This window comes from Streptomyces sp. NPDC002845 (assembly GCF_053591955.1).
In genome coordinates this window covers 55,333-159,513 of the sequence record NZ_JBSFUU010000013.1, presented here as the reverse complement: position 1 = coordinate 159,513, position 104,181 = coordinate 55,333, and the positions used below count along the sequence as shown (strand labels likewise).

Sequence of the window (104,181 nt, the reverse complement as noted above, 5' to 3'; positions counted from 1 at the left end):
CCTGATCGTGGCGCGGTTCACCAAGAGCCAGTGCCAGCCGTGTCCGGACCACCCCCGGTGCACCAGCTCCCGCGAGAGCGCCCGGAACGTGGGCTCCCCCCCCACAAGAACTCCGCGACCTGCAAGTCCGTGTCCGCAGCGAGCAGCAGACACCCCGAGTGGAAGGCCCGCTACGCGGTCCGCTCCGGAGTGGAGGGCACCATCAACGAGTTCGCCCACGGACACGGCATGCGCCGCTGCCGCTACCGAGGGCGGCCGAAAGCCCACCTGCAACACGTACTCACGGCCATCGCCGTGAACATCGAACGCCTCAGCGGCCGGCCAGTGACCGAGGAAAACTCTTCACCGAGACCGCCGACCGCCTTCAGACCTTCCTGGATCAGAACGAGATCCCCCGGCCGAAGTCCTGGCGAACCCTCGGTAGCTGAGCCCGACCATCCAAGATCCCCGACAGAGTCAACCTGTTGGCCAGGACGGTCACGCCGAGGGCTGTGTACAAGAACCTACGCGAGCTCGGTCTCACGGACTGAGCACGCATCACACCTGGGCGGTGAAGTGGGACTCCGCCCGCCCGTCCAGACAGCACCGCTGCACAAGCCACCAGATCGAAGAGGCACGCTCTGGTTGTCGTCCTAGCGGTCGAGGAGCCTCTCAAGGCCGTCGAGGATGAGGTCAAGACCGGACGCGAACTCGTCCGCGTAGGCGTAGCCGGGCTGGAGGGCGTGGTTCGTGATCATCTCGGTGAGGTGGGGATACCTGTCGGCCGGCAACTGCCTGACGATGTTCTCCGCCACGTCCTCAAGGTCCTGGGCGGTGCTGAACGGCAGGCTCGACTCCTGCAGGACGAATCCGTAGACGTAGCTGTCCAGGGTCGAGAACGCGTGGGCGGCCATGGCGATCGAGAACCCCGCGTTCCGCAGGCATCCGATCACCCAGTCGTGGTGCCGCAGCGTCGCCTGCCCGGGGCTGCGCCGGGAGTCCAGCATCCCCAGCGCCCAGGTGTGGCGGGCGAGCACCGCACGTGTGGAGGCCGCGCGGCGGCGCATGGCGGTCTTCCAGTCGGCCGCGTCATGCGGCAGCTCGATCTGGTCGAAGACCAGGTCGACGATCCCGTCCAGGATCTCGTCCTTGCCGGCCACGTGGTGGTACAGCGACATGGCCTCGACGCCGAGTTGCTCGGCCACCTTCCGCATGCTCACCGAGGCGACGCCGCGCTCGTCGGCCACGCGGACGGCGGCCTCCAGGACACGCTCCCGGTTCAGGGGCGGGCGGGGCGGTTGATGCTGTTTCGGGGTCGATGCCACCTGTGGTCTCCCGGGAACCTTGACGGCCTTACGCCTGTAAGGATAATAGCCTTCCATCGGAGCCTTACATCCGTAAGGGAGAGGGCTGCGGGCCGACCGGAAGGGGATCAGCATGGGCAGCGACCAGAGCCTGAAGATCTGCGTCGTGGGGGCCTCGGGCAAGCTGGGGCGGTATATGGTCCGGCACTGCCTGGACCGGGGCTACGAGGTGGTGGCCGTGTGCCGCGAGCAGAGCGTCGGAAAGCTGGCGGAATTCGAGGGGCGCATCACCGTCGTCCCGGGGCCGACGGACGGCCGGGAGGTCATCGGGCGCGCGGTCGACGGCTGCGACGGAGTGCTGACGGTCCTGGTCCCCTGGGGTGTCCACGGATACTCGACCGGGACGGCCCAAGCGGTGCTCGACCACGCCCCGGCGGGGGCGCGGCTGGTGTTCTCCTGCGGCTGGCACATCACCCGCGACGGCAAGGACGTGTACTCCCTGAAGCTGCGGGCGTTCGTCAAGGTCTTCGGCGTGGTGGCACGGCTGATCCGCGTCGTGGACATCCGCGACCAGGTGGAGGCGTGCCGCCGCGTGTTCGCCAGCGGCACCCGCTGGACGGTCGTACGCGGCAGCGACCTCGAAGAGGGCGGCAGTCAAGGCCTGCCGGTGTGGAGCCGGCACGTGGGCGACCCGATCCTCGCCGACAACATCACTCGGCGGGTCGACTACGCGCTGTTCATGGTGGAGGCGCTCACCGACGACGAGTTGATCGGCGAGGCCCCGGCGATCGTCGGCTGCCAGACGCCCTCGGCGCGCGCGCACGCCCGGCTGCCGTGACCTGAGCCTGCACACTCAGAGAAACCGCCCCTTGTGGAACAGCAGCGGCGGTTCGTCCCCGCCGGTTGCCCCCAAGGCGCCCACCCGCCCTACGACGATGAGATGGTCGCCGCCCGTGTGCACCGCGTGGATCGTGCAGTCGATCCACGCGAGCGTGCCCGCGAGGCGCGGGGAACCGGACTCGGGGGCGGCGTCGTAGGCGACACCCGCGAACTTGTCCGCGCCGCTTACCGCGAAGGCGCGGCACAGTTCGCCCTGGCGTGCGCTCAGGACGTTCACGCAGAAGACGCCCCCGCGGGCGATGCGCGGCCACGTCGTCGACGTACGGCCGACCATGAAGGCGACGAGGGGCGGGTCGAGGGAGAGGGAGGAGAAGGACTGGCAGGCGAAACCGGCGGGGGCCCGGGTTTCGTCGTCGGGGGCGGCCGGTGCGGTGACCACGGTCACGCCGGTCGCGAAGTTCCCCAGCACGCGCCGGAACTCGGCCTGCCCGACCGGCGCCCGTTCGTCCTCGCCGACACACCGCAACTCCGGTCGCGGCAGCACCTCGACGGGTTCCGGCGCGGGCGGTGCCCCGACTGACCTGAGGTAGCGGACGGCGGCTGCCGCCATCCCTGCGTGTCCCATCACGCCCACCATTGAAGCTGACGGTATGTCAGATTGGAAGGGTTGTGCGGGAGCGGGGACCTCCAGATCCTGCAGCGGAACTGAGCCCCGTACTCACCGCCCCCTGTACTCGGGACTCCTCCGCTCCACGAAACTCGCCACTCCCTCCCGCGCGTCCTCCGACGTCATGTTGATCTCCTGCGCGGCGGCCTCGGCGGCGAAGGCGGTGGCGCGGTCGGTGTCGAGGGAGGCGTTGACGAGCTGCTTGGTGAGGGCGAGGGCGCGGGTCGGGCCGGTGGCGAGGCGTTCCGCCCACTCGCGGGCCGTCTTGTCCAACTCCTCGGCTGATACGACGCGGTTGACGAGGCCGAGGCGTTCGGCGTCCACGGCGGTGAGGGCGTCGCCGAAGAACATCAGCTCCTTCGCGCGCTGCGGGCCGATCAGGCGGGGGAGGAGATAGGCGCCGCCGCCGTCGGGGACGAGTCCGCGTCGTACGAAGACCTCGATGAACTTGGCGGATTCGGCGGCCAGTACGAGGTCACAGGCGAACGCGAGATGGGCGCCGATGCCCGCCGCCGTGCCGTTCACGGCGGCGATCACCGGCTTCTCGCAGTCGAGGACGGCGGCGATCAGGCGCTGCGCGCCGAGGCGGAGGGTGCGGGCGACGTCGCCGGCGACCCGTTCCCCGGTCATGGCCGCGCCGCGCAGATCCGCGCCCGCGCAGAAGCCGCGGCCCGTGCCGGTGAGGACGACGGCCCGGACAGTGGGGTCGGCGGAGGCGTCCAAGAGGAGTTGGATGATGCGTTCTCGCTGGTCAGGGGTGAGGGCGTTGAGGGCTTCCGGGCGGTTGAGGGTGATGTGCGCGACCTGATTGTCAGTGGTGTGCAGTATCAATGAGTCACGGGATTTTTCGGGAGGTTCGAGGGGGGAGTCGGACATGTGGGAGCTCCGTTGTGTACGGGGAGTGATGGGCTTCGTTGTGCGGGCGGTCACCGCACTTCGCGCGGAGCGCCTAGCGGCACACCACCAACGCGTCCAGCGCCACCGCCCCCTGCCCCCGGGGCAGCACCATGAGCGGGTTGATGTCCAGCTCGGCGATGTCGTCGCCGAGTTCGAGGGCCATGCGCTGGACCCGGAGGATGACTTCGACGAGGGCGTCCACGTCCACGGGCGGGCCCCCTCGGACCCCGTCCAGCAGGGCCCGGCCGCGCAGTTCGGTGAGCATGGCGCGGGCCTGGTCCTCGCCGAAGGGCGGCACGCGTACGGCCGCGTCGCGGAGGACCTCGACAAGGACGCCGCCGAGGCCGACGGTCACGGTGGGGCCGAAGAGGGGGTCGTGGGAGGTGCCGACGACCATCTCGACGCCCCGTTCGACCATCTGGCAGACGAGGACGCCGTCGAGGGGGATGTCCTCGTAGCGGGCGATGTCGGTGAGCTCGCGGTAGGCGTCGCGGACCTGGCTGGCGGAGGTCAGGCCGATCTTCACCAGGCCGAGTTCGGTCTTGTGGGCGATACGGGCGCCGGAGGCCTTCATGACCACGGGGTAGCCCACGAGGCTCGCCGCCCGTACGGCCGCCGCGGCGCTGCCGACCAGCTGCTCGCGCGGCACCCGGATGCCGTACGCGCGCAGCAACTGCTTCGCCGCGTGCTCGCTCAGCTGCTGCCCCGGCCGCATCAGCGCCTGCGCCTTGCGGAAGGAGGGGGACGGGGTGCGCGGCGCCTCGTCGAACGGGGAGCGGTACGCCGAGACGAAGCGGGCGTGGTCGAGGTGGGCGCGGACGGCCGTGATGCAGTTGGCGAAGGTGCGGAAGGTCGCGACCCGGGAGGAGCCGAGCAGGGTCTCGCGGTACGCGGTCTCCGTGCCCACCGGCGATCCCCATACGACGCACACCAGCTTGTCCGTGTGTACCGCCGCGTCGACCAGGTCCTGTGCGAGCTTGTCGCTCATGGGCGGGAACGGGCCGGTGATCGGGCAGATCAGCACCCCTACCGCCGGGTCGGCGAGGATCGCGTCGATGATCTTCCGGCCGCGCCAGTCGCCCACCGGATGCCCGCCGTTGTCGACGGGGTTGGCCACGCTCAGGTACTCGGGTATCCACTGGTGCAGCTCGGCCTGCTTGGCCTCCGGCAGGACCGGCAGGTGCAGCCCGGCCTCCGTCGCCAGGTCCGCGAAGTGCGCGCCCGTGCCGCCCGAGATCGAATAGACGACGACGCCGTCGGCACGCGGGGTCCGGGCCCGGGCCAACAGGGTGGCCGTGTCCTGGAGTTCGTCGAGGCCGTCGACGCGGATCACGCCGTACTGCCGCATGGCCGCGTCCACCACCGCGTCCGCTCCGGTCAGCTTGCCGGTGTGGGAAGCGGCGGTGCGGGCGCCGGTCTCGGTGCGGCCCACCTTGACGGCGACCACGGGCACCCCGAGGCGGGCGGCCCGGTCGGCGGCGAGGAGGAAGGAGCGGCCGTCCTTCAGGCCCTCGACGTACGCGGCGATGGCGCCGACCTCGGGCCGCTCGGCGAAGTAGGAGATGAAGTCGGCGGTCTCCAGGTCGGCCTCGTTGCCGGTGGGAGCCCAGTGGGAGAGGCGGATGCCCAGCTCCTGCAGGGCGAAGACGGGGCGGCCCTGGTGGCCGGACTGGGTGATCAGGGCGATCGCCGGGCCGTCGAGGTCGTCGCGGAACCGTTCGAAGGCGTTGAGGTTGGTGTTCGGGCCCAGCAGTCGCAGCCCGGACCGTGCCACGGCGGCCGCCAGCCGTTCCTGGGCGGCCGCGCCCGCCGCCCCCGTCTCCGCGAACCCGGAGGCGAAGGCGACGGCGAACTTCACCTTGGCCTCGGAGAGTTCCTCGACCACGGGGAGCGGGTCGGCGACCAGCAGTACGGCCAGATCGACCTGCTCGGGCAGGTCCGCGACGGAAGGGGAGCAGGGGATGCCGAAGACGGACCGACGGGTGGGGTGCACCGGATGCAGCCGGGCGCCGACCCGCTCGGCCCAGGTGAGCAACTGCCGTGTGATACCGGTGTTCGGCCGCCCCTCGGCGTCCGACGCGCCGACGACCGCCACGGACTCGGGGCGGAAGAAGCGGCCCAGATCCGGGACGGCGGCGTACAGCGGGCGCCCGCTGACGTCCAGGTCGTCGACGTCGGCCGGCCTGCCGTGCACGACCGGCGAGGGCTGCTCGCCGCAGGCGATGACCCGGGCCCGGCGGGAGTCGGTGGTGAGGGTGCCGTGGGTTGATCCAAGCATCGGTCCGCCCGCTCCTGTGTGACAGCACGATTAACTGACGCAGTGTCAGATTACTGAACTGGCGTGACGTCAGGAATGGCTGTGCGGGCAAAGTTGGGCGGCGGTTGCCGGGGCGCCGGGAAGTCGCTGGCGGGTATGGAGAGGCTGTGCCCCTGTGCCGCTCATGGGATCCGTTGGAGCGCGGGCCACTGTGGCGCACGGGGAGACGTCGCTGTCGAGCCGGCGGTCGCCCGGTCTGTGCCGCGACGGTCACATTGCTCACGCTCCCGCCAAGATCCTTACCCGGCAACGCGAATATTGGCGTTGCTGTGTGGACGACCATGAGCAACCTCCATGCCGTCGTGTCAAAGCGCTCTAACAAGGGGCTAACGCAAGGGGCTAACGCAAGGGGGTTGGTAACTGTTCGCCGGGGAGTGCGTATAACGTTGGTTAGCTCGATCGTGTGATGGTTCGGTCATGGGCTTGCGATGCCCTGGGCCGTTCGGGCTACGGTGATCGTGCGATCTGGGACGCCGGGTACGGCGCCAGCGTGCGGGCCCCCACTCCACCTAGAGAGATGGTTCGGGGCCTCCCCGTCGCCTCTGGCCGTATCCACGTGGCCAGGTCGTGAGGGAACTGGCCTCCCGGGATCGGACCACGCACGGGATGCGTGTCGCCGCCCCGGGGTCGAGTACGCCGGGGACCTGGGGGCACCTCCCACGCCCTTAAGGCAGTGGGGGAGCGCCCAAGACCGTTCGGGGCGTGCGGCTGATCAGGCTCACTCCTGCCCAGTCCAAAGGAACGGTGTGCTTCCCCGCAGGACGACGTTCGTGGGGACCGCTACGATCCGCGAGGCATCCTCGTCGGAGAGCGCGAGTTCCATCGCGCATTGCCCGACCTGCCGCAGAGGCACGGTCACGGAGGTCAGCGCCGGGTCGACGTCCATCGCTGGGCCGATGTCGTCGAAGCCGGCGACGGCGACGTCCTGGCCGGGGACCAGCCCGGCGTCGCGGAAGGCGGTCATCGCACCGATCGCCATGACGTCGTTGACGGCGAAGACGAGTTCCGTGCTGTCCAGGCCCCGCCGGACGAGCTCGCGGGCGGCCGTACAACCGCCTCGGCGGCTGAACTCCGCTTCGACCACGAACCGCTCGTCGATGTCGATGCCGAACTCGCGCAGGCCCTCCATGAAACCATCGCACCGGTCACGGGACGTCCTGAGTCCGACGCCCCCGCGCACCACCGCGAACCGCCGGTAGCCGAGGCCCACCAGCGCGCGGGCAAGCTGTCGCGCTCCACCGTGGTTGTCGATGCTGACGGTGCGGAACGGCAGGTCGTGCTGGCTGATCAGGACCACGCTGCCGCCCGCTTCCCGGTAGGCGTCGAGCTCCTCGACGAGAGCGTCGCGAGTGGCGGTGCCGTCGATGCGGCTGCCGGTCAGGATGACGGCGCGCGGCCGCATGCCGCGCAGCGTCCTGACGATCTGCAGTTCCCGGTCGGGGGAGCGGTCCGCGACCGCCATCGTCACGATGAGTCCAGCCGTCTCCGCCGCCTGCGTCACTCCGCCCGCGATGGAGGAGAAGTACGGGTCGTCCACACCGCTGACAACCAGCGCGACGGTGTTCGTCGACCCCCGCGCGATCGCCTGGGCGGACAGGTGCGGCGCGTAGTTCAGGTCCGCGGCCGCGGCGAGCACACGGGCGACGTTCTCCTGACGGACGTTCCGGATGCTGCCGTTGAGCACGCGGGACGCCGTCGCCTGCGAGACGCCCGCAGTCCGCGCCACATCATGCAAGGTCGCCCGGCGCTCGCCGGGTACGGCATCCCCGCGCCGTCGCAGAGGCTCTGCCGACTCATCTTCCATGCCGCACATTGTGCACCGAGCCGCACAGCACCTTGGAAGTGGTGGAGTGATTACGGAACGTCCTTCCGTGGGCAGATCGCTCACTGGCGACGGAATGCTTTTCCGCCCCCTGCGGCCGATGCACCGGCCGCGACACGGCTTCGGCACCCACGACCGGGCGTGACAAGGGTCACCAGCAGTGGATCGAGTGGCCTGATTTTCCTGGGTGTTGCTGTGATTCTTTCGGTTCCCTCGGGCCGTTTTCGATTGCGGCGTGACCTTTGCGGGTGGGGTGCGTTGTGTATGTGAGTCCGATGATCGCACAGCAGATCGCAGCGGGGCGGGGAGGTGGACGGTGCGGCGGAAGATCCAGCTGGCTGAGGGGGAGACGGAGCGCATCTCGTGTGCCTCCGCGTCCGCGTTCCGGGGCCTGGACACGGTGACCGGCGAGGTGCTGGGCGCGCAGGCGCTGGCCGAGCGGGTGGGTTGGCTGACGTCCCTGGTCGAGGCGCTGTGCGCCGGGGTGACCTCGGCGCATTGGAACCGGTCCGACCTCGCGCGGCTCGCCTCCGGGAGGGACCGGTCGGGTGCCCGGTTGCCGTCGAATGCGTGGATGGCGGTGCGCACGCTGGGCTGGGGCGCGGCGGTGCCCGAAGGGCTGTATGTGCCGGACCGGGTGCGGCGGGTGGCCGAGGAGCAGGCCGGACGGGCGTTGCGGTCGGCCTGGTGGCGCAGCGAGATCACCGACGCGGTCCTGGCCACCTGGCCCACCGGCCCGGATGCCGATCCCATGCGGCGCACCGAAACCGAGTGGGCGGCGTTGCGGAAGGCGTGCCCGGACGGGCAGGCGCTGACGGCCTCGGTGCTGCGCGGACGGACCCGGCAGGTCGCCGCCTTCCAGGCGAGGCAGGGGTGTCTCCCGGTGGATGTATGCGCGCTGGAATCAGCGCCGGGTGGTGGGCGGCAGGTGGTGCTGGCCGCCGCCGACAAGCAACTGTCCACCCTGACCCGCTGCGAAGACGACCCCGCCCACTATGGGGTGTTGAGTGTGCGGCTGCCGGTGCGCCCCGATCCGCGCACCCGCCAAGACTGGCACCCGACCCTGATCCGCTTCCGGCTCCCCCCGACCATCCCCCACACTGCCGCTCTGCACGCCCCCACCCTGCGGGTGCGCGGCGGGCGGCTGCGGCTGGATGTCGCGTTCACCACCGCCGCCCCCAGGACCAGCCCCGGCGGGCATGTGCGGGCCGTCGCCTTCGACTATGGGCTGAACACCCTGCTCACCGGGGGCGCCCTGACCCTGACCGGCGGGCAGCAGCCCACCGTCATCACCGACACAGTGGTCACCGACGGGCGGCCGGTGTTCTTCCGCCCGAACGGGGTGCTGGCCAAGGCCGACCGGCTCCGCATCCTCGCCGAGCACCTGTGGACCAAGGCCGCCCGTCTGCAGGCCCTCGTCGACGGGCGGGCCATGGCCGGGCAGTGGCCCGAGCCGCTCACCGGGGTGAAGCTGGCGGTCCTCAAAACCGAGCATGCGGCGGTCAGCAGGCGGCGGACGAAGCTGAACGAGCAGCTGGCCAGGGCCGCCGCCCGCTTCATGGTCGAGACCGCCCGCGCCGCCGGGGCCACGGTGATCTACCTGGAGGATCTGCGGGACATGGAATCCCGCGGCAAGGGCCGCACCCTCAACACCCGCCTGTCCTCCTCGGTCCGCGGGCAGATCGTCACCCATACCCGGCATCAGGCCACGGCCCACGGAATCGCGGTGGTCATCGTCCCGGCCCGGGGCACCTCGAAATACTGCCCCCGCTGCCTGCACGCCTTCCGCCACCACGCCGCCCCCGACAGCCCGGAGCCGGGCTGGAAATGGGCGACGTGCCCCAACGCCGTGTGTGGTTACAGCGCGGACCGCGACGTGGCCGCCTGGCAACGCATCGGCGCACGCGGGCTGACCCACCAGCACACAACCGTCCTGGACCGGGCGAGCGGCACGTATGTGATCCGCCGCACGGTCCAGGAGCTGGACCGGCCGGTCCAGCACACCTCCCACCCCGGCACCGCCCCTTCGTCCGGTCCTGCGCAGCCTTGTGCTGCGGCGGACCGGACGAAGGCGGGACCGACGAGAAACAGCCCTGCGCCCAGGCAGCGACGCAGGGTCCCTGCCCCACCCACAGCCCCCGCAGCACGAACCGCTGCTGCGGGTCCGGGTGGAAAGCGTCCGGCGGGGCGGCAGCCCCGGTCACCAAGGCGTCACCCCCAGTGGCGCGGACGGCGACAGGCACCGCACACGATGAGCACCCCCACCCGGCACCAGCCCCGCGGGGCCAGACTCGGCGCAGGCTTCCACCTGCACACCCACGCCACCCCCGCCCCACGGGCAGGACGGCCACCGGGACACCCGAGATCTCTTTTCCCAGGACCGGAGCCGGGCCCAAAACCCAGCCCCACCCAGGAAAACCTAAGCTCATCCGCGACGCTTCGGGCCTCTACGACCGGGCGCGACACGGCGTCGGGCCCCTGACGCTGCGCATGCCCGGCGGAGCCCCGACCCGGGCCAACGCGACCGCGCTCGGCCGGGCGACCGCATCCTGCCGCGTACGGCCGCGGCCGCGATCCTGCTCGTCGGCCGTCGACACCCGCCTCACCATCGAGCGCGGCAGCGGCAGCGTCCCCCCACGCCGACACGTCGCCCGGGAGGGAGCCCGGGACAGGGCGCCTTCGCGTCCCCCGTCGACTGCGCGCCCCTGTGGAGTCGGTCACCGGCACCGTCAGCATCCCCGTCGGCGGCAGGCCATGGATATCCTCGGGTAGCGTCGACGGCGGTTCGTTGCCGTGGTGCGGGAGAGAAGGGCACGATGCCTCATCCATCCAGGCCGACCGTGACCCTGCGCGAAGTGGCGGTGGCCGCCGGCGTGTCGGTCGCGACCGCGTCACGAGTCCTGGGCGGCAGTTCCAGAACGGTCGCCACCGAATACGAGCAGCGGGTCCGCGCCGCCGCGGCCGCGCTGCGCTACACCGCGGACGCCTCGGCCCGGGCGATGCGGCGCGCGAACGACTCGATCGCGGTCGTCGCCGACGACCTCACGACCCCGTCGATGGGGATGGTCGCCGCGGCGATGGAACGGCAGGCGCGCGACGCCGGGGCGTTCGTGACCGTCTCGCCGACCCACGGCACCGCCGAGCGCCAGCTCGAGACCGTCCGGCTGCAGCGTGCGCTCCGGCCGCGGGCGCTCATCCTGACCTCGAGCCGCATCGACGCCGGCGCCCTGGGCGGGCGCCTGCTCGACGAATTGCTCGGCTACGAACGCGACGGCGGCCGGGTGGTGATCGTCGGCGACACCGACATGCCGTTCGACTCCATCAGCTTCGACAACCACGGCTCCGCCAAGGAACTCGCCACCCATGTCGCCGAGTCCGGGCACCGGCACGTGACGATCCTCGCCGGCGTCCGCGGGCGGGGGAACGTCTCCGCCCGCACCGCGGGCTTCGTGGCCGGGCTCCGCGACGGCGGCGTCGAAAAGCGGCACATCCGGATCTCGCATTGTGCGGTGAGCCGCCAAGGGGGATTCGACGCGGTGCGGCGGCTGGTCGCCATGGGACTGGAGCCGCCCCACGCGGTCCTCGCAGCCAACGACACCATCGCCGTCGGTGCGATGTCCGCCTTCCGGGCTGCCGGGGTGGCGGTGCCGGCGGACGTCTCGGTGACCGGTTTCGACGACATCGAGCTCGCCATCGACGTGACACCGCGGCTGACGACCGTGTCGTTGCCTCTGGCGCAGGCAGGTGCCGAGGCGGTCCGCCTCGCACTTGCGGTTCGTGCGGAAGCCGCGCACCTGATGATGCGCGGGCAGGTCGTGGTGCGCGACAGCACGGCGGTCCAGGCCGACTGACCTGCCCCTGCTGTCCGTTACGCCGCGCGCAGCGCCCAGGCGCACGGCTCGGTTACCGCGGTCAGGTGCGGCCGCCGAAGGGGGCGCCGACCTGCCGTTCGTCTTCCGGCAGGGCCCTTCACGTCGCTGACGGGTTCATCTGCTCGAAACCTTGACGCACTCGATCACCGCTGGGCACACTGCGCGGAATACGTTTTCCCAGTGCGGCCTGAGGGGCATGCGTGAGGACTTCTGGCGAACTCCAGCCGTTGCGCGTCAGTGCCGACGACGCACCGCGCGAACCCGACAACAAGGCCGCCTTCGACCTCCCGCCGGCCTGGTGCACGGGGGTGTGCCCCAGCATGCTCGGGCCGGTCGTGGCGCCGCTGGTACCGGGGTTCACCGACCGCCACCTGATCCGGCCGCCGGGTGCGCCGAGCTCCCGGAACCGCCGCTGGCCCCGGCCCTCGATGAGGCATGTCAGGCCGAATCGGTCCTCATCTCGTCGCGCACCCTTTGGTGTGTCCGCTGGTGTGTCCGCCCCATGGACCCCAACTGCCCGCGCCCTGAGCCGTTATGCGATGTCTCGGCCGCAGGCGTCACGACAGAAGCCCGTACCGCCCAACCACGGACGACAAGAAAGAGGACAATGACCGCCAACCGAAGACTTGTGTCAAGAGCGACCGCAGCCGCACTCTGCGCGCTGGCCGTCGTGCTCGCGTCGATCGTGCTCATCCCCGCGCAGCGGGCCTATGCTGCAGGCACCACGTACTACGTGAGCGCGAGTGGCAACGACAGCAACGCCGGAACCAGCAGCAGCGCGCCCTGGCGCTCGCTGAACAAGGTGAACTCGAAGACCTTCCAGCCCGGCGACACCATTCGCTTCGAGTCCGGTGACAGCTGGGTCGGGCAGCTGTGGCCGAAGGGGTCGGGCGCCGACGGCGCCCCGATCGTGATCGACCGCTACGGAGAGGGCGCCAAGCCGAAGATCGCCGGCCAGGGCACGGTCGCCGAGGCGGTGCGGCTGTTCAACCAGGAGTACTGGGAGATCCGCAACCTCGATGTGTCGAACGCGGTACCCACGGGGACGACAGACGGTTCGAAGCTCGGCGACTTCCGCGGCATCGGCGTGCTCGGCGACAACGGCCAGACCCTGCACCACTTCGTGATCGACTCGGTCGACGTCCACGACGTGACCGGCGAGGTCAGGTGGATCGGCGGCAACACCGCCAACAACAAGCCGGGCATCACCTTTAACAACGGCTGGGACCGCTCGAAGAACACCGGCGGCATCGCCTTCCTCACCACAGTCCAGGACATCACCGCGCCTGGCGCCCCCACCGTGCTCGACGACATCACGGTGCAGAACTCCACCATCAAGAACACCTCGTTCGCGGGAATCGTGACGAAGCAGTACGCCGGTGACGCGCCCGGTGCCGTCTTCACGGGCTGGGGCAAGCGCGCCACGGCCACGGACTCCCGCTTCACCCCGCACACCGACGTCACGATCCGCGGCAACTACATCACGCAGGCGAACACCGACTTCGGCGGCAACGGCATCTATGTCACCGGCACCCGAGGCGCACTCGTCGAAGGCAACGTGATCGACCGGGTCGGCGTCTCCGGCGTCGAGACCAACATGGCCGACAGTGTCACCGTCCAGCACAACGAGATCATGGGCACCCACCACATGGGGGGCAGTGCCGACGCGAACGGTCTGGACCCCGACATCGGCACCACCAACCAGCTGTTCCAGTACAACTACCTGCACGACAACGGCGACGGCATCCTGCTCTGCGCGTGCAACTCCTCGGTCAGGTTCGGCAGCGCGGTGGTCCGCTACAACGTCATCACCGGCAGCGAGCGGTGGAACCTCCACATGTCGCAGACAACGGGCTCGGTGGCGGACGTCTACAACAACACCTTCGCCAACGCCGATTCGCAGAAGATGGTGTCCGGCGGTGTCTCCGGCAAGGTGACGCTGACCAACAACCTGTTCATTTCCGGAAATTCCGCACCGGAGTTCAGGCAACAGTCGAGCATCATCTACAACAACAACGGGTACTCGTCCAACCTGACGACTCGGCCCTCGTCCGACGTGAACGCCGTGGTCGGCGCTCCGCAGTTCGTGAATGCCGCCGTCACGGGGCCCTACGGTGACGAGAACGGCCCGAGACTCGGCACGGCGGCGAACTTCGCGCTCCAGGCCGGATCGGTGTTCGCCGATGCCGGTGCCGCCGTCACGGGCAACGGCGGCCTCGACTTCGCCGGGACGCCGGTAGCGACCGGGAGCGGTCCGGAGATCGGCGCCCTCGAACGCGGGGCGTCCGACATCGCGTTCACGGATTCGTTCGACGGCCTGGCGACCGGTGTGCTCGCCGACGGGACGAACGGATGGCGGGTCGTCTCGACCAACAACCAGGTCGCCGTGGTGGAGACACCGTCCGCCATTGACAAGAGCGTCCGGCTGAGCCGCACCATCGAGGGCGGCGGTACCGACGGGACCAACCTCGCCCGGCTCTTCGGCACCCCGCTGCAGGGCGTGGTGACGATCGATGCGCAGGTGATGCGCAATGACACGCAGGCGGGCTGGTTCGGGCTGCCCTACGTGTACAACTCCAGCGGCGTCCAAGCCGTCAGCGTCGCGTTCGCTCGCGGCGAGATCCACGCGTACGAGGGAAGCACGGACCGTGTGATCGGTACGTACACCCCTGGCAAGTGGTATCGGATCACGCTGGCCGTGGACACGGTGAACCAGCGCTTCGACCTGGACATCGACGGTCGGCGCATGCTGACCGACGCCGCGTTCCGCACCTCGATGCCGGGTATCGCGAAGGTCGCGTGGTACGCGAACGGAGGCGAGCGCGGGTCGGTGCACGTCGACGACGTGCGGGTCCGGCGCGGTCCCGGGTTCACCAACGACGGCTACCGCCGGCTCGTGGCGCGGCATTCGGACAAGTGCGCCGACGTGTCCAGTGCTTCCACCGCCGACGGTGCCCAGATCGTTCAGTCCGACTGTGGCGCCGGGCAGAGCCAGCAGTGGCAACTGCGCGATGTCGGCAGCGGGTACGTCCGGCTCGTGGCGCGGCATTCGGACAAGTGCGCCGACGTGTCCAGTGCTTCCACCGCCAACGGTGCCCAGATCGTTCAGTCCGACTGTGGCGCCGGGCAGAGCCAGCAGTGGCAACTGCGCGATGTCGGCAGCGGGTACGTCCAGCTCGTGGCGCGGCATTCGGGCAAGTGCGCCGACGTGGCCAGTGTCTCCACCAGCAACGGTGCCCGGCTCATCCAGTACAGCTGCGGCACCGGCCAGAACCAGCAGTGGAGCATCAGTCCGCTGACATCCTGAGAAGAGATGCAGCTCTGCCGGGCCGTATCGGCCCGGCAGAGCTGCATCTTGCCGTACTCGTCAACGTGGTGACATCTGCGTCAGCCTTGCGCTGACCACCGGCACATAGAACGTGGTGATGCCCGCCATGTTGGGATGCGTTCCCGATCCGTCTGTGCCAGGGAAACCATTGACCAGATCGTCGAATGTGTATTTCTCCCGCTGGGCGTCATCGCGTGTGTCGAACGTGGTGTCCCCGAAGACATCGGCGATGGCGAAATCCCACTTGTGACAGGCCCGCAAAGTCACCTCGCGCAGCGCCATCTGAGTGGCCCAGTCCCTCGAACCGAGTTTGTGGGCGGCAACGTACACGATGCGGGCGGTCGGATATTTCCGCTTCATCGTGTGCAGTGTCTGCTCCAGTTCTCCCGCGTAGGTGCCCACGTCGTAGTGGCCTTTGATGACTGACTCGGCATCGTTGGTGCCGCCGTCAAAGATGACGAAGTCCGGTGCGACAGCTGCCGCTCCCTCGACCTGCGCACGTATCTGCCCCCCAGAAGCCTCTGGGTCGGCGCCAATGGTCGCGCCGTTCCGGGCGAACTTCGTGAGTGTCATCCCCTCGCGCTCGGCAACGAGGTCCACAAAACTGCGCGGGTACACGTGTCCCTGCACAATGCTGTCACCGAATGCGTAGACAGTCTTGCCCGCCGACCCGTTGTCCACACCCATATCCTTCCAACTCCGCGATTTCAGACCTTATTTTAGACAGGGAATTGACCCGTTGAGTGAGGAGTGCGTAAATTGCAGAGCATAGAAAGCGCTTGCTATCCGGAAATGGAGTGCTGATCACACACATGAGTACAACGAACACCGGGTTGCCCGGGGGCGTCGCCGTCTCGCATCTGTCGGTTTACGACTGGCCTTCCGTCGACGGGGCGTGCGGCGGTACCCCTCATATGCACCTGGCCTGTTCCGAGGCTTACGTCGTCACCGGCGGCCGCGGGGCCGTGCAGACGCTGACCGCCTCCGGGTACGAGGTGACTCCGCTTCAGGCCGGTACGGTCGCCTGGTTCACGCCCGGCACCATTCACCGGCTGGTCAACGAGAGCCATCTGCGGATCACCGTTCTGATGCAGAACAGCGGGCTGCCGGAGGCGGGCGACGCGGTCCTCACGCTGCCCCCGGAGTACCTGACCGATCCCGAGACGTACGCACGCGCCACCGTCATCCCGGCCGACGCGCCAGAGGAGGAGCAGGAGCGCGTCGCCCGGGCCCGGCGGGACCTCGCCCTGGAGGGCTACCGGGTACTGCGTGATGCCGACGGGCCGCAGGCCCTGGCCGCGTTTCACCGGGCCGCCGCCGCGCTCGTACGGCCGTGTATCGCCGAGTGGCGGGAGCGGTGGCGACAGGGTGCCGAGGCCGCCGCCTCGGCTACCGGCGCGCAGCTCGACTCGCTGGAGCGGGGGGAGTCTCCCCACCTCGCGGATGCCGTCGTACGCTCCGAACGGCCCGCCGCCCGTGGGAAGTTCGGGATGTGTGGACGGCTTGACGTCTACCGGAACTGATGTCGATGTGCGGGCTCAGGAGCCCCTTGACGCCGGGCCCGCCACCGCACGGCCGGCCGGCCCCACTTGGTGGCCGGCCGGCAGAGCGGCTGGAGGGGCATACGGTTTCCGGCCGGCGCCGACTCGGGCGGCCGTAGCCACGAGCGGTCACCGCTTACTGCCAGGGCGGCCCTCAGAGGGCGGCTCGGCCGTCGATTCCCGCCAGACGATTCGGAACAGCGTTTCCTCCTTCGCCTCGGGCGCCGTATCGAGTAAACCCGCTATCAGCTTGGCCATGGCCTTGCTGCCGAGTCGTTCGAGGTCCACGTCGACGGTGGTCAGGGACGGGGTCATGAACTGCCCGACCCCGACGTTGTCCCAACCGGTCACGCTGACGTCGCCCGGTACCTCCCAGCCGCGCTCCCGGGCGCCCCGGACGACGCCGGCGGCGACGAGGTCGTTGGCCGCGATCACCGCGGTCGGCCGGGAGCGGCTCGGGAGCGACCGGATCGCCTCTATGCCGGACTCGCCGGACCAGTCGCCGTCGAAGACTCCAACGGACTCGAGCCCGAGGCGTTCGACCGTGTCCAGATAGCTCTGCCTGCGCGCCCTCGCGGAAGCGAACTGCGCGTCGCCGGCCACATGCAGGAACCGGGAGTGGCCGAGCGCCGCCAAGCGCTCGATCATCCGTACCACGGGCGTGGCGTCGGCCAGTTCCCCGATGCCGCGCATCTCGTCATCGAAGTCGGCCGAGATCACCACGGTCGTCCCCTGGTGCAGTCGGCTCTGCACCGTGGGGAGCACGGGAGCGAGGGAGAGGATGCCCTCGTACTGTCCCGAGTCGGCGAGCTCCAGGAGGCGTTCACTCCTCGCCCGAACGCCGCCCCCGGCGCTCACGACATCCACGAAGTACCCCGCGGACTGTGCCGTCGCGCTGGCCCCCGCCAGCATGCGTGACGGGTTGAAGGCCATGGCGGGCATGAGGATCGCCAGCCGGCCGGTCTTCCGCGTGCGCATGGACCGTGCCACCAGGTTGGGACGGTAGTCCAGTTCGCGGATCGCCTTCTCCACGCGTTCCAGGGTGGCGGGCTTCAGCCCGCCGTTGAACCGCAGGTACCGCGACACCGTCTGGGGTGACACACCGGCGAGTCGCGCCACATCTGTGATCGTCGGCCGTCGTCGCGCCTGGTCAGCGCCAGCCATCCGCTTCACCCACCCTTCCGCCAACGTTTGTTGAAGTCAGAGAGTACACACTATTGACGTAAAAAGTGATCGTTCACTATCGTCCTCGCAACCCAGAGGGTGAACGATCACTTTTTGGTTACGCGCGGCCCGGGACGGGCCCGCACCACTGTGTACCGATGCCGCCGCTCAAGGGAGCAGTGACGTGAGCTCCATCAACGAACTACGCCGGCTGCGCGGGTCCCAACGGGACGCGCGGCAGCAGAACAAGGCGGCGTTCTTCTTCCTCCTGCCATGGTTCCTCGGGCTCTTCGGGGTCACTCTCGGCCCGATGCTGGCCTCGCTCTACCTCAGCTTCACCAAGTACAACCTGCTTCAGCCGCCGCAGTTCAGCGGAGTCGACAACTGGACGCGCATGCTCCACGACGAGCGGCTGCACAAGTCGCTCGGGGTGACGTTCAGCTACGTCCTGGTCTCCGTTCCGTTGCAGCTGGCGCTGGCCCTGGGGCTCGCCCTGCTGCTGGACAGGGGAGTGCGTGGCCTCGCCTTCTACCGCTCCGTCTTCTATCTGCCGTCGCTGATCGGCGCCAGTGTGGCGATTGCCGTGCTGTGGCGCGCGATGTTCGGGACCAACGGCCTTGTCAACGAGGCCCTGGCCCTCGTCGGTATCCAGGGGCAGGGCTGGATCTCGGAGCCGGGAACGGCGCTGTCGACCCTCATCGTCCTGAACGTCTGGACATTCGGCTCACCCATGGTGATCTTCCTCGCCGGGCTGCGACAGATTCCGGCCTCCCTCTACGAGGCGGCCTCCGTCGACGGCGCGAAGCGCTGGCGCCAGTTCCGCAGCATCACCATTCCGCTGCTGACACCCATCATCTTCTTCAACCTGGTGCTGCAGATCATCCACGCCTTCCAGACCTTCACCCAGGCCTTCGTGGTCTCCGGTGGCACCGGAGGCCCTGCCGACTCCACCCTCTTCTACTCGCTCTACCTGTACCAGCGCGGGTTCGGCCACTTCGACATGGGGTACGCGTCCGCGCTCGCGTGGGTCCTGCTCCTCATCGTCGCGGCCTTCACCGCCGTCAACTTCTGGGCCTCAAAGTACTGGGTGTTTTACGATGACTGACCGCGCCGTAGCAGTACCCCGCTCGCTGCCCGTCGACCGCCCTCACCCGGTGCGCAGGATCAGGCGCGCGGTGCGCGCCCCTCTCAAGCACTGCCTGCTGGCTCTCTGCGCCCTGACGATGCTGTACCCCATCCTGTGGATGGTGGTCAGCTCGCTGCGGCCCAACAGCCAGATCTTCCGCAGTGCGGGACTCGCCCTGACGCAGCCGCACTTCGAGAACTACACCAACGGCTGGAACGCCTTCGCCGAACCGTTCAGCCACTACATGATCAACTCGGTGATCGTCGTGATCGGCGCGATCCTCGGGAACCTCCTCGCCTGCTCCCTGGCCGCGTACGCGTTCGCCAGGCTCGAATTCCGGGCGAAGCGCGTGTGGTTCGCCGTCATGCTCGTCACCATCATGCTGCCGATCCACGTGATCATCGTGCCGCAGTACGTCCTGTTCTCGGAACTCGGCTGGGTCAACACGTTCCTGCCCCTGATCGTGCCGAAGTTCCTTGCGACCGACGCCTTCTTCATCTTCCTGATGGTGCAGTTCATCCGTGGGATCCCGCGCGAACTCGACGAGGCCGCACGGATCGACGGCGCCGGGCACGCGCGGATCTTCTTCCACGTCATCCTGCCGCTGATGATCCCGGCGCTGGCGACCACCGCGATCTTCACCTTCATCTGGACCTGGAACGACTTCTACACCCAGCTGATCTACCTCACCGACCCGGACATGTACACCACGCCCCTCGCGCTGCGTGCCTTCGTCGACCAGCAGACCGCGACGGACTGGGGCTCGGTGTTCGCCATGAGCGTGGTGTCGCTCGTTCCCGTTTTCCTCGTCTTCCTCGCCGGGCAGCGCTTCCTGCTGCGCGGCATCGCGACCACCGGCGGCAAGTAACTGCGGGGGCTACTGCCGGACATGCGGAGGCGAACGAGTCATGGCCGCTCGGGAGCACCGCAGCCATCAACCCGACCCACACATCAGAAACAGGAGAAGCGCATGAACGTCAGCCCCTTCAGACGCGTCGCGATCGGGGCGGTCGCCTCACTCTCGCTCGCGCTGACCGCCTGCTCCGGCGGCAGCACCGACTCCGCTCCCGAGCTCGGCGACGAGCCGGTCACCATCCGCGCCACCTGGTGGGGAGCGGACACCCGCGCCGAGCTCACCAACGAGGCCATCGCCGCGTTCGAGAAGAAGTACCCCAACATCAAGGTCAAGGGAGAGTACAAGGACTGGGGCGGCTACTGGGACGCGCTCGCCACGACGACCGCGGCCAAGGACTCGCCCGACGTCGTGCAGATGGACGAGCTCTATCTCGCGTCGTACGCGGACCGCGGAGCGCTGTACGACCTCGGCCAGGCCGAGAAGATCGTCAACACCTCGCAGTTCGACGACGCGGCCCTGGCCACCGGACAGATCGGTGGAACGCAGTACGCACTTCCCATCGGCGTCGGCGTCATGTCCGTCGTCGTGAACACCGACCTGTTCGAGAAGTACGGCGTGGACCTTCCCGACGACACGACATGGACGTGGGACGACTACGCCAGGATCGGGAAGGAGCTGACGGACAAGAGCGGCGGCAAGATCCATGGTGTGGCCGGCGCCCCCGGCTTCGACGCCGGCAGTCTCAAGTACTGGGCTCGTCAGGACGGCGGCGAGCTCTTCGGCGAGGACGGCAACGTCTCGCTGAAGTCCGAGTCGCTCGCCGACATGTGGAAGTACGGTCTGGACCTGATTTCCTCCGAGGCCAGTGTCAAGGCCTCGACCATGGTCGAGGACCAGACCGCCGGTATCACCGCCGGCAGCTTCGCCACCGGCAAGGCAGCCATGACAGGGGCCTACAACACCCAGATCACCGCGCTGCAGGAGGCCACTGGCGCCAACCTGAAGCTGCTGCAGCTGCCCCACGAAGGCGACACCAAGGCGAACTTCTTCAAGCCCTCGATGTACTGGGCGGTCTCCAGCCAGAGCAAGCACCCGGCCGAGGCCGCCGCGTTCGTCGACTTCATGCTCAACGACCAGGCGGCCGCCGACGTCCTCAAGACGGAGCGTGGAATCCCCGCGAACAAGGAGATGCTCCAGCACCTCCAGGCGGGTCTGACGGGGTCCGACAAGGCGGCGGCCGAGTACATGAACGCGGTGACACCGGGCAAGGCGCCGGTCGTGACCCCCAACGGCGGAAGCGGGATCGAGCCGATGCTGCAGCGCTACAGCCAGGAGGTCTACTTCGAGAAGACCTCGCCCGAAGACGCCGCGAAGGCCTTCGTCAAGGAGCTCCAGGGCGAGATCGACGCGGCCAGGTGACCTCCTTCCCCGGGGGCCGGCGCCGCTGTGCACGGTCCCCGGGGAGCTCCACGAGATGCGAGTCAGGAACCAAGAGAGAGAAACCCCACCCATGCCCAGCCCCCGGCCGCCGTACCGCGTGGCCATCATCGGCACCGGCGGTATAGCCCACGCCCATGCCGAAGCCCTCACCGAACTCTCCGAACGCGCCCGGCTGGTCGCCGTCGCCGACGTCGACCCCACCCGCGCCGCCGAGTTCGCCGACCGATTCTCCGTCCCGCACGTCTTCAGCGACCCGCAGGCCCTGCTGGAGAGCGGGAAGCTCGATCTCGTGCACATCTGCACACCACCGCGGACCCACGCCCCCCTGGCTTCCCTGGCGATGCGGGCAGGCGTCACCGCACTGGTGGAGAAGCCGACGGCGCTGAGCCTGCGCGAGATGGACCAACTGGCCGCGGTGCAGGAGCAGACCGGCTCCAGGGTCCTGACCGTCTTCCAGCACCGCTATGGCGCGGCGGCCGTACGCCTGCGCCGGCTGGCCACGGCCGGCGTACTGGGCCGGCCGCTGGTCGCCACCTGCGAGACCTTGTGGTACCGGTCCGACGAGTACTTCGACGTGCCGTGGCGGGGACTCTGGGACGTCGAGGGAGGCGGCCCCACCATGGGACACGGCATCCATCAGTTCGACCTGATGCTGTCGGTCCTCGGCCCCTGGTCCCTGATCACCGCGCTCGCCGACCGCCAGGCCCGGCCCACGGACACCGAGGACGTCTCGGTCGCCGCCGTGCGCTTCGGCAACGGAGCCCTCGCCACGGTGGTCAACTCCCTGCTGTCCCCCCGGGAGACATCCCGACTGCGCTTCGACTTCGAATGCGCCACGGTCGAAGTCGAGCACCTCTACGGCTACCGCGAGGAGCACTGGCGGTTCACGCCGGCCCCCGGCCACGAGGAGCTCGCGGCCCTGTGGGCCGACGGCGACGAGCCGGACATCACGAGCGGCCACAGGCTCCAGATCGAGGCCGTGTTCGACGCCTGGGACACCGGTCAGGAACCCGGTGTCTCCCTGCCGGACGCGCGCCGCACCTTGGAGTTCGCGGCGGCGACGTACGCCTCGGCGTTCCGCGGAGTCCGGGTCGCCGCAGGGGAACTGACCGGCGACGACCCGTTCACGCTCAGCATGGACGGCGGCGCGGTGCCGTGGGATCGGGTCAAGGAGGCCCTGGTATGAACGCTCTTGAGATACGCCACGACGTCGGTGCCACGGTCGCGGTCCGGGACGGCGACACCGAGCTGTTCCGTTACGTGTACCAACCGGACACCGTCCAACTGGAATCGCCCAAGCCCTACATCCACCCCCTGCGCACCCGGGCCGGCAAGGTGGTCAGCCTGTTCCGTCCCCACGATCACGTGTGGCACAAGGGCATCGCATGGTCCCTGCCCCACGTCGGCGAGGAGAACTTCTGGGGCGGCCCCACGTACATACACGGACGCTTCTACGTTCAGCTGGAGAACAACGGTACGCAGGCGCACCGCCGGGTCATCGCCCTGAACCGGTCCGACGGTACGGCGACGTTCGCCCACGACCTGGACTGGATCACCCAGTCCGGCGCACTGTTCTTCATGGAACGCAGGACGCTGCGAGCGAGCCTGGTCTCCCCGGACGCCTGGGCGTTGACGTTCGAGACGCAGATGACGAACGTCTCCGGAACCGACGTCGCCATGGGATCGCCGACCACCAAGGGACGGGAGAACGCCGGCTACGGCGGCCTGTTCTGGCGGGGCCCACGTTCGTTCACCGGGGGTCAGTTCGTGACCGAGGAAGGCATGGGCGGCGACGAGGTCCGCGGGCGGCGCCTGCCGTGGATGGCTTTCGCGGGCCGCCACGACGAGACGGACGCACAGTCGCTGGTGCTCATGGTCGACGACGTGGCCAACCCGAATCACCCGCCGCAGTGGTTCGCCCGGACAGAGGAGTTCGCCTGCCTCAATCCGGCACCGTTCTTCAGCGAGGAGCTGACCGTCGAGGACGGCGCCACCGTGCGGTTCCGCTACGGCGTGGGGATCGCCGACGCCGACGCGAGCGCGGCTCCCGCACTCGCGGACGCGGTGCGCGAGGTGCTCGCGCGCTCCGACGCGATCACCGCTGTCGGCGAACCCGCATGAGCGCCCAGGAGCCCGGACCGGCCTGGTGTTCCAGTCCCAGTTCGCTGTTCGCCCCTGTTCAGAGCCCGTTGCCGGGCGCTGTGGACGTGTTGCTGGTGCCCCGGTGCTCGTGTGCCCGTCACATGTCGAGCGTGGCCGGCGCCTGGTGAAGGCCGGGCGCCCCGAAGCCGGGGCGTCCCGCCTGACCATCCGCACCTACCGGGTCGGTCCGGACGGCGTACGTGTCGGCCATGCCCGGCAGCACACCGTCACGAGCACGCACGACAGCGAGCGCCTGCCGGAGTCGCTCCAGTGGCCGCCGTGCCGATGCTCTCGCTGTCGGGCCGGGCGCGGAGCGGCATCGGCTGAAAACCCGTAGTGACCTTGCGAGAAGCTGCCCGTTCCTGCTCCCGCCACGGAGGAGGGGCGGGCGGTCCGTCGCGGAGCGGACTTTCGACTCGCTTGCCGCAAAAGGAACTTGGCGAGGTGCGGATCATGGCCGTACAACACAGGGGGTGGGACGCGAAGCCGCGGTCAGCGCGCGGCGCGGACCTGTACCGCGTCGCGCGTCGCGGCCCCGCCCCTCCTCGTGATCGCCTTCGCGATCTTCTCGGCGTCGCGGGCGAGTTCGCGGAGCATGCCGCTGATGGGGTTGGTGTAGCCGGTGAAGAAGAGGCCGGGGGCGTTGTCCGGGGTGCGGGCGCCGTGTACCACTGGTCTGCCCCGCGCGTCGAGGACGTCGAGATGGCCGACGAGGCCCTCCAGGGCGCGGGCATAGCCGGTGGCGGCGATCACGGCCTCCGGCCCGATGCGCTCGCCGTCGGCGAGGAGCACCTTGCCGTCCTCGAACCCCTCGACCGCCGCCACGACCTCGACCTGCCCCTTCCGTACGGCGTCGATGAGGCCGACGTCCTGCACCGGAATGGCCCCCTGGTTCACGCGGGAGTAGAGCCCGGTCTCGGGGCGGGGCAGCCCATGGACCGACAGGTCCGGCACGCTGAGCTTGGCCAGCGGCTTGGCGAGGCGGTCGACGAGGCCGACGGGCAGGCGCCGTACGACGACGCCCGTGTACTGGGCCGCCCACCCGGCCGTCGACCGGCGCACGATGTGCGGGGCCGTCCGCACCGCCAGCCGCACGCGCGCCGCCCCGCCCTCCACCAGGTCGACGGCGATCTCGGCGCCCGTGTTGCCGACGCCGACGACGAGGACGTCACGGCCGGCGTAGGGCTCGGCGTTGCGGTAGGCGCCGGCGTGCAGCAGTTCGCCGGTGTACGTGTCACGACCGGGCCAGTCGGGCAGATGCGGCGTGTGGTTGTACCCGGTGGCGACCACGACCGCGCTCCCGGTCAGCTCACGGCCGCCGGTGGCGTGCAGCAGCCAGCCCGTGCCGTCGGCGGTTCGCTCCACGCGCGATACCTCGACGCCCGTCACGATCTCCAGTTCGTGGTACTCGGCGTACTTCTCCAGGTACCGCACCACGTTGTCCCGCGACACCCACCGCCCGAAGCTCCGCGGCATCGCCAGCCCCGGCAGCCCCGACAGTCGCCGGGTCGTGTGCAGATGCAGCCGGTCGTAGTGCCGCCGCCAGGACGCCCCCACCCGGTCCGACTTCTCCAGCACAACGGCCCGCACCCCCCGCGCCCGCAGTGCGTACGCCGCCGCCAGCCCGCCCGGACCACCCCCGATGACGTACACGGGACGGTCTGCGCGGTTCCGCACCGCGGGCTTCGCGGGTGCTGTGGAGTCGGACGAGTCGGACGAGTCGGTCACTGTGGAGTCGGCCATGCGACCGAGCGTATTCACGTCCTCACTTGATGGGTCTCGGTCAAGCCCGGAATTGGTTGCGGATTGATCACGGATGTAGGAGGGGTGGGTGGGGCTTGTGGCGTAGGTCACCTGGTTGTGGGGATTCGTTGGGGCGGCGGCGGCCGGGAGGGGGCGTGGTGCGGCGAGGCGTGGCGTACGCATCTTGCGGATGCGGCGCGTCTGCGCTGAACTGACGTACCGTCAGATACTCGGTGGGAGAGGCGAGGCTCATGGACACGATCTGGCTCACCGGTGCCGAGTGGCTTGCCGTGCTGCGGATCGGGCTCGGGCTGTGGTGGCTGGAGAGCTGGCGGCACAAGGACAAGAAGAGCTGGTTCGAGGGGACCGGGATCGCGTGGGCGGCGGACGTCGCCGCCAAACACCGGTGGAAGGCGGTACGGAGCGGGTTCGATGTCGTGGTCGCGGCCCGGCCCAAGGCGATGGCGTACGTCGTCGTGTACGCGGAACTCGCGCTCGGGCTCGGGCTGATCGTGGGGTTCCTGACGCCGATCGCGCTGGTCGGCGGGCTGGTGCTCAATCTGATCTACCTCGTGCTGATGATCCACGACTGGGCCGAGCAGGGCCAGAACCTGATGATGGCGCTGATCTCGGTGGTGGCGCTGTTCGGGATGTCGTGGCAGACGTGGTCGCTCGACGGGGCGTGGGGGCTGTTCTGATGGGGGGAGGTGCGCAGTCTGGTGGGGGTGCGCGGTTCGGTGGGGGTGCGCGGTCCGGTGGGGGTGCGCGGTCCGGTGGGGGTGCGCAGTCTAGTGGGGGTGCACAGTCTGGTGGAGGTGCGCAGTCTGGTGGAGGTGCACGGTCCGGTGGAGGTGCGCAGTCTGGTGGGGGTGCGCGGTTCGATCTTCCGGACGTCGACGCCCTCACACGGGCGTACTGGGATGCGGCCGCCGCCGGGGAACTGCTGGTGCGGCGGTGCGGGGCGTGCGGGCGGGCGCATCACTATCCGCGTGAGTTCTGCCCCCACTGCTGGAGCGAGGACGTGACCTGGGAACGGGCCAGCGGGCTCGCCACGCTCTACACCTGGTCCGTCGTCCACCGGAACGACCTCCCGCCCTTCGGCGAGCGCACACCGTACGTCGCCGCCGTGGTCGACCTCGCGGAAGGGCCGCGGATGATGACCGAGGTGGTGGAGTGGGAGGAAGGGCGGTTGCAAGTGGGGATGGGGCTTGAGGTGGCCTTTCGGGGGGTGCGGGAAGCCGGGGAGGTCGTGGTGCCGGTGTTCCGGCCTCGGGGCGGGTGAGGGGGGAGGCTCACCAGTTGGATTAGCGATCCGTAGCGATCCCGTGGCAGAATGTCACGCGCACGCCCGGCGCCCAGGCGACGTCGGGCACCCTCCTCGGTGAGGTCGCGAGAGCTCACCGACCAGCGTCCGGAGGGACGTGCCACGAGGGCTGACGGCTTCCGCCGTTCAGCACCAGGGCACGAAGGCGACTGGCTCACATCCCTGAGCAACGCGGGGGATTCCTAAGCCAGTCAGAGACGCTCACCCCGGACGTGGGCCGCGATGCCGGGCGGGTTCAATGGGGTGATGTCCGACGTCCATGAGCAGGTGCCGTCCCCGTCCATCGCCCGTTCCGCCCCCGAGTTGCAGGGTCACGGCCTGCGGCTGCGGGCCTGGAGCGAGGAGTGCGAGGCGGATGTCGAGGCGTGGTTCCGGGGGCTGTCCGATCCGGACTTCCAGCGGTGGAACACGCCGGTGAAGCTGGTGTCGGGGCTCGACGACGCGCGGGAGTCGATGCGGCTGCGGGCCGAGTGGGAGGCCGAGGGCAGGAGCGTGTCCTTCTGCGTCACGGACGCGGCGAGCGGAACCACCCTCGGGCACGTCGGCGTGAACGAGATCGACTCCTTCGTACGGGCCGCCCGCGTCGGCTACTGGGTGCTGCCCGAGGCCCGCGGCCACCGCGTCGCCACCCGCTCCCTCGCCCTCGTCGCGCGCTGGGCCCTCACCGACGCCGGACTCGGCCTGCACCGGCTGGAGTTGGGCCACGCCCTCGGCCATGACGCGTCGTGCCGTGTGGCCGAGCGGTGCGGGTTCCAGTACGAGGGGACGCTGCGCGGGGCGATGTTCGAGGCGGGGCGGTACGACGCGTTCCGTGACGTGCATCTACATGCGCGGATCGCCACGGATGCGGAGCCGGGGGTCCGGTAGGGCCGCGCCCGACGCCGGTCGTGCCTACGGGGTGCGGCCTCCGGACCGTCTACGGCCACAGCAGCTCCCTCGTCCAACTCCCGCTCTCCCGGCGGTAGTTGAGCCGTACGTGTCGCCGCTGCGCGTCCCCCTGGAAGAACTCCACCTCGTCCGGGTCCAGTACGTACACCGTCCAGGTCGGTACCGGCGCGTCGGACTCGCGGTGGGCGCGGTCCCAGGCTGCCTGCGACGCGCGCTCCAACTCCTCGCGGGAGGGCAGGACTTCGCTCTGGCGGCCCACGAGCGCGGCGGCCAGGGCGCCCGTCGAGCGGGCGTGCAGGTCGGCGTGGGCGGCCTCGGCGGGGGCGGTCGTCACCCGGCCGCGCACCCGGACCTGGCGGCCCTGCGCGGGCCAGTAGAAGCCGAGGGCGGCGTACGGCCGGGCCGCGAGCTGCCGGCCCTTGCGGCTGCCCGCGTGCGAGGCGAAGTGCCAGCCGTGGCCGTCGGCGCCGTGCAGCATGACCGTACGGACGTCGGGCCGCCCGTCCGCGTCCACCGTGGCGAGGGACATGGTGTGCGGCTCGACCTGCCCGGCCGCCACCGCTTCCGCGAACCAGCGCGCGAACAGCGGCAGCGGCTCCGAGGGCGCCGCGCCCGGGTCGAAGTCCGGCAGCTCGGTCACCTGGGGGTCCCACACCCGCAGGGACTTCAGCAGTGTGTGAAGATCCGTGTCCGTTCCCATGGGCCGATTGTCACGCGGGTCACGGCACTGCGGCGAATCGCGCCGCCTATACCGTCCCGAGGTCGGACGACACCCAGCGCTCGGGGCGCATGTGGATGATCAGCATCTCGCCGTGGTTCTTCCGGGCGAAGTCGACATAGCCGTCGACCTTCTCGGCCGGGAGGTAGCGGGCGGAGATCTCCCGGAGCTTCTCGATCGTCGCGGGGACCGTGCTGATCACCGGGCCCTCGACGGAGACGTACCGGATGGTGGGTTCGGTCCGGTCGACCATCAGGGTGAAGCGGCCGGCCGCGCTGATCAGCTCGTTCTTGCGGGAGTCGAGCCCGGTCATGATCCAGATGTCGCCCCCGGGTTCGTACTGGTACCAGATCGGCACGCTGAGCGGGGCCCTCCCCGCCCCGGCGTCCACCGCGAGCGCGGCGATGTGCGGCTCGGCGAGGAACTGCTCGCGTTCGTCGCGGGACAGTGCCATGTCGTTTCTCCTACGGGATTGGCGGGATTGGCGGGATTGGCGGGTCCGTCGGGTCCTTCCGGTCCTTTGGGTCCTTCCGGTCCGGCGGGTCCGTCGGGTCCGTGTGTCGGGGTGCTGTTCGACTGGTTCAGCGTGACCCGCGCCGTCCCGTATTCCGGGACCTTCCGAGGCGGCGTGTCTCACTCCCGCCCCAGTACCACCGTCCCCGAGGAACAGAACCACCCGCCCGTGCCCGAGGCGACCCCCAGCCACGGCAACTCCCCGTCCGCCCGCCGCACTTGCTGCTGCCCCGCCTCGCCCCGCAACTGCCGTACGGCCTCCACGAGCAGGAACAGCCCCCGCATTCCCGGGTGCTGGGCGGACAGCCCGCCTCCGTCCGTGTTCACCGGCAGATCACCCGTGAGCGTCAACCGCCCCTTCTCGGCGTCCACGAAGGCCCCGCCCTCCCCCTTCGCGCAGAAGCCGAGGTCCTCCAGGGTCACCAGCGTCATGTACGTGAAGGCGTCGTAGATCTCGGCGAAGTCGATCTCCTCCGCCCGGACTCCCGCCCGCTCGAAGGCGATCCGCCCGCTGACCGCCGCCGGGGAGACCGTGAAGTCGGCCCACTCCGACATGGTGGTGTGCGAGACGTGCTCTCCGGTGCCGAGGATCCAGACGGGGGCGGAGCGGCAGTCCCGTACGTACTCCTCGGCCGCCAGCAGCACCGCCGCCCCGCCGTCGGACCGTATGCAGCAGTGCAGCTTGGTGAAGGGGTCGGCGATCACCGGGCCGGACAGGACGTCGTCGACGGTGATCGGGTCCCGGAACATCGCCTCCGGGTTCGCCGCGGCGTTGGCCCGTGCCTGGACGGCGACGGAGGCGAGCTGGGCCGGTGTGGTGCCGTACTGGTTCATGTGGCGGCGGGCGGCCATGGCGTACTTGGCGATGAGGGTGTGGCCGTAGGGGACCTCGAACTGCAGCGGGCCGCGGGCGCCGAAGGAGAGGTTGGCGGTCCGCCGGCCCGCCTTGAGGTCCGCGCGGGCCGTGGAACCGTAGGCGAGGAGTACGGCGTTGGCGTGGCCGGCCGCGATCGCGTCCGCCGCGTGCGCGGCCATGACCTCCCAGGTGGAACCCCCGACGGAGGTGGAGTCGACCCAGGTCGGCCGCAGGCCCAGGTACTCGGCCACCTCGGCGGGGGCGAGCGTGCCGAGGCCCGCCGAGGCGAAGCCGTCGACCACCGAACGGTCCAGCCCCGAGTCGGCGAGGGCCCGGCGGGCGGCCTGGGCGTGGAGGGCGTAGGGGGTCGCCTCGTCCACGCGCCCGCAGTCGGAGAGGGCGGCGCCGACGACCGCGACTCTTCGGCCGGTGGGGGTGACCCTGCGACCGGTGGGGGTGCTTCGACCGGTTGTGGTGGTGGCCGTCATGAATCTGACGGTACATCAGATCGGGTGGGGTGTCGGGTCTGTGCATGCGTGCGACCCTGCCCTAATATGACGGACCGTCAGATGGAGAGGGGATGACCTGCCCATGGACGCCCGCTTCACCGTCGAGCAGGAAGAGATCCGGCGTACGGTACGGGAGGCGCTGCTCAAGCGGTGCGGTCCCGACGACGTCCGGGCGGCCGTACGGACCGACCCCGGATACGACCCCGTCCTGTGGACCACCCTCGCCGAACAGCTGGGCCTGCCGGGGCTCGCGTTCCCGGAGGTGTACGGCGGCGCTGGCTGCTCCACCACCGAACTCGCCCTTGCCAGCGAGGAGTTGGGCCGGACCCTGGCGCCCACGCCACTGCTGGCGACCTCCGTACTCGTGGCTCCCCTCCTGCTGGCCCTCGGGACCAAGGCCCAGCGCGCCGAGCTCCTGCCCCGTCTCGCGTCGGGTGAACTGACCGCCGCCCTGGCCGTACCCGGTACCGCCCTCACCACCGCGCTCGGGCTGACCGGGGGCAACGGCGGGTCGTGGGCGGGGGGAGGGCGTGCGGGGGGCGTGCAGGCGCGGAGGGTGGATGGCGGGTGGCGGCTGTACGGGCAGGTGGAGCAGGTGCTCGACGGGCACAGTGCGGGGTTGCTGCTGGTGGCCGCGCATGTCGGGGGGTTCGTGCGGTCGCGGACGGGGTTGTTCGTGGTGCGCGTGCCTGTGGAGGGGGTCGGGGGGCTCGTACGGGTGCGGCAGACGGCTCTCGACGAGACGCGGGCGCGGGGGCGGCTCGAACTCCGGGATGTGGCTGGTGAATTGCTGGGTGAGGAGGACGAGGAGTGCGGGGGTGTGGCCGGGGCGCTGGCCGCCGTCGGCGACACCGCCGCCGCCGTGCTCGCCGCCGAGGCCGTGGGGGCGGCGGACCGGGTGCTGGAGCGGACGGTGGCGTATGTGCGGCAGCGGGAGCAGTTCGGGCGGGCGATCGGGTCGTTCCAGGCGGTGAAGCATCGGCTGGCGGATGTGTACGTGCGGGTGCAGGCGGCGCGGTCGGCGGCGTATTACGCGGCTTGGGCGACGGCGGAGGCGGAGCGGGCGGCGCGGGGTGAGCTGGGGGCGCGGGGCGAGCTGGGGGCGCGGGGCGAGCTAGGGGTGCGGGTGGAGTGCGGGGATCTGGGGGAACGCGGGGATCCGCAGGTGGGTGGGCTTGCGCTCGCTCAGGCGCTGCAGGCGCTGAGGGGCGCCGCGGGGGAGGGCATCCAGCTGCACGGGGGGATCGGGTTCACCTGGGAGCACGAGGCGCACCTGTACTTCAAACGGGCGGCGGGGGACGAGCTGCTCTTCGGGCCGGTGCACCGGTTGCGGGGGTACGCGGCGGAGGCGGCGGGGCTGTTCGAACCGAGGGAGGCCGTCCGGTGACCGTGAGTGACAAGGGTGTCCGGCTGGTGCAGAAGGTGTCCTCCACGCGCGGCTTCGCGAAGGTCGCGCCGTATGCCATCCCGGCGCTGGACCGTGCCGTGCACCGGCTGACGCGGGGCAAGGTGCTGCTCAGCGCTCAGCTGCTGCCCGGCGTGATCCTCACGGCGCGGGGTGCGAAGAGCGGGCTTCCCCGGCGTACGCCGCTGGCCTGCATGCCGGAGGAGGGCGGCGGCAGCTGGATCCTCATCGGCTCCAACTTCGGCCGCTCCACCCACCCCGCCTGGACCGCCAACCTCCTCGCCCACCCGGACGCCGAGATCAGCTGGAAGGGGGAGGACGTTCCGGTCACCGCTGTGTTGCTGGAGGGGGAGGAGCGGGCGGCGGTGTGGAAGGCGGTACTGGCGTTCTGGCCGCCGTACTCGACGTATCAGGCGCGGATCGAGCGGGAGATCCGGCTGTTTCGGCTCGTACGGCGGTGACGTCCGAGTGCTGCGGTGGCGTTCGCGTACGGCGGTGACGTCCGAGTGTGGCGGTGATGTTCACGTACGGTGTCGGCTCCCGTACGAACGCAGCGGGCGGCACACCACGGAAGGTGTGCCGCCCGCAGGACAGGACTTGCAGGACTTGTCTCCGAAACAGGGGCCGTGTGCCCGGGTGTTACCTCGTCGGCTTCTTCCCGGTGATTCCGAGGTGTACCAACAGCGCGAGGTTCGGCTTGAGTTCGGCCTGCTTGACGCCCCAGGTCTGGAAGCCCTTCTGGTGGGAGGAGACCGAGGCGAGCATGGCGACGAGGGAGCCGGCGACGGCGGCCGGGTTCACGTCCTTGTCGACCCTGCCCTTGGACTGGAGCTCGGAGACCGCTTTGGAGAGGGAGTTGGTGACCGAGTTCAGGATCTTCATGCGGATCTTGTAGAACCGTTTGTCTCCCTCGGCGGCGCCCAGGTCCACGACGCGGAGGATGGCGTCGTTTTTTCGCCAGAACTCCAGGAAGCCGTCGACGAGATCCTGGGCGGTTTGCCAGCCGGCCTTGCCGACCCAGGAGCGGCCTTCCAGCAGCTCGGTCAATCCGGCGCCCTCGGTGGCCATTTGGTCGGCGATTTCCAGGACGGCGCCTTCGACGTCCGGGAAGTACTGGTAGAAGGTCGCGGGTGAAGTGCCCGCCTTCCGGGCGACATCGATGACTTTGACGTCCCGGTAGGGGGAGGAGCTGAGCATCTCGCTGAGGCAGTCGAGCAGCTTCTGCCGGGTCGCCTGCCCACGCCGGCCGGCCACGCGGCCGTCGACGGTACGCACTTGTCCTGTCATGCCGTCAGCTTACCGAGGGGTGATCTGAGCGCGATTCGGCCGACTGCAAATGGGGCGTGCGGGCTTTACCAAGGGGTTCGTGGGGGTGTGGCCGGGGCGCCTGGCGGGTTTCTTTCGCCCCCGCCGCCCCTACCCGTCCCATCCCCAGGGGCTCCGCCCCTTCGACCCCGCCTGAGGGCTGCGCCCCCGGGGTCCCGCTGGGGGCGGGGGTGGGTGGGCAGTTCTGTGGGTGGGAGTTGGGTGGGGCGGTTCCGGGTGGGTGAGAGCTGGGAGTGGGTGGGCAGTGTGTGGGTGGGTGGTGTGGGTTGTTGGGTGGCTGCGGGTTGTGTGTGGCTGGTCGCGCAGTTCCCCGCGCCCCTTACGGGGCGCACAGCCCCCTCGGCTCTGACGGGGCGTAGTCCCTCGGCCCTGACGGGGCGCGGCTCCAGCCGGGCCGCACCCATCAGCTGTGCCGCCCCGCACTCTCACCGGGGGCCCGGGTTGAAGGGGCGGAGCCCCTGGGGGATGGGACGGGTAGGGGCGGCGGGGGCGAAACCGTCCAGCCGCTCGGCCGACCGTCAGGTCCTCGCGGCGCGCGCCACCCGTGATTGGCCGTTAGCTTGGCCGTATGGGCGAAAAGGCGGAGGATGTCGGGTTCGGTGAGGGTGTGCCCTGTTGGGTGGATGCCCAGCTGCCCGATGTCGAGGCGGGGAAGCGGTTCTACGGTGAGCTCTTCGGGTGGAGTTTCCGGACGTCGCAGGCCCCGCAGAGCCCGCAGGACGCGCACGGTGCCTCCGTCTGGGCGTACCGCGACGGTGACGTCGTCGCTGGGCTCGTGCGTAAGTTGGACGGACGGATGCCCACCGTCTGGACGCTGTACTTCGCCGCCCCGGACGCCGTGGCCTTTGCCGAGCGGGTCCGGGCGGCCGGTGGGCAGGTGATCAGTGTGCCCACGCGGGTCGGGGCGCTCGGCACCATGGTGCTGGCGACCGACCCGGAGGGTGCCGTCTTCGGGCTGTGGGAAGCGGGGACGCACCCTGGTTTCGGGCGCAGGCACACACCCGGCGCCTTCTCCTGGGCGGAGCTCTACGCACGGGACGTCGAGACCGCCAACTCCTTCTACGGCAACCTCTTCCACGAGGCCCTCTTCGGCCCGGACGCCGACCCCGACTTCGGCCGGGCCGCGCTCACGGACGTGTTTCCGGCCGAAATGCCGCCGCACTTTCTCGTGCACTTCGGCGTGGAGGACTGTGAGGCCGCACTCGGTACCGTCAGCCGTCTGGGTGGACGTGTCCAGGTCCCGCCCTTCGATGCGTCGTACGGCCGTGTGGCGGTGGTCACGGACAGTCAGGGGGCGTCGTTCGCGCTGCTCCAGCGCGAGGCCAAGCGTCTCTGATCAGCTTAGGTGTCCCATGTCAGACGTAGTGTCTGGTACGGGGTGTGCCCATTGTGGCGGGGTGGCGTGGGCGTGCAGGTGGAAGCCTGCGCCCAGTGCTGCTCCTCGTGGCCGGTGTCGGCCGGATGGGGGTCCCCCGGGACGGAGTCCGGGGGTGGGTGTGCTGATCGTCGTCACGCCCTGGTGCCGGTGGGCTGCGCGGGGCAGCGATCTCCGGCCCGTGTGAGCGTGTCCCGCCGGACGCTTGCCCGCCGGACCCGAGGGGCCGGTGGGGGAGGGTGCCCTGCGTCCCCTGGGCGCGGGGCGTGTGGAACGTGGCCGGGTGGGGCCGGTCTTGGACCGGTCCCGGCGGGTCTCGGGGGTGGCCGGGGTGAGCACGGCTCGGGCTTCGAGCTTGTCGACCACCGAGCGGATGACCAGGGTGCCGGTGGCGCGGTCGGTGACGGTTTTGGTCTGGTGGGTCAGGCCGCGTGCGGCGATGCGCTGCCAGGCGCCGGTGTCGCGGTCGCCCTGCCAGCCGCAGTCCGGGTTGGGGCACAGCGCCCACTTCCAGCCGGGTGTGGTGGGCCGGTCGGGGGCTGTGCGGTGGCGCAGCGGGACCAGGCAGCGGGGGCAGTGCCGGGAGGTGTCCTGGGCGGGGACGGTGACGACGGCGATGCCCGCCTCGATGGCCAGGTGCCGCATCCGTTCCACGATCTGCCCGCGGACCTGCTGGGACAGTCGGCGGCAGTCCAGTGCGCGGCCGGCAACCCGGCGGCCATGGCGGACACCAGATCGGCCGCCCAGCCCACCCGCTCGGCCAGCACAGGGGCCGACAGCACCTCGCCCGTCTGCTCCACCACACCCGCACGCAGCAGACCACTGGCACAGGCGGTGCGGGCCGTCTCGTCCTCGCCGAGCGGCAGCTTCCGGCTCACCGGCACCCCCCTTTCCCGTCCGTGGTGCTGTCATCCGATCAACGACACACCCTGAGAAAGGTCACACATTCGATCTGCGCACTCGCATACGACGCCGACGCCGGTACCGGATACCCGGCATGAGGCCAACGGACGACACATCACTGCGGATCCCAAAGGAAACACATGAGCCTGAAGCCGGGGGGAGGGTGAGGCCGAGTTCAAGGTTGAAGCCAAGAGTGAAGCCAGGTCTGACGTCGGCCTGGAGCAGACCTGACGGTGCACCGACGGCGCACGGACGACGCGCCGACATCAACTGTCGTCAACCGTACTGACACCAAGCCGATACCGGAGGCACTCGCTCCGAAGATACCGGCGATATCGGACGGCCAACGTGCCGATACCGGCTGTTCCCGGGCGTTCCAGCATCCGGGCGGCCGCTTCCCGTCGTACGAACGGCGTGGTTTTGTCCTGAGACACCCCGTTCCACCCCCGGGTTCGCAACCGGTGCCCGGGGCAGGAAGAATCGGGGTGCGTGCCGCCATGGCGGTGCGGTGGTGAGACGCTGCACGGGGTCGCGTACTTATGTGGGTGACGCGGTCCGTACGGGGAGGTGGCAGGCAAGTGGTGGATCAGCTGACGCAGCACGATCCGCGGCGGATCGGGCCGTTCGAGGTGCTGGGACGGCTGGGTGCCGGCGGCATGGGGCTGGTCTATCTGGCGCGCTCGGCGTCCGGCCGGCGCGTGGCGATCAAGACGGTCCGGACGGAGCTGGCCGAGGACCAGCTGTTCCGGGTCCGTTTCACACGTGAGGTCGAGGCGGCACGGGCCGTCTCCGGCTTCTACACGGCGGCCGTGGTCGACGCCGACCCGCGCGCGGCCGTGCCGTGGCTCGCGACCGCGTACGTTCCCGCGCCCTCCCTCGAAGAGATAGTGACCGACTGCGGGCCCCTCCCGGCCCAGGCGGTGCGCTGGCTGGCGGCGGGCGTGGCGGAGGCCCTCCAGTCCATCCATGGCGCCGGGCTCGTCCACCGCGACCTGAAGCCCTCGAACGTACTCGTCGTCGAGGACGGACCGCGCGTCATCGACTTCGGTATCGCGTCCGGCGTGTCGAACACCCGTTTGACCATGACCAACGTCGCCGTCGGCACCCCCGCCTACATGTCCCCCGAGCAGGCCAAGGACTCGCGGAGCGTGACCGGGGCGAGTGACGTCTTCTCGCTCGGGTCCATGCTCGTCTTCGCCGCCACCGGGCACGCGCCCTTCCACGGCGCCAACCCCGTCGAGACCGTCTTCATGCTGCTGCGTGAAGGGCCGGACCTGACCGGGCTCCCGGAGGAGCTGCGGCCGCTCATCGAGTCCTGCATGCAGATGGAGGCGACGGCCCGCCCCAACCCGGCCGACCTCCAGGCCCAGCTGGCACCCCACCTCTTCGGCTCCGGCTCCGACGACAGCGGTACGGCCTCCGCCTGGCTCCCCGAGAAGGCGGTCACCCTCATCGAGGCGCGCCGCGGGGGACGCCCGGCGACGAAGCCGCAGAACCCCGGGGGACGCAGCGGCGGAGGCATGGGCGGAGGTGGAGGCGGCCGGGTGCCCGTACCCCCGCCTCCCCCGCCGTACGACCCGCCCCCCGTGCCCCACCCGTCCGCGCCGGTCGGCGCCCCCGACACCGGCCCCGTGCGGCTCGCCGGCGCCCAGGTGCCCATCGGGCCCGGTCCGCGTGTCGCCGACGCCCGCGCCGCCGCCGTGAAGGCGCCCCCGCCGGAGGCGGGCCTCGTGGCCTCCTGGGCGCGCCCGCGCGCCGGCGTGAACGGCGCCGACCCCGCGCCCGCCGCCCCACCGGTACCGCCGGAGGCGTCCGGCTGGCGGCCGTGGCGTTTCCGTATGTCGAACGACGTGTGGGGGACACCGTCGGTCGCCGACGACCTCGTCTACGTCACCTCCTTCGAGGTCCACGCCCTGGACGTGGCCACCGGCCGCCGCCGTTTCAAGACGCGGGACGTGGCCTGGTCGATGGCGGTCGCGGACGGCCGTATCCACGCCTCCGACGGGCCGACCCTCTTCGCCCTGGACGCCCGCGAGGGCGGCGACCTGTGGCGGCTGTCGGTGGACGCCTGGGTGTACGCGCTCAGGGCCGACCGCGGCACCGTCGTCACCGGCACGCGCGGCGGCGGCGTACAGGGCTGGGAGGCCTCCAACGGCCAGAAGCTGTGGGAGATCACCGGCGCGCAGACCGACTTCGAGTCCCCGGAGGCCGGCCCGGTCGTCCAGGACGGCACGGTGTACATCTGGAAGGACGCCCGGCTGCGCGCCCTGGAGGCCCGTACGGGTGAGGAGCGCTGGACGTACCCCATCGGCGACGCGGCCTCCTGCGGCGGAGTACCGGTCCGGCTGACGCATGCGCCCGACGGGTACGTGTACGTCTCCGCCGGCACCCGCGTGCTGGCCATCGACGTGGCGAGCGGCCACGTGCGCTGGCACTTCGAGGCGCCCGCGGTGTTCCTGTGCCCGCCCACCTTCGTACCGGGCCCCGCGGTGACCGGCGGCGGCATCTACCTCACCGACTACCTCGGCACGGTCTACGCCCTCGACGCCACCGACGGCCGCGACCGCTGGCGCATCGCCACCGAGTCCCGTGCCTCCCTCGAACCGGTGCTCGTCGCCGCGGGCCACGTCCACGTGGGCAGCGGCAAGGGGCTCTACACCCTGGACGCCGTCACCGGCACCCCCAAGTGGCGCTTCCAGGCGGGCGGCGACATTGTCGGCTCACCGGCGGTCGCCGACGGCCGTATCCACTTCGGTTCCACCGACCATCTGCTGTACACGCTGAAATCCGACGACGGACGCCTCCGCTGGAAACTCGCCACCGGCGGCGAGATCACCGGCTCCCCGGTCGTCAAGGACGGGGTCGTGTACGCCTGCAGCAAGGACCGGTGCGTGTACGCGCTCGACGCGGAGAAGGGGACGGGGACGGCACGGACCACCTGAGCAAGCCAAGTGGCCGAAGTGAGTAGGGTGTTGGCATGCACAAACAGGGGTCCGCGCGAGGGCCCGCACGGGGGTACGCACGCATGCACACGCTCAAGTTCACAGCGGTATCGGCACTGGTGGTGCTCGCCCTGACCGGGTTCTCGACGGGACGCGGTCACGGGAGCAGCAGTGGTGGCGGTGACGGCAGCAGCGGCGGAGGTGGGGGTGGTTGCAGTTCCTCCTCCCAGGATCACGACAGCTCGTCGTCGACGTCGGGTGGTGGTGTGTCCAAGGGCGACGACTCTGACGACGACTCCTACGACGACGACTCGTACGGCGGCAGCAGTGGCAGTTCCAGCAACGGCGGTAGCAGCGGCGGCAGTTCCGGCTCCGGCAAGGCGCTCAAGGACGGGACGGCGAAGCTGATCAGCTGCGCGACCGTGCGGGAGCCGTACGCGACCGTCGAGGTCACCAACCCCAACACCGTCGAGACCACCTTCGAGGTCCACCTCGTCTTCGAGGACGCGAACGACCTCACGGTCAGTGGCTCCGTCGAGGAGGTCACCGTGCCCGCGAAGGAGAAGGTGAGCATGCGGATCAAGGTGGCGAACGCCGTGGAGAGCACCGAGGAGAGCACAGAGAAGAGCACAGAGAAGAGCGCCGCCGAGGTCGACCACTGCCGGCTGGATCCGGTCGCCGAGCGGACGTACTGACCGGACCTACCGACCGGACCTACTGACCGAAGCCCGGCGCCTTACCGCACCCGGAACCCGTCCGACCCCGATCCCGCCCCTGACCGCCGTCGCCCGGCGAACAGCTCCCCCTGCCGCTCGGCCGGCAGATTGCCCAGCGCGATGAGATGCGGCGCCTGCGCGAAGGCCTGCGCGCGTGCCGCCTCCTTGGCCGCCCAGCAGGCGCGTACGGTGCCCTGGACGGCGTCCGGCGGGTACGAGGCGATGACCTCGGCGCAGCGCACGGCGGCCTTCAGCGCGTCGCCGGGGGCGGTGAGTTCGGACACCAGCCCGGTCTCGTACGCCCGCCGCGCCGAGATCCGCTCCGCCGTCCCCATCAACGCCATCCGCGCCACCTCCCCGAACGGCATCCGCTGCGCCATGAGCATCGACTCGTACGCGCTGACCATGCCGTACGTGGTGTGCGGATCGAAGAAGGTCGCCGTCTCGTCGGCGACGACGAAGTCCGCCTCGCCGAGGAGGTAGAAGGCCCCGCCGCACGCCATGCCGCGCACGGCCGCGACGACCGGCTTCCACAGGTCGTTCGCCTTCGGGCCGACAGTGAGGAGCGGATCGTCGGCCATGTAGGGGGAGTTGGGCTGCGGAACGTCCGCCTCCCGGTCGATCCCCGTGCAGAACGCCCGCTCGCCCGCGCCGGTCAGGACGAGGGCCCGTACGGAGTCGTCGTATCTGAACTGCCGCCAGGCCGAGGTGAGTTCGGCGGCCATGTCGAGGTCGATGGCGTTGAGTTTCCCGGGCCGGTCGAGGGTGACGACCGCGACGCCGGTGTCCTCGTGGGACGTGATGGTGAGGCTCATGGCCGCTCCCGTACCCACTGGGGCAGTGCCCATTGGGGCAGCCCCGACCGCCCGAACACCACCTGCACGCGGGCGCCGATACGGACGCGTTCCGGCGGCACGGAGTCGAGCGGCGCGTCGGCCTCGGTGACGAGGTTGCCGACGAGGCGGATGCGCGGGGCGTCGGCGAGTTCGACGAGGATCACGTTGTACGGCGCCTGGGCCGCGTAGGCGGGGAGGAGGGGCGGGTGCGGGACGACGTACGACCAGATACGCCCCTTGCCGCTCATCCTGCGCCACTCACTCCCGAACGACTGGCAGTGCGGGCAGCAGGGGCGGGGCGGGAAGCGGAGTTCGCCGCAGTCGGCGCAGGCCTGGATTCTCAGCTCACCCTGGGCGGCGTACTGGTGGAAGGGAGCGCCGTCGTCGTCGGGGGTGGGGGTGAGGAGGTCGGGGCGGTGGCTGGATATGGAGGTCATGGCGCTCAACTCCTCAGGAGCAGTGCGGAAGTGGGGACTCCCTCGCCGGCCGTGACCAGGCAGGTGGCGGCGTCGGGTACCTGGGCGGTGCTGGTGCCGCGGAGTTGCTTCACGCCCTCGTTGATGAGGTTGAAGCCATGGACGTACGCCTCGCTCAGCCCGCCGCCACCGGTGTTGATGGGCAACTGCCCGCCGATTTCGAGCGCGCCCCCCTCGGTGAACGCGCCGCCTTCGCCGCGCCCGCAGAACCCGTACCCCTCCAGCGAGAGCGGTATGAGGGGCGTGAACGCGTCGTAGATCTGGGCGACGTCTATGTCCTCGGCCGTGAAGTCCGCGTGTTTCCACAGGTGTCGGGCGGCGGTCCAGGCGGGGCCGGTGAGGGGGTCGTCGTTCCAGTAGTTGACCATGCCGTGGTGCTGGGCGGGCAGGCCCTGGGCGGCGGAGTGGACGTAGACGGGTCTGCGGCGGCAGTCCCGGGCCCGCTCGGCGGAGACGATCACGCAGGCCAACGCCCCATCCGTTTCAAGGCAGTTGTCGAAGAGGCAGAGGGGTTCGCTGACCCACCGGGAGGTCATATACATGTCCCGGGTGAGCGGCCGCTCGTACATGATGGCCGCCGGGTTCTGGTTCGCGCGGTTGCGGCAGGCGAGGGCGACGTTGAAGAGATGGTCGCGCGTGGCGCCGTACTCGTGCATATAGCGGCGGGCGAGCATGGCGATCTCGTCGGCGGGCCGGAGGAGGCCGTACGGGCGGGTCCACTGGGCCGGGGTGGGGAGTTGGACGGCGGTGTTCGTCCAGGGGCGGGGACCGGAGCCCCTCTTCCGTGACCGCCAGGCGACGCCGACGGTGGCCTGACCGGCGGCGATCGCGGCGGCGAGATGCGCGACGGTGGCGCAGGAGCCCCCGCCGCCGTACCCGACCTTGCTGAAGAAGGTGAGGTCGCCGAACCCGACGGCCTTCGCGAGCTCGACCTCGTCGGTCTCCTCCATCGTGTAGGAGGCGAGACCGTCCACCTCGCTCGGCGCGATCCCGGCGTCGTCGAGGGCGGCGAGGACGGCACGGCAGGCCAGAGCCCTTTCATCCTCGGGGAGTTGGCGGGCGAAGGCTGTCTGCCCGATCCCGACGACGGCGGTCGCGTCCTTGAACGTGGCCATGCGCAGGCACCTCCACGAGAGCTCCGGGGGTGTCCCGGGGGTGCCCCGGGGCGGCTGACAGGGCGTCAGGCTACAGCTAATCTGACGGGTAGTCAGCTAATCCGGCTCCTGGTGTTTGTGGTGCGTTCGGGCAGGGAGGCTCGCTGTGCGCGGTGACGTGGAATGGGTCGGCGAGGGGGGCAGTGAAGGGGGCGGCGACTGGGTCGGTGAATGGGGCAGCATTCCGGGCCTGGTCCGGTCGGCAGCCGAGCGGTTCGGTGCGGTCGAGGCGGTCGTGGACGGCCGTACGCGGATCTCGTACGCGGAGTTGGGCGCGCGCGTGGAACGTGCGGCGGCTGCGTGCGTCGCGAACGGGGTGCGCTGTGGCGACCGGGTGGGCGTCTGGGCGCCCAACTCCCTCGACTGGATCGTCTCCGCGCTCGGCGCGGTGTCGGCGGGCGCGGTCCTCGTCCCGCTCAACACCCGTTTCAAGGGCGCCGAGACGGCGGACGTCCTCGCGCGCAGCCGGGCGAAGCTGCTGTTCGTGACGGGGACGTTCCTGGGGACGTCGTACGTGGCCTCGCTGCGGCGGGCGGCGGGAGAGGGAGAGGGCGGCGCCGGACCGCTCGCGGGGCTGCCGCACCTGGAGCAGGTGGTGGTGCTCGCCGATGACGCTCCGGCCGACTTCCGTACCTGGAAGGACTTCCTCGCGAGCGGTGACGGGGTGGGGCCGGAGGCGGTCCGCGACCGGGAGGCCGCCCTGTCGGGGGACTCGCCGTCGGACATCATCTTCACCTCCGGTACGACGGGCCGCCCCAAGGGTGCGGTGATCACGCACGGGCAGACGCTGCGGGCATACGAGGTGTGGTGCGACCTGGCGGGGTTGAGGGAGGGCGACCGCTACCTGATCGTCAATCCCTTCTTCCACACCTTCGGCTACAAGGCGGGCGTCCTGGCCTGCCTGATGCGGGGCGCGACGATGATCCCGCAGCCGGTGTTCAACGTGGACACGGTGCTCGCGAACGTCGCCTCCGAGCGCATCTCCGTCCTGCCGGGTCCCCCCACGCTCCACCAGTCCCTCCTGGACCACCCGTCGCGTGACGACCACGATCTGTCGGCTCTGCGGCTGGTGGTGACCGGGGCGGCGGTGGTGCCGTTGCGGCTGGTCGAGCGACTGCGGGCCGAGCTGCGGATCGAGACGGTGCTCACGGCGTACGGGCTGTCGGAAGCGAGCGGGATCGTGACCATGTGCCGGCGGGGTGACGAGCCCTCGGTGATCGCGTCGACGTCCGGGCGGGCGATTCCGGGTGCGGAAGTGAAGGTGGTCGGGCCTTCGGGGGCCGCGCTGCCCGCCGGTTCGCCGGGTGAGGTGCTTGTTCGCGGCTTCAACGTCATGCGGGGGTACTTCGAGGACCCGGCCGGCACGGAGAGGGTGATGACAGGGAACGGGTGGCTGAAGACCGGTGATGTGGGCGTCCTGGACGAGGCGGGCAACCTCCGCATCACCGACCGGATCAAGGACATGTTCATCGTGGGCGGCTTCAACGCCTACCCCGCCGAGATAGAGCAACTGCTGGGCCTGCATCCCGATGTGGCCGACGTGGCGGTGATCGGCGTGCCGGATCCTCGGCTGGGGGAGGTCGGCAAGGCGTTCGTCGTACGGCGGGCGGGGGCGACTTTGACGGGGGACGACCTGATCGCCTGGGCACGGCGGGAGATGGCGAACTACAAGGTGCCTCGGGTGGTGGAGTTCGTGGGGGAGTTGCCGCGGAATGCGAGCGGGAAGGTGGTGAAGGGGGAGTTGCGGGGGCGGGCCCGGGGGCTGTGAGGTTCACGGTCACTGTCAGGGCACCCAGGGTGCTCAGGGCACTCTGGGCGGTCCTGGCGCTCCGGGTGGTCCTGGCACTCCGGGTACGGTCACCGCCCGAGGTCCAGAGTGACGGCCTGCTCCGACTGCTCGATCTTGATGTGCCTCATGGCCTCCGCACCGTAGGCCTCCCTGAGGACCGGCTCGGCCTTCGCGGGGTCGGAGACGCCCACGACCACGGAGTGAGTGTCCATGCCGACCCCCCAGATCATGAGCGTGCCCTTCCAGCGGTCCATGTCGCCGCCGATCCGGTCGACGAGGGCCTTGAGTTCCTTCTCGGTCACATCGGTGTCGTGCAGCCGTATCGTCACGCCCTTCTCGGCGGCGGCGCAGATGTCGGCGTCCAAGTCCTTGGCCTCCTTGGACTCCTCGGGAGAGATGCGGTACATGTCCATGGCGTGGTTCGCGTCGTCGATCGAGAAACCGGTGAAGGCGCCCGGGTAGTCCTTGGCGGTCTCGCTGATGTACTTCATTACCCGGTACAGCGGGGTGTCGTCGGGGTAGTTCCCCTTGGGACCCCAGTGGGGCAGGCTGCCCTCTGGCTGCGTCCCCACGCACACGGTGGGAGCAGTGGTGGCCGTGGTGGCCGTGGTGGCGGCCGACGCGGTCTCCCCGTCGACCCCCGCATCGGCCCTCGCACTGGCCCCCTGAAGCGCACCGAGTGCCAACACGGTGGCGGCAGCGCCCGTGGCGCCCTTGGTGATCCTGCGCTTGTCCATGCTTTCCCCTTCCCCTGATGTCCCATGTCCGCATCGATCGGTACTGGGACGTGGGAGAGGGCGGAGGGGTTCGTTCCGCCGGCTGAGGGGCTGAGGGGCTGAGGGGCTGAGGGGCTGAGGGGCTGAGGGGATTCTAGGGATTCGTACAGTTCGTACGTCCAAGGCCAGTCACTCACCCATGGCCGATGGGCCGACTCCCGGGCGGAGGCGGACGAGGGCGGCCCGGATCTTCTCGACCATGTGAGCGGGTCGGTGGAAGACGTCTTCGGCGGTGAACCGGAGGAGACCTCGAACCTCCGGGCACTGGAGGATCGCGTTGAAGCGGTCGACGTCACGGCGGTGGGCCTCACGGTTGCCGTGGTAGGCGTAGCCCTCGATCTCCACCCCCAGACCCTCAGCCCGGAAGAGGAAGTCCAGGTAGCGGCGGCGGCCGTCGGGGGTGTGCAACTCGGTCTGGGTCTTGGGGCGGAGGCCGGCGTCGCGCATGCGCAGGCGTGCGATCGTCTCGGCCGGCGACCCGGAGCGCGGGTCGGCGAGCTCCAGCCGGTGCCGGGCCCTGACCGCTCCCCGGAGAGGGCCGCTGTCGAGCGCGGTGGTGAGTGCGGCGAGCGTCGTGAACGGAGCACGCCGCACCCCACCGACCGTACGCCGGGTGAGCGCCGAGTCCACGGCGACGAGCGCGTCGTCCCTCGGCCCGGCGCGGAGGAGGTCGGCGAGGGTACGGACCGGGCCCGTGGTTCGCAGGCCCCGCCGTTCAGTCACGTCGCCCGGGGCAAGGGGGACGCGGTGCACGCGTACGCCCGCCCCTTCCCGGCGCAGGGTGCGCTCGGGGTCGACGAACTCAAGCGGCGTGCCGGAGGCAGGCGGGAGCATCTCGATCAGCCAGAGCGCGGCTGCCGAGCGGTGGCTCACGACCAGCCGAGGCTCAAGGAGTTGCATTGCCCGGAGCCGTATCACGAGGTCCGGTTCCCGCCCCGGCTCGCCCCAGGCTCCGCTCCGCAGCGGAGTCCAGCCCTTCGCCCGCAGGACCCGGGTGAGCGTCGGCCGTGACCAACCGGACTTCAGGGCACGGGAAGTCAGCAGCACACCGCCGTCGACCAGCTCCCTCAGCTCCCCGCGTTCCACGGCTCCAGGATGCCGGAGAGCAGGAAGGCGTGAAGGGGCCCTGTGGACAACCGCTGAGGGCCGGTGTCCGGCGCGGTGATTGGCAGGTTTGGCTCGCTTGCCGGGTGGCGGTGCCCAGTGATGACGGGGGCGTGGGCGTGAGGTGGTGAGCCAAATCTGCCAAATGGGGTCAGGTGTGTCAGAGCTTCAGCGTGGTGAGGAAGTGGGACCAGGCGGAAGGGCGGAAGGGGAGTACGGGGCCGTCCTGGGCCTGCTTCGAGTCGCGTACGGGGACGACGCCGGGGAGGCCCTGGGCTACCTCGACGCAGTCGCCGCCGCTTCCGTTGCTGTAGCTGCTCTTACGCCACCGGGCTGCGCTCAGGTCAGCCTGTGTGCTTGCCATTTCGGTAGTCCTCTGCGGCTTGTTCGATCGTGGCCAGGGATTCCTCCGGCGGAAGCGCCGTGGCCCTGAGTAGATCGTACGACCTGCGGTAGCTCTTAACGAGAGCCGGATAGTCGATGAGTTGGCCGCTGTGAAGCCCTTCGGTGTAGACCACGGGAGGTGCGTCCGGGAAGGTCATGACCTTGGTCATGCCCATCATGAACGGGTGGGCGTTCGCTGCTTCCGGGAGGAGTTGCACAACGCTCTGGGTGGAGCGGATCACGTGCGCGATGTGCTCCAACTGCTCGGCCATCTCCTCCGGCGGTAGCAGCGGCTTGCGGATCAGCGACTCGTGCAGGACGGCCCAGAACGCCGGGCGTTCCTCGCGGTCCCAGATGTCCGCGCGCTCCAGGCGGGCCTGTACCTGCTTGTCGACGGTCTCGGGAGGCAGCCAGGGCAGCGAGGTGTGCACAACTCCCTCGGCGTACGCCTTGGTCTGGAGCAGACCGGGCACCAGCATCGGCGCCCACTCCTCGATCGTCTCTGCATGCTGCTCCATCTCCGCCACGTCGGCGAAGTACTCCGCGTGCCCCGACTGCCGTGCCTTGCGGGCGTCTTCACAGCGCCGCTCGAAGAAGCCGTCCGTGCCGAGCTTCCGGTCGACATGCCGGGCCAGGTCGAGCGGCATGCGCCGTTCCCCACGCTCGATCTGGCTCAGGAAGGAGATGCCGCGGAAACTCCCCTCGGCCAACTGCTCCAGCGTCAGCTCCGCCCGCTCCCTCTGGTAGCGCAACTCGGCGCCGTAGAAGGAAGGGACGTTCGCCGACGCGTTGGGTTCCTTACGGGAGGGCACAACTCACCACCACCTCTTTGCCGGTTGCGCTGCGCAACCTGAATCCCTTTCACGGTACGCGGCATCACGCCACTGTGTGAGTGATTCGTCACAGAGCGCACAGAGCGCACGGACCGGAAAGGCCGGAAAGGCATACGCCCCATGCAGCCGAACCGTGAACCGAGCCAGGCGCCGAGCCGCGACCAGGAGGCGGCCCCCACCGTCTACGACGCGACCCTCTGCGCGGAGGAACTGCGCGCCGCCCTCGCCGAGCGCGGCATCACGTTGCCGTCCCTCTGTGTGGATCTGCCGGGTTTCGCGAGGCGGTACGGGACCTCGGGCGGGCTCATCGCGCTCGGCAGCTGCAACACCGCGACGGCGTACAAGCCGGCCGCTGTCCTCCGGAAGGCGGCGGCACAGTGACTGAGATGTGCGCGGAGGTACGTCCGGAGATGTGCCTGGAAGTGGATCTTCTGGCATTTCCTGAGGCGGTGCGCGGCCTGCGGCGGGCCGTACGGGAGCGTCTGGGTGACCAGGGCGCCGAGCTTCAGCTCTGCGTCACGGAGCTGGTGGGCAACGTGATCCGGCGCGTGGGTGCACGTGGGTGAGGGTACTCCGGGTCTCCGTATGCGTGGCCCGTACGGGCGCCCGCACCCGCGTCGAGGTCACCGACCCCGACCCGCGCGCCCTTCCGGTCCTGCTGCACGCCACGGGCGACGACGAGTCGGGGCGCGGGCTGGCGGAGGCGGAGTGAGCGGCGGGTTGATGGCGGCGGATGTTGGTATGGTGACTGGTATGGCGACCAAGAAGTACACCGTGACACTGCCGGAGGAACTCGCCGAGGAGATCCGGGGTGAGGTGGGGGCGGGCAATTTCAGCGCGTATGTCACGCAGGCCATAGAGCGTCAGCGGGAGCAGGACCGGTTGGGGGAGCTGGTCGAGTGGATGCAGGAGCAGGGTGGCCCGCTGACCGAGGCCGAGCTCGCGGAGGCCGAAGCGGAGCTGCGGGAGCATGAGCGCTATTTCGCCGAGCGCAATGCGGGCTTGGACGCGGGCGGCGATTCGCACCTCCCGTTGGCGGGCTGATGCACGTCAACACCTTTGTGCTGGACTGCGAGGCCCTGTCCCGGGCGGCTCGGCGCGAGCGAAAGATGACCACGCGGCTTACTCGGGCCCACCGCTCAGGCATCCGCGTCGTCACGAGTTCCATGACCCTGATCGAGGCCTACCGCGGGCAGGTGCAGCATGTTGCCTGGGCGTGGGCGATGTCCCGGATCGTTGTCGAGCCGGTCACGCGGGACGTGGCTGAGAAGGCGATCGCGCTGCTGAGGGACACCGGGCTGCACGGACACAAGTACGCGATCGACGCGGCCCTGGCCGTGATCGCCGGGCGGCTGGGCGGGAACGTGGTCCTCTACACGTCCGACGAGGACGATATGACGAAACTGTGCGGGGAGACGGTTCGAGTCGTTGCGCTGTGACGCGGTCCCGCTACGGATCGACGTGAACTCCCCCGGACACGCCTCGGCCGCGACGGCTCCCCCTCCGCGCCGCCGCGGCCGATCCCCGTTGGGATGAAGGTCCTTACTTGCCGCCGTCGAGGTCGAGGGCGGGCGGAGCGGGCGCGTGGCTGTCCATAGTGGTGAAGGCATCCTTCGGCGGAGCCGGCGCGTGGCTGTCGAGCGTGGTGATCGTGTCCGTGCCGGGCGCGGGCGCGTGGCTGTCGTCCGGGGTGGCTACGGCGTCCTTGGCCGGCGGGGCGGGCGCGTGGCTGTCCAGAGTGGTGATGTCCTCGTTCTTCTTGGCGTCACTCATGGTGGAACTCCCGTGGATCGAAGGTCTGCTGTGTCGAACGCCCGCTCGGCAACTCCCCCGAGGGTCGCCGAGCGGGCGTTCCAGGGCCGCTCACCTTGGCCGTGGGGCCCGTACCGATCCGCCTGCCCCCCGACGCGACGGGTCGATGTACTGAGAATGGCAGCCGGCCATAAACGTTCGATGAACGCCGCTCGGAGAGGGGTCAGGCTGCCGCGACCGGAGTGAGGAGACGGCGTAGCTCAGCGGCTTCGGACGCCCCCGACTGTTCGTGAATGCCGAGTGCTTCGCGCCAGCAGGCTCGTGCGCGGTCCACCTGCCCCAGAGCATCGAGGGACCTGCCCAGGAGGGTCAGCACGTTCGCCCGCATCCAGTCACCGCCGATGCATCCGGTGCTGAGGGCTTGCTCGGCGTGCTGCGCGGCCTGCGCGGGTCGGCGGGCGGAGAGGTGCACCTGAGCCAGACGGAAGTGGGTGGTTCCTTCCCAGAGGCGCTGCCGGTTCTCGACGAACATCTTGAGCGCTTCGGCGAACTCCTCCAGAGCCTCGGTCGTACGCCCCCCGTGGCTCAGCGCGATCCCCAGGGCGTACCTCGCGTTGGCGAGGCGGACGGTGAGGCCCAGCTCGTCGTAGATGGCGATGCCCTGCTGGACGAGTTCGATGGCCGCCGACGTGCGGCCCATGGAGACGAGCACGCGCGAGAGGTTGCACAGCGCGCTTGCCTCGCCGGGGCGGTTGTCGTCCTCGCGGAAGGCGTCGATCGCCTTGAGGAGGTGTGCCTCGCCTGCGGCGTGCTCGTGCTTGCAGACGGCGATGATGCCCAGCTCATTGGGGGCGTTTCCGCTGGTCCAAGGATCGTTCGCGGCCCGGCCGAGGGTGATGGCGCGCGTCGCTTCCTCAGCGGCCTCGTCGAACTGGCCTGCCTTGATCAGTACTTGGGTGAGCGTGACACGGGCACGACCTGCCGCGTGCGCGTCCTCCAGGGTGTCGGCGGCGTCTCGTGCCGCCCGTGTTGCCGCCTCATAGGTCAGCGAGCCGGCTCCCGACTCCGCCAAGTCCTTGGAAGCCAGAAGGAGGTCGACGCCCCGACGCAGCCTCCCCGGCCCGAGGGACTGCTGTACGCACGCCAGAATGCAGGCCGCCTCGGAGTGCAGCCAGTCCAGTGCCCTGGCGTCGTCGCTGAACTCCTGGCCCGCGTGTTCGGTGACTTCCAGGTGGTCCACGGTCCGATCACCGGGGCGCTCGATCGCGTACACCTGTGCCGCCGTGGCCAAGTAGAAGTCCAGCAACCGCGACATCGCCGCCTCCCGCTCCCCCGGCGGCCACTCGTCCCGTTCCGCGCAGGCACGCGCGTAGAGCCGGACCAGGTCGTGGTAGCGGTAGCGGCCGGGCGCGGCCGATTCCAGGAGGGAGGTGTCGACGAGGGACTCCAGGAGGTCCTCCGTCTCGTGCACCGGGAGGTCCAGTACGGCGGCGGCCGCGGCGAGGGAGATGTCCGGGCCGTCGGCCAGGCCCAGGAGGCGGAAGGCGCGGGCCTGGGTGGGTTCCAGGGCTCCGTAGCCGAGTTCGAAGGTGGCCTTGACGGCGAGGTCGCCGGCCTGGAGTTCGTCCAGCCGACGCCGCTCGTCCGCCAGCTTGGCGGCCAGGACCGACACCGTCCACGTACGGCGGGCGGCCAGGCGGGACGCGGCGATGCGGATGGCCAGGGGCAGAAAACCGCAGGCCGCCACGACGTCGAGCGCGGCCTCCCGCTCCGAGGCGACCCGCTCCTCGCCCACGATCCTCGTGAACAGCAGCAGCGCTTCCTCGGGTGACATCACGTCCAGGTCGACGAGGTGGGCCCCGGCGAGGTCCACCATCCGTACCCGGGAGGTCACGAGTGCCGCGCAGCCCGCCGTGCCCGGGAGCAGGGGGCGGATCTGGGCGGCGTCGCGGGCGTTGTCCAGGAGGATCAGGACGCGGCGGCCGTCGAGGACGGAGCGGTACAGCGCCGAGCGTTCCTCCAGGGTGTCCGGGATCGCCGAGTCGGCCGTGCCCAGGGCCCGGAGGAAGGCGCCGAGCACCGTCTCCGGTTCGGCCGCTCGTGCCCCCGCCCCCTGGAGGTCGACGTACAGCTGCCCGTCCAGGAAGGCACCCCGCGCCTGGTGGGCCACGTGCACCGCGAGGGTCGTCTTGCCGACGCCCCCGATCCCGGCGAGGGCCGACACGGCCATCACCCGGCCCTCGGTGGCGGAGGCGGAGGAGAGCACGTCGCTCAGCTCGGAGACGAAGGACGCGCGTCCGGTGAAGTCGGAGACCGTCGCCGGGAGCTGGGCGGGCCTGACCGGAGTGGTGGAGGGCTCCGGGGTCAGGGGGGCGGAGGGTTCCGCGAGGCCGGGGTCCGCCTGGAGGATCCGTTGCTGGAGCTCGCTCAGGCCCGGGCGCGGGTCGACCCCCAGCTCCTCGGCGAGCAGGCGCCGGGTGTCGGCGTAGACGGCGAGGGCCTCCGCCTGGCGGCCGCTGCGGTACAGCGCCAGCATCAGCAGTTCGCGGAGCCGTTCGCGCAGGGGGTGCGCCGCTGTCAGGGCCGTCAGTTCCGAGACCGCCTCCGCGTGGCAGCCCTGTTCGAGGTCCATGTCGAGGCGCGACTCGACCAGCCCCAGCCGCCATTCCTCCAGGCGGGTGCGCTGGGTGTCGGCGTACGGTCCGGGGACCCCGGCGAGGACCTCGCCGTCCCACAGGCTCAGCGCCTTGTTCAGGAGGTTCCGGGCCTGGCACAGGTCCCCGGAGCTCCTGGCCTTCTCGGCGTCCGCGGCCAGCTCCTGGGCCAGGGTCAGGTCCAGGGAGACCTCGCGCAGCCCGCGGATCGCGTAGCCGCCCGACTCGCTGACCAGCACCCCGGCGGAGAGGACCTTGCGGAGGCGGGACGCGTAGGTGCGTACGGCGGCCAGGGCCTGGGACGGCGGTTCGTCGCCCCACAGGGCGTCGATCAGCTCGCTCGCGGTGGCGGTACGGCCCTCGCGGAGCAACAGCGCGGCCAGCAGGGCGCGTTGCTGTGGTGAACCGGTGGGCAGGGTTTCCGCCCCTCTCCAGGCGCGCACCGGGCCGAGCACACTGAAGCGCAGCGCCGCCGGTACGGCCGGTGCCGTCGGCTCCCCGGGACCCCGCTGCTCCGGCACACGCGGAACATCGCTCATCGCCGCCCCCTAGCTTCCCTGACAACTACGCCAGTTTGCCTTGTTCGTGGCGGATGCGTCAGCCGTGGGAGACAGCGATCACAGGCCGCCGCACGGGATGCCACAAGGTCCTCACACCCTCTCCTCACACGTTCGCACACAATCGAACCCGGGCAGCAGGAGCTGACGGACCGTCAGATCGGCGCTACCGTGCCCCGTATGGAGACCATGGAGAACCAAACCGCCGCCGCGGTCGCCGACGGGAACTTCCCGAGGATCATCTCCGTCGACGACCACACCGTGGAGCCCCCGAACGTCTGGCAGGACCGGCTCCCCAAGAAGTACTTGGACACCGGCCCTCGTATCGTTCGTGCGCCACTGAAGGAAATGAGCTTCCTGGGCGGGCGGTTCAAGCCCGTCATGGGGCGACCGGGGGACGACGGCCCGGTCGGCGACTGGTGGATCTACGAAGACCTGCACCGGCCCCTCACCCGCCTCGACACCGCCGTCGGGTACAGCAGGGACGAGATCAAGCTCGAAGTCATCACGTACGAGCAGATGCGCCCGGGCTCGTACGACGTCCCGCAGCGCCTCGCCGACATGGACGTCAACCACGTCCAGTCCGCCGTCTGCTTCCCCACCTTCCCCCGCTTCTGCGGCCAGACCTTCACCGAGGCCAAGGACCGGGAGCTGGGGCTGCTCGGCGTCCAGGTCTACAACGACTGGATGGTGGAGGAGTGGTGCGGCCCGGCGGCGCAGGGGCGGCTCATCCCGCTGATCCTCATCCCCCTCTGGGACGCCGAACTGGCGGCCGCGGAAGTCCGGCGCAACGCCGCCCGCGGTGTCCGCGCCGTCGCCTTCTCCGAGATACCCCCGCACCTCGGCCTGCCCTCCGTCCACACCGACGACTGGGACCCCTTCCTCGCCGCCTGCGCCGAGACCGGCACGGTCATCGCCATGCACATCGGCTCCAGCAGCCGTATGCCCTCCACCTCGGCCGATGCGCCGCCCGCCGTCGGCTCCACCATCACCTTCGCCAACTGCTGCTTCTCGATGGTGGACTGGCTGATGAGCGGCAAGTTCGAGCGCTTCCCGGGGCTGAAGGTGATGTACGCGGAGGGGCAGATCGGCTGGATTCCGTACATCCTGGAGCGCGCCGATGTGGTGTGGGAGGAGAACCGCGGGTGGGGCGGGGTCGCGGACAAGGTCCACCGGCCGCCGTCCGAGCTCTTCGCCGAGCATGTGTACGGCTGCTTCTTCGACGACGCCTTCGGGCTCAGGAACCTGGACTCCATCGGCGTCGGCAATGTCCTGTACGAGACCGACTACCCCCACTCCGACTCCACCTGGCCCGAGTCCCGCCAGGTCGGCGAGGCCCAGATGGGGCACCTGGACCCGGACGTGGTCGACCGGATCGTACGGCGCAACGCGATCGAGCTGCTGGGGCTGACGGAGGACGGGCTGTGGGCCGGCCCGGGCGGTGCCTCTTGAGCGCGCCGCTCCGCTTCGGGATGCAGCTCCCTGTCCAGTCCCAGAGCACGATCTATGCCGAGGGGTGGGAGGCGGGGGCAGGGGCGGAGGACCTCGTCGACATCGCCCGCACCGCCGACCGCTCCGGCTTCGCCTACCTCGCCGGCTGCGACCACGTGGCCATCCCGCGCCGGCTCGCGTCCGCGATGAGCACGGTGTGGTACGACCCTGTCGCCACCCTCGCCTTCCTGGCCGGGGTCACCGAGCGGGTGCGGCTGCTCAGCCATGTCGCCGTCGTCGGGCTGCGGCATCCGCTCCTCACCGCCAAGCAGTACGCCACCCTCGACCACCTCTGTGGGGGGCGGCTGATCCTCGGGGTCGGGGCCGGGCATGTGCGGGAGGAGTTCGAGGCGCTGGGGGTGGACTTCGAGCGGCGAGGGCTCGTGCTGGACGAGTGCGTCGACGCCCTGCGCGCCGCCCTCGGGCCGGACGAGTTTCCCGAACACCACGGCAAGCTCTACGACTTCGAGGGGCTGGGCCAGCGTCCCCGGCCGACCCAGGAACACATCCCGCTGTGGGTCGGCGGGTCGTCCCCGGCCGCTGTGCGCCGGGCCGCGCTCAAGGGTGACGGCTGGCTTCCACAGGGTGATCCGCGGGACAGGCTGCCCGCGCAGATCGCCCGGATACGGCGCCTGCGCGAAGAGGCCGACATCCAGGGGCCGTTCGCCATCGGTGCCATCGCCGAGCCGCTGTACGTCGGCGCCCCCGGATGGGACGTCGGGCGGCGCACCCTCGCCGGCGGTGCGCAGAGACTCGCCGAGTCCCTCCGGGCGTACCGTGCGATGGGCGTGGACCAGATCCAGGTGCGGTTCCGCAGCCGGAGCCGTACCGAACTCACCGATCAGATAGCCGCTTTCGGCACAGAGGTCGCGCCGCTGCTGCGGTGATCCGGACAGGCTGTCTGGCAGCCTGATGCTTGGAGATCGAAGTTTGGAGCTTGAACCTTGAACAGATGCGGCGGTGGGTCCGTATGAACTGACGTCATGACTTGGCGGAGGGGACACGCGATATGCGATCTTCCAGGCACGTCAGCACGAACTCCTTGTTGACCGTCGCCGTGGCCTGTGCCGAGGCCGACTGGCCGCACCGTGGCTGGCCGGCCCCGGACGACTTGTACGTGGGCCGGATAGTGTATGTGCCCCCGCCCCACCACTCGCTGGGCGGCTCCCTCCGTGACGTCGTGGACGTTGTCCTCCTGCCCTGCCGGGACCCCTCGGACGCCCTGCCGAGGCTGCTGGACGTCTTGGGCGGCACGGACACCCCCGTGATCGTCATCAGTCCGCATCGGGACACCGAGACGGTCGTCAATGTCTTTCGCGGTGGGGCCACCAGCTATCTGGTCGAGGGCGACTACGGCACCTGCTCGCTCTCCGGGGTGGCCATGGGCGCTACGAAGGGGCACACCCATTTCTCCCCGGCCGCCTGCGCGGCCCTGAGGGACGGCGCCCGGCGTATGGCCCCGACCCTGCCCGAGGGGGACACCGAGGAACGGACGTGGACCCTGCTCTCGCCCCGCGAGCGGCAGATCATGGAGCTGCTGTCGACCGGCATGGGCGCCCAGGAGATCGCCTTGCGGCTGAGCCTGACCGAGAAGACCATCCGTAACAACCTCAGCAACATCTATGCCAAGCTCGACGTCCGGGGCGGCACGGAGGCGGTGCTGCGGTGGCTGGGGGCCGCACGCGGTGGTAGCCAGAGGGCCCTGGCCCGCTGACGCTCGGCTTCTGGTGAGTGGTCCCTGATCATCTTGATTCGCAGAAGGAAAGACCCCCGCGGAACCGCGGGGGCCAGTCGAGTATTCCGTGCGCCTCGTCTTTTCTGTCGCTGCTTCCTGCTTGCTTCTCTTCTACGAAGACGTCTCTGGCAGCGGGACTTCGACGTCGACGACGTTCTCCCCGCCTTCTTCGAATCCGGGCTCGATGCGGAGGCTGTTCCCGTCGTTGAGGATTGCGTCGGCCTGCGGCGTCCCGCACTTGACGTTGCGCAGCCAGAGGCGGCCGTCAGGGGTTCCGTTCTTGAGGAGCTGCGGGTAGAAGACGTGGACGTCCGTGGATCCCTCACTGGGGGAGAAGAACACCTTCTGGCCGTCTTGCTCTTCCTTGTAGGTGGCCTTGAGGTATCCACTCACGTCGACGCGCTTGTGTGACCACATGAAGAAGCCGATGTGGTCGGGCAGCAGCGCGCCCCTCAGGGTTTGGGTGAAGCCGGTCGTCGTGTCGTCGCGCTTGATGTTGATGTCCTGTTCGCTGAACTGGATGCCCACTTCGAACATCGAGCTCGCCAGCATGGCGCCGCCGGTGAAGACGGAACCCTCCTCCGTCTGCATGATCCTGGTCACCTGGCCGCTGACGCTGAAGGCCTTCGTCTGCGAAGTGTCGCTTCCGCAGTTGGTGTCCGGTTTGGACACCCGCTCATTGGGGCCGAAACTGTTCTTCTGGTTCTGGACGGGGATGAACTCACAGTTCTCCAGCCGGTCCGAGTCGCTCTTGCAGTCGGCGTCCACCTCGCTGGGAGTGGCCGCGCCCGCGTTGGCCATGAGGGGAACCGCCACTGCGAGGGCGGCCACCGGGGCCAGGATGAGGGTGAGGCGCTTCTTCTTGCTGCGGTGGCTGCCGCTGCGGCCTGCGCGTGTCATGGTGTGTCTCCTTTACGGATCGTGGGGGTCCGCGGGCCTAGCAGTCCTTGAGCTTGGTCTCGATCAGGCCGTCCGGGGTCCCGGGCGCGCCCGCGGCCCCCGGAAGGATGACGGGACCCTCGACGACCTCTTCCGCCTCGAAGATCTGCTCGGGGACGGCATTGAGGACGGTCGTCGCCGGCTTGGCGTCGATCTTCACGACCCATTTGCCCGTCATGCGCTGCATCTTGGGCGTGAACTCCACAAAGAGCACCTTGCCCTCAGGTATCGGCCTGTTTATCGTCTCGCTGGCGGTTACCGTCCTGATGGTCATGTCCAGCGTTGCCCTGTGACTCACCCAGGCGCCGGTCAAGGCTCCGAAAAGTCCGCCTGCGGCGCCTTGCTGCGTCGCCTTGTACTTGCCTTGGCCCTGAGCCACAGATGCGGTCCATGACCCATCGGCTACCGCCTCGGGGTTGACGTCCGGGGGGCAGTTCGGGAAGTCGATCGTGACCTTCTCCGTGGGCCCGTTGAATTCCTCGTGATCCGTCTCGACGAAGTCACAGCTGTCGGCCTCGAAACCGGGGCCGCCAACCCCCCCGCCGCCAAAATCCGAGGTGTTCTGCGGTTTGCCCTCGAGCACCCTGGCCCTTTCACACATCCTCATGATTTCCTCGGGCCCCGAGACCGTCCTTCGTGTCTCCGGCTCCGCGGCGTCCGCCGACGGCAGCAGCACGATGGCGGCGGCCGCTCCACTCGTGATCGCCGTGCCGATCGCCACGAACCGGACCTTCTTGTTCTTGAAGCGCCGCTTGGCCATGCTCGGCTCCCTCCTTGGGGGGTGGCTTTATTCTTCGGTTGAGGATTATTGGGGCCCTGTGAGCGTCGCCGACAGAGTCAAATATCCCTACTCCTCAGTCACTTCGGGTTGCGCTCGCAAGCAGTCTCCCCACACCTGATGCTCCGTCAGATTCAGCGGTACGCTGACCTTGGCCAACGCACCGCGAAGGGAGTCCCCATGGGCAAGCTCGACGGACGTGTCGTCCTCGTCACAGGCGCCGCGCGCGGTCAGGGTGAGCAGGAGGCCCGGCTGTTCAGGGCGGAAGGGGCCGAGGTCGTGGTCGCCGACGTCCTCGACGACCGGGCTGAGGCCCTCGCCAAGGAGATCGGTGCGCTGTACGTCCACCTCGACGTGAGCCAGGAGGCCGACTGGCACTCCGCCGTCGCCGCCGCCAAGGGCGCGTACGGCCGCATCGACGGCCTCGTCAACAACGCCGGCATCCTGCGCTTCAACACCCTCGTCGACACCCCCCTCGACGAGTTCATGCAGGTCGTACGGGTCAACCAGGTCGGCGTCTTCCTCGGCATCAAGACCGTGGCCCCCGAGATCGAGGCGGCCGGCGGCGGCACCGTCGTCAACACCGCCTCGTACGCGGGGCTCACCGGCATGGCGTACGTCGGCGCGTACAGCGCGACCAAGCACGCGATCGTCGGCCTCACGCGGGTCGCCGCGCTGGAGCTGGCGTCGAAGGGCGTCCGCGTCAACGCCGTGTGTCCGGGCGCCGTCGACACGCCCATGACCAATCCCGGCGCCGACGTCGAAGCGGGGGCCGTCGACGGGCTGTACCGCAAGCTCGTGCCGCTGGGCCGGATCGGCAGGCCGGAGGAGGTGGCCCGGCTGGTGCTGTTCCTCACCTCCGACGACTCCGCCTACATCACCGGGCAGCCGTTCGTGATCGACGGGGGCTGGCTGGCGGGCGTGAACGTGCTCTGACGGGCGGCGAGTGTCTTCTCCTTCTTCGTCTGACGGTACGTCAGCTATTGACGCTCCACGGGGCCGGTGGAACAGTCGGCCCTAGAAATCTGACGCACTGTCAGAAACAGACTCTGGGGACGGTGAACCTCCTTGGAATTCGGGCTCTTTGTACAGGGATACGTGGGCAAGCGGGCCGAGAGCGACCCGCTCGCGGAGCACAAGGCGCTGATGGAGGAGACCGAGTACGTCATCCAGGCGGACAAGTCCGGCTTCAAGTACGCCTGGGCGTCCGAGCACCACTTCCTGGAGGAGTACTCGCACCTCTCCGCCAACGATGTGTTCCTGGGGTACCTGGCGCACGCGACGGAGCGCATCCACCTCGGCTCGGGGATCTTCAACCCGCTCGCCCAGGTCAACCATCCGGTCAAGGTCGCCGAGAAGGTCGCCATGCTCGACCATCTCACCGGCAACCGCTTCGAGTTCGGCAGCGGGCGGGGCGCGGGCAGCCACGAGATCCTCGGCTTTCTCCCCGGCATCACCGACATGAACTACACCAAGGAGATCTGGGAAGAGACCATCGCCGAGTTCCCGAAGATGTGGCTCCAGGACGAGTACACCGGGTTCCAGGGCAAGCACTGGTCGCTCCCGCCGCGCAAGGTCCTGCCCAAGCCGTACGGCAAGTCGCACCCGGCGATGTGGTACGCCGCCGGATCGCCGCCCTCGTACGCCATGGCCGCGAAGAAGGGCCTCGGTGTGCTGGGCTTCAGCGTCCAGAAGGTCTCCGACATGGAGTGGGTGCTGGAGCAGTACAAGACGGCCGTTGTGGACGCCGAGCCGATCGGTGACTTCGTCAACGACAACGTGATGGTGACGACGACCGCCGTGTGCGCGCCGACGCACGAGGAGGCGGTACGGATCGCCGCCGGCGGAGGGCTGCACTATCTGCCGTCGCTCGTCTTCCGGTACCACGACACGTTCCCGCGGCCCGAGGGCTTCCCGGAGTGGCCCGAGACCCTGCCCGAGTACACCGAGGAGATCATCGAACTCCTCATCGCCGAGGAGCTGTTGATCTGCGGGGACCCGGACGAGGTGCTCACGCAGTGCAAGCGGTGGGAGCAGGCGGGGGCCGATCAGCTGAGCTTCGGGCTGCCGGTGGGGATCTCGCGGGAGGACACGTTGCAGACGATCCGGTTGATCGGGGAGCACGTGATTCCGAAGGTCGATACGGATCCTGTGCATCGGACTTCGCGGTTCCGGGGGGCGGTCTGAGGCTCGTTGGCGGCTGCGGGTTTGTCCGTGGTTGCTCGCGCCCACGCGGCGGAGCCGCATATCGACACAGCCCCGCGCCCCTTTAAGGGCACTCACCTCAACCCACGGTTAGAAAGGGGTGTTTCTCCGTGCTCGACCATCTGATCAAAGGCGCTACCGTCGTGGACGGCACCGGCGCGCCCTCGTACACCGCTGACGTCGGTATACGGGACGGACGTATCGCCGTGATCGGTGCAGTGGACGAACCGTCCCGTACGACGGAGGACGCGGCCGGGCTGGTCCTCGCGCCCGGGTTCGTCGATCCGCACACGCACTACGACGCCCAGTTGTTCTGGGACCCGTACGCGACCCCGTCCCTGAACCACGGGGTGACGACGGTCGCGGCGGGCAACTGCGGTTTCACGCTGGCGCCGCTGAACCCGGGGCGCCCGGAGGACGCGGACTACACGCGGCGGATGATGTCCAAGGTCGAGGGCATGTCGCTGGTGGCGCTGGAGGAGGGGGCGCCCTGGAGCTGGCACGGCTTCGGGGAGTATCTGGACGCCCTGGAGGGCCGTATCGCGGTCAACGCGGGCTTCATGGTCGGGCATTGCGCGCTGCGGCGGTATGTGATGGGGCCGGACGCGGTGGGCGGGCAGCCGAGTGAGGAGCAACTGGCTGCCATGCTGCGGCTGTTCCACGAGGCGATGAACGCCGGGGCCTGGGGCTTCTCGACCACGCAGTCGTCCACGCACTCGGACGGCGACGGCAAGCCGGTGGCCTCCCGGCATGCGAAACCGGCGGAGCTGCTGGCGCTTTCGCGTGCGGTCGGGGACCACGAGGGTACGCAGATCGAGGCGATCGTGGCCGGCTGCCTGGACCAGTTCAGCGACGACGAGATCGACCTCTTCGTGGAGATGAGCGCGGCCGCGGGCAGGCCCCTCAACTGGAACGTCCTGACCATCGACGCGGCGGTCCCCGAACGCGTACCGAGGCAGCTGCTGGCGAGTGAGCGGGCGAGGAAGGCCGGGGGGCGGATCGTGGCGCTGACCATGCCGATCCTCACGCCGATGAACATGTCGCTGGGCACCTTCTGCGCGCTCAACCTGATCCCGGGCTGGGGCCCGGTCCTCGGCCTGCCCGTACCGGAGAGGATCGCGCGACTCCGCGACCCGGAGGTCCGGGCCGAGATGCTGCGGCACGCCGGGTCCAAGGAGGCGGGCGTCTTCCGGCGGCTGACGAACTTCGGGCGGTACGTCATCGGGGACACGTACAGCGCGGCGAACGAGGGCCTGAGCGGGCGGGTGGTGCGGGACATCGCCGCCGAGCGCGGCCAGGAGCCCTTCGAGGCCCTCGTGGAGATCTGCGCGGCCGACGACCTCCGTACGGTCCTGTGGCCCATGCCCACCGACAACGACCCCGACTCCTGGGCCCTGCGCGCCGAGACCTGGCGTCACGAGGACGTGCTGCTGGGCGGCTCGGACGCGGGCGCCCATCTGGACCGGATGTGCGGAGCCCCGTACACCACCCGCTTCCTCGGGGACTGCCTGCGCGGCCGCAAGCTGGTGCCGCTGGAGCGGGCGGTGCAGATGCTGACGGACGACCCGGCCCGGCTGTTCGGGCTGCGGGAGAGGGGCCGTGTCCGGGAAGGGTGGCACGCGGACCTCGTCCTCTTCGACCCCGCACGCATCGACGCGGGTACGGCGAACCTGGTGCACGACCTGCCCGGCGACAGCCCACGGCTCGACTCCAAGGCCATCGGGGTACGGGCGGTGTGGGTCAACGGGGTCGAGGCGATCCGGGACGACACGGTGAGCGGGGCCGTACCGGGCCGGGTGCTGCGGTCGGGGCGGGACACGGCGACGGTGAGCACGCTGCAGTCTCCCGGGGGACAACCCCCGGACCCCCGGCCGGAAAAGCAGGTCGGCCACGGACTCCGGCGTGATGAGGTCAGGTGACTCCGTGATGCCCGACAGGCAGCGGCTGTTCATCGGCGGTTCGTGGGTCGAGCCCGACGGCGGGTACTACGAGGTGACCGACCCGGCGACCGAGGGAACCGTCGGGTGGGCGCCGGAGGCCTCGCGGGATCAGGTGCACGCGGCCGCCGCCGCGGCCCGCGAGGCCTTCGGGCCGTGGTCGCACACCCGGCCGGAGGAGCGGGCGGCGATTCTGGGCCGTACCGCCGAGATCATCCAGCGCCACTTCCAGCCGTACGCCGAACTCGCCCAGGCCGAGACGGGCGCCACGACCGGCACGGCGCGCGGGATGCAGGTGGGCGTCGGGGCCGCCCGTTTCGCGCGGTACGCCAAGGTGGAGCCCGCCGAGTGGGCCGTGCCGCCCCAGATCAACGAGGCGGGCCCCTTCGGCAGGGCGGCCGTCATGGGCGCCCTTGCCGTACGCCAGCCGGTGGGCGTGGTCACGTGCATCACCTCGTACAACAACCCCTGGGCCAACCCGGCGGGCAAGATCGCCCCGGCGCTGGCGATGGGCAACACGGTGGTGGTGAAACCGGCCCCGCAGGACCCCTTGTCGGTCTACCGCATGGCGGAGGCACTGGAGGCGGCGGGGGCGCCTCCGGGGGTGGTGAATGTGGTGAGCGGGGCGGGGCCGTCGGTGGGTGAGGCGGCGGTGGATTCGGCTGATGTGGACATGGTGAGCTTCACCGGTTCGACGGCCGTCGGGCAGCGCATCGCCGAGGTGTGCGGGCGGGGCATGAAACGGCAGTTGATGGAGCTGGGCGGGAAGGGAGCGGCGGTCGTCTTCGACGACGCGGATGTGGAGTCGGCCGTACGAGGCATAGGGACGACGTTCTCCTTCTACAGCGGCCAGATCTGTACGGCACCGACGCGGGTGATCGCGCAGACGGGTGTGTACGACCGAGTGGTCGAGCAACTGGCGCTGTACGCCCGCCACTTGAAGGTCGGCGATCCTCGGCGCCCGGACACCGTCGTCGGCCCCGTCATCTCCTCCGCCCACCGGGACCGCGTGGAGTCGTACGTCGAACTGGGCCGCAAGGAAGGCGCGCGGGTGGTGACGGGCGGCGAACGACCGCGACTCGACCGCGGTTTCTACGTCTCTCCGGCCGTACTCGCCGACTGCACCCCCGACATGAGGGTGGTCCGCGAGGAGATCTTCGGCCCGGTGGTCGTGGTCCTCCCCTTCGAGGACGAGGAGGAAGCGGTGGCGCTGGCGAACGACAGCGACTACGGCCTCATCGACTACGTCTGGTCGGGCGACGTGGCCCGCGCGTTCCGCGTCGCGCGGCGGTTGCGGGCCGGGGGAGTCGGGGTCAACACGGTCGGCCGCAACATGGAGGCGCCGTTCGGGGGCTTCAAGAAGAGCGGGGTGGGGCGCGACGTCGGCTCGTACGCGCTGCACGCGTACAGCGAGGTGCAGGCGATCGTGTGGCCGGGGTGACCGCGCTCCGGGGCATGGCGCTGTGGGATACGGGGTGAGCCGGGTGCGGGCCCGCGCGGTGGCGGTCGCCCGGCACCCGGCGCTCCTCTTGCCGTCTACGGGTCTTGCCGTTTACGGACGGATCCAGACCTTCCGGGCAGTGTTGCCGCGGACGTCCCTGATCGTGAACTTGACGCCGTTCATGGTGCAGCGCAGCGGCGCGGTCCCTCCGCAGGTCAGCTCGAAGCCGTTGCCGTAGGCCTTGACCTTTATGTTGTTCCGGCTGATCTGCGGGAAGGTGACGCGTTTGATCCAGAACCTGTGGGCCCTGAACCCTTCACCCTTGTTGATGCGGACGGAGCAGTCCAGGTCGGCGCACTTCTTCAGGCGCGGGGGATAACGGATGGCCTGCGTGTCCGCCGCCGCCGCGTTCGCCGTAACGCCTGTCACGGCCAGCGCGAGAGCGGCCGCGGCCACGGCTGTCCTGCGGGAGCGAGCGGCTGCGCGCCTGGTCGCTCCGGCCTTCGTTTTCGTGGTGTGTCCCATACGGCGGTTGTACCGGACCCTCTCCGGGAGGGGTCCCGAGCGCCCGCACACTCCTCGTCGGCCAGCATGGTGATCAGCCCAGGTGCTCCGGGGTCCGCCGCAGGAGGAGCGTGACGAAGCCGAGGGTGCGGCGGTAGCCGTGGAGCCAGGTGGCGCGGTGTTCGGCGGCGGCCTTGAGGGCCTGGGGGCTGTCCGGGTCGGCCTGGTTGTCCAGGGCCCAGCGGGAGAGGGTTCCGGTCCAGGACCACTCGTAGTCGTCCCACTCCTCCTCGGCGCTGACGTACCCGTACACCGGCGTCCACCCCGCCCCGGTGACCCGGTCGACGGTCGTGGCGAGGTCGACGAGCTCGTTGGCCTCGAAACCGGCGTCCAGCGTCCGCTGGTTGGGCTCCCGCTCCCAGAACCCCTCCCCGACGAGCACGCTGCCGCCGGGGGCGAGGTGCCTTTGGGCCGCGTCGAGCGTGGGGAGCAGCCCTCCGAAGGCGTGCGTGGCCCCGATGCTCAGCACCAGGTCGAAGGGCTCCTCGGCGGCGAACGTGCCGGCATCCTGGGCGTGCAGGGTGATCCGGTCACCGAGGCCGCGCGCCGCGATGCCCTGCCTCGCCCTGTCGACGGTCCCGACATCGAGCTCGACCCCGGCTGCCTGCAGTCCGGGCCGCCCCTCCAACGCCCGTATGAGCCAGGCGGCTTCGCCGCAGCCGAGGTCGAGTATCCGCCCACTGCCGCCGTCCCCCGGCACGGCCCGGTCGAGGAGGCGGGTGACGGAGGCGTCGCTGAGGGGCGCGGCGATGGGGTGGTCGGCGTGGGCGAGGGCGCTGAGGCGTCTGCGGTTCATAGGGGCAGGGTGTCAGGCGGGGGTGGGGGTGTCCTCCGGATTTCCGGCGCGGGGGGCGCCGCCCCGAAGCCGGACACCGGGGCACAGGTAGAAGAGTTCGGGATCACCTTCGTCCAGGCCGTGCACCATGCCGACCGGGGACCAGCCCGCGCGTTGCAGCAGGCGTTGCGTCGGGTGGTTGGAGAGGTTGGTGGAGGTGAAGAGCTTGGGAGTGGTGCACGTGGTCTCGACGGCCTTGAGGAGGTGGGCGCCCACGCCTCGTCGACGTGCCGCGGGCGCGACCATCAGCATGGTGACGAAGCCCTGCTCGAAGAAGGTGTACTCCAGCACGCTGTAGCCCAGGTGGCCTGAGGCATCCTCCGCGACGAGAACCGACCCGCGTTCCAGCCAGTGCCGGATACTCGCGCGCCGCGCCCGGTCGCCCGCCACCGCGACAGAGTCGATCCCGGCCAACGCGGCCAGGTCCGACCCGTCCGCGCGGCGCACCACCAGCCCACCGGAGTTCGTGTCAGTCATGGGCACGCATCGTGGCAGACGTATCGCCCCGGGCCATTGCCCACCCGGGTGAAGTGCGCCACGTCACCGCCGGGCCGAGTCCGTGACGACCCTGATGTTGAACGTGGGGGTTCCCAGGCCGCCGGCGATGCCGCTGAAGAGCAGGGCGAAGTGCTCCTGCCCGCGGGCGGTGGTGATACCGCCGATGTCCAGCTGCGAGGACGGTGGCCATCCGAGGTCGCCGAGCAGCCGGACAGGTTCTAAGGCGTGGCCTGGGCGAGCGGGCGGCCGATGAGGGAGTCGAGGATGTCACGGGCGGCGATCAGGTCGTCGATCGCTGTGTTGATGCGGCGACGCTCCTGCGCCAGGCCGTCGATGAGTTCGGTGCTGCCACCGAAAGGGCTCATCCCCCACACCTCGCCGCCGCCCAGGTCCCAGGCCCTGGTGAGAGCTTTCGCGGCATCCAGCGTTCTGGCTCCGACAAGCAAGTCGGCGCGGACCATGAGGACCGAGGGCCTCGGCGTGGATTCCTCAGCGCTGCACGCGTACAGCGAGGTGCAGCCGATCGTGTGGCCGGGGTGACGTGGGCCTCAATGCGGTCCGAGGATGCCCGGGGTGCCCACGTCCTACACGTCCTACACGTCTTACAGGTCGAAGACGGCCCGGAGTCCGATCTCGACCGCCTCCATCACGCGGTCGTCCACCGGTCCCAGGTCTTCGTCGAAGCGAGGGGCGGACAGCGTGCGGAACTCGCCCAGCACGATGGTGCCTGACGAGGGGGTACTGACCGGAATGTCGACGATGGTCGCCTCGCGCACCTGTTGCGGGTAGATCAGTACGCAGGTGGCGGTCTTGTTCTGTGCGTTGAGGGCGTCCGACGAGATCACCAGGACATGGGCGGGGCCTCCGGCGAAGGACAGCTGGTAGACGTGCCCGCGCTTCACCGGCCCGCCACCCGGCCCCAGCGCTCCAAGGTCGCGTCCTCGCTCTCGGTGGGCTCCGCCGCAGTGGCCACGATCCCGGCTTCGGCACGTACCCGCGCCGAGCGTTCCAGCTGCTCGGCGAGCATTTGTCGGCGCAGTATCCGGGCCGTGTACGCGGAAGCGTTGCCCTTGGCCTTCACGAAGGCGGCCACGTCATCGGGGAGGCTCATCGTCATGTTGATCGTCATGCGGTCATCATACGGATCCTCGTGGCACTTGTCATAGTACGGGTGACCAGCGCAGGTGCTCCGGGGCCCGCCGCAGGAGGAGCGTGACGAAGCCGAGGGTGTGGCCGCCCGATGACCTTGGCGGCCAGCACGGTGCCCAGGCCAGCCCGGCAGGGTCGTCAGCGTGGTGCGGGCCGGGCAGGTGATCATCGCTCTGGACACCCCAGTTCAGGCATTCGACGGTTCGGGGAACACGTCACCACGGCCAGGGACAGATACGAGGGGCGTTCGAGGTACAAGCCGAACGACACGTCACCTCCCCACCCCAGCCGCTCGGCGGCGGAGTCGGTCAGGAACGCCAGGTGGGCGGTGTCACGATCCGTTTCGGAGGCGAACCGTGGCGCGTACTCGGCCAGCCGTTCCCCGAGCCATGCGGCCGCTTCCTTCGGCTCGTCCCACGTCCCCCGGACCAGCGCTTGGGGTTTGATCAGCCAGTAGGCCGTCTCCAGCGGGGGCAGATCGACGACCGGGAATTCCGCAGCCACCTCGCGGTACCGCTGGATCAGCTCCGGCTTGCTTCCGGCCGGTGGCGGGTCGGGGTGCGGGGGCCGTCGTAGGGCCTCGTTGTCGAAGCGCTGCTTCGGGCCGGTCCACAGGTAGCCGTGGTGGTGCACCAGTCGTTCCCGTTCGGTGTCGAAGATCGGGGGGCTGGTCCCGACTCCGTGTACGGGAACCGGGACCAGTCGGAGAGGAGGAGGATCAGACCGGCAGGCCGAATCGCGCCGGGTCGATACCCGCCGCGTCCAGTTCCTCCGTGGTGAACCGCAGCGGCTGTGCGTCCGGCCGCTTGCTGTCACCGAGGGCCCAGGCGCCGTCGCCGATCCGGGCCAGGGCCACGCACCCCTCGGTGCAGGGGCCGCCGCACGCCTTGACGAACGAGGCCCCGTCGATGTCGAGCGCGTACAGGTCACTTCCGTCCAGCATCACTGCACCTTCCTGCTCAACTGATCGCGGCCATGACTGACCGCCGCCGCCCGTGTTAGGCGGGAGTTCAGGGGGAGGCAACTGCCTCAGCGGTTGGGCCTACCGCGTCCCGCACACCGCGGGCACTGGCACGGCGGCCATTCCGAGGTGACCAGGGGAGCCAGGCCCTCGGACGCGAAGACCGGCCGCTCGGGTCCCCAGGTCTGCCCGGAGTCATGAGAGACACGCATCGTCATCAACGGCCGGTCGGCAAAGAGCCCGGATTCCTGCGTCCCGCTCATGAGCGGTGTGCCTCGGTCTGGTGCTGACGCAGTTCCACGTTCGCGTCAGAAACGGCGCTGTAGTCGCCTCTGGAGCGCGCGTTCTCCCGGGCAACCGCGAGGGACAGACAGGCGGAACAGCCGGAGATGACAGAAGGCTCGGCCGGTACCTCAGCCAGGTTGTATCCCTGCGGTTTCTGCGTCACCACGCGTGGCCTCCCCGGCTGGTCTGCTGTCGATGCAACGACCGTATGGAGTCCGAAGTTGCCGGTCCACGTTCTTGCATGAAATTGCACGTGGATTACCCGAGAGAGTTAATTGCCTCGGTGATCAGGGCACGCGCGGCTGAGCCGTGAACGGCGATCTTCGACAGTTCGGCGAAGGCTTTGGCGTACACGGCGATTTCGCTGGGGGCCGAGACGTTGACCGCAGCCGTGAGCAGTTCGACACTCGCTTGTCGATCGTCGAACAGGTAGAAGGCTTCCAGGGGCCACACGCGTCGTTGGGCAGTGAAGGGGATCACTCCCAGACTGACGTTCGGGAGAGCCATGACCGCGAGCAGGTAACCGAGTTGGCCCGCCATGGTCGCTGCGTCGCCGATGCGGTAGCGGAGCACCGTTTCCTCCATCAGCAAGGCGAACCGGTGATCGCCCTCATGGAGTACACGCGAGCGCTCGACGCGGGAGGCCGCAGCCGTCGCTGAGTCGTCCGGGGTGCCCTGGAAAGCGGCGATAGTGGACAGCAGGGCTGTCGCGTACGCCTCGGTCTGGAGCATCCCGGGGACGACATTCGAGCAGTACACGCGGAAGTGACGGGTGCCTGCGTACAGGGGGACGACTTCCTCCTGTGCTCTGCGCATCCCGTGACGGTGGAGCTTCTTCCAGTGCACGTACATCTGATCGGCCTGGCGGTTGGCTGCGATCAGATCCGCTGTTTGGTCCTTGGCCCCGCACGCTGTGCACCATGCGCGGATGTCGGCATCGGAAGCGGGCGTTTTCGCCCGCTCGATGCGTGATGATTTGGCTGGGCTCCAGCCACATCGAAGCGCCAGCTCGTGTCCGGTCAGCTCGGCGTCTCTGCGTAGCTCCCCGAGTCGCGCTGCGAGGACTTCCCGGGCGGCCTGGGCGCTGGACGATGGGGACACGGACATGGATGGGCTCTTCAGTGCTTTGCTGGGTCAGACCGAGTACTTCTCGTGTGGGACACCGCGCTCCCAGACGGCTTCGAACGCGGTTGACGCCAGTCGCACCACGGCGGGTTCGGTACGAACCTCCCAGCCGGGCTCCGACCAGTTACCTTCACCCGTGAAGTGGTTGAAGAGCACGGTTTCTTCGTCGAACACCCAGCAATCGTTGCCGGGCAGCGCGATGTCCGACGCCTGACGCCTGGGAAGCCAGCGGACCTGCTCCCCGGCGTGGAGGTTGACCGCGGTGCCGGCATGTTCGTACCGGATGTAGTCGGTGACCGGTTCCGAAACGATGCGTGCCCGGCGGACGACCACACCACGGGCTACCGTGCGCCGAATCAAATCAACCCAAGGTGTCCAGTAGTCAGATGTGGGGTCCACGTCGCGCCGTCCTGCGCGCTTCCAGTTCTCGAAGTCCTCGGTCTCGTCGCCGACGCCGTACGAGTCACGCATCTCCAGGTGCACAGCCGAGTACTTGGCTGCTGCCAGCAACTCGTCAAAGCCGGGTTCGTTCTGCGACATCGCACGCCTCCCTGAGCATAGGCACCATACGGGCCGGAATCCGGATCACGGCTTCGTGTGAGGGGATTCCTGTCGTGTGTCCGGGCACCTCGAACGCCGCGCACTCCGCCTCAAGCCTCTCGTCCGGCTTCCAGCCCTGGAGCACCAGTTCTCCCTTCTTCTCGTCCACCCACACGGTGGGGGAGCCCTGCTGCCCGGTATCTGGATCAATCCCGATGAACCGTAGTGCCATGACTGCCTCCGGTGTCGAGCGGCTTACGTCAACTTGCACGAGCTTCGCCGTACAGAGTCGGGATCGTCAAGGGCGCAGGGGCGCACCAGCGCATGTAGAGCGCTGGAGTCTGCGACGTGGGCAGGGGCGTCAGTAGCGGTCTGCCCTCTGCTTCAGTGAGTGGAGGAAGGCGCGGAACACTTCCGGCGCGGCGGTGAGTATGGCTTGGGTGGGGTCGGCGCTTTCAGTGACGTCGATCGTCTCGGGGCCGACGGATATGTGGACGCAGGCGTCGCCTTCCTGGCAGTAGGAGGACTTCTGCCAACTGAGCGTGTGCATACGGGCTCCTTTACAGGTCTTGGGCGATGGACTGAATCAGGTCCCGGGACTTCTCGGGGCTGAGGGCGGTGGCCTCCACGATGTCGAGGAGGCGCCGGTACTTCTCCAGGAGGGCTTCGGCGTCGAGCATTACAGGGCCGTGAAACTGGTCGAGTTGGGCCGTGTCCAGCTGAGGGACCACGCCGACCAGATAGTTGATGGACTGGCCTGATCCTGGGAACGCGCCCACGTCGAAGGGGAGTACGCGGATCGTGATGTGTTCCTGCTCGCTCATGTCGAGCAGGTGTTGGAGCTGAGCGCGAGCCACGGTCCTGCCGCCGACGCGCATGCGCAGGGCCGCCTCGTGGACGACAGTGCGGTACGGGGTCGGGGATGCCCCGTAGAGCACGCCCTGCCGTTTCACACGGTGCGAGGCGCGATGCTCGACCTCGGGTGGCATGGGTGGGGGGATTACGTGGCGGAAGATCTCGCGTGCGTGGTCGGCGGTTTGAAGCAGCCCGGGCATGTGCGAGGTGTACGCGGTCCGGATGGCAGTGGCGTGATGTTCCAGTTCGGCGAGGTCGAGCAGCCCTGAGGGCAGTACATCGCGGTACGACTCCCACCATCCGAACGTCTTGTCGGTTGCCATATCGACCAGGGATTCAATGAACGCCTGGTCGGCGCAGGAATAGATGCGGGCCAGCGCCCTGATGCGGTCGGGACTTACTCCGAACCGGGCCGACTCCACATTGCTGAGCTGTCCTTGGCTGGTCCCGAGCGCCCGCGCTGCCTCCGTCGCTGTCATGCCCGCGCGTTCGCGCAGCTTACGCAGCTCCACGGCCAGTCGAAGGCGTCTGGCTGTCATGGAAGGCCGTGCGGGCATGTGAACTCCTCTTGGGCACATGTTCAGTTAGTGCGTCACTCACATGAGGGATTATCGCGGAAGCCATTCGCTATCTGGCAAATGTCATTTGCGCGTGGTCTACCTTCGTACTCAGGCGCCCCGCCCAGAAGCGCCCCGCTCGACGGAGCGGCGACGGCCACTGGGCACCGCACGACACCGGCATCGAAACCGAAACCGCCACCTCAGCGACACCACCCAACTCCCCTCTGTGATCGGAGACTTCCATGGCAACCGTATCCCCGTCCTGGAACTACACCCTGCACCTTCCCCGCGATCCTCGGTCCCCCGGCGTCGCCCGCGCCACCCTCCGGGCCATCCTCGACGCCCGTGACCTGGTCGAATTCGCCCCCGCCGCCGAGCTGCTGGCCTCCGAGCTGCTCACCAACGCGCACCAGCACACCGAGGGCCCGTACTCCCTCCGCGTCCTCGACCGGGCGGGACGGCTCTGTGTGGCGGTGAGGGACACGGACCCCAGGGTTCCGCCCGGCTTCGAGGAGGGCGCCCCCGTCGTCGTACTGCCGGAAGACGCCGAGCGCGGCCGCGGCCTGCACCTCGTACGGGCCTGCGCGGACGCGTGGGGCGCGTCGGCGCTGCGGGAGCTGGGCGCGTCCAAGGGCGGGAAGCTGTTGTGGGCCGAGTGCGGGGCGGTGCCGGAGAGTCGGAACGCGGTCCGCGGGGCTCGGGTCGTGGGGAAATAAGGCGCTTTCCGGTACAACCCCCGCCATCGGTCCGCTGTCTAAAAGGGTGACCGAAGCAACAACCATCCGGTGGACGACTCCTGCCGTACTGCCCGCGCCGCCCGTGCCGTCGCCGTGCCAACGGCGGTGGCGACGGCGACGGCACTCACCGGCACCTTCTCCGCCGGTTCCGATCGTCACTGTCGTCACTGTTGTCAGTGTCGTCACGGTCGTCACTGATCCGCTTCTCCATGAAGGGTTGCTTTCGCATGCGCATCCGCATCCGCAGATTCACCGCCGTCACGGCCACCGCCGCCCTCGCCCTCGGCGGAGCCTTACTCGCGGTGCCCGCCGCCCAGGCGGCAACGACGAGCCCGGCCTCCGTCGTCCACGAGGACAGTGAGCTCTGGTACAAGGCCGCCGCAGGGCAGGCGAACCGCCTGGCGATCTCCGCGGAGGTCGAGGTGAGGGGCGACTTCGAGGAGTACTACGTCCTCACCTTCAGCGACGTGGTCGACATCGCCATCGGGCCGAACGCGGCCGCCTGGGACGACTGCGTCCACCCGTCGGAGGCCGATCACACCGTCGTCCAGTGCGCCGTCGAGATCCCCTTGGGCTCCGACGACTCGGACATCTACGACGTCCACCTCGGCGACGGCGACGACACCGCGACGATGGACGCGGACAACACCGCGTACGCCTCGATCTACGGCGGAGCCGGGAACGACGTCCTCGTGGGCAGCGCCTGGAGTGTGCTCTACGGCGGCTCCGGCAACGACCGTATCCGCGGCGGTGGCGGTGTCTGGGGCCTCGGCTCCTTCGGCGGCCCCGGCAACGACACCCTGATCTGCCGGTCCGCGTGCCATGGCGGAACGGGCGACGACAAGCTGTCCGGCGGCACCGAGGGGATCGAGAACACCATGTACGGGGACGCCGGCAACGACAAGCTGTACGGCTGGGCCGGCAACGACGTCCTCTATGGCGGCAAGGGTCACGACAAGCTGTACGGCGGCAAGGGCAACGACACGCTCTGGGGCAACAGCGGCAACGACGTGCTGTACGGCGGTCCGGGCGCGGACGCCCTCTCCGGCGGTCCGGGTCGCGACAAGGTCTTCCAGGACTGAGCCCCCGGCGTAGGGGTTCCAGGGGTTCGCGTCTCCGCCGCATGGGAAGGCGCGGACGCCGTCCGGCGGGTCCGAGGGTGCCGGGCCCGCCGGACGGCTGGGACCGTGCGGCCGTTATCCGGCGTAGGTCTCGAACTCGGCGACCTGTGGGGTGCCGCTGGAACCGGTGATCTCGAAGGTGATCTTGCGCAGTGAGACCTGGGGGAAGCTGATGACGCCCGCGCCGCTGCCGGAGGTCAGGACGGCGCCGGTGTCGTGGTTGACGACCCGCCAGGACCCGATGGTGCCCGCGGTGCCCGATGTCTCGCGGATGTTGATCGCGGACACCGAGGTGGCGGAGTCCCACTTGATCGAGACGGAACCGGTCGAGCCGGTCGGCGACCAGTAGGTGCTCATGTCGCCGTCCCGCACGTTGCCGTAGCTCGTGCCGGAGGCCTTGCTGGATCCGTCGGAGCCGGCCCCGATGCTGAGGTTGGTCCCGCCGGGCTGGGACGGCGGGTCGGTCGGTGTGGGCGTGGGGTCGGTCGGTGTCGGTGTCTGCGGCGAGCAGTTGCCGTCCGACTCCCGCAGCCCCTTGTTGGCGCCCGCCGTCGCGCTGACGACGCTCGGCACGCAGCCGGCCGCGTCGAGACTGTAGGAGTACGGGATGCTGACGGTGGTGTTGGACTGCGGGTCGGGACCGGCCGGGTTGTTGTCGCCGCCGGGGCTGGACCACCTCACGTTGTCGAAGATGTTGCCGCTGACCTGCCAGTAGCCGGCCTCGCTGGTGTAGAAGGTGCCGAGGACGTCCTTGGAGTCCTTGAAGTAGTTGTTGTCCACCTTGGCGCGGGCCCCGGCGCGGGAGTTGATGCCGGAGTCGTTGAGCCTCACGTAGTGGTTGTTGTACATGTGGGCTATGCCGCCACGCAGCAGGGGTGCGCGGGAGTCGATGTTCTCGTACAGGTTGTGGTGGTACGTGATGAAGCCGTTCGAGCGGTCGCTCTCACTCGATCCGACGAGGCCACCACGGCCGGAGTTGCGCAGGATGCTGTAGGACAGGGTCACGTACTGGGTGTTGTTCTTCAGGTCGAAGAGGCCGTCGAAGCCCTCCGACTCCCCGCCCGACGCCTCCAGGGTCGTGTGGTCCACCCAGACGTTGCGGACGTTGCTCTCCATGCCGATGGCGTCACCGCCGTTGGAGGTGGGCGAGCCCGACTTCTTGACGTTCCGGATGGTCACGTTCTGGATGATGATGTTGCTGGCCGCGCGGATGTGGATGCCCAGCTGGTCGAAGACGGCTCCGCTGCCGACCCCGACGATGGTGACGTTGCTGATCTCCTTGAGCTCGATCACGCTGTCGGCGGTGTTGCAACTGTCGCCCGACACCTTGCTGGTGTTGCCGTGGTTGATGGTCCCCTCGACCTGGATGGTGATCGGGGTGCTGCTGCTCGCCCGGTTGCACAGCGCCGCGTGGATCGCGGTTCCCGTGGTGGCCCGTACCGTCTGCCCGCCGGCTCCGCCGGTGGTGCCGCCGTTCTGGGTGGCGTAGCCGGTGGCGCTGCCGGTCGCGGCCGATGCCTGGGGCATCGACAGAACCGTGCCGGTCGCGGCGGCCGCGAGGGCCATCGTGGCCAGCGTCGCGTGGAGCCGTGTTGCTCGTGGTCGTCTCATCCTCGCTCTGCCCTTTCGTCGTTGAACGCAGGTCGTGCTGCGTGCCGTTGTCGTTCGGGCGGACCGTCGGGGTGTCGACCTGTTGGGGGAGGTCGTCGTTCGGTCCGATGCGGGTGCTCTTCGGGGGGTGCCGTGACCGTGCAGCCTGTTCAAAATCATGAACAGGCTTTGGTTATCTGAACTGCGACGCAGAGGGTGCGCAGGATCTGCGACGGCTCCCCGAGTTGGGAAAGCGCTTTCTTTCGGGAGAGTAGGGTGGCGCCCGTGAAGCGGCAAGGTTTTGCACAGTTATGGAACTAGCTATTCCGATTCATGTGTGTGAATAGCGGAGGTGGAAACCGTCAGAACCGCACTGTCAGAACCGTCATGGAACCGACAGCGGGCAGACAGCCAACAGACAGCGGAGCGAGAGTTGACTGGCCTCCCCCATCCCTTCAAGGAGGCGCTGAACCGTGACCCCGAACCCGCATCCCCACCCCAGTCCCCGCCCCCAGCCCTCTCGTCGCACCGTGCTCGGCGGTGCCGCGTTAGCCGCGTTCACCGTGGCGGCGGCCGGTGCCGGTGCGGCGAACGCGGCGTCCGTCGCCCGGACGAAGGCGACCTGGCCGACCGAGTTCCCGCTGCCCGACGGCTGGCTCCCCGAGGGCATCACCATCGGCAGAAAGCCGTACGCGTACATGGGCTCGCGCGCCAACGGCGCCGTCTACCGCACCGACCTGCGCACCGGCGAGGGCAAGGTCCTCCACGCGGGCGCCACCGGCCTGGCGTCCATCGGCCTGAAGCTGGACGGCGACGGCCTGCTCTACGTCGCCGGCGGGGGCGGAGGCACCGCGCGGATCATCGACTCCCGCACCGGCGAGCTCGTCACGACGTACCAACTCACGGACAGCGCCGCCCCCTTCATCAACGATGTCGTCCTGTTCCGCGACCGCGCCTGGTTCACCGACTCCCGCGACGCGGTCCTCTACGGGGTGCCGCGCGGCCGTGACGGTGACGTCCGTGCGCTGCCGCTCACCGGCGAGTGGGTACAGACGCCCGGCGCGTTCGGCGCCAACGGCCTCGTCGCCACCCCCGACGGGCGCGGCCTGATCGTCGTCAGCGCTGGGCAGTTGTACAACGTGAGCCTCAGGACCGGGTACGCCACCACGATCACCCTGACGGGCGCGGAGGACGTCGCCAACGGTGACGGGCTCGTCCGCGTGGGCCGCACCCTGTACGTCGTACAGAACCGTATGAACCTCGTCAGCGTGTGGCGCCTCGACGCCAAGGCCACCACCGCCAGCCTGCACACCACGATCACCGACCCGCGCTTCGACGTGCCCGCGACCGCCGCCCGCTACGGCAACCGCCTCTACCTCGTCAACGCCCGCTTCACCAGCCCGCAGACGCCGGAGACGACGTTCAAGGCCGTTGCCGTGTCCATCTGAGGAACGGTTCGGCGCCGACTCCAACCGTGCCCCCGTGCCCCCGTGCTCCGACTCCACCCGTGCCCTTCCCCACCCTAGTCAAAGTTGACTAGGGTGGGTGCATGTGCGAGAAGACCATTCCGATCCTTCCCTGCCGGACCCTCCAACCCGTCCTCGACTTCTACACCGCTCTCGGCTTCGAGGTGACCTTCCAGCAGAAGAGCCCGAATCCGTACGCGGTCGTCGAACGCGGCGGCATCCAGCTCCACTTCTTCGGCATGAAGAATTACGAGCCGGCCGAGTCCTACAGCACCTGCTCCGTCCTGACCGATGACGTCGACGGGCTCCACGCGGCCTTCCGCGGCGGGCTCAAGGAGGCGTACGGCCGGGTCCCGACCCGTGGGCTGCCGCGCATCGGACCGCTGCGGGACATGTCGTACGGCGTACGGCAGTTCCTGATGACCGACCCGGGCGGCAACTGCATCCGCGTCGGGCAGCCGACCAGCGAGGACCAGCACCACCGGCCCGCCCCGAAGGAGACCTTCGCCCGGGCCCTGCACCACGCCACCCTCTTCGCCTACGCCAAGGAGGATCCGGCAGCCGCCGCCCAGGTCCTCGACCGCGTGCTGCGCACCCGGAGCGAGGATGCCCCCAGGCCCACGCCCACCCAGCTGCTGCGCCTCCTCGTCCTGCGCGCGGACGTCGCCGGGCGCCTCGGGGAGGAGGACACGGCGAGGTCCGCGCTCGCCGAGGCCGAGGTCGCTGCCGTACAACTCACCGGCACCGAAACGGAGTTGGTGCGACACGACCTCGAACAGCTGGCGGAGTTGCGGGATTAGCCGGGCAGGTCCCCGGCCGCCGCAAGGTCGGCCACGACCGCGATGTGGTCGGACGGCCATACCCCGCCGCCATCGCCACCGCCACCGACGCCGCCCACAGGACCGTCGCCCGCGAGTCGTACGGCGCGGACGTGGCCGAGTCCGCCCGGGCCGGGCGGGCCCACGTGGATGTAGTCGACCCGGACGTTCGGCCCGAAGGTCGCCGCCACGTACGGGTTCGCCCTGTCCCACGTCGCCCACGGGGCCGCCGGGCCGGCGTACTCCCAGGCGTCGAAGAAGACCTGGCCGGGGGCGGCGGGGGCGGTCCTGTACCCGCCGAACAGCCGGACCTCGTCGGAGTCCGGCCACGCGTTGAAGTCCCCGGTGATGACGGGCGGGAAGCCGGTCCCGCCCCGGTGCTCCGCGACGAACTCGGCGAGGGCGGTGACCTGTTGGCAGCGCAGGGCGGAGGCGCCGGTGGCCGAGGTCAGGTGGGTGGTGAAGAAGGGCACGGGGTGGCCGGGCGCGTCCAGGCGGGCGTACAGGGCGAGCCGTCCGCCGTCTCCCTCCGACCCCAGGGCGGGCAACGGCTTCACCGCCCGTTCCAGGACGGGCCAGCGGCTCAGTACGGCGTTGCCGATGCCGGTGGTGGTGTCGCCGACCCGCCGCTGCCAGTACGCGGCGTCGTCCGAGGCGGCCCAGGTCCAGTGCATGCCGAGTTCGTCGGCCAGCCACCGCGCGAGGTTCTCCCCGCCCTGCTCCCACACCTCCTGCAGTCCCACGACATCGGGGCGCAGCTCGCGCAGCACGGCGAGGAGCGCCTTCTGCCGCTCCTCCCAGGGACCGAACCGCCACCACACGTTCCACGTCACGAACCGCATCGCCCGCCCTGTTCGCTCTGTTCGCCGCCGGACCAGGGGACCATTGAAGCAACAGCCGTTCCTGAACGGGCATGGACCAGGCAAGGGACAGGAGACCCACACTGATGTCACGCGACGCCGACCGTAAACACAGAGCCGTCACGACCTTCCAGCGCCACGTCCTCAACCCCGTTCTGCGCCGCCTCCCGCTCCAGACCGTCCTGGAGACCACGGGCCGCAAATCGGGGCTGCCCCGGAGGACGCCGGTGGGAGGGCGTCGGATCGGGGACTCGTTCTGGCTGGTCTCCGAGTTCGGGGAGAAGTCCCAGTACGTGCGCAACATCCAGGCGAACCCCGCCGTCCGCGTCCGCATCGGCGGCCGGTGGCACACCGGCACGGCCCACCTCCTCCCGGACGACGACCCGCGGGCCCGGCTCCGTTCCCTGCCGCGCATGAACAGCGCGGCCATTCGGGCGGTGGGGACCAACCTCCTGACGGTGCGGGTGGATCTGGCGGACTGACCGGGTCGGGGGACACAGCCGTCGACGGCAGGGCCGCGCGGCAGGTCCAGTAGCACTCTGTGACGACCCGCGGTGCGCCCCGATACGCCACGCCCTGTCTGACCTGATCACCACAAACGTATGCTCGAAGGATGACGACTTCCGAGACCTCCGGTACCGGGCCGACCGCGAACGCCATGCGCCGCGCGCTCAAACGCGCCCGCGACGGCGTCGCGCTCGACGTCACCGAGGCGGCCGTGCTGCTCCAGGCGCGCGGCGCGGACCTGGACGACCTGACCGCCTCCGCCGCCCGGGTCCGCGACGCGGGCCTGGAGGCGGCGGGCCGCGCGGGCGTCATCACGTACTCGAAGAGCGTGTTCATCCCGCTCACCCGGCTCTGCCGCGACAAGTGCCACTACTGCACCTTCGTCACCGTCCCCGGAAAGCTCCGCCGCGCCGGGCACGGGATGTTCATGTCCCCCGACGAGGTCCTCGACATCGCCCGCAAGGGCGCCGCGCTCGGCTGCAAGGAAGCCCTGATCACCCTCGGCGACAAGCCCGAGGACCGCTGGCCCGAGGCGCGCGAGTGGCTCGACGCGCACGGCTACGACGACACGATCGCGTACGTACGGGCCATCTCGATCCGCATCCTGGAGGAGACGGGGCTCCTGCCTCACCTCAACCCCGGGGTGATGACGTGGACGGACTTCCAGCGCCTTAAGCCGGTCGCCCCGTCGATGGGCATGATGCTGGAGACGACGGCGACCCGGCTCTGGTCCGAGCCAGGCGGCCCGCACTACGGCTCCCCGGACAAGGAACCCGCCGTGCGGCTGCGGGTGCTGGAGGACGCGGGGCGGTCCTCCGTCCCCTTCACCAGCGGGATGCTGATCGGGATCGGGGAGACGTACGAGGAGCGGGCGGAGTCGCTGTTCGCGCTGCGCCGCACCGCACGGGCGTACCACGGCATCCAGGAACTCATCATCCAGAACTTCCGGGCCAAGCCGGACACCGCGATGCGCGGCATGCCGGACGCCGAACTGGACGAACTGGTCGCCACGGTGGCCGTCGCCCGGCACATCATGGGCCCGTCCGCCTGTCTGCAGGCCCCGCCGAACCTGGTCGACAGCGAGTACGGGCGGCTCATCGGCGCCGGGATCGACGACTGGGGCGGGGTGTCGCCCCTGACCATCGACCATGTGAACCCGGAGCGCCCCTGGCCGCAGATCGACGAGCTGGCCGCTCACTCCGCCGAGGCGGGCTTCGAGCTGCGTGAACGGCTGTGCGTGTACCCGGAGTTCGTGCGGCGCGGTGAGCCGTGGCTGGACCCGAGGCTGCTCCCGCACGTACGGGCGCTGGCGGACCCGGAGACGGGGCTGGCGTTGCCCGATGCCGTGGTCGAGGGGCACCCGTGGCAGGAGCCCGAAGAGGCGTTCACCGCCTCCGGCCGGACGGATCTGCACGCGGCCATCGACACCGAGGGGCGTACGGGTGACCGCCGGGAGGACTTCGACGCCGTCTACGGCGACTGGGAGGCCCTCCGCGAAGCCGCCGCGCCCGGCATGGCACCCGAGCGCATCGACACCGACGTACGCCATGCCCTCAAGCAGGCCGCCGACGATCCCACCCGGCTCACCGACGACGAGGCCCTCGCCCTGCTGCACGCGGACGGCCCGGCGCTGGACGCGCTGTGCCAAGTGGCCGACGACGTACGCAAGTCGATGGTCGGCGACGACGTCACTTACATCGTCACCCGGAACATCAACTTCACCAACGTCTGCTACACCGGCTGCCGTTTCTGCGCCTTCGCCCAACGCCGCACGGACGCCGACGCGTACACCCTGTCCCTGTCACAGGTCGCCGACCGGGCCGAACAGGCCTGGGACGTCGGGGCTGTCGAGGTCTGCATGCAGGGCGGCATCCACCCCGACCTGCCCGGGACGGCGTACTTCGACATCGCGAAGGCGGTCAAGTCCCGCGTCCCCGGGATGCACGTCCATGCCTTCTCCCCGATGGAGGTCGTCAACGGCGCCACCCGCACCGGCATGTCCGTCCGCGAGTGGCTGACCGCCGCCAAGGAGGCGGGCCTCGACACGATCCCCGGCACGGCCGCCGAGATCCTCGACGACGAGGTCCGCTGGATCCTGACCAAGGGCAAGCTGCCGGCGGCCACATGGATCGAGGTCGTCACCACGGCGCACGAGCTGGGCATCCGCTCCTCGTCGACCATGATGTACGGCCATGTGGACCAGCCGAGGCACTGGCTGGGGCACCTGAGGACCCTGGCGGGGATCCAGGAACGTACCGGCGGTTTCACGGAGTTCGTGACCCTGCCGTTCATCCACACCAACGCGCCCGTGTACCTGGCAGGCATCTCCCGCCCCGGCCCGACGACCCGCGACAACCGGGCGGTGACGGCGATGGCGAGGCTGCTGTTGCACCCCCACATCCCCAACATCCAGACCAGCTGGGTGAAGCTCGGCGCAGAGGGCGCCGCCGAGATGCTCCGCTCCGGGGCGAACGACCTCGGCGGCACCCTCATGGAGGAGACCATCTCCCGCATGGCCGGCTCGTCGTACGGCTCGTACAAGTCCGTCAGGGACCTCATCGCGGTGGCGGACGCGGCGGGCCGCCCGGCGAAGCCGCGCACCACGCTGTATGGGGAGGTGCCGGAGGAACGGCAGCGGGCGGCGGCTGTGTCGGACGGGCATCTGCCGGAGTTGCTGCCCGTGCTGGACTAGCTGGATCAGTTGGATCAGCTGGACTAGTCGGACGGCAACTGGGTCACAAGGAGCACGACGCCGCTGAGGACGAACACGCGGAAGGCGGCGTCCAGCCCGTTCCAGTCCGCCGACTGCCACATGGCGAACCACTCGCCGCCGATGCCGATGAACCCGGCGCCGAAGAGCAGCATGAGCATGAGCAGTCCGAGGGTGGAGGCGCGCCGGGCGCGGTGCAGGTCGCGGCGGATCCACAGATAGGTGGCGGTGATGAGGACGAGGGCCGCGATCGTCTCCCAGACGATGATCGCGACGTACGCGGCGTCCTGGAGCCCTTCCGACTCGATGGCTCTCCACATCAGGTCCTCGTCCTTGAAGGTCGTGTCCATGGACAGGACGTGGCGGACGAACTGCTGGTTGGTGCCGAAGTCGGTGATGTTGCTGAAGGCGACGATCGCGATGTAGAGGGCGACGGTGGCGGTGAGGAGGGTTGAGGCGAGGGGGAGAAGGGAGGAGGAACGAGAGTTCTGATTCGCGGCCATGGTTTCAACCTTCTCCTCCCTCCCCGCTGCTCAACCCCGGGTGATTCCGGGCGTGTTGGGCCAGACCGGGAACGCTGAGGAACGATCGGGCGAACGCCAGGAAGGCTTCGCCCGCCTCAACCCACCTGTGGCTCACGTCGCGCCGAGTGAGCACGCCCCCTGAAGATGTGACCACCCCGATGAAGGTGTGACCACTCGATGAAGGTGTGACCACCCCGACCGCCTCAGCCTCTCAACCGACGGTCCCCGTTCGATTACAGTGCTGAGCTGTCAGCCGTACGGGGAGGAGGCTTTCGTGGGTGCGACAGCCGGTGCCGTCTGGGGGCGAGTCGAACAGCAGGACTTCCGCAGCAGGGTGCGCGGGACGCTGCTGGGCTCGGCCGTCGGCGATGCGCTGGGCGCGCCGCTCGACGGGCTCAGCCTGGAGGAGATCCGTACGGAGTACGGGCCGGAAGGGCTCACCGACCTGGCCTTCGGGTACGGCAGGCGGGGCTCGGTCACGGACCTCACGCAGCTCACCCTCTTCACCCTGGACGGGCTGATACGCGCCCAGGTCCGCCGCGACACCGGCGCCTGGCATCCGCCGACCGACCTGCACCGGGCGTATCTGCGCTGGATGGCCACGCAACGCGACTGGGGCCCCGACGAGCGGCGCAAGGACGACGGGTGGCTGGCGAGGGAGGAGTGGCTGTACGTACGCCGTGATCCGTCCCGCGCCTGTCTGCTGGGCTTCGGGGACGGGGTCATGGGGACGTTGGACGCCCCCAAGAACCCCGGCGAGCCCGGGCCGGAGGCCGCCGCCCGCTCCGCCCCGTTCGGGCTCCTCGTCGGCTGGGAGCCGCAGCTCGTCGTGCAGCTCGCCGTGGAGTGCGCGGCGCAGAGCCACGGGCACCCGGCCGCCTACCTCGCCGCCGGAGCGTACGCCGCCGTCGTCCACGCCCTCGCCCGCGGCGACAGCCTCGACACGGCCGTACAGAAGGCCCTCGCCCTCATCGCCCAGCGTCCCGGACACCAGCCCGTCACCGACGCCCTGCGGCACGCCCTCGGCGCCGTACGCCAGGGGCTGCCGACCCCCGAGCGGGTCGAGGGGCTCGCGGGGGCGGGTACGGCCGAGGGGATTCTCGCCGTCGCCGTCTACTGCGCGCTCGTGGGCGAGGACGTACGGCAGGGCCTGACCCTCGCCGTCAACCATGGCGGTGCGTCGGGCGCGGCCGGTTCCCTCGCCGGTGGTCTCCTCGGCGCCCTGCACGGCGAAACGGCCCTCCCACCGGCCTGGCTGGCCGAGCTGGAGGGCCGCCCCACGATGCTCGTCCTCGCGGACGACTTCGCGATGGAGATGACCCAGGGGCCCGCACTGCACGGGCCGGGGGTGGCGTCGCCGGGGTGGCTGGCGCGATACCCCCGTGGATAGAACAGCTGGGTCGACTTCACGTGAGGAATCACCCAGTCCTTGAGTCAGTCCTTCACGCGAGGAACCACTCGGTCTTTGAGTCAGTCCTTCACGCGACTAACCACCGCCTCCTCGACCGCCGGCCCCGCCGGCCCCGCCGGAACCGGCACCGCCGCCGTGGCCGCGCCGCCCCCGTCCGTGTTGATCCGCTCGGTGATCGCCAGCCGCTCCGGAGTGTCCTCCGGCTTCAGGTAGCCGATGAGGATGTACAGGATCAGCGAGACGGCGAGCGGGATCGACACCTGGTACTGGAGCGGGACGCCGCCCTCGACGTTCCAGTTGATCGGGTAGTTCACCAGCCAGAAGGCGAACAGGCCCGCAGCCCAGCTGGTGAGCGCCGCCGTCGGGCCGGAGCGGCGGAACGGGCGGAGCAGGCCGAGCATCATCGGGATGGCCATCGGGCCCATCAGCCCGGCGACCCACTTGATGACGACCGTGATGATGTCCTTGAACGCGGGGGAGTTGACCTGTGTGGCCGCTGCCATGGACAGGCCGAGGAAGACGACGGTCGCGATGCGGGCCACGAGGAGCCCCTTGCGCTCGTCCCACGCGCGCGCCTTGGCCGAGACCACGGGCGCGCAGTCCCGGGTGAAGACGGCCGCGATGGCGTTGGCGTCCGACGGGCACATGGCCATGGTGGTGCCCGCTTATCGTGAGTTCGGCCGGACGGCGGCGGCAACGGCCCGTCGGGTCAAGGGAGGCAAGAATGTTCTGCCGATCGACCTCGGTTCACATCCATGACCGAGGCGGAATCTTTCAGGCTACCCGCTACCGCATCACCTCGCCCGCGTTGACCAGCAAAGACTGCCCCGTGATGGCGCGCGCCCGATCCGATGCGAGAAACACCACCGCATCCGCGACATCCCCGTCCGTGGCCAGCTCCGGCAGTGCCACCCGCCCGGTGAGCCGCCCGAGCACCTCCGCCTCCGGTACGCCCTCGGTGCGCGCGGCGTGCCGGACGTACGACTCGACCGGCGGCCCCCACATCCAGCCGGGCAGCACGGTGTTGACCCGTATGCGATACGGCCCCAACTCCCGCGCCAGCGAGTACATCGCGCTCGTCAGCGCCCCCTTCGACGCCGCGTACGCCGCCTGCCGGACCTGGGACGGCGCGGCCACCGACGACTGTGTCCCGATGATGACCACCGACCCTCCGCCGCCCTCCTTCAGCGCGGGCAGGCACGCCCGGGTCATCCGCAGGGTGCCCAGCAGGTTCACGTCGATGACCGACTGCCAGGCCGTGAAGTCGGCGTCCTCCAGGCCGCCGAAGTAGCTGTCCCGGGCGGCCACGTGCACCACGGCGTCGATCCGCCCGAACCGCTCCCGGGCGAGCGCCGCGAGCGCCTCGCACTGGGTCTCGTCGGTGATGTCGGTGGCGCGGTACGCGCTGTGCGCGCCGTCCGGGTCGATGTCCGCCGCCGCCTCGGCGAGATTCGCCTCCGTACGCGCCCCGAGCACGGCGTTCCCGCCGTCCCGTACGACCGCCGCGGCGAGCCGGTGCCCGAGCCCGGCGCCGACCCCCGACACGACGACGGTCTTGCCGGCGAGCAGTGACATGGAGGCCTCCCGACTCTGGCGCATGATCTGACGGTGCGTCAGAGTATGGGCGACCCGCGGAGGAAGGAAGAGGAAGGAAGGGGAACGGCATGACCGAGGAGACCCGCAGCGAGGTGTACACGGAACTGGCCGCCGTCGGCCCGTACGGGGTGCGCCCGGGCCACGCCCTGATCACCATGGTCGAACCGCACCCGGGCCACGAGTACGCGTACAACCGCTGGTACGAGGACGACCACTACTACGCGGGCGCGATGGCGATGCCCTGGATGTACGCCGGCCGCCGCTGGGTGGCGACCCGCGACCTCCAACTCCTGCGCTATCCCGAGAAGTCGGCGATCGCCCAGCCGGTCACCGTCGGCTGCTACATCTCCACGTACTGGATCACCGACGGCCGCTACGACGACCACATGAAGTGGACCGTCGCCATCAACAAGCGGCTGAATCGCGACGCCCGCGTCTACCAGGACCGCACCCACGTCTTCACGGCCTTCCAGGACCACGAGGTCACGGTCTACCGCGACGGCGCCGCCGGCCCCCGCGACTTCCACGCCCTCGACCACCCCTACGCGGGCCTGGTGGTCCAGGTCATCGACACCGAAGGCCCCGACCGACGCGCCGAACTGCTGGAGTGGCTCCGCTCCCGCCACCTCCCCAAGCGCCTCGCCGGTTCACCCGCCGCCATGGTGACCGTCTTCCGGCCGACCCCGCTCCCCGGTGACCGGATGTCGTACGTCAAGCAGGTCGAGGGCGTTGACACGCGGCTGACCCTGCTGTGGTTCGTGGAGGCCGACCCGCGCGACTGCTGGGAGCCGTACTTCACGTCTCTGGACGAGGCTGTCGCCGAATCCCGCCTGGGGGCGGTGGAGTTGGTGGCGCCGTTCATCCCGACGGTGCCGGGTACGGACAAGTACGTGGACCGCCTCCGCTGACGGCTCCCGAGGCCGTCTCGCAGCCTCCCCCGCAGAGCAGACCCACGACGAGGAATCCGTGCGGCGGCTCGACGAGTTGCCGGCCTGGGCACAAGCCGAGCCCCCTCGGCAAGGACGGCGGGGCTTGTCGAGAGGGCTCTGTCGGTGGTGCTTGTGAAGTTGTCGATCGTGTACTCGGGTGAGGGTCAGGAAGATCCTCGCCTTACGGCTTGACCGATGCCACGAAGGCGTTCCACGCTTCGGTGGGGAAGGCCAGGATGGGCCCCTCGGGAACCTTGGAGTCGCGTACGGCCAGTGCCGACCGGGTGGGCGACTTGACCTCCACGCATGCGCCGTTTCCGTTGGAGTACGAGGACTTCGTCCACGTTTCCGTGGCGCCCTGAAGAATTGCCATGTTTGCTCCGGTAGCCAGCTGCTGAGTTGCTGTCACCGACCTGCGGGTTCCCACCGGGATTCGCTTCCCACGGGGACTCGCAGTGCGGTTTGCGCCAACGTTGTTGATCGCTGGCGTGATTGACGCTACTCGCCGACATCTTCATTCGGAGCAGTCGTTCACTCGTCAGGGTGAGAGATTCCGCGGAGTCTTCCGGTCGAGCGTGCCAGAGGTGTAAAATGCGCTCTCTTTTCCGGAAGGGCTCAGCGCGCGTATTCCTTCGCGACGTTTTCGATGGTCTGACGCGACTGGTCCACGTTCAGCGCCTGCGCCCGAAGGTGCTCGTACATCACGGTGTACTTCTGCACGTCAGGCGCCTTCTCCAGATACAGGTCACTGGTCACGCCCTCGATGTACACCACGCTCGAATCGGCCGCGTCGGCGAACTCCAGGATCGTGTACTGGCCGTTGAGGCCAGGATGTGCCCCCACGTCGAACGGCAGCACCTGCACCGTGACATGAGGCAGCTGGGACATCTGAACAAGATGCTCCAACTGCTCACGCATCACCATCCGACTGCCGACGATCCGACGAAGGGCCGCCTCGTCCAGCACCGCCCACAGTCGCAGCGGGCTGTTGTCGGTGGTGACGCGTTCCTGCCGTCGCATGCGCACCTGGACCCGCGTGTCGATCTCGGTCGGCGAGGCCTCGGGCAGGGCTCCCTGGATGATGGCCTCGGAGTAGGAACGGCACTGCAACAAGCCTGTGATGATCTGCGGTTCGTAGACCCTGAGCGACTCCGCGTCGGTCTCCAGACCGATGTACACGCTGTACGGGATGTCCCCGAACGCATGCCACCAGCCCTGCTGGCGCGAGTCCTTGGCCATCTGCATCAGTGACTCGACGATGCGCTGGTCCTCGACCTCGTACACCCCGCACAGGTCGCGCACGTCGCGCTGGTTGATGCTGCGCCGCCCGTTCTCCAGACGGCTGATCTTCGACTGGGAGACCAGCAGCCGTTCGGCGACCTGCTCGGCGGTCATGCCCTTGTCCTCGCGGAGCCGACGCAGTTCCTGGCCCAACCGGCGCCGCCGGACGGTGGGATTGACATTGGACGCCACGGGACGTGCACCTCCGGCTGTGGACCTTTTCTGCTTTGCGTACCTGCCAATGAGCAGATTGCCACCAAGGTGCGTACTACCGCTGGGAAACAGCGGATATGCGGCGCCTACACGCCAGTTCGACGGCCAGGGAAGGACGTATGACCGACAATGCGGCCGACCGGCCTGCCGTCACTGACTGGAGATGCGGCCGCGCGGGGCGTGTGAGGCCGTACGACGGGCTCACACGCCCCGCGCGAGCCAGCGGCTCCCGAACCGGGTCTGGGGACTTCGGTACGGCGCTGACGGTGCTGCGAGGTGGTGCGGGGTGGTGCTGCGCGGTGCGGTTGTTCGGTTGTTGTGGTGCCGTGGGTCCGCGGCTCGGTGGGACACACGGAGTCGTGCTCGGTGTGGTGCTCGTCGTGCGTCGCTTGCTCTGGTGTCGCGACCCCGGTTCAGTGGGCCACGACGCGCGCCATGGAACCGCGGCGCGGCTGCATCGGAACTCCCCGTGCGGGTTCCGGTACGGTCCTGGCTCCGGCGGCGGCCTGACGGCCGGCCGGGGCCGGGCTGCGGCGCGGCTGCGCGGCCACGCCGTTCTGCACGTCCATGACGGCGTGGGCCACCAGGCCGCCCATGGGGTCGTGCCGGATCAGATCCCGCAGCCGGGACCGGGACGAGCGCCCCTCGTTCCCCGGATACAGGTGCTTGCCGAGGCCGACCGCGTGGGCCAGGGCGGCGAGCGCCGCGGTCCGTGGGTCCGGCGGTACGCCGGTCCGGATCGCGGAATCCAGCCGGGCCCTGATCTCCCGGCTGATGGCGTTGTCCGTCGCCTGGTAGCGAGTCGTCGGCAGCACCCCGCACATCTGGCCCGCCACGGCATGCACCATGCCGCACCGCTCCAGATGCGAGAGGTAGGTCTGGCGGAGCCCAAGGCGCGGCCCGCCAATCCAGTGGACCGCCCGCACGGGAGCGCCACGCCTTCGCAGCAACTCCAACGCGCAGTCCAGTGTCGGATCTCCAGTCGGCCGTGGTACCACCACGGCGATACGATCCCCGTCTGGGGCTATCCGTCCGGCCAGCGCCAGCTCCACTAGCTGTGCTCCGGCCAGACCAAGGTCGAGCGACTGCGGCTGTGCAGTGGTACCCGTGGCCGGGTCCAGTGCCAGCAGCAGAAGCTCCTCCGGAAGTGTTCTGCGGCTCCTGCCCATCCATGCCTCCCCGCGTGGATGAATGACAGGGTGACCCCTCTCACATTGGTCTGTCGAGGGTGCGTGACCGGTTCGTAGTGGAACCGGTAGGTATGTCGTTCTCGTCTACCGCGAGGGTCAGGTCCACACACAGGACACTGGTACATGGTTCGGACAGTGGTGTCCGAGCCGGGGAACATGATTCGGGACGCGTGCCCGGGGGGTGTGGTTCCCGGTTCGGGCAAGGTGTCCGCGCGGGCGGTTCCGCGCGGGTGGTTCACGGATCGGTTACGGATCGGTTGGCGCACGGAGAACGGCGCAGGAGGAGGCATCGGTGGCGGGCGAGTCCCCCGACAGGTCGAAGCGGTACGAGTCGTCGACGGGGTCGACGTCGGGGAACGGGGCCTCGGTTCCGGGCCCGGCCACGGAGCCCGCTCCGGCGCGCTCCTCGGCTGCGGCCGACCCGCGCGACCCGCGCCTGGCGATGAGCCGGGAGAGGGCTTCCGGGACGTCCTCGACGGGTGTGGATCAGGCTACGGCGGTGTTCTCGCGGCGGGCTCTGGAGGAGGCGGAGGCCGGGCGGGCGGAGGGATCCGCCGCGGTGGCCGCGTGGGTGTCCTCGGCGGAGGGGAAGGGCTCTGACGGAGTTGGTGGCTTGGGCGCCGACGCGAGGTCGGATGACTCCGACGGTTCCGATGGTGACGCCGAGCCGGAGGCCGAGGGCACTACGGAAAGCGACGAGAGCGGTATGTCGGACGCTGCGGACGCCGAGGACAGTGAGGCCGACGCCGAACCCGAGGCTGAGCGCGAAGAGGAACCCGAGGCGGACGCGGATGCGGAGCGCGAGGCTGCCGAAGAGCCCGCAGCCGACGCGGACGCGGCCGCGGAGCCCGAGGCCGAGGCGGGCGCAGAGCCCACGGACAAGGCGGAGCCCGAGGTTGCCGAAGAGCCCGAGCCCGCAGCCGACGCGCATGCGGATGCCGAGCCCGAGGCTCCCGAGGCCGCAGACAAGGCCGAACTAGCCGACGAGCCCAAGGCCGACGCGGATACCGAGCCCCAGGCCGAGCGTGACGAGCAGCCGGAAGCCGACGCAAAGGCCGACGCCACCGACGCCCCGGACACCGACTCGGACACCGGCGTCGACTCGGACACCGGCGTCGACAGCACTCCCAGCCCTCAGGCGGACCAGCCCACGGCCATCTTCAAGGCCGTACGACCGCCCGCCGTCGACCAGCCCACCACCATGCTCAAGCTGGGCGGCGGCACGAAGCCGGCCGACAGGCCGACGACCGACGAGCCGGACGACGGCAAGCAGCCCGCGAATCCCGCGCCCACCCCCACCCCCGAGCCGCGGGACCCCGAGCGCACCAGCACATTCGTAGCCCTCAAGCCGCTCGACGAGCCGAGGCAGCCGAAGCTCCCATCCGGGCCCGCGACCGACACGCCCCCCGCGGACGTCACCACAGCCTTCCCCCAAGTCGCCCAGGCCGGCCAGCTCGGCCCCGAGCGCACGACGCAGCAGCCGTTGCCGCCGAAGCCGCCGCTGGACCTGCTGGCGGAGCTGACGAACACGCCGCCGCCCCCGCAGACCCCGGTCCGCACGCTCATCCGGCGGGTCAAGATCTGGACCCCGCTGGTGATCCTGCTCGCGATCATCTTTGCGATCGCGCAGGTCGTACGCCCGCTCCCGACCCCCACCCTCGCACTGACCGCGGACCCGACCTACGCCTTCGAGGGCGACGAGCTCTCCCTGCCGTGGCCCGGCGAGGGCCAGGGCTGGATGGACGTGAACGGCATCGGCACGATGGACAGCTTCGGTGAGCAGAAGGCCGTGCCGATCGGCTCGGTCGCCAAGGCGATGACCGCGTACGTCGTCCTCAAGGACCACCCGCTGAAGTCGGGGCAGGAGGGTCCGAAGATCATTGTCGACGCCCTGGCGGAGAAGGAGGGTGGTTACGACAAGGACGGCGAGTCCACCCTCAACACCGTCAAGAAGGGCGACACGCTCACCGAGAAGCAGGCCATCGAGGCCATCATGATCCCCTCCGCCAACAACATCGCGCGGCTGCTGGCCCGTTGGGACGCCGGTTCCGAGGAGGCGTTCGTCAAGAAGATGAACGCCGCCGCCAAGGACCTCGGCATGACCAACACCACGTACACCGACCCCTCCGGCCTGAAGGAGTCGACAGTCTCCACCGCCGAGGACCAGGTCAAGCTCGGCAACGAACTGGTGAAGATGCAGGCGCTGACGGACATCACCAGGCTGCCGGAGTGGATCGACCCGTCCGGCAAGAAGTGGCGCAACTGGAACGCCCTCGTCCCGTACAACAACGCCATCGGCATCAAGACCGGCTCCACCACCAAGGCCGGCGGCAACCTGCTCTTCGCCGGCACGCAGGAGGTCGGCGGCGAGACGGTCACCGTCGTCGGCGCGATCCTCGGCCAGCACACGCCGCCGATCATCGACACGGTCAACGCCGTCAGCCAGGAGGCGATGGTCGCCGCCCAGGACGCGCTGATCTCCAGCACGGTCCTCAAGAAGGGTGACGTCGTCGGCTACGTCGACGACCAGCTCGGCGGCCGTACCCCGGTCGTCGTCACCGAGGACGTCTCCGCGGTGGGCTGGGCCGGGATGACCGTCAGGCTGGCGCTGTCGGACAACGGTACGGAGAACCCGAACGAGGCGAAGGCCGGAACCAAGGTCGGCGTCCTCACCGTCGGGGACGGTACGGGCGATGCCGTCGAGGTCCCTGTGGCCCTCCAGTCGGACCTCACCGAGCCGAGCTTCGCCACGAAGCTGACCCGGGTGAGTTGACCGGCGGTAACGTCCGGCGAGTGAGCCGAAGGCTCGGTGCGCCCCGGTGGCGCACCGAGCCTCAAAAACACGGCGCGTGCGTGCTAGCGTCGCGATTCGGGGCAGGTCGCGGGCCGCGGGTCCCCGGCCGGGGCACGACGACACATTCACAGGGACACGGGGAGTGCGTTCAGGTGGCCACTACGGAGCCGACACACGCCGATGACGTCGGCCCGCGACCAGGTTCTGGCTCGCGAATACCACCGTCTGCCCGCGCCGACGACACGAAGCCGGAGACGAGGACAGAGGCGAAAGCCGAGCCGATGCCTTCGGCCGAGGCCGAACCGAAAACCGCGGCCGAAACCGCCAAGCGTCACCCCCGGCCCAGCGGCCCGACCACCCGCTTCCTCCGTCACCCGGCCACCCTCGTCACCCTCGTCTCCGGCGTACTGCACCTCGTCTGGTTCTTCACGTTCGCGAACAGCGGCGGGGACCTCGCGGCGCAGGACGCATGGGCGGAGTTCGTCGGCCGGCACCCGGACTCGGCGTACAACCTGGCCTGGTACGGCGGAATGCACCCGGTGTCGTACAGCGTCGTCTCGCCGTATCTGATGTCGGTCCTCGGCGTCCGTACGACGATGATGATCGCCGGAACGGCCTCGGCGGGCCTGCTGACGCTGGTCCTGATGCGGAGCAGGGCGGTGAGAAACCCGCTGCCCGCGGCGCTGGCCGGTGTCTTCGCACTCCTCTGCAACGCGGCGTCGGGCCGGGTGACGTTCGGCCTCGGGATGGTCTTCGCGCTGGGCGCGACCGCGGTGGTGTTCTGCTGGCCGTACCGCTGGCGCTACAGGCGCTGGGCGAAGGCGCTGTGCGCGGCGCCGCTGGCCGCGCTGGCGACCATGGCCTCGCCGGTGGCGGGGCTCTTCGTGGGGCTGGTGGCGGTGGCGCTGTTCCTGCAGAAGCGCCGTCCGGGTGCCTGGGCGCTGGGCCTGGCCCCCTCGGCCGTGGTGGCCGTCTCGGCGTGGCTGTTCCCGTTCTCGGGCACCCAGCCGATGTCGTTCGGGTCGGCGTTCCTGCCGCTCACGTACTCGGTCTTCGTCTACGCCCTGGTTCCCAAGGAGTGGAAGACGGTACGGATCACGGCGGCGGTGTACGGCCTCTCCGTACTCCTCGTCTGGCTGATCAGCTCGCAGATCGGTTCCAACATCACGCGGCTGCCGATGCTGTTCGCGGGGGTGGCGCTGCTGGCGGCGCTGCCGTTCGCGGCGCCGCGGTCGCGCAAGTGGTACGCCGTCGTGATCGCCTTCGCCGGCTTCACGGCGTGGATCGGCTTCAAGTCGGTGGACGACGTCGTCCACACCACCCCCGCCGCGTCCTGGGCCCGCGAACTGGCCCCCCTCGTCAACCAGCTCCAGGTCGTCGGCGCCGAGAAGGGCCGCGTCGAGGTGGTCCCCGAAGCTTCCCACCGCGAGGCCTCCGCCCTCGCCCCGTACGTCAATCTGGCCCGCGGCTGGAACCGCCAGGCCGACATGGAACGCAACCCCCTCTTCTACGACGACACCCTCAACTCCGCGAACTACCGCGAGTGGCTGAAGCGCTGGGCCGTCCACTACGTCGTCCTCCCCAAGGGCGAGCCCGACGGCGACGGAGGCGAGCGCGAGCGGGAGCTGGTCCAGCGGGGCATGCCGTATCTGAAGCAGATCTGGGGCGACGCCAACTGGCAGCTCTTCGCGGTGACCGACCCCACGCCGCTCGCCGAGCCCAACGCGGACGTCTGGACTGCGGAGCAGGGCGAGATGACGGTGGACGTGCGCAAGGCCGGCCGCATCCTGGTCCGCATCCCGTACTCGCCGTGGCTCAGCCTCGTCGACGCGGAGGGCAAGAGCCTGGAGCCTCCGCAGGAGACCGAGGCCTCCAAGAACCGCGAGGACGACGACCTCCCGAAGACGTACGACAACGTCAACGGCTGCCTCATGGAGGCGGAGGAGGACGAAGCGGGCGACAAGTGGACGGAGCTGCTGGCCCCGGAGCCGGGCACGTATCGCCTGGCGGCGCCTTACCAGCTGCCGCGGGGGACGCCGTGCCCGGAGGAGCTGCGATAAGGGCGATGAGGCTCGAAGCCCCAGAGCCCGCCCGGAGCCCCGAAGCCGGCCCGGAGCCCCAGAGCCCCGAAGCCCCGGAGTCCCGGAGCTGCGGCTGAGGGGGAGATGCCCGGCGCGCGTCAGCTGTCGGGTCGGCTGTCGGGCCGGTGTCCGATCGCGAGCAAGTGGGAGCCGGCGGCCAGCAGTTCAGGGTAGGGCTCGGCCAACCGCGCCGCGGTGAGAGCCGACTCGGACATCGGTGACCCGATCAGCGACTCGCCGGTGTGCCGCTCCGTCGCCGTCGGCAGAGACCAGGCCGGGCCCTCGACCCGGAAGACCTCGGCGTCGGCGAATCCGGCCGAGCGCACCTCGGCGAGCAGTCGCTCGCCACTGTGGAAGTACGCCGTCGTGAACGCCTTCTTCCCGTCGTGGACCTGCGTCGCGAGGATGCTGCCGATACTCTCCCGCACCCCGTCTTTGTGGAGGTGCTCGAACGCCGTGTGCTCGAAGAGCGAGGCGTAACGGTTGATGCCCGCGACCCCCATCAGGCCGCCCGGCTTGACGACCCGGCGGGCTTCGGCGAGCGCCTGGTCGCGATCGGCGCGTTCGGTGAGATGGTAGAGCGGGCCGAGGAGGAGTACGACGTCGTAGGCGGCGTCTGCGGCGGTGAGCCGGCGCGCGTCCCCCAACTCCACGGTGGCGCCGGTCTGTTCGGCCTGCTTGAGGTGGCGGGGGATCGGGTCGACGAGATGCACGGCGTACCCGTCCTCGACCAGCCATCGCGCGTGGACGCCGGGCTCACCGCCGACATCGAGCACGCGGGCCGGTGCCGGTGGCAGGTAGCGGCGCAGCAGCTCCCGCGTGCGCACCAACTCCAGGTGCCCGTCGGCCGAGCGGGTCAGCCGGCGGCAGCACGCTCGCCGCTTCCGCTTGCGGTGATCGTTCTCTGTCTGACCGGTGGACCGCCCCGTCCGTCCGCCGTTCCCCCACGGCGGGCGGACGGGGCGCAAGGCGCCCCGGTTCACGCCGAAAGGCGACCCCGACCCCGGCCTCAGCCGAGCGCCTTCTCCACCGCCCCCACAACCTCCGCCGACTCCGGCTCGGTCTGCGGCGAGAAGCGGGCGAGCACCGAAAGGGATGGGACGGGCAGGGGCGGCGGGGGCGAAAACACCCTCCACCCGCACCCCCGTCCACCGACCGCCCCTCAACTCACCTCACCGGAAACGCCACATCACACACCGGATCCCCCGGCCCCGCCGCGTCCCAGTCCGCGAAGTACACCTCCCGGCACGGACCCGCCTGCCACAGCCCCTGCTTCGGGATCCACGCCTCCACCGCCTCGAAGGCGGCCAGAATCTGCGGATGGGCCACTTGGGCCTTGGTGATCCGGGTGTAGGCGAGCCGGTGGGCCGGCTCCACGCGTACTTTCGTCTCCCACGTACGGTCGTGCTGGTCGGCCCATGCCCGGGCCGCCGCCTCGTCGGCCACCGGCACACAGGACTCGGCCGGTCCGTCGCTCTCCATCGACACGTCGGAGTGGTACACGACGAACGGCGCCGCCGTGCTGCCGCCGCACTCCCTCGCCGCCGACTCCAGTCGGCCCAGCGACGCGCCGATCCACGCCGACAGCTCGCCCGCCAGCACATGCCGGGTCTCGGTGATCAGCACCTGCTCGGGCACGTCCACCGTCTCGACCACGAACTTCTCGTACATCTCGGAGCTCCTCCCCGACAGTCGTCCACGGAGGTACTCGGCGAGCGTCCGCTGCCCCGCGAACCGCGCCTCCACGTCCGCCCAGTACGCGTCGAGCCGGCCGGCCGCCGTTGTCCCGTCCGGGGCCTCGACGACCTCCGCGATCCGTGCGAGCGGCATGTCCAGCTGGCGCAGGAGCGCCACCAGGCGGGCGCGTTCGATCTGGGCGACACGGTAGTAGCGGTAGCCACTGACCTCGTCGACATGGGCCGGGGCCAGCAGTCCGAGGCGGTCGTACAGCCGCAGGGCCTTGGCCGACAGCCGGGCCCGTGCGGCGAACGCGCCGATGGTGAGCAACTCCTCGTCCCGAACGTCCACCACGTCATCCTCCGTCACCGGGCGGCTCTTCCGCCCGGTGAGAAGGACGCTCGGCCCTGCCCCAGGGGTAAGGTCAACCGGCTAGGCGAGCGCGCTCTCGACGGCCGCCACGACCTCCGCCGCCTCCGGCTCGGTCTGCGGCGAGAAGCGGGCGACGACCCTGCCGTCCCGGCCGATCAGGAACTTCTCGAAGTTCCAGCGGATGTCCCCGGTGTGCCCCTCGCCGTCCGCGTGCCGCACGAGCCGCTCGTACAGCGGATGCCTGCCGTCCCCGTTCACCTCGACCTTCTCGGTCATGGGGAAGGTCACCCCGTACGTGGCCGAACAGAACTCGGCGATCTCCTCCGCACTCCCCGGCTCCTGCCCGAGGAACTGGTTGCAGGGCACCCCGAGCACGGTGAACCCCTTCTCGGCGTACCGCTCCTGCAGTCGTTCCAGCCCCGCGTACTGCGGAGTCAGCCCGCACTTGGACGCCACGTTGACGACGAGCACGGCCTTGCCCGCGTACTGCGAGAGGTCCGCGGCACCGCCCTGCAGCGAACCGATTTCCACATCGAGGACAGAAGTCCCACTGTTGTCAGGAGTCGCGTTGTCAGTAGTCATGAGCGGATGCTAACTCCGTTACGTGGCGGACCCGTGGCCCCGTCCCTCCTGGGCCGTGACGAGTACCTCACCCGCGGGCGTCCGGAAGTACAGCACCGACCTCCCCACCCGCCTCCGCCGCACCAGACGGGCATCCAGCAGCACCTTCAGATGCCGCCCCACCGACCCCAGCCCCTGCCCGGTCAGGGCCACCAACTGGGTCGTACTCATGGGGGAGTCGAGGAGTGCGAGCACACGGGCGCGCGTGTGCCCCAGCAGGGCACCGAGCGCGGCGGGTACGGGGAGACCTCCACCCCGCCCCTCGGCCAGCACCCCCGCGCACGGGTACACGACCGCGTACCGCCCGCCCCCCTCCTCCCACGCCACCCACCCGTGCCGCTGCGGAGTCACGGGCACGAAGAGCAACTCCGCCCCGGAGATCTCCCGCGGCGGATACTCGTGCAGGTTCACCTGCAGCCGGCTCTCCCCGAGCCACCGCATCCCCGGCCGCAGGGCATCCAGCACCGCCGTCCACCCGCCCTGCCCCAACTGCGCGACCCGGGCGAGCACATCGGCCTCCAGGACGCGCTTCCGCCGCTCCCAGTAGGGCCGTACGGTCTCCTCCCACACGAACTCCAGCAGATCCGCCGCGAGTTGGGGAAGGTCGTCCCGGTGCAGGGTGTCGGGCAACGGACCGCGGAGTGAGACCGTGAGGTGGTCCCTGGCGGCCGCGGGGCCGGCGCCGCGCACCCGGGCGAGCTCGTCCGCGAAGGACTCGCCCTCGCGCGGGGTGGGCGTCAGGAAGTCGGCGATCCAGTCCCGCCCCAGACCTGAGCGGATGAGGACGGCGGTGACGGGGTGCCGCGCCAACTCGGCGCGGTACGTGGGCAGATGGGCTGCCAGCCAGTCCCGCTCACCGGGATGCGAGCCCGCCCCCGCGTGCAGCACCTTCAGGCTCGCGAACGTCTCGGCCATCGGCGAGACGACGAACCGGCTCCCGGCGAGCGTGTCGGCGTTGACCTGCCACCAGCCCATGGCAACCCACGTCTCCTCTGGCGCCCTCATCCTTTCGCGTACCGGCGAAACAGTAACGACGAGCCGGGGAACCGCGTGATCGTCCCTCCATGCGCGGCTACCAAGACCTCTTCCGCACAAGGGAGTTCACCCCCCTCTTCGCGACCTCCGCCCTCCACGTGGCGGCGTCGACGGTGAGCGGCCTGGCGCTCGGCACGCTGGTGTACGAGGCGACACGGTCCCCTCTGCTGTCGGCGCTGAGCATGTTCGGCCCGTCCCTGGCCCAGGTGGTGGGCGCGACGACGCTGCTCTCGGCGGCCGACCGGCTCCGCCCGAGAACGACGCTGGCGGGGATGTCGCTGGCCTTCGCGACGGGTACGGCGGTGCTGGCGATCCCGGCCCTTCCCCTCGGGGCGGTCTTCTCCCTGATCCTGCTCCAGGGCCTGATCGCGTCGCTCGGCGGGGGAGTCCGCTGGGGCCTGCTGAACGAGATCCTCCCGGAGGACGGCTATCTGCCGGGCCGCTCGGTCTTCAACATCATGCACGGGCTCGTACAGATCACGGGCTACGCGACCGGCGGCGTCCTCGTGGCCACCCTCTCCCCGCGCCTCACCCTCCTCACGGCGGCGGCACTGCACCTGGCGGCCGCACTCGTCACCCGCCTGGGCCTGACCCGCCGCGCCCCACGGGCCACCGGCCGCCCCTCGATCCCGGAGACCTGGCGCACCAACGCCCACCTCTGGTCGTACGCCCCACGCCGCCGCCTCTACCTCGGCCTGTGGCTCCCCAACGGCCTGATCGTCGGCTGCGAGTCCCTGTTCGTCTCGTACGCCCCCGACCACGCGGGCACTCTCTTCGCCGCGGCGGCCCTCGGCATGCTGGCCGGCGATGTGACCGTGGGCCGCCTCCTCCCGCCCCGCATACGCCGCCGCCTCGCCACGCCCCTGCTTCTGCTCCTGGCCACGCCGTACCTGGTCTTCGCCCTGCACCCCGGAGTCCCACTGGCCGCCGCCTGCGCTGCCCTCGCCTCCATCGGCTTCGGCGCCGGCCTGATCCAGCAGGAACGTCTCCTCTCCCTCACCCCGCCCCACCTCACCGGCCACGCCCTCGGCCTCCACTCCGCCGGCATGCTCACCCTCCAGGGCCTGAGCGCGGCCCTGGCCGGCACGGTGGCCCAACTGACCTCGCCGGGCGGGGCGATGGCGGTGATGGCGGGGGTGTCGGTCGGGGTGACGGTGGCGTTGTGGTTCCGGGGGCGTCGCGGCACACCGAACGTGCGCGACGCCTTGACGTGTTCCTGACCCGGTGAGTTTATGGGAGCGCTCCCACATTTCTGCTGATGCTCAAGTTTCTTGGCGCTCACTTTCAGGAGTCGCAGTGAGATCAACAAGAAGCACGACTGGAAGCACAACAAGAAGTACGACTGGAAGCACAACACGAAGCACCATGCGAAAGAGCCCCGTCGCCGTCCTGCTGACCGCACTGGCCACCTTCTTGGGGCTGGTTGTTCTCGGCGCAGCCGGCCCGACCCCCGCCCACGCGCAGTCACCCGCCGTCCAGGCCACCGGCATCCACATCAACGACGGCCGCCTGCTCGAAGGCAACGGCAACGACTTCGTCATGCGCGGCGTGAACCACGCCCACACCTGGTACCCGGGGCAGACGCAGTCGCTGGCGGACATCAAGGCGTTGGGCGCCAACAGCGTCCGCGTAGTCCTCTCCAACGGCCACCGCTGGACCGAGAACAGCGCTCAGGACGTGGCCGCCGTCATCGCGAGCTGCAAGGCCAACCGCCTCATCTGCGTACTGGAGGTGCACGACACCACCGGCTACGGCGAGGACGCCGCGGCGGGCACGCTCGACCAGGCGGCCGACTACTGGATCGGCCTGCAGAGCGTGCTCACCGGCGAAGAGAACTACGTCGTCATCAACATCGGCAACGAGCCCTGGGGCAACACCGATCCCGCGGGCTGGACCGCGCCCACGATCGCCGCGATCCAGAAGCTGCGGGCCGCCGGGTTCGAGCACACGATCATGGTGGACGCGCCCAACTGGGGCCAGGACTGGGAAGGCGTCATGCGTGCCAACGCCCAGACCGTGTACGACGCCGACATCACCGGCAACCTGACCTTCTCGATCCACATGTACAGCGTCTTCGACACGGCCCAGGAGATCACGGACTACCTGAACGCCTTCGTCGACGCCGGACTGCCCATCCTCATAGGCGAGTTCGGCGGCCCGCCCGACCAGTGGGGCGACCCGGACGAGGACACGATGCTGGCCGCCGCCGAGCAGCTCGACCTCGGTTACCTGGCCTGGTCCTGGAGCGGCAACACCGACCCGATCCTCGACCTGGCGATCGACTTCGACCCGAACCGGCTCAGTCCCTGGGGCCAGCGGATCTTCAACGGCGTCAACGGCATAGCCCAGACGTCCAAGGAGGCCACCATCTTCGGCGGCGGCACCCCGGGCGACACCCAGGCCCCGACCGCCCCCGGCACCCCGACCGCCTCCGCCGTGACTGCCACCTCGGTCAGCCTGACCTGGCCCGCGGCCACTGACAACGTTGGCGTAACGGGCTACGACGTAGTCCGGATCGCCTCCGGCTCAGGCTCCGAAACGACGGTCGCCGCCTCCACCACCAACGCCGCGACCGTGTCCGGCCTGACCGCCGACACGGCGTACACCTTCGCCGTCTACGCCCGGGACGCGGCCGGCAACCGCTCGCCCCGCTCGGCAACGGTGGACGTCACCACGGACGGCACCACCCCGGGCACGGGCTGCTCCGTCGCCTACCGGGTCGTGAACGAGTGGCAGGGCGGCTTCCAGGGCGAGATCACCATCCGCAACACCGGCACGGCGACGCTCAACGGCTGGGCCCTGTCCTTCGCCTTCGCCGACGGCCAGACCATCACCAACATGTGGGGCGGAACCCCCATCCAGACCGGCGGCACGGTGTCCGTCACCCCCGCCTCCTACACGTCCACCATCCCCGCCGCCGGCTCGGTCGCCGTCGGCTTCACCGGGACCAAGGGCGCCACCAACACGGCCCCGACCACGTTCACCCTCAGCGGCACGACGTGCGCCACGGCCTGACCTGACCGACCCGCGCTCACCGGCCGACGGGGCTCTCGCCCCCGTCGGCCGGGGCGGCATCGGCACTGTCACTTCACAGAACGCACACAAAGTCCCAGCATGACTTGATGTTTCAAGCGTTACGCTCGCCGCCAGTCGAGTGGCCAATGGCGGCCCCCACCGCGGCCCTCGCTCCCCCACAGGCACAGGAGCTCGGTGTGCGTGACAGCGACGTAGTGGTAATAGGCGGCGGCTATGCGGGCGTCCGTCTGGCGAAACGGTTGGACGAGACGGCACGGGTCACGCTGGTGGACCGCAAGGAGGTTTTCTTCCACCGCATCGTCTCCCTGCGCGCCGGCGTACGCCCGGAGTGGACGGTGACGCCCTTCATCCCGTACGACCGGCTGCTGCGCAACGGCCGCGTGGCCCTGGGCAAGGTGGTCCGCGTCGACACCGCCGAGCGGCAGGTGGTGCTCGCCACAGGTGAGCGGCTGCCGTACGACGTGGTGGTGATCGCCACCGGGGCCGACTACCCCGAACCGGCCCGCTTCACCGGTACGACCACCGAGGAGGCGGTCAAGTCGTTCGCCGCGCACCAGCAGAACATCGCCTCCGCCGACCGTATCCTCGTCGTCGGCGGTGGCCCCTCGGGCATCGAGCTCAGCGCCGAGATCCGCCTGGCCCGCCCGGACGCCCGGGTCACACTCGCCCACGCCGGTCCGGCGCTGCTCCACTCCACCGGCAGCGCGCGGGCCGGGCGCAAGGCCCGCCACTGGCTGGAGTCCCACGACGTGGAGGTGCGGCTCGACGCCTTCATGTCCCCGGGCAACGACTTCGGCACCTATCGCGACACCCACGGCAACGTCATCGATGCCGACGCCTCCTTCTGGGCGACCGGTACCACCCCCAACACGCTCTGGCTGCGCCTGGCCGGACACGGCGACTGGCTGAACGGGGCCGGGCACGTGAAGGTCGACCGGGCGCTCCGCGTCGAGGGACATCTGGATGTGTTCGCGGTCGGCGACGTGAACGACGCCACCGAGCTCAAGATCACTCCCGCCGCGCTCGCCCAGGCGGACCTCGCCGCCTGGAACATCCGCGCCTACCTGCACAGTTCCGGCAGGCACCGCAAGGAGCCCCGCTTCTACCGGCCGACCCACCGCACCCCGCTCATCGTGCCCTTCGGCCCGGCCGACGGCGTGACCATGCTGCCCGTACCGGGCGGCGAGACCGCGGTCCTCGGCGGCCGCACCACCACCCTGGCCAAGGCGAAGACCCTCATGACCCCGTACATGAGGCGCCAGCTCGGCTACACGGCGGCCTGAGACACCGGCACGCGGGGTCCGGCCACGTAGAACACCGGGCTTCAGCCGCCGGTCGCACGGTCGGTGCGCAGCGCACGGGCGTCGTACACGTCGAGCACGACCTCGCCGCGCAACTTCTGGCCGCGTGGCCCTCCTGGCCGAGGCGTAACACATGGCGGCGATACGGCGCCGAAGTGCGGACCCAGTCCCGTGCCCGGCGGGCCGCGGGGCGGGCTGGTCCCGCGAACCTGTACCGCCGTTCAGCGGGTTTGGCGTCAGCAGGCCTGGCGGAGGTAGCCGCTCGTGCCCTTGGGCACGACGTTCTCGTCGCGGCGGATGATGCTCAGTGTGCTGCTCCAGCCGGAGCACGCTTCCGACATGCCCGTCTCCGTGAACTCGACCACGAGCACGTTGTTGTCGAACGCCTCGGCGAACTCGCCGCACTCGTTCCACCTGCCGCACTCCTCCACCACGGCGAAGTCCAGGCCCACGGACGCACGGTCGGGCGCGAGCTCCACGGTGTTCTTCTGGGCGACGGCCAGGCCCTTCTCGTGGGCGTGCGCCGACAGCAGCTTCATGAACGCCTTGGCCTGGTCGGCCGTGAGGTATCTCGGGAAGCGGGTGAAGGTGTCGTAGTTGTCGGGCTCGGCGGCCTTGTACCCCTTGGCCGCGCACTCGTCGATCCAGGTGTTCACCTTGGCGGCGATACGTTTCCGCTTGGCGTCCGTGCGGATGTCCAGGACCGCCTCGCCCCAGTTCTTGGCGTAGACGACATCCCCGTCGGCGTCGCGCAGCAGCAGGTCGGAGTCCCAGTCGCCCTCCGCGTCCTCCTGTGCCTGGAAGGCGTTGAGATTGCAGATGTTGTACGCACCTGGCGCGGGCGCGTCCTCGTAGCTGCGACTGACCACCTGCACACCGGTCGGCGGGGTGTACGCGCCGCCGATCTGGTAGTCCCACCGCACGTGCTTCGGCGGTGGCGTCACCGTGGGTTCGCCGGCGGGGGCCGCGGACACGGGCGCGGTGGGCGACTGGGAAGTGTTGTTCTGATCCGATCCGATTTTCACTGCCGTGATGCTCAGCCCGGCGACGACCAGGGCTGCGGCGAGGCCGACGAGGACGCGCCGCCGTCGACGTCCGTGACCGGTCCGGGTGCTGTCCGTTCCCCCCTTCCCCGCGGGGGTGGCCCGGCCTCGTGGAACGGGGCGACTATGGGAAACCTGGCTGCCGGTCTCCGCCGAGTCGGCCACTCCCGGCGCGACCGGCGCGACCGGCGCGACCGGCGCGACCGGCGCCACCGGCGCCACCGGCGCGGCGGAATCCGGCAGCGTAAGGAACAGACGGTGCAGCTCGGCCAGTTCGGGCCGGGCGGCCGGATCCTTGGCAAGACAGCGTTCGGCGATGCTCCGGAGCGGTTCGGCGACTCCGTCCAGGGCCGGAGCCTCGTACATCACCTGATAGCCCGTCAGGTAAGGGCTGGCGCCGTCGAACGGACGGGTACCGGTGGCCGAATACACCAGCAACGACCCCAGCGAGAAGACGTCCGAGGCCGCGGTGACATCCCGCGGCGCGGCGAACTGCTCCGGAGACATGAACGGCGGGGTGCCGATCAACCGCCCGGTCACGGTGAGGGCCTCGTTGTCGACGGCGTGCGAGACGCCGAAGTCGATGACGCGGGGTCCGTCCTCGGCCATCAGGACGTTGCTCGGCTTCAGATCACGGTGCACCACGCCGGCCTGGTGGATGTCCCGCAGCGCCTCGACAAGGCCCAGCGCGAGCGTGCGCAACTCGCGTCCGCGCAACGGGCCGTCCTTGGCCACGATGTCCGACAGCGTGCGGCCCGGCACATACAGCGTCGCCATCCACGGCTGTTCGGCGTCCGGATCGGCATCCACCACCGGGGCCGTGAACGCCCCGCTCACCCGGCGGACCGCCGCGACCTCCTGCCTGAAGCGCGTCCGGAACTCCTCGTCCTGCGCGTACTGCGCGTGCACGACCTTGACCGCGACCTGCCGTCCCGAGTCCGAGCGGCCCAGATAGACGACGCCCATGCCACCACTGCCGAGCCGACCGACCAGCGTATAGCCGCCTATGGACTCCAGATCGCCGGGGCTCAGCGACATCACCGGTCACCTTTCCCATGTGCCGTGCTTCGAAAAGCTGTTCAGGGGGATCAGACTAGTACTGAGGGTTTTCTCAGTGAGTTGACCTTCACGAGTCGCGCAGATCTTCCCTTGCAGGCCTCACCACAAGGTCCTGTCCACTCAGCCTGAGGCTTCACGTTGGCCGGCCATCCTGCCGTGCTCGATGTCCCGCGCCATGTCGTGGATCACCTGTTGTGCCTGCCGACAGCCCACCGGCGCCGGATCGGTACCCCACCGGTACCCCACCGGCACCCCGAAGGGCTCCCGCGCGCTGGGCCCGTTCCGCCAGGCCGGGCTGATCCTGCGTCGCCGGTTCCGCGAGCGCGGCTGCGTGCACTGCGTAGTCCGCGACGCCGACATCTCCCGGGCCACCGGCTACCCACGGGAGGAGATGAGCCACGTGATTCTCGACGACATGCTGATCAGCGCTGTGGGCCCGTGCTGTGCTGCGGGCACGTGCGCCGGGTGCCGCTCTCACGCTGAGGTGTTGGATACGCCAGGTCAGGTCTCGTGCGGGTGGCCGGCGCCGTCCAGGGCGCGTTGCCCGGCAGCCTGCCGGAGGAGCAGCTCGGGGTTGTGGCCGGTCGCTGTGGCTGCGGCTTCGGCTTCGGCGAGGGTGGCGGCGAGGATCGCGGCGTCGAGAAGCATCGCCAGGGCAGTGCCGTCCTTGGGGGCGGGCTCGCGGAGCATCAGGCGTACGCGCCGCGCAGGGCGCGGGCGTCGTGCTGGGCAACTCCCGCAGGGCCGAAAAAACGATATACAGTCATTGTTGTGGACGGCGCGGTTTACCACCTCGGGCAGTACGAGTTGGACACAGATCGCCGTCGGCTCAGCCACGACGGACAGCAGGTTCACATCGAACCTCAAGCCGTGGATCTGCTCTGCCACCTCATCGTGCACCGCGACCGCGTCGTGCCCAAGGAGGAGCTTCTCGACACGGTGGGGCGCGGACGCACGGTCAGCGAGGCCGAACTCGCCGCCTGGTTGCGCACCGCCCGCCTCGCGATCGGTGACAGCGGCACGCGACAGCAGTTCATTCGCACTGTGCGTGGGCGCGGCTATCAGTTCGTCGCGGGCGCGACAGTGGCCTCCACCACTCCGCCCGCCACGCCCACCGCCCGCGCCACTGCGGCAGCGGCAGACGCGGACCACGAGGTCATCCGGTTCTGCCGGTCCGCCGACGGCACCCGCATCGCCTACGCCATCACCGCCGACGGCCCGCCCCTGGTGAAGACCGCCAACTGGCTGACCCACCTCGACCTCGATCGGACCACCCCGATGTTTGCACACTGGTTCGACGGCCTCACCCGCAACCGGCAGCTCATCCGCTACGACGAGCGGGGCTGCGGCCTCTCCGAATGGACAGTGCCCAGCTTCACCCTCGACGACCTGGTCGACGACCTCGACTCCGTGGTCGACGCCGTCGGCCTCGACCGCTTCCCACTGCTCGGGGTGTCACAGGGCGGCGCGGTGGCGGTCGCCTACGCCGCGCGTCGCCCCGAGCGGGTCAGCCGGCTGGTCCTCACCGCGGCCTACGCCCGGGGACAGCAGATCCGCGCCGGCAACGACGCCGAGCGCTATGCCGCTCAGGTCGACCTGAACATCGCCCGCGCCGGATGGCGCTCCCAGGACAGCAGTTTCCTGCGCTTCTTCGCCTCCCAGTTCCTCGCCGACGCCACACCCGCGGAATGGGACGCGTTCGCCGCCTACTCACGGCAGACGACCTCGCCCGCCAACGGTCTTCGCTTCCTGGAAGAATTCGCCCGCATCGACGTCTCCGACATCGCCCACCAGGTGACCTGTCCCACGCTGATCATCCACTCCCGCGACGACGCGCGAGTCCCCGTCTCACAGGCCCTGGAACTGGCCGCTCTCATCCCGGACAGTCGGCTGATCCTCCTCGAAAGCCGCAACCACCTGTTCACCGCCGCCGACCCCGCCTGGCCCACCTTCCTCTCCCACCTCGACAACTTCCTCGCCGAGTAGCCGGGCAGGCAGGACGCGTCCGACGACGCGAGGCTGCGCACCGATCTCCGAACCGGCTTCGAGGCCACCCGCCAACAGCCGATCCCCGCCCCGGGAGGTCGTCTTCGACCTCGTACGTCGTGGCGCCCGGTCGTAGCGGGGACTCGTGCGGGTTCCGGGCCGCGCTCCCGCCGATGCCCGGGCGTGGTACGCCGACGCCGCCCAGGAAGTGGAGTTCGAGCCCCGCCCGACGGGACGGCGACGCAGTGGAGCGGCGAACCGATGCCTGGCGTTTCCCCGTTCGGTGCTGTCAGTGGGCTCGGAGACATCAGCGGGACGACCCTCTCGATCCGGGTGACTCGATCCGGGCGACCGGCTGGGCCCGGCGCTTCCCCGAGACCGCGGGACCCGGCCTGTCACCGCCGGCAGGCCGGCCACGGGCGGTCATACGCCAACCACCTGCGGCTGCCGAGGGCATCACTCTTGCGCGTCCTGGAGATCGCGCGCTGACGGATTGCGCGAAGGGCTGCCCGGCCTGCGGTCGGACAGCCCTTCGCGCAAGACCTGCGTGAACGGTTCGGGAAGAACGCCGGAGCGCGCGTGACGCGATCAACGTTCGCGATCAACGTTCGCGGTCACAGTTTGACGGAGCTCGGTCCGACTAAGCGGGCCAGGCGAAGTCCGGTGCGGTTCGGCAGCGCCCCAAAGGGGCGCGGGGCTGTGTACATCTGCGGCTCCGCCGCGGGGCGCGACCAGCCACGACGGACCCGCAGATGTGGCACCGGACTTCCAGCGGAGCGCTTAGCCGATGACGATGTCGCAGTCGGCCGTCCCGCGGGCGACGATGGTGGCGAAGTCCGCCTGGATGAAGGGGTCGTATGCTTCCGCGGTGAGGGTGCGGGTCTTCTTGCGGGGCACCCACTTCTTCCCGGTCTTGTGCGTGACGGTCGACGCGTCCCACGACAGGTCGCAGGTCCAGCGGACGTTGCGGCCCGCGGGGCGCGGGTTGGTCGCGTCCGCGTCGATCTTCCAGTTGCCGTCCGCCTTCACGGTGAACGTGATATCGCCGCGCACGCGCTTGCTTCTGTCGCTCGTCTTGAACGCGACCGACTGGCCGTCCGACGCGACGTGCTTGGTGGTGGCGTTGGCATGTGCGGGAACCGTTCCCAGCAGCAGGGAGCCCAGCCCGGCTCCCGTGGCGATCAGCAGCGCCAGGCCACGCCGAGTCCGGATCGGGCCGGATGCCCTGGTGTTGTCGAGTCGCATGGTGTGTCCTTCTCTCATCGGTGTCTTGCGTCTGAAATGAACGCCGGGCCGGGGCCGATGTCCGGTATGGATGCTCCTTGGCCCGGCACCGATCAAGCATCGGGCCCTCCACCAGGTGAAAGCTTGGTGGAGGTCTGAGGTTTTCCTGAGGGGGAGTTGAGGGCGCCGCCCCCAGTCGACAGCCGGGTCGGCCAAGCGGTTCCCGTCCACGGCTTTGGAGTTGTCACCCCTGGTCGGCTCCGGCCGGTCGCC

At 69.8% G+C, this 104,181-nt stretch carries 96 protein-coding genes and 7 pseudogenes; 47 read left to right on the top strand and 56 right to left on the bottom strand.

The window, feature by feature from the left end:
* The first annotated feature begins 30 nt into the window (after positions 1 to 30).
* Entirely contained in the window at positions 31 to 636 is a 606-nt protein-coding gene (locus tag ACWD3C_RS12530) for a transposase (protein WP_451142945.1), read from the top strand.
* On the opposite strand, the gene ACWD3C_RS12525 is transcribed toward ACWD3C_RS12530, so the two are convergent.
* Positions 633 to 1,304, bottom strand: coding sequence for a TetR/AcrR family transcriptional regulator (locus ACWD3C_RS12525; protein ID WP_451142929.1), 672 nt, complete (start codon positions 1,302 to 1,304; stop codon positions 633 to 635). The genes ACWD3C_RS12530 and ACWD3C_RS12525 overlap by 4 nt on opposite strands.
* 112 nt (positions 1,305 to 1,416) lie before the next feature.
* On the opposite strand from ACWD3C_RS12525, the gene ACWD3C_RS12520 reads away from it, so the two are divergent.
* Positions 1,417 to 2,121, top strand: coding sequence for an NAD(P)-dependent oxidoreductase (locus ACWD3C_RS12520; protein WP_451142927.1), 705 nt, complete (start codon positions 1,417 to 1,419; stop codon positions 2,119 to 2,121).
* Between the two features lie 15 nt (positions 2,122 to 2,136).
* Here ACWD3C_RS12520 and ACWD3C_RS12515 read toward each other — a convergent pair whose 3' ends face one another.
* The 4 genes from ACWD3C_RS12515 to ACWD3C_RS12500 form a co-directional block, all read right to left on the bottom strand.
* Positions 2,137 to 2,748: a flavin reductase family protein gene (locus ACWD3C_RS12515; protein WP_451142925.1), complete on the bottom strand. Its 612-nt coding sequence runs from the start codon at positions 2,746 to 2,748 to the stop codon at positions 2,137 to 2,139.
* 93 nt (positions 2,749 to 2,841) lie between these two features.
* The gene (locus tag ACWD3C_RS12510; RefSeq protein ID WP_451142923.1) at positions 2,842 to 3,666 is read right to left on the bottom strand and encodes an enoyl-CoA hydratase/isomerase family protein; all 825 of its coding nucleotides are present in this window, start codon (positions 3,664 to 3,666) and stop codon (positions 2,842 to 2,844) included.
* Positions 3,667 to 3,739: 73 nt separating this feature from the next.
* Entirely contained in the window at positions 3,740 to 5,965 is a 2,226-nt protein-coding gene (locus tag ACWD3C_RS12505; protein ID WP_451142921.1) for an acetate--CoA ligase family protein, read from the bottom strand.
* Between the two features lie 757 nt (positions 5,966 to 6,722).
* On the bottom strand, positions 6,723 to 7,808 hold the full coding sequence (locus ACWD3C_RS12500; RefSeq protein ID WP_451142919.1) for a LacI family DNA-binding transcriptional regulator: 1,086 nt from the start codon (positions 7,806 to 7,808) through the stop codon (positions 6,723 to 6,725).
* A 334-nt stretch (positions 7,809 to 8,142) separates the two neighbouring features.
* Between ACWD3C_RS12500 and ACWD3C_RS12495 the strand changes: the two genes are divergently transcribed.
* The 3 genes from ACWD3C_RS12495 (at position 8,143) to ACWD3C_RS12485 (ending at position 15,005) form a co-directional block, all read left to right on the top strand.
* A complete protein-coding gene (locus ACWD3C_RS12495) occupies positions 8,143 to 10,308 on the top strand; it encodes a zinc ribbon domain-containing protein (protein WP_451142917.1) in 2,166 nt (721 codons plus the stop codon).
* Positions 10,309 to 10,642: 334 nt separating this feature from the next.
* A complete protein-coding gene (locus ACWD3C_RS12490; RefSeq protein WP_451142915.1) occupies positions 10,643 to 11,677 on the top strand; it encodes a LacI family DNA-binding transcriptional regulator in 1,035 nt (344 codons plus the stop codon).
* 628 nt (positions 11,678 to 12,305) lie between these two features.
* Positions 12,306 to 15,005, top strand: coding sequence for an RICIN domain-containing protein (locus ACWD3C_RS12485; RefSeq protein ID WP_451142913.1), 2,700 nt, complete (start codon positions 12,306 to 12,308; stop codon positions 15,003 to 15,005).
* A gap of 60 nt (positions 15,006 to 15,065) precedes the next feature.
* Here the strand turns inward: ACWD3C_RS12485 and ACWD3C_RS12480 are convergent, their stop codons facing one another.
* Positions 15,066 to 15,707 (bottom strand): SGNH/GDSL hydrolase family protein, encoded by a 642-nt coding sequence (locus ACWD3C_RS12480; protein WP_451142911.1) that lies wholly within the window; start codon positions 15,705 to 15,707, stop codon positions 15,066 to 15,068.
* 131 nt (positions 15,708 to 15,838) lie between these two features.
* Here ACWD3C_RS12480 and ACWD3C_RS12475 point away from each other — a divergent pair, with 131 nt between their 5' ends.
* Positions 15,839 to 16,549: a cupin domain-containing protein gene (locus tag ACWD3C_RS12475; RefSeq protein ID WP_451142909.1), complete on the top strand. Its 711-nt coding sequence runs from the start codon at positions 15,839 to 15,841 to the stop codon at positions 16,547 to 16,549.
* Positions 16,550 to 16,696: 147 nt separating this feature from the next.
* Here the strand turns inward: ACWD3C_RS12475 and ACWD3C_RS12470 are convergent, their stop codons facing one another.
* Positions 16,697 to 17,686, bottom strand: coding sequence for a LacI family DNA-binding transcriptional regulator (locus ACWD3C_RS12470; protein ID WP_451142907.1), 990 nt, complete (start codon positions 17,684 to 17,686; stop codon positions 16,697 to 16,699).
* A 229-nt stretch (positions 17,687 to 17,915) separates the two neighbouring features.
* Here ACWD3C_RS12470 and ACWD3C_RS12465 point away from each other — a divergent pair, with 229 nt between their 5' ends.
* The 5 genes and pseudogenes from ACWD3C_RS12465 (at position 17,916) to ACWD3C_RS12445 (ending at position 23,274) form a co-directional block, all read left to right on the top strand.
* A complete protein-coding gene (locus ACWD3C_RS12465) occupies positions 17,916 to 18,836 on the top strand; it encodes a carbohydrate ABC transporter permease (RefSeq protein WP_451142905.1) in 921 nt (306 codons plus the stop codon).
* Positions 18,829 to 19,620 (top strand): annotated as a pseudogene (locus ACWD3C_RS12460) (carbohydrate ABC transporter permease); the annotation flags it as partial. The gene ACWD3C_RS12465 and the pseudogene ACWD3C_RS12460, both read left to right, overlap by 8 nt.
* 207 nt (positions 19,621 to 19,827) lie before the next feature.
* Positions 19,828 to 21,132 (top strand): ABC transporter substrate-binding protein, encoded by a 1,305-nt coding sequence (locus ACWD3C_RS12455; RefSeq protein ID WP_451142903.1) that lies wholly within the window; start codon positions 19,828 to 19,830, stop codon positions 21,130 to 21,132.
* A gap of 91 nt (positions 21,133 to 21,223) precedes the next feature.
* Positions 21,224 to 22,339 (top strand): Gfo/Idh/MocA family protein, encoded by a 1,116-nt coding sequence (locus ACWD3C_RS12450; RefSeq protein ID WP_451142901.1) that lies wholly within the window; start codon positions 21,224 to 21,226, stop codon positions 22,337 to 22,339.
* Positions 22,336 to 23,274 carry a DUF6807 domain-containing protein gene (locus ACWD3C_RS12445; protein WP_451142899.1) on the top strand — a complete coding sequence of 313 codons (939 nt, stop codon included), beginning with the start codon at positions 22,336 to 22,338 and terminating at the stop codon, positions 23,272 to 23,274. Before ACWD3C_RS12450 ends, ACWD3C_RS12445 begins: the two co-directional genes overlap by 4 nt.
* Positions 23,275 to 23,392: 118 nt before the next feature.
* On the opposite strand, the gene ACWD3C_RS12440 is transcribed toward ACWD3C_RS12445, so the two are convergent.
* Positions 23,393 to 23,536 carry a hypothetical protein gene (locus ACWD3C_RS12440; protein ID WP_451142897.1) on the bottom strand — a complete coding sequence of 48 codons (144 nt, stop codon included), beginning with the start codon at positions 23,534 to 23,536 and terminating at the stop codon, positions 23,393 to 23,395.
* Positions 23,537 to 23,787: 251 nt separating this feature from the next.
* On the bottom strand, positions 23,788 to 25,038 hold the full coding sequence (locus ACWD3C_RS12435) for a flavin-containing monooxygenase (RefSeq protein ID WP_451142895.1): 1,251 nt from the start codon (positions 25,036 to 25,038) through the stop codon (positions 23,788 to 23,790).
* Positions 25,039 to 25,289: 251 nt separating this feature from the next.
* Here ACWD3C_RS12435 and ACWD3C_RS12430 point away from each other — a divergent pair, with 251 nt between their 5' ends.
* From ACWD3C_RS12430 to ACWD3C_RS12420, 3 genes and pseudogenes are all read left to right on the top strand, one after another.
* On the top strand, positions 25,290 to 25,736 hold the full coding sequence (locus ACWD3C_RS12430; protein WP_451142893.1) for a DoxX family membrane protein: 447 nt from the start codon (positions 25,290 to 25,292) through the stop codon (positions 25,734 to 25,736).
* A gap of 173 nt (positions 25,737 to 25,909) precedes the next feature.
* Positions 25,910 to 26,320 (top strand): annotated as a pseudogene (locus ACWD3C_RS12425) (Zn-ribbon domain-containing OB-fold protein); the annotation flags it as partial.
* A gap of 288 nt (positions 26,321 to 26,608) precedes the next feature.
* Positions 26,609 to 27,229 (top strand): GNAT family N-acetyltransferase, encoded by a 621-nt coding sequence (locus tag ACWD3C_RS12420; RefSeq protein ID WP_451142891.1) that lies wholly within the window; start codon positions 26,609 to 26,611, stop codon positions 27,227 to 27,229.
* Positions 27,230 to 27,278: 49 nt separating this feature from the next.
* On the opposite strand, the gene ACWD3C_RS12415 is transcribed toward ACWD3C_RS12420, so the two are convergent.
* From ACWD3C_RS12415 to ACWD3C_RS12405, 3 genes are all read right to left on the bottom strand, one after another.
* Positions 27,279 to 27,950: a pyridoxine/pyridoxamine 5'-phosphate oxidase gene (locus ACWD3C_RS12415; RefSeq protein ID WP_451142889.1), complete on the bottom strand. Its 672-nt coding sequence runs from the start codon at positions 27,948 to 27,950 to the stop codon at positions 27,279 to 27,281.
* Positions 27,951 to 27,996: 46 nt separating this feature from the next.
* Positions 27,997 to 28,422, bottom strand: coding sequence for a pyridoxamine 5'-phosphate oxidase family protein (locus ACWD3C_RS12410; RefSeq protein WP_451142887.1), 426 nt, complete (start codon positions 28,420 to 28,422; stop codon positions 27,997 to 27,999).
* A 179-nt stretch (positions 28,423 to 28,601) separates the two neighbouring features.
* Positions 28,602 to 29,825 carry a thiolase C-terminal domain-containing protein gene (locus ACWD3C_RS12405; RefSeq protein ID WP_451142885.1) on the bottom strand — a complete coding sequence of 408 codons (1,224 nt, stop codon included), beginning with the start codon at positions 29,823 to 29,825 and terminating at the stop codon, positions 28,602 to 28,604.
* A gap of 103 nt (positions 29,826 to 29,928) precedes the next feature.
* Here ACWD3C_RS12405 and ACWD3C_RS12400 point away from each other — a divergent pair, with 103 nt between their 5' ends.
* Both ACWD3C_RS12400 and ACWD3C_RS12395 read left to right on the top strand, forming a co-directional pair.
* Complete coding sequence (locus ACWD3C_RS12400) at positions 29,929 to 31,233, top strand: acyl-CoA dehydrogenase family protein (RefSeq protein ID WP_451142883.1); 1,305 nt, start codon at positions 29,929 to 29,931, stop codon at positions 31,231 to 31,233.
* A 2-nt stretch (positions 31,234 to 31,235) separates the two neighbouring features.
* Positions 31,236 to 31,712, top strand: coding sequence for a nitroreductase family deazaflavin-dependent oxidoreductase (locus ACWD3C_RS12395; protein ID WP_451142881.1), 477 nt, complete (start codon positions 31,236 to 31,238; stop codon positions 31,710 to 31,712).
* A 178-nt stretch (positions 31,713 to 31,890) separates the two neighbouring features.
* Here the strand turns inward: ACWD3C_RS12395 and ACWD3C_RS12390 are convergent, their stop codons facing one another.
* Complete coding sequence (locus tag ACWD3C_RS12390; protein ID WP_451142879.1) at positions 31,891 to 32,538, bottom strand: TetR family transcriptional regulator; 648 nt, start codon at positions 32,536 to 32,538, stop codon at positions 31,891 to 31,893.
* Positions 32,539 to 33,145: 607 nt separating this feature from the next.
* Here ACWD3C_RS12390 and ACWD3C_RS12385 point away from each other — a divergent pair.
* Positions 33,146 to 33,913: a VOC family protein gene (locus tag ACWD3C_RS12385; protein WP_451142877.1), complete on the top strand. Its 768-nt coding sequence runs from the start codon at positions 33,146 to 33,148 to the stop codon at positions 33,911 to 33,913.
* Here the strand turns inward: ACWD3C_RS12385 and ACWD3C_RS12380 are convergent, their stop codons facing one another.
* Complete coding sequence (locus tag ACWD3C_RS12380) at positions 33,914 to 34,597, bottom strand: zinc ribbon domain-containing protein (RefSeq protein WP_451142875.1); 684 nt, start codon at positions 34,595 to 34,597, stop codon at positions 33,914 to 33,916.
* On the opposite strand from ACWD3C_RS12380, the gene ACWD3C_RS12375 reads away from it, so the two are divergent.
* The 3 genes from ACWD3C_RS12375 to ACWD3C_RS12365 all read left to right on the top strand — a co-directional run bounded on the left by ACWD3C_RS12375 (position 34,589) and on the right by ACWD3C_RS12365 (position 38,492).
* Entirely contained in the window at positions 34,589 to 34,885 is a 297-nt protein-coding gene (locus ACWD3C_RS12375; protein ID WP_451142873.1) for a hypothetical protein, read from the top strand. The genes ACWD3C_RS12380 and ACWD3C_RS12375 overlap by 9 nt on opposite strands.
* 548 nt (positions 34,886 to 35,433) lie before the next feature.
* On the top strand, positions 35,434 to 37,797 hold the full coding sequence (locus ACWD3C_RS12370; protein ID WP_451142871.1) for an outer membrane protein assembly factor BamB family protein: 2,364 nt from the start codon (positions 35,434 to 35,436) through the stop codon (positions 37,795 to 37,797).
* Positions 37,798 to 37,880: 83 nt separating this feature from the next.
* The gene (locus ACWD3C_RS12365) at positions 37,881 to 38,492 is read left to right on the top strand and encodes a hypothetical protein (RefSeq protein WP_451142869.1); all 612 of its coding nucleotides are present in this window, start codon (positions 37,881 to 37,883) and stop codon (positions 38,490 to 38,492) included.
* 41 nt (positions 38,493 to 38,533) lie between these two features.
* Here the strand turns inward: ACWD3C_RS12365 and ACWD3C_RS12360 are convergent, their stop codons facing one another.
* The 3 genes from ACWD3C_RS12360 to ACWD3C_RS12350 are packed head-to-tail and all read right to left on the bottom strand — an operon-like array spanning position 38,534 to position 40,940.
* Positions 38,534 to 39,328, bottom strand: a complete 795-nt coding sequence (locus ACWD3C_RS12360) for an enoyl-CoA hydratase/isomerase family protein (RefSeq protein WP_451142867.1) — start codon at positions 39,326 to 39,328, stop codon at positions 38,534 to 38,536.
* The gene (locus ACWD3C_RS12355; protein WP_451142865.1) at positions 39,325 to 39,786 is read right to left on the bottom strand and encodes a Zn-ribbon domain-containing OB-fold protein; all 462 of its coding nucleotides are present in this window, start codon (positions 39,784 to 39,786) and stop codon (positions 39,325 to 39,327) included. The genes ACWD3C_RS12360 and ACWD3C_RS12355 overlap by 4 nt, the downstream gene beginning before the upstream one ends.
* A gap of 5 nt (positions 39,787 to 39,791) precedes the next feature.
* Entirely contained in the window at positions 39,792 to 40,940 is a 1,149-nt protein-coding gene (locus tag ACWD3C_RS12350) for a lipid-transfer protein (protein WP_451142863.1), read from the bottom strand.
* Positions 40,941 to 41,097: 157 nt separating this feature from the next.
* Here ACWD3C_RS12350 and ACWD3C_RS12345 point away from each other — a divergent pair, with 157 nt between their 5' ends.
* A complete protein-coding gene (locus tag ACWD3C_RS12345; protein ID WP_451142943.1) occupies positions 41,098 to 42,747 on the top strand; it encodes a FadD3 family acyl-CoA ligase in 1,650 nt (549 codons plus the stop codon).
* A gap of 89 nt (positions 42,748 to 42,836) precedes the next feature.
* Here the strand turns inward: ACWD3C_RS12345 and ACWD3C_RS12340 are convergent, their stop codons facing one another.
* From ACWD3C_RS12340 to ACWD3C_RS12325, 4 genes are all read right to left on the bottom strand, one after another.
* Entirely contained in the window at positions 42,837 to 43,505 is a 669-nt protein-coding gene (locus ACWD3C_RS12340) for a hypothetical protein (RefSeq protein WP_451142861.1), read from the bottom strand.
* A 168-nt stretch (positions 43,506 to 43,673) separates the two neighbouring features.
* Positions 43,674 to 44,630, bottom strand: coding sequence for a hypothetical protein (locus ACWD3C_RS12335; protein ID WP_451142859.1), 957 nt, complete (start codon positions 44,628 to 44,630; stop codon positions 43,674 to 43,676).
* A gap of 178 nt (positions 44,631 to 44,808) precedes the next feature.
* Positions 44,809 to 45,012 carry a DUF397 domain-containing protein gene (locus ACWD3C_RS12330; RefSeq protein WP_451142857.1) on the bottom strand — a complete coding sequence of 68 codons (204 nt, stop codon included), beginning with the start codon at positions 45,010 to 45,012 and terminating at the stop codon, positions 44,809 to 44,811.
* Positions 44,993 to 45,844: a helix-turn-helix domain-containing protein gene (locus ACWD3C_RS12325; RefSeq protein ID WP_451142855.1), complete on the bottom strand. Its 852-nt coding sequence runs from the start codon at positions 45,842 to 45,844 to the stop codon at positions 44,993 to 44,995. Before ACWD3C_RS12325 ends, ACWD3C_RS12330 begins: the two co-directional genes overlap by 20 nt.
* 141 nt (positions 45,845 to 45,985) lie before the next feature.
* Between ACWD3C_RS12325 and ACWD3C_RS12320 the strand changes: the two genes are divergently transcribed.
* From ACWD3C_RS12320 to ACWD3C_RS12300, 5 genes are read left to right on the top strand one after another with little or no spacing between them, the layout of a single operon-like run.
* Positions 45,986 to 46,246: a hypothetical protein gene (locus ACWD3C_RS12320; RefSeq protein WP_451142853.1), complete on the top strand. Its 261-nt coding sequence runs from the start codon at positions 45,986 to 45,988 to the stop codon at positions 46,244 to 46,246.
* Positions 46,247 to 46,251: 5 nt separating this feature from the next.
* Entirely contained in the window at positions 46,252 to 46,431 is a 180-nt protein-coding gene (locus ACWD3C_RS12315; protein WP_451142851.1) for a hypothetical protein, read from the top strand.
* Positions 46,428 to 46,577: a hypothetical protein gene (locus tag ACWD3C_RS12310; RefSeq protein WP_451142849.1), complete on the top strand. Its 150-nt coding sequence runs from the start codon at positions 46,428 to 46,430 to the stop codon at positions 46,575 to 46,577. The genes ACWD3C_RS12315 and ACWD3C_RS12310 overlap by 4 nt, the downstream gene beginning before the upstream one ends.
* Positions 46,578 to 46,618: 41 nt before the next feature.
* The gene (locus ACWD3C_RS12305) at positions 46,619 to 46,909 is read left to right on the top strand and encodes a hypothetical protein (protein WP_451142847.1); all 291 of its coding nucleotides are present in this window, start codon (positions 46,619 to 46,621) and stop codon (positions 46,907 to 46,909) included.
* A complete protein-coding gene (locus ACWD3C_RS12300; protein WP_451142845.1) occupies positions 46,909 to 47,304 on the top strand; it encodes a PIN domain-containing protein in 396 nt (131 codons plus the stop codon). The genes ACWD3C_RS12305 and ACWD3C_RS12300 overlap by 1 nt, the downstream gene beginning before the upstream one ends.
* 103 nt (positions 47,305 to 47,407) lie before the next feature.
* On the opposite strand, the gene ACWD3C_RS12295 is transcribed toward ACWD3C_RS12300, so the two are convergent.
* On the bottom strand, positions 47,408 to 47,638 hold the full coding sequence (locus ACWD3C_RS12295) for a sigma-like protein (RefSeq protein WP_451142843.1): 231 nt from the start codon (positions 47,636 to 47,638) through the stop codon (positions 47,408 to 47,410).
* Positions 47,639 to 47,840: 202 nt separating this feature from the next.
* On the bottom strand, positions 47,841 to 50,810 hold the full coding sequence (locus ACWD3C_RS12290; RefSeq protein ID WP_451142841.1) for an AfsR/SARP family transcriptional regulator: 2,970 nt from the start codon (positions 50,808 to 50,810) through the stop codon (positions 47,841 to 47,843).
* A gap of 198 nt (positions 50,811 to 51,008) precedes the next feature.
* On the opposite strand from ACWD3C_RS12290, the gene ACWD3C_RS12285 reads away from it, so the two are divergent.
* The 3 genes from ACWD3C_RS12285 (at position 51,009) to ACWD3C_RS12275 (ending at position 54,033) form a co-directional block, all read left to right on the top strand.
* Entirely contained in the window at positions 51,009 to 52,280 is a 1,272-nt protein-coding gene (locus ACWD3C_RS12285; RefSeq protein WP_451142839.1) for an amidohydrolase family protein, read from the top strand.
* Between the two features lie 20 nt (positions 52,281 to 52,300).
* Complete coding sequence (locus ACWD3C_RS12280; protein ID WP_451142941.1) at positions 52,301 to 53,206, top strand: LLM class F420-dependent oxidoreductase; 906 nt, start codon at positions 52,301 to 52,303, stop codon at positions 53,204 to 53,206.
* A 230-nt stretch (positions 53,207 to 53,436) separates the two neighbouring features.
* Entirely contained in the window at positions 53,437 to 54,033 is a 597-nt protein-coding gene (locus ACWD3C_RS12275) for a LuxR C-terminal-related transcriptional regulator (RefSeq protein WP_451142837.1), read from the top strand.
* A gap of 132 nt (positions 54,034 to 54,165) precedes the next feature.
* Here the strand turns inward: ACWD3C_RS12275 and ACWD3C_RS12270 are convergent, their stop codons facing one another.
* Positions 54,166 to 54,954 carry a hypothetical protein gene (locus tag ACWD3C_RS12270; RefSeq protein WP_451142835.1) on the bottom strand — a complete coding sequence of 263 codons (789 nt, stop codon included), beginning with the start codon at positions 54,952 to 54,954 and terminating at the stop codon, positions 54,166 to 54,168.
* Positions 54,955 to 54,991: 37 nt separating this feature from the next.
* A complete protein-coding gene (locus ACWD3C_RS12265) occupies positions 54,992 to 55,753 on the bottom strand; it encodes a hypothetical protein (protein WP_451142833.1) in 762 nt (253 codons plus the stop codon).
* Positions 55,754 to 55,951: 198 nt separating this feature from the next.
* Here ACWD3C_RS12265 and ACWD3C_RS12260 point away from each other — a divergent pair, with 198 nt between their 5' ends.
* The 4 genes and pseudogenes from ACWD3C_RS12260 (at position 55,952) to ACWD3C_RS12245 (ending at position 61,354) form a co-directional block, all read left to right on the top strand.
* Positions 55,952 to 56,707 carry an SDR family NAD(P)-dependent oxidoreductase gene (locus ACWD3C_RS12260; RefSeq protein ID WP_451142831.1) on the top strand — a complete coding sequence of 252 codons (756 nt, stop codon included), beginning with the start codon at positions 55,952 to 55,954 and terminating at the stop codon, positions 56,705 to 56,707.
* Positions 56,708 to 56,839: 132 nt separating this feature from the next.
* Complete coding sequence (locus tag ACWD3C_RS12255) at positions 56,840 to 57,958, top strand: LLM class flavin-dependent oxidoreductase (RefSeq protein WP_451142829.1); 1,119 nt, start codon at positions 56,840 to 56,842, stop codon at positions 57,956 to 57,958.
* Positions 57,959 to 58,086: 128 nt separating this feature from the next.
* A pseudogene (locus tag ACWD3C_RS12250) lies at positions 58,087 to 59,811 on the top strand (N-acyl-D-amino-acid deacylase family protein); the annotation flags it as partial.
* 91 nt (positions 59,812 to 59,902) lie between these two features.
* Complete coding sequence (locus ACWD3C_RS12245; protein ID WP_451142827.1) at positions 59,903 to 61,354, top strand: aldehyde dehydrogenase family protein; 1,452 nt, start codon at positions 59,903 to 59,905, stop codon at positions 61,352 to 61,354.
* 111 nt (positions 61,355 to 61,465) lie between these two features.
* On the opposite strand, the gene ACWD3C_RS12240 is transcribed toward ACWD3C_RS12245, so the two are convergent.
* From ACWD3C_RS12240 to ACWD3C_RS12170, 15 genes and pseudogenes are all read right to left on the bottom strand, one after another.
* Positions 61,466 to 61,879 (bottom strand): hypothetical protein, encoded by a 414-nt coding sequence (locus tag ACWD3C_RS12240; RefSeq protein WP_451142825.1) that lies wholly within the window; start codon positions 61,877 to 61,879, stop codon positions 61,466 to 61,468.
* A 73-nt stretch (positions 61,880 to 61,952) separates the two neighbouring features.
* Positions 61,953 to 62,714, bottom strand: a complete 762-nt coding sequence (locus ACWD3C_RS12235) for an SAM-dependent methyltransferase (protein ID WP_451142823.1) — start codon at positions 62,712 to 62,714, stop codon at positions 61,953 to 61,955.
* Positions 62,715 to 62,726: 12 nt separating this feature from the next.
* Positions 62,727 to 63,230 (bottom strand): N-acetyltransferase family protein, encoded by a 504-nt coding sequence (locus ACWD3C_RS12230; protein WP_451142821.1) that lies wholly within the window; start codon positions 63,228 to 63,230, stop codon positions 62,727 to 62,729.
* A gap of 63 nt (positions 63,231 to 63,293) precedes the next feature.
* Positions 63,294 to 63,461: pseudogene (locus ACWD3C_RS12225) on the bottom strand (oxidoreductase); the annotation flags it as partial.
* A gap of 8 nt (positions 63,462 to 63,469) precedes the next feature.
* A complete protein-coding gene (locus ACWD3C_RS12220; protein WP_451142819.1) occupies positions 63,470 to 63,616 on the bottom strand; it encodes a hypothetical protein in 147 nt (48 codons plus the stop codon).
* A pseudogene (locus tag ACWD3C_RS12215) lies at positions 63,593 to 63,742 on the bottom strand (aldo/keto reductase); the annotation flags it as partial. The pseudogene ACWD3C_RS12215 and the gene ACWD3C_RS12220, both read right to left, overlap by 24 nt.
* Before the next feature lie 111 nt (positions 63,743 to 63,853).
* Complete coding sequence (locus ACWD3C_RS12210) at positions 63,854 to 64,153, bottom strand: type II toxin-antitoxin system PemK/MazF family toxin (protein ID WP_451142818.1); 300 nt, start codon at positions 64,151 to 64,153, stop codon at positions 63,854 to 63,856.
* Positions 64,150 to 64,380, bottom strand: coding sequence for a hypothetical protein (locus tag ACWD3C_RS12205; RefSeq protein WP_451142816.1), 231 nt, complete (start codon positions 64,378 to 64,380; stop codon positions 64,150 to 64,152). The genes ACWD3C_RS12210 and ACWD3C_RS12205 overlap by 4 nt, the downstream gene beginning before the upstream one ends.
* A gap of 185 nt (positions 64,381 to 64,565) precedes the next feature.
* The gene (locus ACWD3C_RS12200) at positions 64,566 to 65,033 is read right to left on the bottom strand and encodes a hypothetical protein (protein ID WP_451142814.1); all 468 of its coding nucleotides are present in this window, start codon (positions 65,031 to 65,033) and stop codon (positions 64,566 to 64,568) included.
* An 85-nt stretch (positions 65,034 to 65,118) separates the two neighbouring features.
* The gene (locus ACWD3C_RS12195; RefSeq protein WP_451142812.1) at positions 65,119 to 65,343 is read right to left on the bottom strand and encodes a DUF397 domain-containing protein; all 225 of its coding nucleotides are present in this window, start codon (positions 65,341 to 65,343) and stop codon (positions 65,119 to 65,121) included.
* Positions 65,344 to 65,904: 561 nt separating this feature from the next.
* Positions 65,905 to 66,753, bottom strand: a complete 849-nt coding sequence (locus tag ACWD3C_RS12190) for a helix-turn-helix domain-containing protein (RefSeq protein ID WP_451142810.1) — start codon at positions 66,751 to 66,753, stop codon at positions 65,905 to 65,907.
* A gap of 27 nt (positions 66,754 to 66,780) precedes the next feature.
* On the bottom strand, positions 66,781 to 67,311 hold the full coding sequence (locus tag ACWD3C_RS12185) for a DUF6879 family protein (protein WP_451142808.1): 531 nt from the start codon (positions 67,309 to 67,311) through the stop codon (positions 66,781 to 66,783).
* Entirely contained in the window at positions 67,286 to 67,543 is a 258-nt protein-coding gene (locus ACWD3C_RS12180; RefSeq protein ID WP_451142806.1) for a hypothetical protein, read from the bottom strand. The genes ACWD3C_RS12185 and ACWD3C_RS12180 overlap by 26 nt, the downstream gene beginning before the upstream one ends.
* A gap of 129 nt (positions 67,544 to 67,672) precedes the next feature.
* Complete coding sequence (locus ACWD3C_RS12175; RefSeq protein WP_451142804.1) at positions 67,673 to 67,861, bottom strand: DUF397 domain-containing protein; 189 nt, start codon at positions 67,859 to 67,861, stop codon at positions 67,673 to 67,675.
* Positions 67,862 to 67,871: 10 nt separating this feature from the next.
* Entirely contained in the window at positions 67,872 to 68,723 is an 852-nt protein-coding gene (locus ACWD3C_RS12170) for a helix-turn-helix domain-containing protein (RefSeq protein WP_451142802.1), read from the bottom strand.
* A 245-nt stretch (positions 68,724 to 68,968) separates the two neighbouring features.
* On the opposite strand from ACWD3C_RS12170, the gene ACWD3C_RS12165 reads away from it, so the two are divergent.
* Both ACWD3C_RS12165 and ACWD3C_RS12160 read left to right on the top strand, forming a co-directional pair.
* Positions 68,969 to 69,442 (top strand): ATP-binding protein, encoded by a 474-nt coding sequence (locus ACWD3C_RS12165; protein WP_451142800.1) that lies wholly within the window; start codon positions 68,969 to 68,971, stop codon positions 69,440 to 69,442.
* 248 nt (positions 69,443 to 69,690) lie between these two features.
* On the top strand, positions 69,691 to 70,545 hold the full coding sequence (locus ACWD3C_RS12160; protein WP_451142798.1) for a calcium-binding protein: 855 nt from the start codon (positions 69,691 to 69,693) through the stop codon (positions 70,543 to 70,545).
* Between the two features lie 114 nt (positions 70,546 to 70,659).
* Here the strand turns inward: ACWD3C_RS12160 and ACWD3C_RS12155 are convergent, their stop codons facing one another.
* A complete protein-coding gene (locus tag ACWD3C_RS12155; RefSeq protein ID WP_451142796.1) occupies positions 70,660 to 72,195 on the bottom strand; it encodes a pectate lyase family protein in 1,536 nt (511 codons plus the stop codon).
* Positions 72,196 to 72,647: 452 nt separating this feature from the next.
* Here ACWD3C_RS12155 and ACWD3C_RS12150 point away from each other — a divergent pair, with 452 nt between their 5' ends.
* Both ACWD3C_RS12150 and ACWD3C_RS12145 read left to right on the top strand, forming a co-directional pair.
* The gene (locus tag ACWD3C_RS12150; protein ID WP_451142794.1) at positions 72,648 to 73,622 is read left to right on the top strand and encodes an SMP-30/gluconolactonase/LRE family protein; all 975 of its coding nucleotides are present in this window, start codon (positions 72,648 to 72,650) and stop codon (positions 73,620 to 73,622) included.
* A 101-nt stretch (positions 73,623 to 73,723) separates the two neighbouring features.
* Complete coding sequence (locus ACWD3C_RS12145; protein ID WP_451142792.1) at positions 73,724 to 74,440, top strand: bleomycin resistance protein; 717 nt, start codon at positions 73,724 to 73,726, stop codon at positions 74,438 to 74,440.
* Here the strand turns inward: ACWD3C_RS12145 and ACWD3C_RS12140 are convergent.
* Complete coding sequence (locus ACWD3C_RS12140; protein WP_451142790.1) at positions 74,437 to 75,300, bottom strand: endonuclease/exonuclease/phosphatase family protein; 864 nt, start codon at positions 75,298 to 75,300, stop codon at positions 74,437 to 74,439. The genes ACWD3C_RS12145 and ACWD3C_RS12140 overlap by 4 nt on opposite strands.
* 104 nt (positions 75,301 to 75,404) lie before the next feature.
* On the opposite strand from ACWD3C_RS12140, the gene ACWD3C_RS12135 reads away from it, so the two are divergent.
* Both ACWD3C_RS12135 and ACWD3C_RS12130 read left to right on the top strand, forming a co-directional pair.
* On the top strand, positions 75,405 to 75,800 hold the full coding sequence (locus ACWD3C_RS12135; protein ID WP_451142788.1) for a nitroreductase family deazaflavin-dependent oxidoreductase: 396 nt from the start codon (positions 75,405 to 75,407) through the stop codon (positions 75,798 to 75,800).
* Between the two features lie 131 nt (positions 75,801 to 75,931).
* Positions 75,932 to 78,517 (top strand): bifunctional FO biosynthesis protein CofGH, encoded by a 2,586-nt coding sequence (locus ACWD3C_RS12130; protein ID WP_451142786.1) that lies wholly within the window; start codon positions 75,932 to 75,934, stop codon positions 78,515 to 78,517.
* Between the two features lie 23 nt (positions 78,518 to 78,540).
* On the opposite strand, the gene ACWD3C_RS12125 is transcribed toward ACWD3C_RS12130, so the two are convergent.
* Complete coding sequence (locus ACWD3C_RS12125; RefSeq protein WP_451142784.1) at positions 78,541 to 79,038, bottom strand: DUF2165 domain-containing protein; 498 nt, start codon at positions 79,036 to 79,038, stop codon at positions 78,541 to 78,543.
* A 295-nt stretch (positions 79,039 to 79,333) separates the two neighbouring features.
* Between ACWD3C_RS12125 and ACWD3C_RS12120 the strand changes: the two genes are divergently transcribed.
* Complete coding sequence (locus tag ACWD3C_RS12120) at positions 79,334 to 80,449, top strand: ADP-ribosylglycohydrolase family protein (protein WP_451142782.1); 1,116 nt, start codon at positions 79,334 to 79,336, stop codon at positions 80,447 to 80,449.
* Between the two features lie 80 nt (positions 80,450 to 80,529).
* Here ACWD3C_RS12120 and ACWD3C_RS12115 read toward each other — a convergent pair.
* Positions 80,530 to 81,126, bottom strand: a pseudogene (locus tag ACWD3C_RS12115) (Na+:solute symporter); the annotation flags it as partial.
* 130 nt (positions 81,127 to 81,256) lie between these two features.
* Positions 81,257 to 82,045 carry an SDR family oxidoreductase gene (locus ACWD3C_RS12110; RefSeq protein WP_451142939.1) on the bottom strand — a complete coding sequence of 263 codons (789 nt, stop codon included), beginning with the start codon at positions 82,043 to 82,045 and terminating at the stop codon, positions 81,257 to 81,259.
* An 89-nt stretch (positions 82,046 to 82,134) separates the two neighbouring features.
* Between ACWD3C_RS12110 and ACWD3C_RS12105 the strand changes: the two genes are divergently transcribed.
* Positions 82,135 to 82,974, top strand: a complete 840-nt coding sequence (locus ACWD3C_RS12105) for a hypothetical protein (protein WP_451142780.1) — start codon at positions 82,135 to 82,137, stop codon at positions 82,972 to 82,974.
* 202 nt (positions 82,975 to 83,176) lie between these two features.
* Here ACWD3C_RS12105 and ACWD3C_RS12100 read toward each other — a convergent pair whose 3' ends face one another.
* From ACWD3C_RS12100 to ACWD3C_RS12090, 3 genes are all read right to left on the bottom strand, one after another.
* Entirely contained in the window at positions 83,177 to 83,368 is a 192-nt protein-coding gene (locus tag ACWD3C_RS12100) for a DUF397 domain-containing protein (protein WP_451142778.1), read from the bottom strand.
* Between the two features lie 242 nt (positions 83,369 to 83,610).
* Positions 83,611 to 84,468, bottom strand: coding sequence for a helix-turn-helix domain-containing protein (locus ACWD3C_RS12095; protein ID WP_451142776.1), 858 nt, complete (start codon positions 84,466 to 84,468; stop codon positions 83,611 to 83,613).
* Positions 84,469 to 84,902: 434 nt separating this feature from the next.
* The gene (locus ACWD3C_RS12090; protein ID WP_451142774.1) at positions 84,903 to 85,658 is read right to left on the bottom strand and encodes a GOLPH3/VPS74 family protein; all 756 of its coding nucleotides are present in this window, start codon (positions 85,656 to 85,658) and stop codon (positions 84,903 to 84,905) included.
* A gap of 313 nt (positions 85,659 to 85,971) precedes the next feature.
* Between ACWD3C_RS12090 and ACWD3C_RS12085 the strand changes: the two genes are divergently transcribed.
* Positions 85,972 to 88,452: a D-alanyl-D-alanine carboxypeptidase gene (locus ACWD3C_RS12085; protein ID WP_451142773.1), complete on the top strand. Its 2,481-nt coding sequence runs from the start codon at positions 85,972 to 85,974 to the stop codon at positions 88,450 to 88,452.
* A gap of 302 nt (positions 88,453 to 88,754) precedes the next feature.
* Positions 88,755 to 90,533, top strand: coding sequence for an MFS transporter (locus tag ACWD3C_RS12080; protein ID WP_451142771.1), 1,779 nt, complete (start codon positions 88,755 to 88,757; stop codon positions 90,531 to 90,533).
* Between the two features lie 119 nt (positions 90,534 to 90,652).
* On the opposite strand, the gene ACWD3C_RS12075 is transcribed toward ACWD3C_RS12080, so the two are convergent.
* From ACWD3C_RS12075 to ACWD3C_RS12055, 5 genes and pseudogenes are all read right to left on the bottom strand, one after another.
* Positions 90,653 to 91,414 carry a class I SAM-dependent methyltransferase gene (locus ACWD3C_RS12075; RefSeq protein WP_451142937.1) on the bottom strand — a complete coding sequence of 254 codons (762 nt, stop codon included), beginning with the start codon at positions 91,412 to 91,414 and terminating at the stop codon, positions 90,653 to 90,655.
* A gap of 149 nt (positions 91,415 to 91,563) precedes the next feature.
* Positions 91,564 to 91,644: pseudogene (locus ACWD3C_RS12070) on the bottom strand (glutathione peroxidase); the annotation flags it as partial.
* 77 nt (positions 91,645 to 91,721) lie between these two features.
* Positions 91,722 to 92,600 (bottom strand): MerR family transcriptional regulator, encoded by an 879-nt coding sequence (locus ACWD3C_RS12065; RefSeq protein WP_451142769.1) that lies wholly within the window; start codon positions 92,598 to 92,600, stop codon positions 91,722 to 91,724.
* Positions 92,601 to 92,663: 63 nt separating this feature from the next.
* Complete coding sequence (locus tag ACWD3C_RS12060) at positions 92,664 to 93,185, bottom strand: glutathione peroxidase (RefSeq protein ID WP_451142767.1); 522 nt, start codon at positions 93,183 to 93,185, stop codon at positions 92,664 to 92,666.
* An 18-nt stretch (positions 93,186 to 93,203) separates the two neighbouring features.
* Complete coding sequence (locus ACWD3C_RS12055) at positions 93,204 to 94,199, bottom strand: helix-turn-helix domain-containing protein (RefSeq protein WP_451142765.1); 996 nt, start codon at positions 94,197 to 94,199, stop codon at positions 93,204 to 93,206.
* Positions 94,200 to 94,288: 89 nt separating this feature from the next.
* Between ACWD3C_RS12055 and ACWD3C_RS12050 the strand changes: the two genes are divergently transcribed.
* The 3 genes from ACWD3C_RS12050 to ACWD3C_RS12040 all read left to right on the top strand — a co-directional run bounded on the left by ACWD3C_RS12050 (position 94,289) and on the right by ACWD3C_RS12040 (position 98,578).
* Positions 94,289 to 95,479: an MFS transporter gene (locus tag ACWD3C_RS12050; RefSeq protein ID WP_451142763.1), complete on the top strand. Its 1,191-nt coding sequence runs from the start codon at positions 94,289 to 94,291 to the stop codon at positions 95,477 to 95,479.
* A gap of 145 nt (positions 95,480 to 95,624) precedes the next feature.
* Entirely contained in the window at positions 95,625 to 97,274 is a 1,650-nt protein-coding gene (locus tag ACWD3C_RS12045) for a cellulase family glycosylhydrolase (protein WP_451142762.1), read from the top strand.
* 197 nt (positions 97,275 to 97,471) lie between these two features.
* Positions 97,472 to 98,578: an NAD(P)/FAD-dependent oxidoreductase gene (locus tag ACWD3C_RS12040; protein ID WP_451142760.1), complete on the top strand. Its 1,107-nt coding sequence runs from the start codon at positions 97,472 to 97,474 to the stop codon at positions 98,576 to 98,578.
* A gap of 254 nt (positions 98,579 to 98,832) precedes the next feature.
* On the opposite strand, the gene ACWD3C_RS12035 is transcribed toward ACWD3C_RS12040, so the two are convergent.
* Together ACWD3C_RS12035 and ACWD3C_RS12030 are read right to left on the bottom strand one after the other, a co-directional pair.
* Entirely contained in the window at positions 98,833 to 100,677 is a 1,845-nt protein-coding gene (locus ACWD3C_RS12035; RefSeq protein WP_451142758.1) for an endo alpha-1,4 polygalactosaminidase, read from the bottom strand.
* Between the two features lie 522 nt (positions 100,678 to 101,199).
* Complete coding sequence (locus tag ACWD3C_RS12030) at positions 101,200 to 101,388, bottom strand: hypothetical protein (RefSeq protein ID WP_451142756.1); 189 nt, start codon at positions 101,386 to 101,388, stop codon at positions 101,200 to 101,202.
* 81 nt (positions 101,389 to 101,469) lie between these two features.
* On the opposite strand from ACWD3C_RS12030, the gene ACWD3C_RS12025 reads away from it, so the two are divergent.
* Positions 101,470 to 102,684, top strand: a complete 1,215-nt coding sequence (locus ACWD3C_RS12025) for an alpha/beta fold hydrolase (RefSeq protein WP_451142755.1) — start codon at positions 101,470 to 101,472, stop codon at positions 102,682 to 102,684.
* Between the two features lie 780 nt (positions 102,685 to 103,464).
* Here the strand turns inward: ACWD3C_RS12025 and ACWD3C_RS12020 are convergent.
* Positions 103,465 to 103,929, bottom strand: coding sequence for a hypothetical protein (locus ACWD3C_RS12020; protein WP_451142753.1), 465 nt, complete (start codon positions 103,927 to 103,929; stop codon positions 103,465 to 103,467).
* Between the last annotated feature and the right edge of the window lie 252 nt (positions 103,930 to 104,181).

What these genes read in the sequence shown, in the direction of transcription:
- ACWD3C_RS12220 (WP_451142819.1), bottom strand. Translation starts at nt 63,616, where the DNA reads ATGAGCCCTTTCGGTGGCAGCACCGAACTCATCGACGGCCTGGCGCAG.
- ACWD3C_RS12055 (WP_451142765.1), bottom strand. Translation starts at nt 94,199, where the DNA reads ATGGGCTGGTGGCAGGTCAACGCCGACACGCTCGCCGGGAGCCGGTTC.
- ACWD3C_RS12045 (WP_451142762.1), top strand. Translation starts at nt 95,625, where the DNA reads ATGCGAAAGAGCCCCGTCGCCGTCCTGCTGACCGCACTGGCCACCTTC.
- ACWD3C_RS12385 (WP_451142877.1), top strand. Translation starts at nt 33,146, where the DNA reads ATGGGCGAAAAGGCGGAGGATGTCGGGTTCGGTGAGGGTGTGCCCTGT.
- ACWD3C_RS12110 (WP_451142939.1), bottom strand. Translation starts at nt 82,045, where the DNA reads ATGTCACTGCTCGCCGGCAAGACCGTCGTCGTGTCGGGGGTCGGCGCC.
- ACWD3C_RS12130 (WP_451142786.1), top strand. Translation starts at nt 75,932, where the DNA reads ATGACGACTTCCGAGACCTCCGGTACCGGGCCGACCGCGAACGCCATG.
- ACWD3C_RS12390 (WP_451142879.1), bottom strand. Translation starts at nt 32,538, where the DNA reads ATGACAGGACAAGTGCGTACCGTCGACGGCCGCGTGGCCGGCCGGCGT.
- ACWD3C_RS12355 (WP_451142865.1), bottom strand. Translation starts at nt 39,786, where the DNA reads ATGACCTCCATATCCAGCCACCGCCCCGACCTCCTCACCCCCACCCCC.
- ACWD3C_RS12240 (WP_451142825.1), bottom strand. Translation starts at nt 61,879, where the DNA reads ATGGGACACACCACGAAAACGAAGGCCGGAGCGACCAGGCGCGCAGCC.
- ACWD3C_RS12030 (WP_451142756.1), bottom strand. Translation starts at nt 101,388, where the DNA reads ATGCTCCGCGAGCCCGCCCCCAAGGACGGCACTGCCCTGGCGATGCTT.
- ACWD3C_RS12245 (WP_451142827.1), top strand. Translation starts at nt 59,903, where the DNA reads ATGCCCGACAGGCAGCGGCTGTTCATCGGCGGTTCGTGGGTCGAGCCC.
- ACWD3C_RS12485 (WP_451142913.1), top strand. Translation starts at nt 12,306, where the DNA reads ATGACCGCCAACCGAAGACTTGTGTCAAGAGCGACCGCAGCCGCACTC.
- ACWD3C_RS12360 (WP_451142867.1), bottom strand. Translation starts at nt 39,328, where the DNA reads ATGAGCCTCACCATCACGTCCCACGAGGACACCGGCGTCGCGGTCGTC.
- ACWD3C_RS12260 (WP_451142831.1), top strand. Translation starts at nt 55,952, where the DNA reads ATGGGCAAGCTCGACGGACGTGTCGTCCTCGTCACAGGCGCCGCGCGC.
- ACWD3C_RS12315 (WP_451142851.1), top strand. Translation starts at nt 46,252, where the DNA reads ATGTGCGCGGAGGTACGTCCGGAGATGTGCCTGGAAGTGGATCTTCTG.
- ACWD3C_RS12300 (WP_451142845.1), top strand. Translation starts at nt 46,909, where the DNA reads ATGCACGTCAACACCTTTGTGCTGGACTGCGAGGCCCTGTCCCGGGCG.
- ACWD3C_RS12290 (WP_451142841.1), bottom strand. Translation starts at nt 50,810, where the DNA reads ATGAGCGATGTTCCGCGTGTGCCGGAGCAGCGGGGTCCCGGGGAGCCG.
- ACWD3C_RS12400 (WP_451142883.1), top strand. Translation starts at nt 29,929, where the DNA reads ATGGACGCCCGCTTCACCGTCGAGCAGGAAGAGATCCGGCGTACGGTA.
- ACWD3C_RS12155 (WP_451142796.1), bottom strand. Translation starts at nt 72,195, where the DNA reads ATGAGACGACCACGAGCAACACGGCTCCACGCGACGCTGGCCACGATG.
- ACWD3C_RS12320 (WP_451142853.1), top strand. Translation starts at nt 45,986, where the DNA reads ATGCAGCCGAACCGTGAACCGAGCCAGGCGCCGAGCCGCGACCAGGAG.
- ACWD3C_RS12475 (WP_451142909.1), top strand. Translation starts at nt 15,839, where the DNA reads ATGAGTACAACGAACACCGGGTTGCCCGGGGGCGTCGCCGTCTCGCAT.
- ACWD3C_RS12145 (WP_451142792.1), top strand. Translation starts at nt 73,724, where the DNA reads ATGTGCGAGAAGACCATTCCGATCCTTCCCTGCCGGACCCTCCAACCC.
- ACWD3C_RS12445 (WP_451142899.1), top strand. Translation starts at nt 22,336, where the DNA reads ATGAACGCTCTTGAGATACGCCACGACGTCGGTGCCACGGTCGCGGTC.
- ACWD3C_RS12205 (WP_451142816.1), bottom strand. Translation starts at nt 64,380, where the DNA reads ATGACGATCAACATGACGATGAGCCTCCCCGATGACGTGGCCGCCTTC.
- ACWD3C_RS12510 (WP_451142923.1), bottom strand. Translation starts at nt 3,666, where the DNA reads ATGTCCGACTCCCCCCTCGAACCTCCCGAAAAATCCCGTGACTCATTG.
- ACWD3C_RS12520 (WP_451142927.1), top strand. Translation starts at nt 1,417, where the DNA reads ATGGGCAGCGACCAGAGCCTGAAGATCTGCGTCGTGGGGGCCTCGGGC.
- ACWD3C_RS12380 (WP_451142875.1), bottom strand. Translation starts at nt 34,597, where the DNA reads ATGCGGCACCTGGCCATCGAGGCGGGCATCGCCGTCGTCACCGTCCCC.
- ACWD3C_RS12285 (WP_451142839.1), top strand. Translation starts at nt 51,009, where the DNA reads ATGGAGACCATGGAGAACCAAACCGCCGCCGCGGTCGCCGACGGGAAC.
- ACWD3C_RS12295 (WP_451142843.1), bottom strand. Translation starts at nt 47,638, where the DNA reads ATGAGTGACGCCAAGAAGAACGAGGACATCACCACTCTGGACAGCCAC.
- ACWD3C_RS12340 (WP_451142861.1), bottom strand. Translation starts at nt 43,505, where the DNA reads ATGGACAAGCGCAGGATCACCAAGGGCGCCACGGGCGCTGCCGCCACC.
- ACWD3C_RS12330 (WP_451142857.1), bottom strand. Translation starts at nt 45,012, where the DNA reads ATGGCAAGCACACAGGCTGACCTGAGCGCAGCCCGGTGGCGTAAGAGC.
- ACWD3C_RS12270 (WP_451142835.1), bottom strand. Translation starts at nt 54,954, where the DNA reads ATGACACGCGCAGGCCGCAGCGGCAGCCACCGCAGCAAGAAGAAGCGC.
- ACWD3C_RS12455 (WP_451142903.1), top strand. Translation starts at nt 19,828, where the DNA reads ATGAACGTCAGCCCCTTCAGACGCGTCGCGATCGGGGCGGTCGCCTCA.
- ACWD3C_RS12125 (WP_451142784.1), bottom strand. Translation starts at nt 79,038, where the DNA reads ATGGCCGCGAATCAGAACTCTCGTTCCTCCTCCCTTCTCCCCCTCGCC.
- ACWD3C_RS12505 (WP_451142921.1), bottom strand. Translation starts at nt 5,965, where the DNA reads ATGCTTGGATCAACCCACGGCACCCTCACCACCGACTCCCGCCGGGCC.
- ACWD3C_RS12160 (WP_451142798.1), top strand. Translation starts at nt 69,691, where the DNA reads ATGCGCATCCGCATCCGCAGATTCACCGCCGTCACGGCCACCGCCGCC.
- ACWD3C_RS12420 (WP_451142891.1), top strand. Translation starts at nt 26,609, where the DNA reads ATGTCCGACGTCCATGAGCAGGTGCCGTCCCCGTCCATCGCCCGTTCC.
- ACWD3C_RS12365 (WP_451142869.1), top strand. Translation starts at nt 37,881, where the DNA reads ATGCACACGCTCAAGTTCACAGCGGTATCGGCACTGGTGGTGCTCGCC.
- ACWD3C_RS12280 (WP_451142941.1), top strand. Translation starts at nt 52,301, where the DNA reads ATGCAGCTCCCTGTCCAGTCCCAGAGCACGATCTATGCCGAGGGGTGG.
- ACWD3C_RS12500 (WP_451142919.1), bottom strand. Translation starts at nt 7,808, where the DNA reads ATGGAAGATGAGTCGGCAGAGCCTCTGCGACGGCGCGGGGATGCCGTA.
- ACWD3C_RS12080 (WP_451142771.1), top strand. Translation starts at nt 88,755, where the DNA reads ATGCCTTCGGCCGAGGCCGAACCGAAAACCGCGGCCGAAACCGCCAAG.
- ACWD3C_RS12180 (WP_451142806.1), bottom strand. Translation starts at nt 67,543, where the DNA reads ATGGCACTACGGTTCATCGGGATTGATCCAGATACCGGGCAGCAGGGC.
- ACWD3C_RS12410 (WP_451142887.1), bottom strand. Translation starts at nt 28,422, where the DNA reads ATGGCACTGTCCCGCGACGAACGCGAGCAGTTCCTCGCCGAGCCGCAC.
- ACWD3C_RS12450 (WP_451142901.1), top strand. Translation starts at nt 21,224, where the DNA reads ATGCCCAGCCCCCGGCCGCCGTACCGCGTGGCCATCATCGGCACCGGC.
- ACWD3C_RS12305 (WP_451142847.1), top strand. Translation starts at nt 46,619, where the DNA reads ATGGCGACCAAGAAGTACACCGTGACACTGCCGGAGGAACTCGCCGAG.
- ACWD3C_RS12135 (WP_451142788.1), top strand. Translation starts at nt 75,405, where the DNA reads ATGTCACGCGACGCCGACCGTAAACACAGAGCCGTCACGACCTTCCAG.
- ACWD3C_RS12265 (WP_451142833.1), bottom strand. Translation starts at nt 55,753, where the DNA reads ATGGCCAAGCGGCGCTTCAAGAACAAGAAGGTCCGGTTCGTGGCGATC.
- ACWD3C_RS12235 (WP_451142823.1), bottom strand. Translation starts at nt 62,714, where the DNA reads ATGAACCGCAGACGCCTCAGCGCCCTCGCCCACGCCGACCACCCCATC.
- ACWD3C_RS12090 (WP_451142774.1), bottom strand. Translation starts at nt 85,658, where the DNA reads ATGGGCAGGAGCCGCAGAACACTTCCGGAGGAGCTTCTGCTGCTGGCA.
- ACWD3C_RS12020 (WP_451142753.1), bottom strand. Translation starts at nt 103,929, where the DNA reads ATGCGACTCGACAACACCAGGGCATCCGGCCCGATCCGGACTCGGCGT.
- ACWD3C_RS12140 (WP_451142790.1), bottom strand. Translation starts at nt 75,300, where the DNA reads ATGCGGTTCGTGACGTGGAACGTGTGGTGGCGGTTCGGTCCCTGGGAG.
- ACWD3C_RS12430 (WP_451142893.1), top strand. Translation starts at nt 25,290, where the DNA reads ATGGACACGATCTGGCTCACCGGTGCCGAGTGGCTTGCCGTGCTGCGG.
- ACWD3C_RS12050 (WP_451142763.1), top strand. Translation starts at nt 94,289, where the DNA reads ATGCGCGGCTACCAAGACCTCTTCCGCACAAGGGAGTTCACCCCCCTC.
- ACWD3C_RS12195 (WP_451142812.1), bottom strand. Translation starts at nt 65,343, where the DNA reads ATGCTGGACGGAAGTGACCTGTACGCGCTCGACATCGACGGGGCCTCG.
- ACWD3C_RS12415 (WP_451142889.1), bottom strand. Translation starts at nt 27,950, where the DNA reads ATGGGAACGGACACGGATCTTCACACACTGCTGAAGTCCCTGCGGGTG.
- ACWD3C_RS12185 (WP_451142808.1), bottom strand. Translation starts at nt 67,311, where the DNA reads ATGTCGCAGAACGAACCCGGCTTTGACGAGTTGCTGGCAGCAGCCAAG.
- ACWD3C_RS12035 (WP_451142758.1), bottom strand. Translation starts at nt 100,677, where the DNA reads ATGTCGCTGAGCCCCGGCGATCTGGAGTCCATAGGCGGCTATACGCTG.
- ACWD3C_RS12105 (WP_451142780.1), top strand. Translation starts at nt 82,135, where the DNA reads ATGACCGAGGAGACCCGCAGCGAGGTGTACACGGAACTGGCCGCCGTC.
- ACWD3C_RS12165 (WP_451142800.1), top strand. Translation starts at nt 68,969, where the DNA reads ATGGCAACCGTATCCCCGTCCTGGAACTACACCCTGCACCTTCCCCGC.
- ACWD3C_RS12515 (WP_451142925.1), bottom strand. Translation starts at nt 2,748, where the DNA reads ATGGGACACGCAGGGATGGCGGCAGCCGCCGTCCGCTACCTCAGGTCA.
- ACWD3C_RS12060 (WP_451142767.1), bottom strand. Translation starts at nt 93,185, where the DNA reads ATGACTACTGACAACGCGACTCCTGACAACAGTGGGACTTCTGTCCTC.
- ACWD3C_RS12190 (WP_451142810.1), bottom strand. Translation starts at nt 66,753, where the DNA reads ATGTCCGTGTCCCCATCGTCCAGCGCCCAGGCCGCCCGGGAAGTCCTC.
- ACWD3C_RS12490 (WP_451142915.1), top strand. Translation starts at nt 10,643, where the DNA reads ATGCCTCATCCATCCAGGCCGACCGTGACCCTGCGCGAAGTGGCGGTG.
- ACWD3C_RS12230 (WP_451142821.1), bottom strand. Translation starts at nt 63,230, where the DNA reads ATGACTGACACGAACTCCGGTGGGCTGGTGGTGCGCCGCGCGGACGGG.
- ACWD3C_RS12405 (WP_451142885.1), bottom strand. Translation starts at nt 29,825, where the DNA reads ATGACGGCCACCACCACAACCGGTCGAAGCACCCCCACCGGTCGCAGG.
- ACWD3C_RS12350 (WP_451142863.1), bottom strand. Translation starts at nt 40,940, where the DNA reads ATGGCCACGTTCAAGGACGCGACCGCCGTCGTCGGGATCGGGCAGACA.
- ACWD3C_RS12435 (WP_451142895.1), bottom strand. Translation starts at nt 25,038, where the DNA reads ATGGCCGACTCCACAGTGACCGACTCGTCCGACTCGTCCGACTCCACA.
- ACWD3C_RS12175 (WP_451142804.1), bottom strand. Translation starts at nt 67,861, where the DNA reads ATGCACACGCTCAGTTGGCAGAAGTCCTCCTACTGCCAGGAAGGCGAC.
- ACWD3C_RS12170 (WP_451142802.1), bottom strand. Translation starts at nt 68,723, where the DNA reads ATGCCCGCACGGCCTTCCATGACAGCCAGACGCCTTCGACTGGCCGTG.
- ACWD3C_RS12100 (WP_451142778.1), bottom strand. Translation starts at nt 83,368, where the DNA reads ATGGCAATTCTTCAGGGCGCCACGGAAACGTGGACGAAGTCCTCGTAC.